The sequence below is a fragment of the Acidovorax cavernicola genome (assembly GCF_003581445.1).
In genome coordinates this window covers 220327-335669 of record NZ_QXMN01000002.1, presented here as the reverse complement: position 1 = coordinate 335669, position 115343 = coordinate 220327, and the positions used below count along the sequence as shown (strand labels likewise).

The following is a 115343-nucleotide window of genomic DNA, read 5'->3' as shown; positions in this document are numbered from 1 at the left end:
GATCGTCATCGAGCTGGTGCAGGGCGAGGGCGGTTTCTACGTGGCGCCGCCCGAACTCATGGAGCACCTGCGCGCGGAATGCGACCGCCACGGCATCCTGTTGGTCGTCGACGAGATCCAGACCGGCTTCGGTCGCACCGGCAAGCTGTTCGCGCTCGAGCACTACGGCATCGAGGCCGACCTGGTCACCACCGCCAAGAGCCTGGCCGGCGGCTTTCCGTTGTCGGCGCTCACGGGCCGCGCTGAACACATGGACGCCACGCGCGTCGGCAGCCTCGGCGGCACCTACGCGGGCAATCCGCTCGCGGTGGCTGCGGCGCTGGAGACGATGCGCGTGATCGAGGACGAAGGGCTGGTCGCGCGCGCCCGCATGCTCGGCGAGCAGCTGACGGCGTGCCTGTCAGCGTTGCGCACCGAGGTGCCGCGCATCTGCGATGTGCGCGGCCTGGGCGCGATGGTGGCAGTGGAGTTTCGCGATCCGCACAGCGGCGAGCCCGATGCCGAGTTCACGAAGCGCGTGCACGCGGCCGGCCTTGAACGCGGCCTGCTGCTGCTGACCTGCGGCGTGCATGGCAACGTCGTGCGATTCCTGTTCCCGCTCACGATTCCCGAGGCGGTGTTCGAAGAGGGGTTGGGGCTGCTGGCCGATTCCGTGCGTGCGGCCAACGTCTAGATGGCCTGCAGGACACGATCGGTGCCCACGGTTGAACCGCGCCGCCTGCATGGCCCTCTTGCGGGTCATGCGGGCTGATCGCGCGACGTCGCCTCAGTCGCCTCAGACTTCCGTCACGAACTGGTCACGCGGCCGGCGCACCTTGGTGAGGTTGACCAGCCAGTCTTCCTCCGCCACGCGGTAGCCCAGGGGCAGGATGGCGACGCTGCGCAGGCCGCGTGCGCGCAGGCCCAGGATGTCGTCGAGCGCCGCGGGGTCGAAGCCTTCCATGGGCGTGCTGTCCACTTCTTCGTGCGCCGCTGCAATCAGTGCCGCGGCCAGCCCGATGTAGGCCTGGCGGGCCGCATGCGCGAAGTTGACTTCGCTGCCGCGCTGCGGATAGCTGCCGAGCAGCATGGCGCGGTAGTTCTCCCAGCCTTCGTTCTTCATGCCGCGCACGGTGTTGGTCAGGTCGAACATGTGGTTGATGCGCTCGGGCGTGTAGTCGTCCCAGGCAGCGAAGACGAGCAGGTGCGAGCTATCGACGATCTGGCCCTGATTCCACGCGATGGGCTTGATGCGTTCACGAACCGCTGCGTCGGTCACCACGAAGATCTCGAACGGCTGAAGGCCGCTGGACGTCGGCGCCAGGCGGGCGGCCTCGAGGATGCGCTCCAGCTTTTCCTTCGGGACCTTGCGCGTTGGGTCCATTTTCTTGGTCGCATAGCGCCACTGCAGGGTGTCGAGCAGCTTGGTTGCGTTGGGTTCGTCGATGGCGGGTTGGGTAGAAGAATTGGACATGGATCGTTGCGTCTGATGGAAGGTTGGGCGCGCACATCGGGCCTGCTCCGGATTTTCCCGGCCTTTGAACGGGGCGCTGGGCGCGCCGAAGTGCTACTCAGTTTCCGCAGTGGAAACAATCGTGGCCTGGCCAGTGCCCGCTCAGGCCACCTTCGCCGTCACCTTCTGGATCATCTGGCCCGTTCAGCGGCGCGGCGCGATGCCGAGCGTGCGGCAGAAGTCGTAGAAGTCTTCGAGCTGCAGCGACTTGTCGAACACCGCATCGACACCCGCCGACAGCGCGCCTTCGCGCACTTCGGAGGTCGCGTGGTTCATGAACACCACGGTGCGTTGCACAGGCGACTTGCGTTCCTTCAGGTGGTTGGCCACGGTCAGGCCGTTGCCTTGCGCGAGGAACACGTCGATCACGGCGGCGTCCCAGGCGTCGGGATTCGCGTCGAGCCAGTCGATGGCTTCATCGCAGGTGCTGGCGGTGGCAACGACTTCGCATCCGGAGAATTCCCGCAGTCCATCGGTCAGGGTGGTGGCGATCAGGGGGTTGTCTTCTATGAGGTAGATGCGGGTCATCGGTGCGGTGCCTGGAAATGAAATGCAATGCGACGGCTTGTCTGCGCTTGTGACGCGGGTGGGCCGGGCTGGTTCATTGTCATGAGGCAGGCGTGGGGCGGAGTCGGACAACGCCGCCACATGGCGTCGCTCGCGCACGCGAAGCGCTGGTTTGTGAATTTGTGCATTGCATCACTGGCGTACAAGACGCAGATGCGGTGCGTGCCTATCGTGCGGGGCTTCTCTCACTCCGTTGCCACAGGTTTCCGATGCCGCCTTCTTCCTTCGCTCCGCCATTCACCGCTTCGGGCCGCAGCGCGCTCGTGCAGGCGCCGCCGTGGCACTACGCCGGGTGGCTGGTCAACGTGGGTTTCAGTTTCGATGCCGCGCGTGGTGCGGCGCTGGTGCCGCCGGACGTAGGCACAGCGACCGGCACGGGCTGCGTGCATTTCGCCGACTGGCAATCCTGCGGCGAAGACGGCCGCGAGATGCTCGACCCGGTGTACGCGCAGTACCGCGAGACCATCGTCGTGCTCGAGATCGAGCCGGCGCGCGGCGACACCTCGCGCCGCTGCTTCTACTGCCCGCTGATCTATGTCGACCAGGACATCTCGATGCTGCGCGGCTGGCTGCAAGGCTGGCCCAAGAAGATCGGCCAGACCTGGCTGACGCGCAGCCTGCCGCTGACCCATCCGGCGCCGCGCCGATGGCTGCAGGCAGCCGGCTCGGTGCGAGCCTCAGCGTGAAGGAGCGGCGACTGGTGGATGCCACGGTCGCGCTGTCGGGTGCACCGAGCGGCCCACTCGGTTTCCTGGCCGCGCCGACCATCGGCGCTATCGGCTGGCCCGACCTGACGCAGGCGGGCAGCGTGGCGGTGCCGCGCCACCTGCGCGCGGACATCACGGACCGTGTCGAGACAGGGTGGGTGCAAGCCGAGGCCACGCTGCGTTTCCACGAGCACCCGGTCGAGGAGCTTGCGTTGCTGGGCCCGGTGCAGGCGACGCAGGCCAGCGCGGGCTGGATGGGGCTCACGGTGCGCGGCGCGATTGCGGTGTGAGGCGGCCGCCGCCGGTGGGCCGCTACGCTACCCTCGGCGGGCCATGACGCTTCCTGTTCCGACGACCTCGCATGTGATCGGCCTGCCGCTGGACGACGGCACGCCGGTCGAGGTGATGTTCGCGGGCGACCCCAAGGCGCACTTCGCGTTGCACTGGCACGCGGAGTGGAGCGTGGGCGCGATCCTCGAAGGCCGCTGCGAGTTCGTCTGCGCGGGCGCGCCCCGTTCGGCGCAGGCGGGCGAGCTGGTGCTGATGCCGCTGTTCGCGCTGCACACGGCCGGCGTGAGCGCGCAGGGCTTTCGCATGGTGATGCTGTACGTGCCGCACGCCTGGGTGGCGGCGCGCAGGGGCTGGCCGGCGGATCGGCGCGGGGCGCTGCGGCACAGCGTGTGGCGTGACGAGGCGACTGTCGATGCGCTCGCGCAGGCGGCGTCGGCGGCCGACGGTGCGCGGGTCGGCGCGCTGCTCGACGGCATCTTGCATACGCAGACGACCGGCCCGCTCGTGGCGGTCGCACGCATGGCGGGCGATGCGCGCGTCGAGGCCGTGTGCGACCTGCTCGCGACCGAAGACGCCTGCCGAATCGAACCGGCGTCGCTGGCCGATCGACTGGGCGTGTCGCGCGAGCATTTCCATCGCCTGTTCCGCGCGGCGGTCGGCATGGCGCCGGCCCAGTACGCGCGGCTGGCGCGCATCGGCCGTGCCAAGGTGCTGCTGCGGGACGGCTGCGCGCCGGCCGAGGTCGCAGCGCAATGCGGCTTTGCCGACCAGGCGCATTTCTCGCGCTGGTTTCGCCGCTGCTTCGGCGTGACGCCGGGGAACTACCGGGCGCGCTAGGGCGGCAATGCGTGCGACGCGATGCCCACCTCATCAGTGCCAGGAATCAAGACGACTTGCCGCGTCCACTTTCGATCATCAAGTCGACGACGCCCACGCCTGCGACAGCTCCGATGGCAGAAGCCACAGGTGTTGGTGAGGGCGGCGTGTTCACTCAATTCAGTGCTGCACGGATGTTCAGGACTGACGATGTGGGCCCTGCCAGCGCTGCTCGCGGACCCGTGAGCTTTGTGCCGGTGCTCTGCATCCGGCTCAAGAGCGAATCGACGCTCGGCGTCGGACCGAACTTTTGCCGAAGCACGGCAAATGCAGCAGCAACCTGCGGTGTCGCGAATGACGTGCCCCAGACGTAGAAGGAGCCGAACCCGTCCCAGGGCGCCAGCACATAGTCGAGGTTGCTTCTGTTGCCGTGGCCCACCGGGGCAAAGAGTGCCACTCGCGGCGAGATGTTCGTGTAGTCCGTGGGCGTCGACGCCGCCAAGACACCGGAGGCGCCCACGGGGATGACATGGTTTCCGCAGGTCCATGAGCCCGTTCCGTTGACGGCACTGTTGCCTGCGGCCATGACCACAGCCACACCCTTGGCGCGGAGCTCGCCTGCCACCGCGTTGATGCGCGCGCCGTCCGAAGCAGCGTTGCCGCAAGGCGGATCGCCGGCGATCGAACTGCCGCTCGCAGAGATGCTGACCGCGGCGATGGGTTGGCGGCTCTTGTAGCGCGGCGCGAGGACGCCGTTCACGTACCAGAGCGCATTGACGACGGAATCAATCGGCCATCCCTGGGTCGGTGCATCGACACCCGTCCCCCCGCCCACCTTGATGACGATGACATTCGCGCCCGGGGCGGCGCCTGTGTAGAAGGTCTGCACGTTGCTTTCCCAGCGGGGAGTCTGCTGGCCTGCGATGATTCCTGCAGTGGCAGTTCCGTGATAGTGGTGGCAATAGCCCAGCTGTCCCGTTCCGGAGTTCGTCGCCCTGCATGCATTGACGGGAGAGTCCGAGGGATAGGAGGACTTGGGCAATGACAAGAAATAGTATTCCGTGCGCACGCCACTGAGCATCGAAGATATCGGGGCGCTTGTTCTGTCGCAAAGCGTGGGCCATAGCGCTCCTGGCTTGGCGCCAAAGCAGGCCTCCTCGAGGATCTTGGATTGTCCGGCAGCCGTCATGAAAGCGGGGTGGTCCGGCCTGAACGCGCCGTCGATGACGACAACGGTTTGCCCGGTTCCGTCAAACACCTTGCCTGCCGCGTCGGTGTATTTTCCGGCGAGGCTTCCTCCCAGATTGACCGGAATCGTCGCCGATGCGGGCCAGTTGGGGCCGGCAAGAGTCGTTGATGCAAAGAGAGTCAATGCGCAAGAAATGCCTGCATTGACCAGACCGCGAGTGCTGGAGATTCTTGGCGTCATGCCTGAGGAAAGGTTGGGAAAGTGAAGGGGCACCGCACCACGCCTTTGTCTTCGTCATTGACCACAATGTGCAGGAGACTGCGTCGTTGATCATGGGCACGACGCATCGGAGGCACCTTTGCAATCGGCGCAAAGGAAAGGCGGGAGCAGCCGACGAGAAAGCTGCGCACGCGATAGGGTTCATCGGAGAACCAGGAACCAAATGCCGCCTTGCTTTCGCCTTCGAATTATTGGACGCAGAAGACAGTGCCGAGGCTGAGTGGGATTATTTTCAGATGAGTTCCCTGTGCCAATAGAGAACTTTCTTCGAGGTTCTGCTCAAGGCGCTCAAGTGGTGTGTTGTAGGGCGTCTGGGCTGTGGCTGATGGCTAGCGGCGTGTCTTGGTTTTCGTCGGAGGCCGGGTTGCTGGCGCCGCGCTGGCGACCGTCGCTTCCGTCGGCACGAAACCGCAGCCGCGCAGCACGAAATCGACCACCTCGCGCGCGATGTGTTCGGTGTCGAACTTCTCGCCGGCCTTGAGCCGCATCATGTAGCGCGTCTGGAACTCGAAATCCGCGAAGTGCTGGGTGATGGACCAGATGTTCATCATCAGCAGCAGCGGATCGAGTGGCCGCAGCAGGCCCTGTTCGATCCATGTCTCGAGCTGCTGGATCGCGCTGCCGACCTTCAGGCGCGAGGCCGACAGCAGCGTCTGCAGCACGGGGGCGCCGCTGGTCATCTCGTTGGCGAAGATCTTCGACAACTGCGGATGGGTGAAGGAAAAATCCAGCTTGCGGCGCACGTAGCGCTCGATCACCACCGCGGGCGCGTCGTCGTTGCCGTCGGTGAACGAGGCGCGGCTCCATTCCTCGATCACGTGCTGCAGGATCTCGGTGTAGAGCGCTTCCTTGCTCTCGATGTAGTAGTGCAGCCGCGCCTTCGACATGCCGGCGCGTTCGGCGATGCCCTGGGTGCTGGTGCCGCGCAGGCCATGGAGCGCGAACTCCTCGGTGGCGGCTTGCCAGATGGCATCGTTCACGGCGTCGCGGCTGGTCTTCGTCTGGGTCACACATGCTCCGGTGCCCGGGAGGGGCAGGGGAGCGATGGTAGCGCCCCGTTGGTTCGGCCGCGGTGCGCTCACAGGTCGAGCACGAGGAGCGGACCGCGGGGCAACGAGCAGCAGATCATCATGCTGGCGTTGGCGGTGCGCTCGGCGGACGAGAGGATGCTGTCGCGGTGCTCGACCTCGCCTTCGAGCACCGGCGTCTCGCAGGCACCGCAGATGCCTTGCTCGCAGGACGAGGGGGCGTCGATGCCTTGCGCGCGCAGTGCGGCGAGCACGCTCTGGCCCGGCGCCAGCACGACCTCGCGGTTCTGTCGTTGCAGGCGGATGGTGCAGGGCGCGTTGGTGGAGGTTGACGGCTCGGGCGCGCGTGGTGCGAAGTGCTCGACATGCACTTGGGTCGGCGAGCGGCCGACCGTGGCGGCTTCGAACGCGGCGAGCATCGGCGCCGGGCCGCAGCAATAGAAGTGCGCTTCGGGCGCGGCGCGCTCGACGATGCCCGCGAGGTCCAGCGACCGGCCGGGGTGCTCGTCGTCGAAGAAGCAGTGAACCTGCGGGAGCTGCAGGAGTTCGTCGGCGAGCGCCGCATCGGCGCGCGAACGCGCGGCGTAGTGCAGTTCCCACGAAGCGCCTTCGGCAATGAGCTGCCGCACCATCGACCACACCGGTGTGATGCCGATGCCCCCGGCGATCAGCACCGAATGCGGTGCCTGCGGCGCAAGCGCGAAGAGATTGCGCGGAGCGCTCACATGTAGCGTGTCGTTCAGCCGCAGCTCGCCGCACAGGTGGCGCGATCCGCCCCGGCTCGCGGGATCGCGCTTGACGCCGATCACCTGCGTGCCCGGCGCGGTCGACAGGCCCGCGAGCAGCGAGTACTGCCGCACCAGACCGCCGGGCAGTTCGACATCGATGTGCGCGCCGGGCGCTGCATCGGGCAGCGCGACGCCGTCGCCGCGCCGCAGCTCTAGCAGGTGGATGTCGCGCGCCAGCACGCGCATCGCATGCACCCGTACGGGGACGCGCGCGGTCGCTGCAGAAGAAGTGGCGAGGGTCATGGCGATGCGCGTTCAGCCCTGCGAGGGCTTGCGGAAGAAATTGCCGGCCTCGATGCGGATCAGCGCGTGGTCGGGGTCGAAGATCGTGCCCGCCGGGTCCTGGCCGGCCTGCACCGCGCGGATCTGCTGGCCCAGCGTGCGCCGCAGCATCGAGACGCCGCGGTCGCTGCCCGCGAGGTTTTCTTCCGAGTGGAAGGTGATCGGGCCCTGGCTCACCTGGGCTTCCCAGTCGCCGGGGAAGGCCTGACGCTCCTCGGGCGTCATCTGCGACCAGGGACGCAGGTTGGGGCTGCGCGGCAGGCGGTCGACGTCCTGCGGCACCTTCATCACGAAGCACAGGCGCAGCGAGGTGTCGTCCACCGGCACCACCCAGCCGATGCCGGAGGAGGGGCCTTCGGCGAGCTGCACGTTGGGCACGATGCGCACGTGCGGGAACAGCGCCTGCGTGACGCGGTCCATCTCGCGGCCGTCGTCGAGCTTGCGGTAGGCGGTGTAGCGCATGCCGGCATCGGCGTACTCCCAGTTCACCTCGGGCATGACGCCCATCTCGGGCACGAACTGCACGCCGCTGAAGCTGGTGTGCAGGATGGGGATGTGGAACGGGTCCATCACGTTCTCCCACTCCTGCAGCCAGTTGCAGGGCACGATCTCGACGTCGTCGTCGCCGCCCGCGTAGAGGCTGGAGTGCGACACCAGCAGCTTCTGGCCTTCGGGCACATCTTCGAGCACATCCCAGCGCGGCAGCACCGGCATGCGAGCGGGCGGCCCCATGTAGACCCAGATCAGGCCGTAGCGCTCCTGCAGCGGATACCAGGGCTGGCGCACCCTGTCCTTGTGCAGTCCGCCGCAGGGTTCGCAGGGCTGGTCCAGGCATTCGCCTTCCACGCTGAACAGCCAGCCGTGGTAGCAGCAGCGGATGCCCTCGGCCTCGACGCGCCCGTAGAACAGCGAGCTGCCGCGGTGCGCACAGCGCGGGTAGAGCAGGCCGGGGCGACCGCTGCGGTCGCGAAACAGGATCAGGTCTTCGCCGAGGATGCGGATCTGCGACGGCGTGGTGGTGGCGCGCGCCGACAGCGTGAGCGGCTGCCAGTAGCGGCGCATGAACTCGCCGCAAGGCGTGCCGGGGCCGACCTCGGTCAGCTCGGCATTGTGATGAGGCTTGGGGCGGCCGTAGGCCACGCCGTGAAAGGCGATGGGGGCTTCCTGCATGGGGCGGTCTCCTGGTGTTCTTTTGAAGCTGACCAATCGGTCAAGATATTTGGCAAGTTGCGGATTGAACTCGGAAACACGGAGGTTTGCAATAAGCGTTGATCTGCGCTTTCCTGAAATTCATCATTTGGTTTGACCGATCGGTAAATTTCAAATAGAAACGCGCACTGACTCGGCCGCCACAGGCGAGCATCGACAACAACCCGAACCCACCGGAGACAAACCATGCAGACCCCGCGCTTCTCGACGCGCCGCCGGCGCCTTCTGACGCTCGCGCCCGCGACCTCCCTTCTTCTGGCGAGCGGACTGGCGCGCGCCCAGCAGCCGCTGGACAAGGTGACGCTGGCGCTCAACTGGAAGGCGCAGGCCAGCCAGGGCGGCTTCTTCCAGGCCCAGGCCGACGGCACCTACCGCCGCCACGGGCTCGATGTGCAATTGCTGCAGGGTGGGCCGCAGGTCAACAACCGCACGATGCTGCCGGCCGGCAAGGTCGAATTCCTGCTGACCGGCGGGCTGCTCACCGCGCTGGAGACCACGCGCTCGAAGATCCCGACGGTGATCGTGGCCTCGTTCTTCCAGAAGGACCCGACAGGGCTGATTGCGCATGCCGGGCGCTACAAGGACTTCGCCGAGCTGAAGAAGGCGGGCACCGTGTTCATCGCCAAGTCGAACCAGTTCGGCTTCTGGCAGTGGCTCAAGGCCGAGCACGGTTTTCGCGACGAGCAGCTGCGCCCCTACACCTACAGCCTCGCGCCCTTCCTGGCCGACAAGGCCTCGGTGCAGCAGGCCTTCGCCACGGCCGAGCCGCTGTATGCGACGGAGCAGGGCTTCGCGACCGATGTCTTCCTGCTGGCCGACCAGGGCTACAACACCTACGGCAACATGATCGAGACGCGGCGCGACCTCGTCGAGAAGAACCCGGACCTGGTGCGCCGCTTCGTCGACGCGTCGATCATCGGCTGGACCAATTTCCTCTACGGCGACCGCACGCCCGCGATGCAGCTCATCAAGCAGCTCAACCCCGACCTGAACGACGCCAAGCTGATGGCGGAGTTCGAGAAGGTGAAGAGCCTGGGCCTGGTCGATTCGGGCGAGGCGCTGAAGGTCGGCATCGGCGCCACGCAGGTCGCGCGCATCCAGGATTTCGCGGCGCGCATGATCAAGTCGGGCATCTACAAGCCCGGCGAGGTCGATCCGCTGGCGGTGGCGACCGAGCAGTTCGTCAACCGCAAGGTGGGCATGGACCTGAAGGCGCAGTTGCAGGCCAAGCGGTAGGGCCGTCGTTCAGCGCGGGCACGTCCAAAAAGGTCGCGTGAGAAAATGCGCGCCCGAGAGCTGCCCTGCGTATGACCGACAAGCCATTGAATCTGAAAGAAAAAACCATCTCCGTCGCGCCCATGATGGACTGGACGGACCGCCATTGCCGGTTTTTCCATCGCCTCATGACGCGCCACGCGCTGCTCTACACGGAGATGGTGACGACCGGGGCGTTGATCCACGGCGACGTGCCGCGGCACCTTCGCTTTCATGCCGAAGAGCATCCGGTTGCGCTGCAACTCGGCGGCAGCGAGCCGCACGATCTGGCGCATTGCGCGAAGCTCGGTGAAGAGTGGGGCTACGACGAGATCAACCTCAACTGCGGCTGCCCGAGCGAGCGCGTGCAGCGCGGCGCCTTCGGGGCCTGCCTCATGAACGAGCCGCAGCTGGTGGCCGATTGCGTGAAGGCGATGGTCGACGTGGTCGATGTGCCGGTCACGGTCAAGCACCGCATCGGCATCGACAAGATCGAGAGCTACGAGTTCGTGCGCGACTTCGTCGGCGCGGTGAGCGAGGCGGGCTGCAACACCTTCATCGTCCACGCGCGCAATGCCTGGCTGCAGGGCCTGAGCCCGAAGCAGAACCGCGAGATCCCGCCGCTGCGCTATGCGCTCGTGCACCGGCTGAAGCACGACTTTCCGACGCTGCAGTTTTCCATCAACGGCGGCATCAACACCAACGCGCTGGTGCACGAGCACCTGCGGCTGCTCGACGGCGCCATGGTCGGCCGCGAGGCGTACCACAACCCCTGGTGGCTGGCCGAGTGGGATGCGGAGTTCTATGGCGATGCCCCCCAGACGCTCACGCGCGAGGACATCGAGGCGCGGATGTGCGACTACATGGTGCGCGAGGCGGCCGAGCACGGCACGAACTGGTGGTCGATCGCGCGCCATATGCTGGGCCTGCGCAACGGCCTGCCGGGCGCCCGCCGCTGGCGTCAGGTCTGGAGCGATCACCGCCTCAAGACCCGCCCGCCGCACGAAGTGATGGCGCTGGCGCACGAACCCGCTGCCCAGGCCGCTTGATGGCCTGATGGCCTCCGTCACCACCGACTTTGTAGACAGTAAACACAATTGGGCGAAGTTGACGCTCGATGAAACACAGTTTCATGACAATGCAACAACAAGTGTGATCCAAGCACCTGTTTTTGCTGAAGAATAAGGCGGGTCAGGGAAACAAGAAAAAGGTTCCGTCTTATGAGTGAAGCTGTAGGCAGCAGGGAAGAAGTCAGTGCGCTTGCCAGGGGGTTGTCGCTCCTGAAAGTCATCGGGATGTCTTCGGCACCCGTCGGAAATCGGGAGCTGGCCGACACCACCGGCATTCCCAAGGCCACGGTGTCGCGTCTCACGGCGACGCTGGTGGGTGCGGGATACCTGCGGCAATCGCAGGACAGCGAGCGTTTCAGCCTCGGGCCGGTGCTGCTCGACATGAGCAGTCGCTACCTGCGCAATTTCGATCTGAGGGCGCTCGCGCGTCCCCATCTGGGCAACCTGGCCGAGCTGTCGGGCGCCAGCATCCACATGGCGGTGCGCGACGACCTGGACATGCTCGTCATCGATTCGCTGCGGCCGCGCTCGGCGCTCATCAGCTCCCGCATCGATGTCGGCTCGCGCATGTCGATTGCCACCTCGGCCTCCGGGCGCGCCTACATCGGCGCCTTGCCCGCAGCCGAGCAGTCGGCACTGCTGGAGCAGATCCGGCTCGAGACCGGCGAGAACTGGCACGCGATCGAACCGCGCCTCATCGCCAGCCTCGAGGAATACGCCCGCCTGGGCTACTGCACCTCCTTCGGCGAATGGAACCCCCAGATCCACGCCCTGGGCTTCGCGCTCTCGGGCCCGCGCGGCGAACGCTACGGCGTGAGTTGCGGCGGCCCCGCCTACCTGCTGCCCCGTGAGGCCATGCTGACCCGCGTCGCCCCCCACATGCTGGACATCGCCCAGCGCATCGCCACCGAAGCCGGAACGCTCACGCTAGGTTGAGGGGGCGAGGCCGCGCCCAAAGGGCGCAGGCCCCTTCGCAAGACGCCGCGGAACCGGCTCCGCCGGGCCGCAGGCGTCGCCCCCGGAAAGGGGGGTGGCGAAGCGACACGAAGTGCGCGTAGCTTGGGGGTGAGCTCACTGCACGACACGAAGTGCGCGCAGCCTGGGGGTGAACTTTATCCAGCGGCTTCGAGGCCGTTGAGGAAGTGCTCGCGCATGCGGGTCATGGCGGTGGCGGCGTCGCGCGATTCGATGGCCGCCATCACCGCGCGGTGCTCCGCCAGCGATTCGGCGATGCGCCCCGCCTTCAGCAGCGAGTTGTGGCGGTTGAGCTTCATCACCTTGCGCAGGTCGGCCACCATCTGGTCGCGCCACTTGTTGTTGGCGATGGCCAGCAGGCTCATGTGGAAGCGCTCGTTCACCGCGAAGAAGTGCTCGCGGTCTTCCTTGCCCGGGGCCGCCGCGGCTTCCAGCTCGGCGTGCAGGGCCTTCAGTTCGGCGCGCTGGGCGTCGGTGGCGCGTTCGGCCACCACGCCGGCGGCGTCGCTCTCCAGCAGCGAGAGCAGGTGATACACGTCCGCCAGGTCCTGTTCCGACACCTCCGTCACGTAGGCGCCGCGCCGCACCTTCATCGTCACCAGGCCTTCGGCGGCCAGCACCTTCAGGGCCTCGCGCAGGGGGGTGCGGCTGATACCGTATTCCTCGGCCAGCTTGAGTTCGTCGATCCAGCTGCCCGGCTCCAGCTCGCGGCGGAAGATCCGCTGGCGCAGCAGTTCGGCCACCTCTTCGTAGAGGGCGCGGGGGGTCAGGGTGAGGGCGGACATGGGCTGAACTGTACTGCAAAAAACTTGTTTGAATTAATAATTACGAATGGAGTAGACTCCCGACCGGCTTGCAAATCCGTGCAAGCGAATTTGCGAACCCTGTCAGAACACCGCTTCGAGCGGCGCCTTCCATGAGCAGCACACCCGAACCCTCCTTCAAGCCGGCCGACCTCGAGGCCTGGGCCAAATCCGCCGCCAAATCGGCGCCCGGCGGCGATGTGAATGCGCTCAACTGGATCACGCCCGACGGCATCAGCGTCAAGCCGCTGTACACCGCGGCCGACCTGCAGGGCCTGAAGTACACCGACACGCTGCCCGGCTTCGAGCCCTACCTGCGCGGCCCGCAGGCCACCATGTACGCGGTGCGCCCCTGGACCATCCGCCAGTACGCCGGCTTCTCGACGGCCGAAGAATCGAATGCGTTCTATCGCAAGGCGCTGGCCGCCGGCGGGCAGGGCGTGAGCGTGGCCTTCGACCTGGCCACCCACCGCGGCTACGACAGCGACCATCCGCGCGTGACCGGCGACGTCGGCAAGGCCGGCGTGGCCATCGATTCGGTCGAGGACATGAAGGTCCTGTTCGACCAGATCCCGCTCGACAAGGTGAGCGTCTCCATGACCATGAACGGCGCCGTGCTGCCGGTGCTGGCCGGCTACGTGGTCGCGGCCGAAGAGCAGGGCGTGTCGCAGGACAAGCTCAGCGGAACCATCCAGAACGACATCCTCAAGGAGTTCATGGTCCGCAACACGTACATCTTTCCGCCCGAGCCGAGCATGCGGATCATCGGCGACATCATCGAGTACACGGCGAAGAACATGCCGAAGTTCAACTCGATCTCGATCAGCGGCTACCACATGCAGGAAGCCGGGGCCAATCAGGCACTGGAGCTGGCCTTCACGCTGGCCGACGGCAAGGAGTACGTGAAGACCGCCATCGCCAAGGGCATGGACGTGGACGACTTCGCCGGCCGCCTGAGCTTCTTCTGGGCCATCGGCATGAACTTCTATCTCGAAGTCGCCAAGATGCGCGCGGCGCGGCTGTTGTGGTGCCGCATCATGAAGGGCTTCGACGCGAAGAACCCCAAGAGCCTGATGCTGCGCACGCACTGCCAGACCTCGGGCTGGTCGCTCACCGAGCAGGACCCGTACAACAACGTGGTGCGCACCACCATCGAGGCCATGGCCGCGGTATTCGGCGGCACGCAGTCGCTGCACACCAACGCGCTCGACGAAGCCATCGCGCTGCCCACCGAGTTCAGCGCCCGCATCGCGCGCAACACGCAGCTCATCATCCAGGAAGAGACCCACATCACGAACGTGATCGACCCCTGGGCCGGCAGCTACATGATGGAGAAGCTCACGCAGGACATGGCCGACGCCGCCTGGGCCATCATCGAAGAGGTCGAGGCTATGGGCGGCATGACCAAGGCCGTCGACAGCGGCTGGGCCAAGCTCAAGATCGAGGCCGCCGCCGCCGAGAAGCAGGCGCGCATCGATTCGGGCAAGGACGTCATCGTGGGCGTCAACAAGTACAAGCTCAAGAACGAAGACGCGGTGGAGATTCTTTCCATCGACAACGTGAAGGTGCGCGACCAGCAGGTCGCCCGTCTGCAGAAGATCCGCGCCTCGCGCGACAACGCCAAGGTGCAGGCCGCGCTCGACGCGCTCACCCAGGCCGCCGAGAGCAACACCGGCAACCTGCTGGACCTGAGCATCCAGGCCGTGCGCCTGCGCGCCACCGTCGGCGAAATTTCCGACGCCCTCGAGAAGTCCTTCGGCCGCCATCGCGCTGACACGCAGAAGGTGACCGGTGTGTACGCAGCCGCCTACGACTCGGCCGAAGGCTGGGACAACCTCAAGACCGAGATCAACGCCTTCGCCGAAGAACAGGGCCGCCGACCGCGCGTGATGATCTCCAAGCTGGGTCAGGACGGGCACGACCGCGGCGCCAAGGTGGTTGCCACCGCGTTCGCCGACCTGGGCTTCGACGTCGACATGGGCCCGCTGTTCCAGACGCCCGAAGAGTGCGCGCGCCAGGCCATCGAGAACGACGTGCATGCCGTGGGCGTGAGCACGCTCGCCGCCGGCCACAAGACCCTGGTGCCCGCCATCATCGAAGAGCTGCGCAAGCAGGGCGCGGACGACATCATCGTTTTCGTGGGCGGCGTGATTCCGCGGCAGGACTACGAATTCCTGTACGAAGCGGGCGTCAAGGGCATCTACGGCCCGGGCACGCCCATTCCGGCCAGCGCCAAGGACGTGCTGGAACAGATCCGCGCGGCGGTCACGGCCTGACCGATCGAGGCGCGACGTGAGCGACCTGTTGCCGCGGCTGTCCCTGCAGCCGGTGGATTCCAATGACTTCGAGGACATGCTGGCCCTGCGCATCGACGCGATGCGCCCGAGCCTGGAGCGTGTCGGCCGTTTCGATGCCGCGCGTTCGCGCGAGCGCCTGAGCGCGGGCTTCGTGGTGCCCTTCATGCACCACATCGTGCTCGACGGCAGCCAGCGCGTGGGCTTCGTCACTCTCAAGCCCGAAGGCGCGGATGCGCTACGGCTGGACCATCTCTACCTGCGCACCGGCTTCCAGGGCCTGGGCATCGGCGAGTGGGTGATGGACTGGGCGCAGGCCCAGGCGCGCGAACAGCACCGCGACATCAAGCTCACCGCACTCGTGAAGAGCGACGCCAACCGGTTCTACCTGCGTCACGGCTTCGTGCTCGAAGGCGAGGAGGGCGTCGACCTGCACTACCGCTGGCGCTGCGCGGAGATGACGTGCTGAGCCCTGCCCACCAGGCCCTTGAACGAGCCATTGCCGACACCGACGGCATGGCGCAGCGGCGTGCCATCGCCAAGGCGATCACGTTGCTCGAATCGACGCGCGCCGATCATCGCGCGCAGGCCGACGAGCTGCTCACGGCCTTGCTGCCGCGCACCGGCGCATCGTTTCGCCTGGGCATCTCGGGCGTGCCCGGCGTGGGCAAGTCGACCTTCATCGAGACGCTGGGCCTGCTGCTGATCGGCAAGGGCCACCGCGTGGCCGTGCTCACCATCGATCCGTCGTCCACCGTCTCGGGCGGCTCCATCCTCGGCGACAAGACGCGCATGGAGCGCCTGTCGGTGCACGAGCGGGCCTACATACGCCCCAGCCCTTCGAGCGGCACGCTCGGCGGCGTGGCCGAGAAGACGCGAGAGGCCATGCTGGTATGCGAAGCCGCGGGCTACGACGTCGTGATCGTCGAGACCGTGGGCGTGGGCCAGAGCGAGACCGCCGTGGCCGGCATGACCGACATGTTCGTGCTGCTGCAGTTGCCCAACGCGGGCGACGACCTGCAGGCGATCAAGAAAGGCGTGATGGAGCTGGCCGACTTGGTCGCCATCAACAAGGCCGACATCGACCGCGACGCCGCCACCCGCGCGCAGGCCCAGATCACTTCGGCGCTGCGCCTGTTCGGTCACCAGGGCAACCCCGACCATGCGCACGCGGTGCACGACGCCCACAGCGGCGTGGAGCGCCGCTTCTGGCTGCCCAAGGTGCTGCAGCTGAGCGCACTCGCGGGCACCGGCGTCGATGCCTTCTGGGACGCCGTGCTCGAATTCAAGGCGCTGCAGACCGCCAACGGCAATCTCGCGAAGCGCCGCGAAAAACAGGCCACGGCGTGGATGTGGGAACGCATCGACGCCGGGCTCAAGCAGGCGTTTCGCCAGCATGCGCAGGTGCGCGAACTGCTGCCGCAGCTCACGCAACAGGTGGCGCAAGGCGGCCTGCCGGCCTCGGCGGCGGCGCGCCAGCTGCTCGCCGCGGCAGCCATCACCGCCCGGGTGTGACACGAATCCGGCACCGGCACCACAGACTCTCCCAGCAATCCAGAACCACAGCTTCGGAAGCACATCATGCAAGAACTGATCGAACAACTCGAAAAGAAGCGCGCCCAGGCGCGACTCGGCGGCGGGCAGAAGCGCATCGACGCACAGCACGCCAAGGGCAAGCTCACGGCGCGCGAACGCATCGAGCTGCTGCTCGACGACGGCACGTTTGAAGAGTGGGACATGTTCGTCGAGCACCGCTCGGTCGACTTCGGCATGGCCGAGCAGAAGATCCCCGGCGACGGCGTGGTCACCGGCTACGGCATGATCAACGGCCGCCTCGTGTTCGTGTTCAGCCAGGACTTCACGGTCTTCGGCGGCGCGCTCAGCGAAGCCCACGCCGAGAAGATCTGCAAGGTGATGGACCAGGCCATGAAGGTCGGCGCACCGGTCATCGGCCTGAACGATTCGGGCGGCGCCCGCATCCAGGAAGGCGTGGCGTCGCTGGGCGGCTATGCCGACGTGTTCCAGCGTAACGTGATGGCCTCGGGCGTGGTCCCGCAGATCAGCATGATCATGGGCCCGTGCGCCGGCGGCGCCGTGTACTCGCCCGCCATGACCGACTTCATCTTCATGGTGAAAGACAGCAGCTACATGTTCGTCACCGGCCCCGAGGTGGTGAAGACCGTGACGCACGAGAGCGTCACGGCCGAAGAGCTGGGCGGCGCCATCACCCACACCACGCGCAGCGGCGTGGCCGACATGGCGTTCGAGAACGACGTCGAGGCGCTGATGATGCTGCGCCGCCTGTACAACTACCTGCCGCTGAACAACCGCGAGAAGCCGCCGGTGCGCCTGGGCAACGACGGCCAGGGCGATCCGGCCGACCGCCCCGACTACTCGCTCGACACGCTGGTGCCCGACAACCCGAACAAGCCCTACGACATCAAGGAACTGATCCTGAAGGTGGTGGATGACGGCGACTTCTTCGAGCTGCAGCCCGACTACGCGAAGAACATCGTGATCGGCTTCGCGCGCATGGAAGGCCAGACGGTCGGCATCGTCGCCAACCAGCCGCTGGTGCTGGCCGGTTGCCTGGACATCAAGAGCAGCATCAAGGCCGCGCGCTTCGTGCGCTTCTGCGACGCCTTCAACATCCCCGTCATCACCTTCGTGGACGTGCCCGGCTTCATGCCCGGCACCGGCCAGGAGTACGGCGGCATCATCAAGCACGGCGCCAAGCTGCTGTACGCGTATGCGGAGTGCACGGTGCCCAAGATCACCGTCATCACGCGCAAGGCCTACGGCGGCGCGTACGACGTGATGGCCTCCAAGCACCTGCGCGGCGACGTCAACCTGGCTTGGCCGCGCGCCGAGATCGCCGTGATGGGCGCCAAGGGTGCGGTGGAAATCATCTTCCGCGAAGACAAGAACGACCCCGAGAAGCTCGCCGCACGCGAAGCCGAATACAAGGCCCGTTTCGCCAACCCGTACGTGGCGGGCGCACGCGGCTACATCGACGACGTGATCCTGCCGCACGAGACGCGCAAGCGCATCTGCCGCTCGCTGGTCATGCTGCGCGAGAAGAAGCTCGAGAACCCGTGGCGCAAGCACGGCAACATTCCCCTGTGAGCGCGGAGAAGAAGAACATGTTCAAGAAGATCCTGATTGCGAATCGCGGCGAGATCGCCTGCCGCGTCATCCAGACCGCCAAGAAGATGGGCATCCTTACGGTTGCCGTTTATTCCGACGCCGACAAGGAAGCCCGCCATGTCGAGTTGGCCGACGAAGCCGTGCACATCGGCGCCGCGCCCAGCCGCGAGAGCTATCTGCAGGCCGACCGCATCATCGCGGCCTGCAAGAAGACCGGCGCCGAGGCCGTGCATCCGGGCTACGGTTTCCTGTCGGAGAACGAAGCCTTCGCGCGCAAGGTCGAGGAAGAGGGCATCGCCTTCATCGGCCCGAAGCACTATTCGATCGCAGCCATGGGCGACAAGATCGCCTCGAAGAAGCTTGCGAACGAGGCCAAGGTCAACACCATCCCCGGCTGGAACGACGCCATCGAGACGGCCGAGCGTGCCGTCGAGATCGCCAAGGACATCGGCTACCCCGTGATGATCAAGGCCTCGGCCGGCGGCGGCGGCAAGGGCCTGCGCGTGGCCTTCAACGACAAGGAAGCCTTCGACGGCTTCACCTCGTGCCGCAACGAGGCGCGCAACTCCTTCGGCGACGACCGCGTCTTCATCGAGAAGTTCGTCGAGGAGCCGCGCCACATCGAAATCCAGGTGCTGGGCGATTCGCACGGCAACGTGATCTACCTGAACGAGCGCGAATGCTCGATCCAGCGCCGCCACCAGAAGGTGATCGAGGAGGCGCCGTCGCCCTTCATCAGCGAAGCGACGCGCAAGGCGATGGGCGAGCAGGCCGTGGCGCTGGCCAAGGCCGTGAAGTACCAGAGTGCGGGCACGGTGGAGTTCGTGGTCGGCAAGGACCAGAGCTTCTACTTCCTGGAGATGAACACGCGCCTGCAGGTGGAACACCCGGTGACCGAGTGCATCACCGGCCTGGACCTGGTCGAGCTGATGATCCGTGTGGCGGCCGGCGAGAAGCTGCCGCTGGCGCAGGCCGACGTGAAGCGCAACGGCTGGGCCATCGAATGCCGCATCAACGCCGAAGACCCGTTCCGCAACTTCCTGCCCTCGACCGGGCGCCTGGTGAAGTTCCAGCCGCCGGCCGAGACCATGTTCGCGAGCGACACCCAGCATCTGCACGGCGTGCGCGTGGACACCGGCGTGTACGACGGCGGCGAGATCCCGATGTACTACGACTCGATGATCGCCAAGCTCATCGTGCACGGCAAAGACCGCAATGAAGCCATCGCCCTCATGCGTGAGGCGCTGAACGGCTTCGTGATCCGCGGCATCAGCAGCAACATCCCGTTCCAGGCGGCGCTGCTGGCGCATCCGAAGTTCGTGGCGGGCGATTTCAACACCGGCTTCATCGCCGAGCACTACGGCAAGGGCTTCCATGCGGAAGACGTGCCGCACGCCGATCCGTCCTTCCTGGTCGCACTGGCGGCCTTCGTCAACCGCCGCTACCGTGCGCGTGCCTCGGGCATCAGCGGGCAACTCGCCGGCCATGGCGTGAAGGTGGGCGAGGAGTTCGTGGTGGTCGAGCTGGGCGCGGAAGGCAAGCATGTGCATCACGCCGTGTCGGTCAGCGACTTCCAGGACAAGACCGGCGCCAGCGCCGTCACCGTGGGCGACAAGCGCTACCAGATCGAAAGCGACTTTGCGCTGGGCGCGGTGCGCGTGCAGGGCACGGTCAACGGCCGCGCCTTCACGGCGCAGGTGGAGCGCGGCGCGGGCAAGAACCCGCTGGCGCTGCGCGTCTCGCACGATGGCACGCAGATCGAGACCATGGTGCTGTCGCCGCTGGGCGCGCGCCTGCTCGAGCTGATGCCCTACAAGGCGCCGCCGGACCTGAGCAAGTTCCTGATGTCGCCCATGCCCGGCCTGCTGGTCGAGGTGTCGGTGCAGCCGGGGCAGCAGGTCCAGGCCGGCGAGAAGCTGGCCGTGATCGAGGCCATGAAGATGGAAAACGTGCTGTTCGCCGCACAAGACGGTGTGGTGGGCAAGATCTCGGCGGCCAAGGGCGAATCGCTCGCCGTCGACCAAATCATTCTGGAGTTCAACTGATGGGTGCCAACGACCTGCAACAGGCGATCACGCTGCACCGCCCGGCCAAGGCCGTGGCGACGCCCCAGGGCCCCTGGTCCATCGAGGCAATCCAGGCGTTGCTCGACAAGCCGTTCATGGAACTGCTGTTCGAGGCGCAGACCGTGCATCGCCGGCATTTCCCCGAAGGCGACATCGAGCTGGCCACGCTGCTGTCGGTGAAGACCGGCGGCTGCCCCGAGAACTGCGGCTACTGCCCGCAGTCTGCCGAGTTCGACACCGGCGTGAAGGCGCAGAAGCTCATGGAGGTCGACGAGGTGGTGCGCGCCGCGCAGGCCGCCAAGGACGCCGGCGCCACGCGCTTCTGCATGGGCGCCGCCTGGCGTGCGCCCAAGGATCGTGACGTCGAGAAGGTGGCTGTGCTGGTCGAGGCCGTGAAGGGCCTGGGCATGCAGACCTGCGCCACGCTGGGCATGCTGGAGCCGCATCACGCGCAGCAGCTCAAGGCCGCGGGTCTGGACTACTACAACCACAACCTGGACACCGCGCCCGAGTACTACACCGACGTGGTCGACACGCGCACCTACCAGGACCGCCTGGACACGCTGGCCGCCGTGCGCGGTGCCGGCATCAGCGTGTGTTGCGGCGGCATCGTGGGCATGGGCGAGCAGCCGGTGCACCGCGCCGGGCTGATCGCGCAGCTGGCCAACATGAATCCGTACCCGGAGTCGGTGCCGATCAACAGCCTGGTGCGCGTGCCCGGCACGCCGCTGGCCGATTCGGAGCCGGTCGATCCCTTCGACTTCGTGCGCATGATCGCCGTGGCGCGCATCACCATGCCGACCGCGCGCGTGCGCCTGTCGGCCGGCCGCCAGCAGATGGGCGAGGCGGTGCAGGCCCTGTGCTTCATGGCCGGCGCCAACTCGATCTTCTACGGCGACAAGCTGCTGGTCACCGGCAACCCCGACGTGGACGCCGACGTGCAGCTGCTGCGCAAGCTGGGCCTGAACTCGCACCGCACGCAGGAGCAGGCGGAAGGCGGTTGCGCATGACCGGCTCCGTCACCGCGCGCCCGTTCAAGGTGCTGGGCATCCAGCAGATCGCCATCGGCGGCCCCGACAAGCTGCGCCTGCAGAAGCTGTGGGTCGACATGCTGGGCCTCGAGGTCACCGGCACCTTCCGCAGCGAACGCGAGAACGTCGACGAGGACATCTGCGCGATGGGCGTCGGCCCGTTCAAGGTCGAGGTCGACCTGATGCAGCCGCTAGACCCCGAGAAGAAGCCGGCCGTGCACACCACGCCGCTCAATCACGTGGGCCTGTGGATCGACGACCTGCCCAAGGCCGTCGAATGGCTGACCGCGCAAGGTGTGCGCTTCGCGCCCGGCGGCATCCGCAAGGGTGCGGCGGGCTTCGACATCTGCTTCCTGCACCCGAAGGCCAACGACGAGTTCCCGATCTCGGGCGAAGGCGTGCTGGTCGAGATGGTGCAGGCGCCGCCCGAGGTGGTGGCGGCCTTCGGCGCGCTCGCCGCCGCGCGTTAAGCCAGCGCCTTGCGCACCGGCGGCTTCACGTCGGCGCGCCGCGGCGGCAGCATCGGCTGGTGCTCGCGCGCCGGGTTCAGGATGATCGAGGCCGCGGTCTCGGTCAGGATGCAGAACTTGGCGAGCACCGCGTCCAGGTGCGGCACGTCGATCACCGCGATCTCCAGGATCCAGCTGTCCTCGCCGGTCACGTTGTAGGCATTGACGCATTCGGGCGTCTCCTGCACCAGCTTCGCCACCAGGTCGTAGTCGGCCCGCCCGACGCGGATGATCCCGCGAATGCCGTAGCCCAACCGCGTGAGGTTCACTGTCGCGCGGTAGCCGGTGATCACGCCGGCCGCCTCCAGCTTCTTCACGCGTTCGGTCACGGCCGGCTGGCTCAGGTGCACGCGGCGGCCCAGCTCGGCCATGCTCAGGCGGGCGTCGGCCTGCAGTTCGGCCAGGATGCGGGTGTCGTGGGCGTCCAGCGTGGGGGTCAAGGTGAAGTCCATGAAAGTCCTTTGAATCGACGGTGCAGTGCGGAAAGAACCATGGAATTTGCATGGTTGCCGGCCGGTTGCTTTCATACCATGACGGGCATTCGATACCAATACCAAGAAGAGACGCCCTCGATATGTCGACACTCGCATCGCCTGCACAAGCTGCGCCTGCCTCCTCGCGCCCCCGGCTGACACCGCTGCTGTGGCTCTGCCTGGCCGCCACCTGGGTGGTCTGGGGCTCGACCTACCTAGCCATCAAGTACGCGCTGATCAGTTTTCCGCCTTTCCTGCAGATGGGCTCGCGCTTCCTCGCCGCCGGCGTGCTGCTGGCCGTGTGGATGCGCTGGCGCGGCACGCCCTGGCCCACGCGCACGCAGTGGCGCAATGCGCTGGTCGTCGGCGCGTTGATGCTTGGCGGGGGCATGGGCGGCACGGCGCTGGCCGAGGTGTCGATCGGCTCCGGGCTGGTGGTGGCGTTCATTGCCGTCATTCCCTTGCTGATCGCGCTGCTCAACCTGATCTGGGGCGTGAAGCCGGCGCGACTCGAGGCGGCGGGCATCGCGCTCGGCCTGGTCGGCGTGCTGATGCTCACGCAGGGCAGCGGCTTCAAGGCTTCGCCCGAGGGGCTGGTGGCGATCTGCGTGGCCTGCGTATGCTGGTCGCTGGGCAGCGTGCTGAGCCAGCGCAGCCTGCCGCTGGCGCCCGGCGCGATGGGCTTCGCGAGCGAAATGCTGTGCGGCGGGGTCGTGCTGATGGCGCTGGCCGCGGTGTCCGGCGAAACGATGAGCTGGCCGCCGCAACCCGTGGCGCTGGGGGCGTGGGTCTACCTCGTGGTGTTCGGCTCGCTGATCGCCTTCAACGCCTACATGGTGCTGCTGGCGCAGGCGCCGGCGGGGCTGGCGGCGAGCTACACCTTCGTGAATCCGGTGATCGCGATGCTGCTGGGCGTGTGGATCGCCAACGAGGTCGTCACACGCTTCGAGTGGTACGCCGTGGGCGTGGTGCTGGCGGGCGTGTTGCTGTTGCTCTTCAAGCGCCCGAAGAAGGACTGAGTTCGGTGTCGCTCAGGCCGGGCGGCGCCAGAAGGCGAGGGTGGCTGCCAGCAGCCACATGCCGACGGCACAGCTGCGGTTGAGCATCTTGAGGCCGCGGCGCGAGAGCCAGCGCACCGCCTGCGTGCCGGCACCGGCATAGGCCAGCATCACGCAGGTATCGAGCACGACGAAGATCGCGCCCAGCACTAGGTACTGCATGCCCTGGGGCTTGGCGGTGTCGATGAACTGGGGCAGGAAGGCGGCGAAGAAGAGCACCGTCTTCGGATTCGACAACGCCACCATCAGGCTGCGCACCAGCGCAATGCGGCCGTGGGGCCGGACCTCGATGGTCGACTTGGCCAGCGCGGTACTCAAGTCGGTCGCCTCGCTGCGCCACAGCTTGATGCCGAGCCAGACCAGGTAAGCCACGCCCGCGACGCGGATTGCGTTGAACAGCCACTCGGAGGCCGCGAGCAGCGACCCCAGCCCGAGTGCCACGACCGCGATCAGCGTGACGCTGCCCAGCGAGGCGCCCGCGATGCCCCAGCTGGCGCGGCGCATGCCGCCGTCGATGCCGTTGGACAGCGCCAGCAGCATCGTCGGACCGGGAATCACCGCCAGGGCGAGTGAGGCGACGGCATAGATCAGCAGGGTGTCGAGGGTCATGGCTGCTTGGTGGGGTTGGCCGATTGGCGTTGTTCGGCGGCGGCGCGTGCGCGTGCGAGGGCGGCTTCGACGATGGAGCGCTTGCGCGTGTCGGCGGCTTGTGGCTCGGCGGCGGGGGGCGGTTCGGCCTCGCGCTTCGCGGTGTCGCGATGCGTGGCATGCAGCTTGTAGCGCTGCAATGCCGCTTCGGCCTGCGCCTGCGACCACGCCTGCCAGCCGCTGCGGCCGGGTGTTTCGACTTCGAGCGAGATGCAATCGACCGGGCAGACCGGAATGCACAGCTCGCAGCCCGTGCAATGCGCCTCGATCACCGTGTGCATGCGCTTGTTGATCCCGATGATCGCGTCGGTCGGGCAGGCGTCGAGGCAGAGCGTGCAGCCGATGCACCAGGCTTCGTCGATGACCGCCATGGCGCGCGGGCCTTCGGTGCCGAACTGCGGATCGAGCGGCAGCGCGGGGCGACTCGTGAGTTGCGCGAGGCGCTCGATGCCTTCAGCGCCGCCGGGCGGGCACTGGTTGATGTCCGCCTCGCCGTCGGCGACGGCTTGCGCGTAGCCCGCGCAATCGGGGTAGCCGCACCGTGTGCACTGCGTTTGAGGCAGTGCGTCGTGGATGCGTGCGGCCAGCCCGTTCACGGTGGGTGATGCGCGCGGCTCAGCGCGCAGCGCTGGCGCGGGGCTTCCTGGCGGCCGCCGGCTTCTTGGCCGCAGGCGCGGCCTTCACGGTGACGGCCTTCTTGGCGGCGGTCGGTGCCTTGCGGGCTGCCGCGACCTTCTGGCCCGGCTTGATGCGGTCTTCGGCTGGCAGTTCCTCGCGGGCACCGGCGCGACGCTGGGGCTCGTCGCTGGCGGCGATGAAGTTGCGCACCTTCGGATAGACCTGGTCGCGCCAGCGGCGTCCGCTGAAGATGCCGTAGTGGCCCGCGCCCTTGACCTCGAAGTGCTCGCGCTTCGCGTCGGCGATGCCGGTGCACAGGCTGTGCGCGGCCTCGGTCTGGCCCGAGCCGGAGATGTCGTCCAGCTCGCCTTCGACGGTGAGCAGGGCGGTGGCGTGGATGTCCTGGGGACGCACGCGCTCCACCTGGCCGGCGGGGCTCTTCACGTCCCACGTGCCGTTCACCAGGTCGAAATCCTGGAACACGGTGCGGATCGTCTCGAGGTAGTAGTCCGCGTCCATGTCGAGCACGGCGTTGTACTCGTCATAGAACTTGCGGTGGGCCTCGGCGCTGGCGTCGTCGCCCTTGATGAGGTCCTTGAAGTAGTCGTAGTGGCTGCTGGCGTGGCGGTCGGGGTTCATCGCCACGAAGCCGGTGTGCTGCAGGAAGCCCGGGTAGACCTTGCGGCCCGCGCCCGGGAAGCCTTGCGGCACACGGTAGATCACGTTGTTCTCGAACCACTCGAAGCTCTTGTTGGTCGCGAGGTTGTTGACCGCCGTGGGCGACTTGCGTGCGTCGATCGGGCCGCCCATCATGGTCATCGTCAGGGGCAGCGGCTCGCCGCGGCTGGCCATGAGCGACACGGCCGCCAGCACCGGCACGGTAGGCTGGCACACGCTCACCACGTGGCAGTTGCCGTATTCGGCCTGCAGGCGGCGGATGAACTCCTGCACGTAGTTGATGTAGTCGTCGAGGTGGAATTCACCCTCGGACAGCGGTACGAGGCGGGCATTCTTCCAGTCGGTGATGTAGACCTTGTGGTCCTGCAGCATGGTGCGCACGGTGTCGCGCAACAGCGTGGCGTAGTGGCCCGACAGCGGCGCCACGATCAGCACCACGGGCTGGCTCTTGAGCGTCTTGAGGATGTGCGGTTCGTCGGTGAAGCGCTTGAAGCGGCGCAGTTCGCAGAACGGCAGGTTGAGCTCGACCGCCTCCTGGATCACGACGTCTTCGCCGTCGACCTTGACGGACTTGATGTTGAACTCGGGCTTCTCGTAGTCCTTGCCCAGCCGGTACAGCAGGTCGTAGCCGGCGGCCATGCGCTGTGCCATCGGCAGTTGGCTCCAGACGGCGCCGGGGCCATAGAGCTTGGAGGCGGCCTGGGCGAAGTCCGAAAAGGGCTCCATCAGGGAACGCTGGGCTTCGTAGAGTTGATAGAGCATCGCGAGTCTTGGAGGTGAATGTTGCGGTGCAATATATCAGCGCATCCAGCCGCTTGCAGGGGGCCTAACCCTAGCCCGCCCGAACGGCCGGTCGGCCTTGGCACAAAGGTGTGGCAAATGTGAAGAAATCGTCAAAAAGACGATCTCTTCACGCGAACTGTCGCTCAGATGACCTTGGCAATCGACGCGCAGACGTAGTCGATGTTCTTGCTGTTGAGCGCGGCGACGCACATGCGGCCGGTGTCGGTGCCGTACACGCCGAATTCGTTGCGAAGGCGCACCATCTGGTCCTTGCTCAGGCCCGAGTAGCTGAACATGCCGATCTGGGTGGTGATGAAGCTCATGTCTTCCTTCACGCCGGCGGCCTTCAGGCCGTCGACCAGCTTCTGGCGCATGGCCTTGATGCGCACGCGCATCTCGCCCAGCTCTTTTTCCCACAGGGCGCGCAGCTCGGGGGTGCCGAGCACCGCGGCCACCACGGCGCCGCCGTGGATCGGCGGGTTGCTGTAGTTGGTGCGGATGGCGATCTTCAGTTGCGACAGCACGCGGCCGGCTTCTTCCTTGTTCTCGCACAGCACCGACAGGGCGCCGACGCGCTCGCCGTACAGGCTGAAGCTCTTGGAGAACGAGGTCGAGACGAAGAAGGTCAGGCCGGCGTCGACGAACTTGGCGACAGCCGCGCCGTCTTCCTTCAGGCCGTAGCCGAAGCCCTGGTAGGCCATGTCGAGGAAGGGCACCAGGCCCTTGGCCTTCACGGTGGCGACCACCTGGTCCCACTGCGCGGGGGTGATGTCGTAGCCGGTCGGGTTGTGGCAGCAGGCGTGCAGCACGACGATGGTGCCGGCCGGTGCCGCGTTCAGGGCGGCGAGCATGCCGTCGAAGTTGATGCCGCGCTGGGCGGCGTCGTAGTAGGGGTAGCTTTCGACCGTGAAGCCGGCGTTGGTGAACAGCGCGCGGTGGTTTTCCCAGCTCGGGTCGCTGATCAGCACCTTGGCGTTGGGGTTGAGCTTCTTCAGGAAGTCGGCGCCGACCTTCAGGCCGCCGGTGCCGCCGATGGCCTGGATCGTGGCCACGCGGCCCGTGGTGACGGGTTCGCTGTCGGTGCCGAAGACCAGGCCCTTGACCGCGTTGTCGTAGGCCACGATGCCGTCGATCGGCAGGTAGCCGCGGGCCGAGGGGGCCTTCATCATGTTCTGTTCGGCGGCCTGCACGCACTGGAGCAGGGGCAGCTTGCCGTTGTCGTCGTAATACACGCCGACGCCGAGATTGACCTTGTTGGGGTTGGTGTCGGCGGCAAATTGCTCGTTGAGGCCGAGGATCGGGTCGCGCGGCGCCATTTCGACCGCGGTGAACATAGACATGGAGAGGTCCTTTGGGATGAAAGCTTCGCTGGCAACCGGAGGAGGCTTTATCCTTTCCGGTTGCCTTGAATTTTACCGGCGCCACGCCACCTGTCGGGAACAGCCATGCCAGAGAACAACGAAGCCATAGCAGACCTGAAGAAACTCGACCCGATCGGGCCGGCGAAGCAGGGCGAATTCATCCGCTATCCCGACTCGCCGTTCGAGCTGTTCCAGCCCTATCCGCCGGCGGGCGACCAGCCCGGAGCCATCGACGGTCTGGTGGCCGGCGTACTCGACGGCGAGGTGTTCCAGACTCTGCTGGGCGTGACCGGCTCGGGCAAGACCTTCACCATGGCCAACGTGATCGCCCGGCTGGGCCGCCCAGCCATCGTGTTCGCGCCCAACAAGACGCTGGCGGCACAGCTCTACAGCGAGTTCCGCGAGTTCTTCCCGAAGAACGCCGTCGAGTACTTCGTGAGCTACTACGACTACTACCAGCCCGAGGCCTACGTGCCGCAGCGCGACCTGTTCATCGAGAAGGACAGCTCGATCAACGAGCACATCGAGCAGATGCGCCTGTCGGCCACCAAGAGCGTGCTGGAGCGGCGCGACACGGTCATCGTGGCCACGGTGAGCGCCATCTACGGCATCGGCACGCCCGAGGACTACATGGAGATGCGGCTGATCGCCCGCGTCGGCGACAAGGTCGGCCAGCGCGACCTGATCTCCCGGCTCATCCGCATGCAGTACACGCGCAACGAGCAGGACTTCGCGCGTGGCACGTTCCGGGTGCGGGGCGACACCATCGACGTGTTTCCGGCAGAGCACAGCGAGCTGGCCATCCGCTTCGAGCTGTTCGACGACGAGATCGAATCGCTGCAGCTGTTCGACCCGTTGACCGGGCGCATCCGCCAGAAGGTGCCGCGTTTCACCGTGTACCCGTCGAGCCACTACGTGACGCCGCGCGACAAGGTGCTGGCGGCCGTGGAAACCATCAAGATCGAGCTGGCCGGGCGCCTCAAGGAATTGACCGGCGCTGGAAAGCTGGTCGAGGCGCAGCGGCTGGAGCAGCGCACGCGCTTCGACCTGGAAATGCTGGCCGAGATCGGCCACTGCAAGGGCATCGAGAACTACACGCGGCATCTCTCCGGCGCGGAGCCCGGCGACCCGCCGCCCACGCTCACCGACTACATGCCGAAGGACGCGCTGATGTTCCTCGACGAGAGCCATCAGATGGTCGGCCAGCTCAGCGCCATGTACAACGGCGACCGGGCGCGCAAGGTCACGCTGGTCGAGTACGGCTTCCGGCTGCCGAGCGCGTTGGACAACCGGCCGCTCAAGCTCGAGGAGTTCGAGCAGCGGGTGCGCCAGTGCATTTTTGTGTCGGCCACGCCGGCGCAGTACGAGAAGGATCATGCGGGCAACGTCGTCGAGCAACTGGTGCGGCCCACCGGGCTGATCGACCCCGAAGTCGAGGTGCGCCCCGCCACGCACCAGGTGGACGATGTGCTGGGCGAGATCCGCGTGCGGGTCGAGAAGAACGAGCGCGTGCTCATCACCACGCTGACCAAGCGCATGGCCGAGCAGCTCACCGACTACCTGGGCGACAACGGCGTGAAGGTGCGCTATCTGCACAGCGACGTCGACACGGTGGAGCGGGTCGAGATCCTGCGCGACCTGCGGCTGGGCACCTTCGACGTGTTGGTGGGCATCAACCTGCTGCGGGAGGGGTTGGACATTCCAGAGGTGTCGCTGGTGGCGATCCTCGATGCGGACAAGGAAGGTTTCCTGCGCGCGGAGCGTTCGCTGATTCAGACCATCGGCCGGGCGGCGCGGAATCTGAACGGCAAGGCCATCCTCTATGCCGACCGGATGACCGACTCGATGAAGAAGGCCATCGGCGAGACCGAGCGACGCCGTGCCCGACAGATCGCCTACAACGAAGCGAACGGCATCACGCCGCGCAGCATCGTGAAGCAGGTGCGTGACCTGATCGACGGCGTCTACAGCGAGAAGAGCGGCAAGGAAGCGGCCAAGCTCGACCTGGAGCGCGCCAAGGTCGAGGACATGAGCGAGAAGGACATCGCGCGGGAAATCAAGCGCCTCGAAAAGCAGATGCTGGAGCATGCCCGCAACCTCGAATTCGAGAAGGCGGCCCGGGTGCGCGACCAGTTGGCGCTGCTGCGCGAGCAGGCATTCGGGGCTTCGGGCGGCGACAACATCGCCGGTCTGGCGTCCTGATTTTCTGGCTAGGCCATAAGTTCGCTTCCTTCAAGCGAACGGCGCTGGGGTTTACCCGAGCAGACCTCAGGGGCTTCTGCTATACTTGAGCGAAATACTCAACAACAACGAACTTCGCGATGAAGGACCGACTCCTACCGACTGGTTCACCAGCGTCGGGGTCGGGCAGGGCGGAGACGAAGTCACCGCGGCCCAAGGCTGTGGTGTCATTTCAACGGTAAGCACTTGAAGGAGCTTGCGATGCGTCTCACTACCAAAGGCCGTTTTGCGGTCACAGCAATGATCGATCTGGCGCTGCGTCAGAACACCGGTCCGGTCACGCTGGCTGCGATCAGCCAGCGGCAGCAGATTTCATTGTCGTACCTCGAACAGCTGTTCGGCAAACTGCGTCGTCATGAGCTGGTCGAGTCGACCCGCGGCCCTGGCGGCGGCTACAGCCTCGGACGCAAGGCGGCGGACATCACGGTCGCCGACATCATCGTGTCCGTCGACGAGCCGATCGATGCCACGCAGTGCGGTGGCAAGGAAAACTGCCTCGGTGAGCAGGGTCGCTGCATGACGCACGAACTCTGGGCCTCGCTGAACCAGCGCATGGTCGAGTTCCTCGACTCGGTCACGCTGCAGAAGCTGGTCGACGACCAGATTGCCAAGGGCGTGCAGATCGAGAACAAGCCGGTCGTCAAGCGCGCCATCTCGGCGCAGCCGGTGGTCAAGCCGATCCGCGTGAATGCACCGAACTCGGTGTTTGCCCTCGGCAACGTCTTCGCGAAGTCCTGACCTGAGTCCGGCGATGCCTGCGGGCATCGCCCTGAGTTTGCCCCGATCCCAGAACACAACCCCCACGCCAGCCCGAGCCAGCCATGGACGTCACTCCTCATTTCCCGATCTATCTCGACTACGGCGCCACCACGCCGGTCGACCCGCGTGTGGTCGACGCCATGATCCCCTGGTTGCGCGAACATTTCGGCAACCCGGCATCGCGCAGCCACGCCTGGGGCTGGGAAGCCGAAGAGGCGGTCGAGAAGGCCCGCGGTCAGGTGGCCGACCTGATCAACGCCGACCCGCGTGAGATCGTCTGGACCTCGGGCGCCACCGAGTCGATCAATCTGGCGCTCAAGGGAGCGGCCCACTTCTACAAAGGCAAGGGCAAGCACCTGATCACCCTGAAGACCGAGCACAAGGCCGTGCTCGACACCATGCGCGAACTCGAGCGCCAGGGCTTCGAAGTGACCTACCTCGATGTCGAGGAAAACGGTCTTGTCGACCTGGAGAAGTTCAAGGCGGCGATCCGTCCCGACACCATCCTGGCCAGCGTGCTGTTCGTGAACAACGAAATCGGCGTGATCCAGGACGTGGTCGCGCTGGGCAATGCCTGCCGCGAAAAGGGCGTGATCTTCCACGTCGACTCGGCACAGGCCACCGGCAAGGTCGAGATCGACATCACGAAGCTGCCCATCGACCTGATGAGCCTCGCCTCGCACAAGACCTACGGCCCCAAGGGCATCGGCGCCCTGTACGTGCGTCGCAAGCCGCGCATCCGCCTCGAAGCGCAGATGCACGGTGGCGGCCATGAGCGCGGCATGCGCTCGGGCACCTTGCCCACGCACCAGATCGTCGGCATGGGCGAGGCCTACCGCATCGCCAAGCTCGAGATGAAGGACGACATCGCCCATGCCGCGCGCCTGCAGAAGCGTCTGCTCGACGGCCTCAAGGATGTTGAACAGGTGTTCATCAACGGCGACCTCGAGCGCCGTGTGCCGCACAACCTGAACATGAGCTTCAACTATGTCGAAGGCGAGTCGCTGATCATGGGCATCAAGGGCCTGGCGGTGTCGTCGGGTTCGGCTTGCACCTCGGCCAGCCTGGAGCCCAGCTACGTGCTGCGCGCCCTGGGCCGCAGCGACGAGCTGGCCCACAGCAGCCTGCGCATGACGATCGGCCGCTTCACGACCGAAGAAGAGATCGACTACGCCATTTCGACCATCAAGCACAACGTCGCCAAGCTGCGCGAGCTGAGCCCGCTGTGGGAGATGTTCCAGGACGGCGTCGACATCAGCACGATCCAGTGGTCGGCCCACTGAAAAGAACAGCACAAGCGGCCAGCCCAAGGCTCCACGATTGAACAAAGTTTGAGAGGTACACCATGGCATATTCATCCAAGGTCATCGACCACTACGAAAACCCCCGCAACGTCGGCTCCTTCGAAAAGGGCGACGACTCTGTCGGCACCGGCATGGTCGGCGCACCGGCCTGCGGCGACGTGATGAAGCTTCAGATCAAGGTCAACCCCGAAACCGGCGTGATCGAAGACGCACGCTTCAAGACCTACGGTTGCGGTTCGGCCATCGCTTCCTCGTCGCTCGTGACCGAATGGGTCAAGGGCAAGACGCTCGACGAAGCGGCGGCCCTCAAGAACGCCCAGATCGCCGAAGAACTGGCGCTGCCGCCGGTCAAGATCCACTGCTCGATCCTCGCGGAAGACGCCATCAAGGCGGCCGTGAGCGACTACAAGGCGAAGCACGGCGTCAAGACCGAGCCGGCCGCCGAAGCTGCTGTTCACTGAAATGGCCGTCACGCTGACCGAAGCCGCTGCGCGTCACGTCACCCGCTACCTTGGCAAACGAGGCAAGGGCGTGGGCGTTCGGCTGGGCGTGAAGACCACCGGTTGTTCCGGTCTGGCCTACAAGCTCGAGTACGTGGACGAGTTGTCACCTGAGGACGTGGTATTCGAAGACCACGGCGTGAAAGTGCTGGTCGATCCGAAGAGTCTGGCCTACATCGACGGCACGCAGCTCGACTTCGTGCGCGAAGGCCTGAACGAAGGCTTCAAGTTCATCAACCCGAACGAACGCGACCGCTGCGGCTGCGGCGAAAGTTTTCGCATCTGATGCGTCGTCGCTGACTGCGACCACGGCCGCCACCATGTCATGTGCTGGCGGCTTTTTCATGCCATGAACCTCAACGACACCGACTTCGAACTGTTCGCCGTCCCGGCGACCTTCGCGCAGGATCGCGCCGCGCTCGATGCACGCTGGAAAGAGCTGCAGCGCGAGGCGCACCCCGATCGCTTTGCCGCGCAGGGCGCCGCGGCGCAGCGCGTGGCCATGCAGTGGTCGGTGCGAATCAACGAGGCTTATCAGCGGCTCAAGGACCCGATTCGTCGCGCAAGCTACATCTGCGAGTTGCACGGCGCGCCGCTGAACGCGGAGAACAACACGGCCATGCCGGGTGCCTTTCTCATGCAGCAGATGGAATGGCGCGAGGCGCTCGACGACGCCCGCGACGTCGCCGCTGTCGAGGCGCTGCAGGCGGATGTCGAAACCACGCGTGCCCGCGCACTTTCGTCGCTCGACTGGTTGATCGACGAGAAGGGTGACTACCCTGGTGCCGTGCAACAGGTGAGAGCCCTCATGTTCATTGAGCGCTTCGGGCAGGACGTCGAAGCGAAATTCGATCAGTTGGGACAATAGGCCCTTATGGCTCTTCTTCAGATTTCCGAACCCGGTCAGGCGCCCGATCCGCATCAGCGCCGCATTGCCGTGGGTATCGACCTCGGCACCACGCATTCGTTGGTGGCCTCCGTACGCAACGGCGTGGCCGAGTGCCTGCCCGATGACCAGGGCCGCGTGCTGCTGCCTTCGGCCGTGCGCTACCTTGACGGTGACCGTCGTCAGATCGGCTTCGACGCCGTGGCCGCGCGCGCGCAGGACCCCGCCAACACCATCACCTCGGTCAAGCGGCTCATGGGCCGCGGCCTGGCCGACATCGCGAACCGCGATGCCATGTCGTACCGCATCGGCGGCGATGACGGCGGCATGGTCAAGGTGCAGACCTCGGCCGGCGAGAAGTCGCCCGTCGAGATCAGCGCCGAGATCCTGGCCACGCTGCGCTACCGCGCGGAAGACACCTTCGACGACGAGCTCTACGGCGCCGTCATCACCGTGCCGGCGTACTTCGACGAAGGCCAGCGCCAGGCGACCAAGGACGCCGCGCAGCTCGCGGGCCTGAACGTGCTGCGCCTCATCAGCGAGCCAACCGCCGCAGCCATTGCCTACGGGCTCGACAACGCGAGCGAAGGCGTCTATGCGGTGTATGACCTGGGCGGCGGGACCTTCGACATCTCGATCCTGCGGCTCACGCAGGGCGTGTTCGAAGTGATCGCAACGGGCGGCGATTCGGCCCTGGGCGGCGACGACTATGACCACGCCATCGCCGACTTCGTGCTTGCGCAGACCGGCCGACAGGCCGGCAGCGACAACGACCGCGCGGCACTGCTTGTGGCCGCGCGTGCTGCGAAAGAGGCGCTGACCGATGCCGAATCGGTCCTCTTCAGCGCCGCGCTGACGGGCGGCAATGCCGAGTTCACGCTGACCCGAGCCCAGTTCTTTGCTGCCACGCAGGCGCTCACCGATCGCACCCTCGCCGCCGTCCGCAAGGCGTTGCGCGATGCGAAGCTCAAGCCTGAAGAGCTGCAGGGCATCGTGCTCGTGGGCGGCTCCACGCGCATGCCACAGATCCGCCGTGCCGTGGCCGACTATTTCGGTCGCGAACCGCTGGTCAACCTGAATCCCGACGAGGTCGTGGCGCTGGGCGCAGCCATTCAGGCCAACCAGCTGGCCGGCAACAACGGCGCGGGCGAACTGCTGCTGCTCGACGTGATCCCGCTGTCGCTCGGCATCGAGACGATGGGCGGTCTGGTCGAGCGCATCGTGCCGCGCAACCAGACCATCCCGACCGCGATGGCGCAGGACTTCACGACCTACCAGGACGGCCAGACCGCGCTGGCGCTGCACGTGGTGCAGGGCGAGCGCGACCTGGTGTCCGACTGCCGCAGCCTCGCACGCTTCACGCTGCGCGGCATCCCGCCGATGGCGGCCGGTGCGGCGCGCATCCGCGTGACCTTCACCGTCGACGCCGATGGCCTGCTGAGCGTGAGTGCGAAAGAGCAGGGCAGTGGCGTCGAAGCCAGCGTGGCGGTCAAGCCCTCGTACGGCCTGTCGGACGACCAGATCGCGACCATGCTGCAGGAGAGCTTCTCCACAGCCCAACAAGACATGCAGGCCCGCGCACTGGTGGAGTCCCGTGTCGATGCCGACCGCATGCTGCTGGCCACGCAGAGCGCGCTCGATGCCGATGGCGATCTGTTGAGTGGCGAAGAGCGCGCCGCCATTGACGCCTCGATGACACGACTGCGCGAAGCCGCCCGGAGCAGCAACGATGCAGCCGTCATCGAAGCCGCTACAAAGGCCCTGGCCAACGACACCGAGGCCTTTGCCGCCCAGCGCATGAACGCGGGCATTGCACGCGCGCTCGCCGGCCGCAAGGTCGAATCCCTGTAGACAGAACAATTTCATGCCCACGATCAAGATCTACCCGCATCCCGAGTACTGCCCGCAAGGCGCCGAGATCAGCGCGCCGGCCGGCACCTCGATCTGCGAGGCCCTGCTCGACAACGACATCAACATCGAGCACGCCTGCGAGATGAGCTGCGCCTGCACGACCTGCCACGTGATCGTGCGCGCGGGCCTCGATTCTCTCAACGAGGCCGAGGAAGGCGAAGAAGACCTGCTCGATCGTGCCTGGGGTCTCGAGCCACAGTCGCGCCTGAGCTGCCAGACCATTCTGGCGCAGGAGAATGTGACGATCGAGATTCCCAAGTACACGATCAACCACGCCAAGGAAAACCACTGATGTCGCGCCAGATCGTTCTCGATACCGAAACTACTGGCCTGTCCGCGGAGAACGGCGACCGCATCATCGAACTCGGTTGCGTGGAGCTGTTCGCCCGCAAGCTCACCGGCAACGACCTGCACATCTACTTCAACCCGGAGCGCGAGAGCCACGAGGACGCGCTCAAGGTCCACGGGCTGACCACCGACTTCCTGCGCGACAAGCCGAAGTTCGCCACGCTGGGCAAGGACATCATCGAGTACCTGCGCGACGCTGAACTCATCATTCACAACGCGGCCTTCGACGTCGGCTTTCTCAACAAGGAGTTCGAGCGCGCCGGCCTGCCGCCGCTCAAGACCTTCGTGAGCGAAGTGACCGACACGCTGGCCATGGCCAAGCTGGTCTACCCGGGCAAGCGCAATTCGCTCGACGCACTGTGCGACCGTTTTGGGGTCGACCGCTCGAACCGCACCTTCCACGGCGCCAAGCTCGACGCGCAGCTGCTCGCCGATGTCTACATCAATCTCACGCGCGGACAGGATGCGCTGCTGATCGATGTGGCGGCCAGCGAGCCCGCGCAGGGCACGACGGTCGTGGCCGTCGACCTGACCCAGTTCGAGCTGCCGGTGATTGCCGCGGCCGAGCATGAAATTGCTGCGCACGAGGCCGTGTTGTCGCAACTCGACAAATCTAGCGGTGGAAAAACGTTGTTTCGCCAAAACGGCTGAAAAGCTATGGCATAATCTGAGGCTTCGCACAACGCGATACGTGTTCAAGACACTGAACTCAAAAGCAGTGTCTCAGGGCGGTTAGCTCAGGGGTAGAGCACAGCATTCACACTGCTGGGGTCGGAGGTTCGAAGCCTCCACCGCCCACCATAAACCAACGATTTACGGCACCTTCGGGTGCCGTTTTCGTTTGTCCCACGCAAATCGCGCAGCCATCCAGAACGGGCCAGCCACCTCGGGGCGCTCAGAAGGACCGGCCCTCGCTGATGCGTTGCAGGTCGGCCTCCACCATCATCGCGCACAGCTGTTCCAGTGTCGTCCTGGCCTCCCAGCCCAGCGTTTTCCTGGCGTGGGACGGATCGCCGATGAGCAGTTCCACTTCCGCCGGGCGATAGAACTTCGGGTCGATCTTCACCAGCACCTTGCCGGTCTTGCGATCGATGGCAACTTCCCCCTGTGCCATCCCTTCGAATCGGAGTTCGTAGCCCGCGGCCCTGAACGCCATGTCGACGAACTCCCGCACGGTTTCCGTGCGGTGGGTGGCGAGCACGTAGTTGTCCGGTTTTTCGGCCTGCAGCATGCGCCACATGCCATCGACGTACTCCTTCGCATAGCCCCAGTCGCGCTTGGCATCCAGGTTGCCCAGCAGGAGCACGTCGAGCTTGCCCGACCTGATCCTCGCCGCCGCGTCGGTGACCTTGCGCGTCACGAACTCGCGGCCACGCAACGGGCTCTCGTGGTTGAAGAGGATGCCGCAGCAACCGAAGATGCCGTAGCTCTCCCGGTAGTTCATCGTCATCCAGTGGGCGAAGAGCTTGGAGACACCGTACGGGCTGCGCGGGTAGAAGGGCGTGTCTTCCTTCTGCGGAATGGCCTGGACCTTGCCGAACATCTCCGACGTCGATGCCTGGTAGTACTTGATCTTGCGGTCCGTGAGGCGGATCGCTTCGAGCAGGTGGAGGGTGCCCAGGCCGTTGGTGTGCGTGGTGGCTTCGGGCTGGTTGAAGCTCGCACCCACGAAACTCTGCGCTGCCAGGTTGTAGACCTCGTCGGGCTCCGCATCCCTGAGCAGCGTGAGCGAACTGCCCAGGTCCGTCAGGTCGTACTCCACGAGATGAAGCTCCGGATGGTCCTGGATGCCGAGCGACTCGATGCGCCAGAAGTTCACCGAACTGGTTCGGCGGAAGGTTCCGTAGACGGTGTAGCCCTTGTCCAGCAACAGCTCGGCCAGGTACGCCCCGTCCTGTCCGGTAATGCCAGTGACGACAGCACGTTTTTTCATGGCTTCAATCAGATGAAATGAAGGGGCGGCTCAGGCCGGCGCATCGACACTGCGTTCGACCGCGGGTTGCATCGCCGATGGCATCGCGAGCGCGTCGCGCCGCTCGGCCGCGGGGCAGCGGCCGTAGGTGTCGTCGAAGCGCACGATGTCGTCCTCGCCGAGGTAGCTGCCGGTCTGCACCTCGATCACTTCCAGCATGGTCTTGCCGGGGTTCTCCAGCCGATGGATGGTGCCCGAGGGCAGGTAGATCGACTCGTTCTCCCGCACCAGCAGGACTTCGCCGCCGCGCGTGGCCTTGGCCGTGCCCTTGACGACGATCCAGTGCTCGGCGCGGTGGTGGTGCATCTGCAGCGACAGCTTGCCGCCGGGCTTGACGGTCAGGTGCTTCACCTGGAAGCGCTCGCCCGTGTCGATGCTGTCGTAGGCGCCCCAGGGCCGCACCACGCGGCGATGCTCGGTGGCTTCGACCGTGCCCTCGCGCGCCAGCATGCGCACCACCTCGGCCACCTGTTCGGCACAGTCCGCGCCCGCGACCAGCACCGCGTCCGGCGTGTCCACGATGATCAGGTCCTCGGTGCCCAGCGCCACCACCGGCCGGTGCGGCGCATGGACAAAGGTGTTGCGCGAGTTCAGCACGCTGCCCATGCCGCTCACGCGGTTGTCGGCCTCATCGGCCGGGTGCAGTCGGGCCACCGCGTTCCAGCTGCCCACGTCGCTCCAGGCGCCCTCGAAGCGCACCACCGCGACGTCCGCGTGCTTTTCGAGCACCGCGTAGTCGATGCTCTCGCTGCGGCAGCCTTCGAAGATTTCGCAGTCCAGGCGCACGAAGCTGCCGTCGACCGACACTGCGGCGGTCGCGCGTTCGCAGGTGGCGAGGATGTCGGGCGCATGCGTGCGCAGTGCCGCGACCAGCGTGCGGGCCTGGACCAGGAAGATGCCCGCGTTCCAGCAGTAGTTGCCCTGCAGGATCAGCGTTTCGGCCACCGCCGCCGTCGGCTTCTCGACGAAGCGCGCCACGGCGCGGCTTGCGCCGTGGCCCGTGGCTTCGGCCGCCTCGATGTACCCGTAGGCCGTGCTCGGAAAACTGGGCGCGACGCCGAAGGTGACGATCTTGCCCGCCAGGGCCGCTTCCACGCCGCTGCGCATCGTGGCCGCGAACAGCGCCACGTCGGGAATGTGGTGGTCCGCGGGCGCAAAGAGCAGCAGGTCGTCGGGGTCGGCCAGCAGGGCCGCCGCGGCCATCGCGGCGGCCGTGTTGCGGGGCACGGGTTCGAGGATCTGGCGGCCCTGCGTCTGCGCGTTCTCGATCGCTTCGCGCACCAGGAACCGATGCTCTTCCGACGCGACGCAGGTGATCGTCCGGTTCAGGGTCGCGAGCCGTTCGAGCGTGAGGTGCAGCAGGCTCTTGTTGCCGACCAGCGGTGCGAACTGCTTGGGAAACGCCTTGCGCGACAGCGGCCACAGCCGCGTGCCGCTGCCGCCGCACAGGACCACGGGATGAATGGTGGGAGTGTTCATGGTGACTGGCCTTTGGGCAGTGGGGGAAGGATCGGATCGCTTCGAAGGCGTGCCGCTCAGATCAGGCCCGTGTGAACGGCGAAGTTCACCGCCTGGGCGCGGGAATGCACGTGCAGCTTCTTGTAGATGCTCTTGATGTGCACGTTGACCGTCTGGCCGGTGATGCCGAGCTTGGCGCCGATCTCCGCCGAGACGCAGCCCGACGCCACGTGGCGAAGAATCTGGCTCTCGCGCGGTGTCAGCGTGGCCCCGTGCGGCGGCGACGCGTCCCCGGCGGGCTGCGGCTGCTCGCGGGGCTCGTAGTTCAGGCGGTGCAGCAGGCGCCGTGCGAGCCGCGGCGTGATGACGGCGCCGCCGTTCACCACGTGCAGCACGGCATCGGCAAAGCTTTGCAGCCAGGCGTTCTTCAGCAGATAGCCCGTGGCGCCCAGCTCGAAGGCGCGCAGCACGTGGGCATCGTCCTCCAGCGACGAGATCACGATGATCTCGCCGTTGCCGTGGTGCCGGCGCGCCTCGGTGATCAGCTCGAAGCCCATGCCGTCGCTGAGCCGCAGGTCGACCATCAGCACGTCGAACGCGCGCGTGGCCAGCAGCTTGCGCCCCTCGCGGATGCTGTCGGCCTGGCCCTCGAGCTGGATGCGCAGGTCCGACAGCAACTCCTGGGCGATCACCCGGCGCATGTACTCGTCGTCGTCGATGAGCAGCACGCGCACCGGTGATTTTTCCTGGCCTGTCAGGAAGTCCGGCCACAGCCTTGCGGCGGGCGAGCACACGGAGGTGGCGGCGCCCTGGGGGCGCAGCGGCATCGCGGCGGAGGCGGGTTCGCCGGAAGTCATGAGCGTGTGGTCAACCATGATCTTGCCCCGGTTGGAGTGAGTGAGGGAGGGAGGCCGATGCGGTCCCGTCGGTGGCGCGGACGGGGAAGTCGGGCACCGGCTCGTCGAAGCCGCGCGGGTTCGCCAGCTGCCACCGCCAGCTGTCCGCGCACATCTGGTCCAGGCTTCGCCGCGCGCGCCAGCCGAGCCTGTCCTGGGCGTGCTGCACATCCGCCCAGTAGGCCGGGGCGTCGCCGGGACGGCGCGGCCCGATGTGCACCGCGATGCGGTGCCCGCACGCGCGCTCGAACGCTGCAATCACGTCGAGCACCGAGGCGCCGCGTCCCGTGCCCAGATTCACGGTCAGGAGGCCCCGATGGAGCGTGGCGTACCGCAGTGCCGCCACATGGCCTTCGGCCACGTCCATCACGTGCACGTAGTCGCGCACACCGGTGCCGTCGTGCGTCTCGTAGTCGTTGCCGTGCACGACGACGTGCCCTCGCTCGCCCACCGCGACCTGCGAGACATACGGCACCAGGTTGTCGGGCGGTCCCTGGGGGTGTTCGCCCAGCAGTCCGCTCTCGTGCGCGCCGATGGGGTTGAAGAAGCGCAGGCACGCGATGCCCCAGCGCGGATCGGAGCGCGAGAGGTCCGCGAGCATGCGCTCCACCATCACCTTGGAGCGCCCATAGGGGTTGACGGCCGCGTACGACGCGCTTTCCCGGATCGGCGAGCGCGCGATGTCGCCGTAGACCGTGGCCGAGGACGAGAAGATCAGCGTGCGCACGCCGGCGCGCTCCATGGCCTGCGCCAGCGCCAGGCTGCCCGCCACGTTGACGTCGTAGTAGCCGAGCGGATCGCTCACCGAGCGGCTGACCGCCTTCAGTCCCGCGAGGTGCAGCACCGCGTCGACCCCGTGCTCGGCGAACACGCGGTCGAGCACCGTCGCGTCGCGCACGTCGCCGCGCACGAGCTGCGGCTGCACGCCGCAGATGCGTCCCACGCGCTCCAGCGAACGCGGGTCGCTGTTGACCAGCGTGTCCAGCACCACCGGGCGGAAACCGGCCGCGATCAACGCCACGCAGGCGTGGCTTCCGACAAAGCCCGCGCCACCCGTCACCAGAATCTTTGAGAGGGTCATGGTTGGGACTCGTGGAGTGGGGACGGTGTGGTCGTGCCTCGGTCCGCGACGCAGCGAACCAGCTCCTGCTCGAAGCGCGACAGGATGGCGTTCTGGTCGAGTTCGGCCTGCGCGAACGCGCGGCCCGCCGCACCGAGCGCTTCGCGCAGGGCGGGCGAGTGCGCGAGTTGGGCGATCGCATTGGCCAGCGCGGCTGCATCGCCTGGCGGAACCACGAGGCCGCGCTGCGCCACGGCGTTGCCGAGTTCGGTGCCGGGGTGGGCCGTGGCGATCACGGCTTTTGCGCTGGCGAACATGCCGGCCAGCTTCGAGGGCATCACGAGGTCCGCGGCATCGGCGCGCTGCGGCAGCACGTGGACGTCGGCCATGCCCAGCAATTCGTTGAGCCGTTCAGCGGGCTGCAGGTCGAGAAAATGCACGCGCTCCAGGCCGGCACAGGCCGACATCAGCGGGTCGCGGCTCGGGCCGTTGCCGCAGATGACGAAGTGGATGTCCGGCTGGTCGGCGAGCAGGCCTGCCGCCTCGGCCAGCAACTCGATGCCCTGCTTGGTGCCCAGGCTGCCTGCATAGAGCACGACCACGGCGTCGCGCGGAATGCCCAGTTCGGTCCGGTAGCCGCCGGCTGCATTGGCCGTATCGGGCGTATCGGTCGTGGGGCGAATCGCCGAGACGTCCACCCAGTTCGGAAAGAGCACCAGCCGGCCTTCGCCGATGCCCTTGTCCCTGGCCTTGTCGAGCATGGCCGCGGAGATGCTCGACACGCGACTGAACCGCGACAGCAGCCATCGCTCGAGCGACAGCGCGACGCGCCGCACGCCCGCGCCGCGCAGGTGGCCCAGGCTGAACGCCGCATCGACTTCATGGTCCTGGATGTGCAGCCACGACTTGATGCCGAGCATCTTCGAGAAGAGCAGCGCCGCGGGCGCGCACAGAAGCGGCGGCTCCACGACGAACACGAGGTCGGGCTTCCAGCGCGCCTGCGCCAGCAGCAGCGGCATGCTCGACACCATGAACGAGAACAGGTGCGCCACGCGCGCCAGCGCACGAGGCTGCGCGGGCACCCACGTGGGCGCGCGCCAGACCGTGATGCCGTTGTGCTCGCTCTTGCGGTAGGCCCAGGCCGAATGCCCCTCGAACACCGCCCAGTGCGGAAAGAAGGGCGGCGCCGCGATCACGCGGACTTCGTGGCCCCTGGCATGGAGCCAGTCGGCCATTTCGCCGGAGTACTTGCCGATGCCGGCGAGCTCGGGCGCGAAGTTCATCGAGTACAGCAGGATCTTCACGGCGACCTCCGCATGGCCGGGCGCAGCAGGCGCACGATCGGAAAGAAGCCGAACAGCGCGCGCATGCGCAGCTCGTACAGCAGGAAGTCGGAAACGAAGGCGATGAAGAAGACGTAGTGCGGCTTGTCCGGAAAGAGCGAGATCACGACGCCATACGAGGCCATCCGCAGTGCGAACTCCAGCAGCGTCCACCACCCGAGCGAGCCCATCGTGGCGTTGAGCGAGAGCATCATTTCGTGATGGACCGTGTAGGTTCTCAGCAGGAAGTACGGCGCGATGCACACGAAGATGTCGCGCGCCTCGGGGCCGAGCTTCAGCAGCGGCGCGGCCACGGCCAGCAGCCCCGCCAGCGCCACGAAGAGCACGCAGCCGAGCAGGAACGAGTGCCGCGCCAGCCGCAGCCTCCCGGCCGTGAGGTTGGCTGCGTTGGCGTCCAGCATCGCCGGCGTCTTCGTGACGAGAAAGGCCTGCACGAACTGCGAGGGCGCCTCCGCGAGAAGGAAGGCCAGCTTGAACGCGCCCACGTAGCCCAGCGGCATGAAGAGCGCCACCAGCAGCAGGTCCGACTTGCGCAGCAGGAAGCTCAGCAGCGCATACACCGTGGCGCTCGCCTGCGAAGCGAGCGGCAGCACAGGCGGCCCGGCCGGCGGCGTCGCGCCGTTCGGGGGCAGGGTGATGGCTGCGCACACGAGCATCAAGGCCAGCAGGTTGATGGCGAGCAGGTGCGCCACGCCGATCTCCAGGCCGAGCGCGGCGAGCGTCGCCACGCCCAGCACCAGCACGGTCGCGCGCACGCCCGACTCCCAGTTGAGCAGGCCCGCATGGCCCAGGCCCCGGCGGTACGACAGGCGCAGGCTGTTGAAGGCGAAGACCGCCAGCGACAACACGACCAGCGCGAAGGGCGCGCCGGCCACCGGCAGGCGCTGCGCGCCCACGACGCCGGCCGCGAGCAGCGCGGCCAGCGGAAGCCCGATGGCCAGTGTGCGCAGCAGGTCGCCGCGGGTCACGCGGGGCGGCACGCTCGCGGCGTTGCGCGAGAACAGGAGCGAACTCCCCAGCGTGCCCACGACCAGCGCGACTTCCAGCACCGACTGGTAGATGGAGTATTCGCCGAAGCGCGCGGGCGCCACCTGGGCCGCGATCAGAAAGATCGCCAGGAAGCCCGACAGGTACACGTACAGCCGGGACGCGAGCGCCCCCAGGCCCAGGCGCTGCGCGATGCGGGCGCCGGGCAGGGCGGACCATGTGCCTGCGGACGGTTTCATGGCGTGCTCCCGTCCGCGGGGTGCTTCGCCGCCGGCGCCTGTGCGAAGCCCAGGGTGTCGGCCATTCGACGCGCGCGCGAGGCGATCCGGTGCGCGTTGTTCTTCGCCCTGCGCGCCATCTGCAATGCCCAGGTCAGCGCCGCGACCGTGTACACCCTGCGCTGCAGCGCCGGCTGCATCGCCATCTTGGCCGCGCCCTGGAAGTGCAGCGCGAGCACGCGCACCGTTTCGCCCGCCGGCGTCTGCAGGCAGGGGAGGCCTTCGACGAAGCTCAGACGCTTGGCGCCGCCGCGAACGCGGAACTCGCGCGCGAGGTGGTTGGTGCCGCCGTTGACGTTGTGGTCGATCACCTGCCCGTCGAGCACCCGGTTGATCGGCAGGGTGTTGCCCGTCGCTTGCGCCCACAGGCACAGCAGCGTCATGTCGGACACCCCGCCGCGCACGCTGCGAGCCGCGAAGCGCTCGGCAATGTCGCGCAGCTGGTGCAGGCCCGCGGGCGTGCTGTACATCCGGGCGATGCAGGCGACGAAGTCCCGCAGGCCGGCCGCCGTCCAGTAGCTCACGTGCGGGGAGATCTGGCACGGGTCCCAGCCGTGCGCAGGCAGGATGCTGGAGCCGCAGAAGTCGGCGCCGCCCGCCAGGCGCGCAATGTGCGCGCCGACGCCGCGAAACAGCAGCACGTCGCTGTCGATCAGCACGAAGGCGCGGCACTCGGGGTGCGCCGCCAGGTGGTTGGCCAGGAGAAAGTAGCGCCGGAAGCAGATCTTCTCGAACGCCGGCGTGTTGCTCGACAGGTGCACGTAGGCCTGGCAGAAGCGCTCGTACGCAGGCCCGGCGTCGGTGTCCGACAGGACGACCAGATGTTCCGCCGCCATGGCCGCGGATTCGCAGCACAGGCGCAGGGCCGTGTTCTGGCGGTCTTCCACAACGATGAAGGGGAGGGCGTGGTCCATGGTCGGGCGGGTGTCAACAGGGTGTGTCAGGGCCGCGGCGCGGTGGCGCTGCGCACCAGCGCGACGTGCGCGGGAAGAAAGTGGAAGTCGGCGTCCAGCGGCAGATCGAGGGTGAGCATTCCGCCCCTGGCGTTCGTCTGCGCGATCCAGCCGCGCAGCTGCGCCGCCGGGAAGCGCGGCGCGCTCGGCTGGGCCCAGGAGGCGCCCAGCGGCGTCAGCACATGCAGCCTGAGTTCGGACGGCGGCGAGGCCAGGCGTGCGGCGGGCTGCAGGTACTCGCCCGCCATGAGGTTCTGGCACGGCGCGCTCTTGAGGCTGAAGCGCGCCGCCCCCTCGCCGGCATTGAAGGCCAGCCACCGGGTGGGGGCGCCGCTGCGCGCGGCCGCGCAGAACCGCTCCCAGTCGCGCGTCGTCATGCCCGTCGTGTTGTAGACACCGTCGAACCACCAGCCCGTGGCGAGCGCGCCGTAGTGCTGCGACCAGCTCTCGATCACGGTCGACCAGGCGGCGATGAAGCGCGGCGGCGGTGGCTGCTGCTCGGAGACGTCGCCCAGGCATTCCATCAGGTAGCGGTCCCCTTGCGGTGCGCGGAACGGCAGGTAGAGGATCAGTGCGATGCCGTGGCGCCGCAGCGCGCGGCCGATCTCCAGCGGCAGGTCGCGGGGCGACCGGTGTGCGGCGCTGCGCGGGCACAGCGCTTCGAGCGCGGCATTCGGCGCGATGAACTGGCCGTTGTTCTGCCCGAGCGTGAGGATGAGATGGCTGGCGCGCATCTCGGCGAGCGCGTCGGCGAAGGCGTCGACGTCGAAGCGGCCGATGCCGGCGATGGACTGCGTGTCGGGCAGGTAATGCACCATCACGCCGAAGCCCTGCACACCCTGCGCGCCCTGCACGCCCTGTGTTTCCGGAAGTGCCGCGACGGCGGGCCCGGCCCAGGCGGCCAGGCCGGGCGCCAGCATCGCGAGCGCGCGAAGAAGGGGCAGGGCGCGGTTCGTCATGGCGTGGCCTGCGCAAGCGAAGCGCCGCCGCGCTTCAACGTGCAGTAGCGCGCGGCCACCGCACCCGGCGTGCAGGCCCGCGAGAGCGACCATGCGGGTCGTGCGCGCTCGTGCTCGGCCAGGTAGCGCTCGATGCCGCCGAGGCCGCAGAACTCGTTGCCGACGAAGAATGCGTAGCCTGCGAAGAGCTCCCGATGCACCGGAAGGTCTGACAGCAGCAGCGGCACGCCCAGCGTGGCCGCCTCGGCGGCCGAGAGGTTGAAGCCCTCGAACGTGGACAGCGAAACGAAGGCCGTCGCGCCCCGGTACAGCCGCAGGAGTTCCTTGCGCGACACCAGCCCCCGGTGCCGCACGCTGGCGCGAAACGCGGGCGCCATGGCCGAGACCATGCGCTCGACCTCGGCGGCGCCGTTGCCCGTGATGTCGAGGTAGTCGACCAAGCCCTGGCGCTTCATGCGCACGAAGAGCTTCAGGATGCCCTCGAAGTTCTTGTGCGGGTAGTAGTGGTAGGCCGCGATCAGGTAGCGCCCGCCGGACGTGGGCGAGCGGTCGGCGCTGTCGGAACCCGCGGTGCCGGCGCCCGCATCCACGGGATTGAAGATCACCGCGGCGTGCTCGCAACGCGCGAAGTGCCGCTCGAAATCTGCCTGGCTGCTGCGGCTGATGAAGACCACGTCGGCGGCGCTGCGTGCGACGCGGTGCAGGTTCCAGTCGAGCCAGAGGCGCTTTTGCGGCGTGAAGTATTGCGGGTACGACTTGTACTGGACGTCGTGCACCACCACGATCGAATCCCGATGGCGGCCGAAGGGCGCCAGCAGCGAGAAGGGCAGGAAGTAGTTCGGGAACAGCGAGAACACCCGCTCACCGTGCAGCCACCCGAGCGCAAGGTGGACGTTGTAGAGCAGGGTGTCGAGCAAGAAGCGGCTGATCTTCAGCCGCCGTGCGGCCGCGTAGAGGCGTGGATGGCGCTCGCTGACCGGCTGCACGCGGTCGTCCGGCAGGCCGCGCATGCTCTGCAGCAGCACCTCGGACACGTTCAGCACCCCGCCCGCCGACGCGTTGAGGCGGATGGTGTCGTAGAAGAGGTAGGTGGCCATGGTCGCTCCCGTGCATGTGCGCTCTCATGCCGCCGGCAGGCCGGCGCGCGCCGGGCGGGCAGCCGGCCTGCGGAACCACGAAGCCAGGCTGCCGGCGACGACGGCCGCGACCAGCCCCGAGACGGCGAACGGTCCCCAGCCCAGGATCGGCCCGCGCAGGAACGGCACGTAGGCGGCCAGCAGCACCAGCGCACAGAAGTAGCCGGCCGTCAGCCTGCATTGCGGGGCGACGGCCCTGTCGACGAGGCGAAAGCCCATCGAGACCGCGAAGCCCAGCAGGGCCGGGCCCGCCAGGCCGAAGTCGAAGTACGCGGTGGTGAAGGGCGGCAGCGACAGGTTGCTCTGCGAGAAGTTGCCCAGCACGGCCGGCCAGCCGAGCGGGTCGAACTCCGGGAACATCTTCAGCGCGCGCGGCAGGACGAAGGAGAAGGCCGAGAGCAGGTAGCGTCCGTAGCCGAGGTCGGGAGACGGCGCGCGCTCCAGGATGCCCGCGACGACGAACATCGCGTCGAAGTCCGGGCTGAAGGGGTACACCGCCAGCTGCGCTCCCCACATGGCGTCCCTGGAGATCAGGTTCAGCACCGGGCCCAGGCCCGCGATGGCGCCGAAGATCATCGCAGCGAGCGTCCACCGGTGGCGGCGCCCCAGGGCGTGGATGAGCAGTGGAAGCAGCCCGATCAGGATGACCTGCCGGGCCGTGTTGACCGGATTCGCGGCAAAGGCGGCCAGCCCGAAGGCAAGGGCCGCGCCGCACCAGGCCGCCAGGGTGCGCTGTCGCAGGGCGTGGATCGCGAGCGCCACGAAGCACATCAGCACCACGAGCTTGGGCAGCGTGGAATAGACGATGTACTGGATCGGCGCGCTCTCTTCTTCGACAAGCACCCCACGCGCCACGAAGTTCATGTCGGGATGCAGGAAGAGCGCTGCGAACGCCACCTCCAGGCACGCCAGCAGCAGGAAGGGGTGGGAGACGCCGGCGCCGCGCGCGCGTGGCGCCAGCCGGGGCGCGGCCGGCGGCGCGGGCACGCCCAGCCGTGCGGCTTCCACCCCGGCCATGTACATCAGCAAGAGCATCAGTGCCTGCGTGTGCGCGGCCTGCCCGACGATGCCGACCTCCCAGAAGTCGACGTCGGCCGCGATCTGCATCGCCGGCGCCAGCGAGAAGTAGATGAGAACCGCCGTGTAGTGGATCAGCAGGAACACGCTGTCGGCGGCGTTGCCCAGCATCGACAGCTGCACCGCCGTCAGCACGAACACGACCCCGTAGCCCCAGACGGGATCGATGAGCCCGCACAGCGCGGCGCAGACGATGCCGCACCAGAAGACGAGGGTTCTCATGGCAAGGCCCGGTTCTTCAGGCGTGCGCGGCCTCTGCGGCGGTCCGCGGGGCCGCCTGGTAGTCCGCATAGGTGCGGCGCAGCCCTTCGGCCAGCGGCACCGTGGCCCGCCACCCGAAGCTGGCCGCGCGCGACACGTCCAGCAGCTTTCGCGGCGCGCCGTCGGGCTGTGCCAGGTCGTAGCGGATGCTGCCCTCGTAGCCCACGACCTCGCGGACGAGCTCCACCAGTTCGGCGATCGAGACATCCTCGCCCGTGCCGAGGTTGATGTGGCCGCGCATCGGGTCGGTGTGCTGGTCGTAGGCGGCGCGCGACAGGTTCATGACGTCCAGGCAGCCCTGGACCATGTCGTCCACGTACAGGAATTCGCGCCGCGCCCGGCCGCTGCCCCAGATCAGCACGCTCGGCGTGCGGCTGATCTTGGCCAGGTGAAAGCGCTGGATCAGCGCGGGCACCACGTGGCTGTTCTCCAGGTGGTAGTTGTCGCCGGGGCCGTAGAGGTTGCTCGGCATCACGCTGCGGAAGTCGACGCCGTGCGTGGCGCCGTACTGCCGGTTGTAGCTTTCGCAGAGCTTGATGCCCGCGATCTTGGCGATCGCGTAGGGCTCGTTGGTGGGCTCGAGCTTGCCGGTGAGCAGGGCCTCTTCGCGGATCGGCTGATCGGTCAGCCGCGGGTAGATGCAGCTCGAGCCGAGGAACAGCAGCCGCTTGACGTTGGCGAGAAAGGCCTGGTGCGTGATGTTCGCCGCGATCAGGAGGTTCTCGTAGATGAACTGCGCGGGGTAGGTCATGTTGGCGTGGATGCCGCCGACCTTGGCCGCCGCCACGTAGACCTGGTCCACAGGCTCGGTCGCGAAGAAGCGCGCGACGCTCGCCTGGTCGAGGAGGTCGAGTTCGGCGTGGCTGCGCGTCACGACCTCGTGGCCGAGCTCGCGCAGGCGCCTCGTGAGCGTCTGGCCCACCAACCCGCAATGACCTGCAACATAGATTCGCATGGCGTTCTTTCAGTGAAGGAATCGGTGACTCCGGGGTGGAAGAGATGCGGGTGGTCCGGTGTCAGCGCGAACCGCGCGCTCCCAGCACGACGCGAAAGGTCTTCAGCACGATCACGACGTCCCGCAGCAGGGAGAGCGTGGCGACGTACTCCGCGTCCATGGCCGCGCGGCGGCGGTAGCTCACTTCGTTGCGCCCGCTGATCTGCCACAGGCCCGTGATGCCCGGGCGCACCGCGCAGTAGTACGCCCAGTAGGGCCCGTACAGTTCCTTCTGTGCAAACATGCACGGGCGCGGACCGACCATGCTCATGTCGCCCTTGAGCACGTTCCAGAACTGCGGGAACTCGTCGATGCTGTAGCGGCGCAGGAAGGCGCCGAAGCGGGTGATCCGCGGATCGTGTTCGAGCTTCTGGAACTTCTCCCATTCGCGCCGGGCCGCGTCGTTCTCGCGCAGGTGCCTGGCCAGCACGGCCTCGGCGTTGGGCGCCATGCTGCGGAACTTGTAGAAGCGAAAGATCCGGCCGTCCTTGCCGTAGCGCGGCTGCACATAGATGGCAGGCGCGCCCGAGGTCAGCAGCACGCCGAGGGCGATCAGCGCGTAGGCCCAGCCCAGGAACAGGAAGAAGGAGCCCGCCATGAGGATGTCCATGGCGCGCTTGGCGACCTGCAGGAGCCGTGAGCCGCCCAGCGGCACGGGGCGGGTGGTGGTGCGGTGCGGCGTGCGCGAAAGGTGCGTGCTCATGATGTCGCGCGCTCCGGTTCGGCGTGGGGTGTGTGTCCCAGCGCGGGCGGATAGACGTTCGGATGCAGGCGGTAGGGGCCGTAGTCGTAGCCATATGCGCTGTGGCGTTGCCGCGCGTCCTGCGCGTTGAGCACCACGCCGTGGAACGACGCGCCCACGTGCGCCAGCCGCTTCGCACTTTCCACCAGGTCGCCCAGCTCGCTGTCGCCGGCGCGGGCCACGAGCATCAGGGTGCCCATGTCCGGCGCCATCGCCACGGTCTCGGTCGCCAGCAGGATGGGCGGCGCATCGACGACCACGACGTCATAGAGCGCGGACAGCGTCTCCAGCAGTCGCGTGAACGCGCTGGCGCCCAGCATCGTGGCCGGGTCGAGCGGCAGCTTGCCGGTGGTGATCACGTCCAGGTGCGGCAGCACCTGGGCGTGGACCGCCTGTGCGAGCGTGGCGGTGCCGGCGATCAGCTCGGACAGGCCGGCGGTGCCCTTCAGCCCGAACTGGCTTGCCAGCTTGCCGCAGCGCATGTCGGCGTCGACCAGCAGCACGCGCTTGCCGGAGGCCGCCAGCACGGCCGAGAAGTTGGCCGACAGGAAGGTCTTGCCCGCGCCCGGCGTGGCGCTGGTCAGCAGCATGCGGTTGTTCGGTGCCGCGGCCATCAGGAAGCCCAGCGTGGTGCGCAGCCTGCGCACGCCTTCGAGCGCCGGGTCTTCCGGATGCGAGGCCGCCAGCAGCTTGATCCCGGGTCTGCCGCTGCGGATGGCGCGATCGAGCGCGCCTTGCCGCGCGCTGAGCGCGATCGTGCTGTAGACGTTCAGGCCGGTGCGCATCTCGATCTCGTCGGGCGTGGCGACCGTGTTCCTGAGCACCTTGCGAAGGACCGCGGTGACCGCGCCCAGGAACAGCCCCACGGCCAGCGCCAGGGCCATCACGATCACGGCCTTGGGCCGCACCGGCTTCTCCGGCGACAGCGCCTGGTCGAGCACGCGCACGTTGCCGATCCGGCCTTCGCGGGCCAGGCGCATCTGCAGCGAGCTGTTCAGCAGCGACGCGTAGAGCTCCGTGTTGACCTTGATGTCGCGCTGCATGCGCAGCGAGTTCTGCTGCAGCATCGGCATGCGGCGGATGCGGTTGTCCACGCCGCCCAGCTCCTTGCGCAACGAGGCGATCTGCGCGTCGAGCGTGATCAGCATCGGGTGCTCGCTGGTGAAACGGCTCGCCAGGTCCAGGCGCTTTTGCCGCGCGTCGAGCAGCTTCGCCTGCAGGTCGACGTTCTGCGACAGCGCGTTGCGTGCCTCGTCGTCCAGGCTGATGGTCCCGTTCTGGTTGCGGTACTGGTTGTAGGTCTCTTCCGACCGTTCCAGTTGCTGCTTGAACTTGGGCAGCTCGGTGCCCAGGAAGTTCAGCGTGCGCTCGGCCTGCGCGGTCTTCTGGTCGATGTTCTGCCGCATGTACAGGCGCGCCACTTCGTTGAGCAGGTTCGCCAGGTGGTCGCGATCGTCGGTCTGCCAGCTCACATCGATCACGCTGGACTGCTTGCCCTTCTCGATCACGCGCAGCTCGCGCTGCAGCTCGAGCATGGTGAGCTGCGTGGAGCGCCGGGTCAGCTCGAAGGCGCCGCCGGGCAGGGCCTCGAACGAGGCCACCAGCAGGTGGACCGTTCCGCCCGGCACCGAACTGTCCATCGGCACGCCGACCTGGCCGTGCAGCGGGGTGTCGAGGTCGGGATGCGTCAGGGTGTAGCTGCCGCCCTTGCCGGCGGTCAGCAGGAACTTCTTGCCCTCGAAGGCCGGCGGCACGTCCATCTGCGCGACCGCGATCCGCTCGGTGCCCGACACATAGCCGCGCAGGCCGAGCAGACCCGGTCTGGACAGCGTCTTCGAATGCCGCGCGATGAAGGCACCCACGAGCGGGATGTAGTGCGGCCGCGCCGTGATGAACAGCTTGGTGTTCTCGATCGCCTGGCCGAGCACCATGCGCGACTTCAGGATCTCGGCCTCGCCCGACGTCGGCGTCTTCACGTTCACGCCGTTGACCGCGGCATCGCCCGCGCCGCCGGGCGAGCGTTCGGCATCCTCGAGCTGGATCAGCACGTTCGCTTCGTACACCCGCGGTCCGAAGAGCGCGTAGCCCGCGCCCAGCACCAGCACCGCGGCGGTGACCGAGGCGATCAGCCAGCGGTTGTCCAGCATGAGATCGACGTATTCCTTGAACCTCGAGTGCGGGGGCTCGGGTTCCGGGCCATACGGTGCGGGAAGCGGGGGGTACCAACGCGCATTCATGGGCTTCACCTTCTGTGTCGTGTTCGGGCCGGGGCGCCGCGCGGACCTACCTGCTGCGGGCGGTGTCGCGCGCGAGGTTGACCACCTGGGCGGCGGGAAGGATCAGGTTGGCGACCCGGTTCCACGAGACCAGCGGCACGCGGTCGACATAGACGACGTCGCGCGGGCGCAGCTCGAAGCGGTCGGCCAGCGCGAGCGCGGCCGGGTTCTTCGCGTTCAGGCTGAAGACCTGCGGCGTGTCGGGCGTCTGCGGCGAGTTGCGGATCACGTAGATCTGCCCGGGATCGGCCGTGAGCAGGTCGGGCCCGCCCGCATCGCCGAGGGCCTCGTTCAGGCTCATGCGGCCGTTGCGCATCAGCAGCGCCGAGGGCCGCAGGATCTCGCCCATCACGTAGATGCGGCTGTCGTCCCGGGCGCCGACGTACACGACGTCGCCGTTGCGCAGCGGAATGTTGTTGGCGTCGGCGCCGAAGCGCTTGAGCTGCATCAGGTCGATGACCACCGTGCGCTCGCCGCGTGTGAGCGCCACATGCGAACGGTCGCCCCCGAGGGTGATGCTGCCCGCCCGGTTGAGCGCCTCGGACAGCGTCATCGGGATGTCCGTGAAGATCTGCAGCCCGGGCGTGCGGACCTCGCCCTCGACATAGGCGCGCTGGCTGCGGAACGACTGGATGCGCACGCTGACCAGGGGCGCCTTGATGATCTTGCCGATGCGCGTCGCGATCAGCTCGGACGCACCGCTTTCGGTCAGCCCCTGCAGCCGGGTGCGGCCGATGTAGGGAAAGCTGATCTCTCCCGCGGCATCGACGATGAAGCCCGGTGCCACGGTGACGCCGGTCGGGTCGCTCTGCTGCGCGATCACCGCGCCCAGGTTGGGCTGCAGCTCGGGATTGTTGTAGACGGTGATGCCCACCACGTCCCCCGGCCCGATGGTGTAGGCCGCGGGCCGGCCGAACAGCGCCTTCACCTCGGGCGGGATGCCCGTGTTCCTGGCGAGCTGCGTGCGGATCAGCTCCGGCGTGATGGCTTCCACCCTGCCGGTGCCGCCGTTCTTGCCGTCGCCCGACTGCAGCGGGCCCGGCGGGCCGAAGCCGGGTGCGCAGCCGCACAACCCGAGCGCCAGCAGCAGCGCCATGGCCCGCGACCGGAAGCGACCACCGGGAAAGGCGCGGGCGCCCTCGGTGGCGAGGAGGCGCTCGCCGCGCGGATTCGCTAGGTCGACGGATTTCATGAGTCTCTCCTTGGCTTCGGTTGTTGTTTCAGGGGGCGGCGAGCGTGGCCGGGATCGCGCGCGGGGTGCCTGCCGCCGGGCGGCTGTGCCGCTGCGGGCTGCTGGTGGCCAGGCAGTGCTCGGCGACCCAGTCGCCGACGGACTGCAGGAAGAGCTGCTGGCCCTTCACCGTGCAGACGGTGTGGTCCACGTCCCGCATGAACTCGTACTGCAGGCCTTGCATGAACGGTTCGCGGCACAGGGCGCCGAGCTGGTCGCGGTCGCGGTCGCGCACGTGCAGCGATCCGGAATACAGCAGCTGCACCGCCACCTCGCGTTCGACCAGCCGCTTCATGGTGGCTTCGAACCAGATCGCATTGACGTCGGGTGGCCGCCTGTCCGCGAAGTAGCCCGGCAGTGGCCTGGTCGCCGTGCTGCCGGGCAGATGGCGCAGGACCCAGCGCCGCGCCTTGCCGGGGAACGACGGGTGCATCGGCACCGCGAGCGCGCGGCGCACCGTGAGCTCCCAGCGCGTGCGCCGTTGGGGGAAGGCAAAGCCGTCGAACAGCGAGAGCGCGACCAGGCGTGCGTCCACCGCGGCCGCCGACATGGCGTGCTCCACGCCCGAGCACATGGCCACGACCGCGAACTGGCGGATGCCCAGCACGCCCTGCGCGAGGTCCATGGCGGCCTGCAGGCTGTGCACCGCGCGCGTCTGCAGGTCGGGCCCGGTGTCCAGCGCATCGCTGTCGCCGACGCCGCCCAGGTCGAAGCGCAGGCTGCTCACGCCGCGCGCGGCCAGGACGTGCGCCAGCTTCACGTTGATGCGGCGCGGCCCGACGCGGTGGTTCGCGCCCATGTTGAACATCAGGCATGCAACGGGGGCCGGCACCTGCTGCGCGGGGACGGTGAGCATGCCCATCAGTGCGTCGCCAGGGCCGAAGCGATGCGGGGTCTGCATCAGGTCATTCATGGATGGCTCCCTGCAGGCGGCTGAGCGCGTCGGCCGGAACCATCGCGCTGTGGGGAAAGGGGTCGGAGGTCCAGTCCAGCGGGTGGCTGAGGTAGGCCAGGCGCACCGGCATGTGACGCGACTGCTGCTCGGCCGCCCATTGCGCGGTGGGCGTGTCGTCGGGCGGGGCCAGCACCAGGGTGTCGTGCAGGGCCGTGAGCGGCAGCGATTGCGGCGTGAGGGCGCGCAGCTGCGCCTGCAGCGCCGGCGAGAGACGCACGCCCAGCGCCTCTTCGGGCAGCGCGTCCGGCTCCTGCGCGAGGCTGCGGCGCCACGACAGGTCGGGAATGCAGAAGGTCGTGTCGATCGCCGCGACATGCCGCTCGCGCAGCAGGCGCGCGTAGCCCCGCCCGTCGATCACCGGCTCCCAGAGCACCAGCCGGGCCGGGTCGCAGCGCCCGTTGCGCGCGGCCAGCACGGCCAGGGTGGCGCCCAGCCGCGCGCCGATCCACACGATGGCAGCATGGGGCGCATGCCGCCGCAACTCCTCGTGCGCCGAGCACAGGTCGCGGCGCCAGCCGTCGAGCTCACCCTCGCTCTCGTCGCCCGGCGAGTCGCCGGAGCCGTAGAAGTCGAAGCGCAGCGTGGCGATGCCGGCGCGCGCGAGGCGCTCCGCCAGCACCTTGAAGAAGCGATGGGTGCGCAGGCCCTCCTGGCCGAAGGGCGGGCACAGGAGCACGGCGGTGTGCTCGTCCCGGTCTCCGTCGGCGGCGTGGAATGCGCCGAAGACCTGGCGCGAGGCCGGTCCGAACATGAGCGGCGTGAAGAGGGTCATGCCACACCCCCTGCGCAGCGCGCCTCGGCCATCCCCTTGAGCGCGTTCCGGGGGCGCATGCGGCCGCCCTCGGAACCGGCCCCCGAGGCCTGGGCGCGGGCTTCCGTATGGCGCCATGTGGCGAGCGAGCCCACGCTGTCCGGCCGCGCGGGCGCCGGCCCCAGCTCCAGCACCAGGGTGCGGTCGGCCACCGGCACCTCGACGCGGCGGCGCTCGGGTGCCAGGCCCACCTCGAAGCTCTGCGGCGACACCAGCAGGCCCACGCCGATGGCCTTCAGGCAGGCTTCCTTGCGGGTCCAGCAGGTCAGGAAGGCGGGGTCACGTTCGTGCGCGGGCAGGGCGGCGAGCGCCTCCTGTTCGCGCGGCGTGAAATGCGCCGCCGCCAGGGCGGCCGCGTCCGGCATCGGGCGCAGCAGCTCGACGTCGGCGCCCAGCGGGCCGAGCCCGCCGATGGCGATCAATGCCAGGCCCTGGCTGTGGCTCAGCGAGAACTGGATGCGCGTGGGGCCCGACAGCGACGGCTTGCCGAAGGCACCGGTGACCAGGGTCAGCGCGGCGGGGTCCAGGCCCGTGTACGCGCACAGCGCCTGCCGCAGCGCGACATGGGCCGCCACGAAGCGTTGCCGGTCGAGGGGAAACCGCAGGCTCTCGGCACGCGCGCGCTCCTCCACCGACAGCACCTGAGCGGGCAGGGCATCGGTGAAGCGGTCCAGTTCGACGTACCGGCAGACCGGCGCGTCGACGGACAGGGCGTGAGCGTCGCCGGCCATGGTCATCCCTTGCGCAGCCAGCTGCCGAGCGCGCCGAGCAGCCCGCCGCGCGATGCGTGCGCGGCCGTGCCGGCGGCCAGGTCGGCGAGGTCCGGGGGGACACCGTGCGGCGTGCCGTGCGCCGAGGAGGCGATCTGCCCGAGGTTCTCGAACAGATAGCGGCGCGGCTCCACGTGGTGCCCCAGCGTCTGCGCCGCCTGCTGCACGGCGCGCAGCACCAGCAGCGAGTCGCCGCCGAGATCGAAGAAGTTGTCGCCGGCGCGGATTTCTTCGACGTCGATGCCGATCACGTCGGCCCAGATCTGGGCCAGTTGTGCGTGCTCGGGGCTGAGCAGGCCTTGCCTGGCCTCGCGCGCGTCCGCGGTGTCTGCGGCGCCGGCGGCGTTGGCGTCGCGGGCCTTGGCCGGCGCACCCCTGTCCGCATCGTCGGCCGCCAGCTTGCGCAGATAGCGTGCGCTGGCCGAGCCCTCGGTGCTGGCGATCTGCGCCAGCGTGGCCCGCGGGTGGTCGGCGACGCGGCCCAGGACTTCGAGGTAGCGCTCGCGCAACTGGGCGCCGGTCTCGCGCAGGTACACATCGGCGTTGTAGAGCAGGGCGCCCTCCAGGCCGTGCGGCTTGTCCATCAGCCACACGCCGACGTCGTCGGTGGCGCCGTGCTGCATCACGTGCACCTGGCGGGTCTGCAGGCTGCCGACGGTGCGCGCGCGTTCGCGTGCGTCCTGGAACGAGAACATCGCCTGGTAGGGCCCGGATGCCTTGATCTGCCGTGCATAGCCGGGCTCGGCCATCAGGCGCTCGAACGGCACCTGCTGGTTGTTCATCATCGACAGCAGCTCCTGCTTCACGTAGCGCATGAAATCGGGCAGCGGCAGCGACATGTCGACCGCGAGCGAGACCGGCAGCACGTTGTTGAAGAAGCCCATGACGTCTTCCGTCTCGGCCTGCTGGCGTCCGCGCACCGGGTTCGCGATGACGATGGCGTCGTTGCCTGTCGCCTGGGCCATGGTCAGCGCGTAGATGCCGAAGGTCAGCATGCTGAGCGTCACGTCCATGTCGCGCGCGGCCTCGCGCAGCCGCTGCGTGCTCTGCAGGTCGATGTGGATCCAGTGCGCGCCGCCCTGGCCGCTCTTGCCCGCGCGGCGCGGCATGTCGGTTCGGGGCGGGCGCACGGCCTTGGCGCCCGCGAGCCGGCCGCGCCAGAACGCGAGCTGCTCCTCGCAGGCCGGCTCGGTCAGCCACTTTTCCAGCCACTCGGCATAGTCGCCGTGGGTGGTGGCGAGCGCGGGCAGGTTGTGCGGACGGCCGCGTTCGGCGGCGTCGTAGAACGCACCCAGCTCGCGCTGCATCAGGTCGAAGGACCAGCCGTCCCAGATCAGGTGATGCGGCACGAACAGGAAGACGTGTTCGTTGTCGTCGAGTTGGAACAGGGTCGTGCGCATCATCGGCGCGCTGTGGATGTCCAGCGGCCGGTCTGCCAGCTCCTGCATCTGCTCGACCAGCTCGGCCTCGCGCTGGTCCGCCGGCAGGCCGCGCAGGTCGACCAGCGGCAGGGCGAATTCCACCGACTCAGCGATCGACTGGATCGGTCTTCCCGTGTTCTCGTCGAAGCCGATGCACGTGCGCAGCGAGGGTTGGCGGCGGATCATCTCGCGCAGCGCGCCTTCGAAGCGCGCGGCGTCGAGCCGGCCGGTGAGCCGCTGTGCCGAGGGCGCGTTGTAGACGGAGCGGCCCGCGTACAGCTGCTCCATGAAGCGGATGCGTTCCTGCGAGGGCGTGAGCGGCGCGCTGCGGCGATCGGGGTGGCAGGCAATGGGTGCCTGCAGGCCGACGCCCGCGCCCTGCAGGGCCTGGATGACCGCGGCCAGCTTCTCGGCCGTGGGCGCCTCGAACAGCGAGCGCAGCGGCAGCGTGACCTGGAACTCGCGGCTCAGCAGCGTGGTGAGCCGCGCGGCCAGCAGCGAGTGGCCGCCCATGGTGAAGAAGTTGTCGTGCATGTCCAGGCCCGGCAGGCTCAGCACCTTCTCCATGATCGCGAGCACCTTGCGCTCGTGCGCGTTGCGCGGACCGGCGCCGCGCCGCACCTCGTCGCGCGCCACCGCCTGCGGCGGCGGCAGCGAGACGCGGTCGACCTTGCCGTTGGCCAGCGTGGGCAGTGCGTCGAGCGTCACCACGTGCTGCGGCAGCATGAAGGCCGGCAGGTGCTTGCGCAGATGCACCATCAGCGCATCGAGGTCGAAGCCGGCGCCCGGGGTCAGCGCGAGGTAGGCCACCAGGCGCACGTCGCCGGGGTTGTCCTCGCGGGCCACGACCACGCTGCGCGAGACGCCGGCGACTTCGCAGCAGCGCACCTCGATCTCGCCGGGCTCGATGCGGTAGCCGCGCACCTTGACCTGGAAGTCGAGCCGCCCGAGATGGTCGAGCAGCCCGTCGTTGCGCCAGCGGCCGCGGTCGCCGGAGCGGTAGACCTTCTTCGTGGTGCCGAAGATGCGCACCGTGACGAAGCGTTCGGCGGTCAGCGCGGGGCGGTCGAGGTAGCCCAGCGCGACGCCTTCACCCGCGATGCAGATTTCGCCAGGCACGCCGATCGGGCAGGGCTGCAGGTCGGCGTCGAGGATCCAGATCTCGGTGTTGTCGACGGGCCTGCCGATCGAGATGCCGCGCGAAGGGATGTCTTCGGGGCGGACATGCCAGGCCGTGGCGTACACCGTCGTCTCGGTCGGGCCGTAGCCGTTCCACAGCCCTTCCATGCGCTCGCACAGCGCCAGCGCCATGCTCGGGCGCAGCGCTTCGCCGCCGGTCCAGCCGCGGAAGCCGGGCGTGCCGCCGGCCCACTGGGCATCCAGCAGGAGCTGCCACATGCCGGGCGTGGCCTGCAGCAGCGTGATCTGTTCGTCGTCCAGGGCCTGCGACAGGCGGTTGCCGTCCATGGCGACCTCGCGCTGCACCATCACGAGTTCGGCGCCTGCCGCCAGCGGCAGCAGCAGGTCGGGCACGGCCATGTCGAACGACAGGGTGGTGACGGCGGCGATGCGGTCGGCCGGGCCGATGCCCGATTCGCGCTGCATCCACTGCAGCAGGTGCGCCACGCCCCGGTGATGCGCGACGACGCCCTTGGGCAGGCCGGTCGAGCCGGAGGTGTAGATCACATAGGCGGCGTCTTCGGACCCCGGGTCGTCGCTGCTCGGCGGCAGGGCTTCGCCGGGCAGCTGGCGCCAGGCGGTGTCGCGATCGATCTCGAAGATCCGCTGGTCGGCGTCGGCGCGCCAGTCGCGGGGCGCCACCGCGATGTCGGACGAGGTCAGCATCAGGCCGAGGGTGGCGTCGCTGGCGTAGTGGTCCAGCCGCGCCTGCGGAAATGCCGTGTCCAGCGGCACGTAGGACGCGCCCGCCTTGAGGATGCCCAGCATGGCGACGACCATCTCCAGGCTGCGTTCGAGGCACAGCCCCACGCGCTGGCCGCGGCCCACGCCGCGCGCGCGCAACGCACGCGCCAGGCGGTTGGACAGCGCATCGAGTTCGCCGTAGCTGCAGCTGCGCGCGCCGTCGCGCACGGCAGGGCGGTGGGGTTGCAGCGGCACGCGCGTCACGAAGCCGGCGTGCGCCAGCGGCGCGCCGCGCAGCGGCACGCGCGCGGGTTGCAGCGCCAGCAGCGAACGTGCAGCGCTGGGCGACAGCACCTCGAGGGCGCCGATGGTTTCGTCGGGCTTGTGCGCGGCCGACTGCAGCACGCACTCGAACATGTCGAGCCAGCGCTGCACGCTCACGTCGTCGAACAGATCGGTGTTGTATTGCGCCTCGACCTGCAGGCTGCCGGCGTGCGGGCGCAGGTTCACGAACAGTTCGAAGTTCTCGTAGCGGCGGGCGATCGTGTCCTGCACCACGTCGAGCGTGGTGAACGCCTGCGCGCTGCTCGCCACGTCGGGGTCGACGTTGAAGGTCACGCTCACCAGCGGCAGCCGGCTCGGGTCGCGCTCGAGCGACAGCTGGCCCAGCAGCGCGCCATAGGTCAGGGCCTGGTGATCGAACCCGTCGAGCACGGTGGTGCTGCATTCGTCCATCAGGGCGTCGAAGCGCATGGCGGGATGCACGGCGATGCGCAGCGGCAGCAGGTTCACGCAATGGCCGACCAGGCCGGGCACGTCGTGCGCGAGCTGGCCCGAGGTCGGGATACCGACGACGATGTCCTCCTGGCCCGTGAGGCGGTGCAGCGTCGCGACGAAGCCGCTGAGCAGGCCCGTGAACAGGCTGACGCCGGCCTTGGTGCTCGCGATGCGCACGGCGCCGACCACGCGCCGGTCCAGCAGACGCTCGGCGCGGCGCGAGTTGAAGGTGCGGGCGGCCGGGCGGGGGCGGTCCAGCGGCAGATCGAGCACCGGCTGCGTGTTGCCGGGAAAGCGCTGCAGCCAGTAGTCGATGTGCGCCTGCATGTCGGGGCTCGCGGCCGCGACGGTTTCCTCGGCGGCGAAGTCCGAGAAGAGCGGCGCGGCCTTGAGCTTCAGCCCGACGCCGGTTTCCTCGGCATAGAGGTGGCCCAGCTGTTCCGTGATGACCGCCCACGACCAGCCGTCGCAGACCACGTGGTGCGCGGACATCACGAGTTCGTGCTCGGCATCGCCCAGACGGAACAGCACCGCGCGGAACAGTGGGCCGTGTTCGAGCGAGAACGGCGTGCACACCGCTTCGCCGTGGGCCGCCAGCAGCGCCTGCGCGAGGGCTTCCGGCGCGAGCCCGCTCAGGTCCTGCTGGCGCAGGTGATTCCCTCCCGCAGGGCTGACCAGCATGAAGGCGCCGTCCGGCGAGATCGTGGCGCGCAGCGCCTGGTGGCGTTCGAGCAGGCGGTCGGTGGCGCGCGCCATGGCCGGAACGTCCAGCATGCCGCGCAGGCGCAGCACGACTGACTCGTTGTAGGCCATCGAGGCCTCGGTGCTCATCGTGGCGCCGAGCCAGATTTCGCGCTGCGACTCGGTCGTCGCAATGATGCATTCGACGAGGCCACCGCTCGCGGTGGGCTTGAGTGCGGCGTTCATGCTGCGGCCTTTCCATGGATGTGTGGGTCGTGCGAGGCGGCGTTGTCGGGCCGGTACCAGAACGGCTGGCCGTCGATGTCGCGGGCCAGCACGCTGCCGTCTTCGGCGGGCTTGCGCGCATCGAAGCGGGTCGGGGCGGGAGCGCGGCGCGGCAGGAAGCCGGATTCCTGCATCTCGGTGACCGACTCCTTGAAGGCGCTCTGGATCGAGGCGATGTCCTCGGCGCTGTGCGCGCTCGTGAGGAAGCACGGGAAGTTGTCCAGGATGTGCACGCCGCGGCTGCGCATCATGGCGAACAGCAGGTCCTGCAGCGGGTGGTCTTCGAGCCAGCTCACGCGCCACAGCGACGCGAAATGGCAGATCTCCAGGGGCGCGCCCATTTCCCGGCACCAGCCCGAGAGTTCCGCCGCCATCGCGCTCGTGCGCGTGGTGAGCCCGGCCTGCAGCGCGGGCCCGGCTTCCTTCAGGTGCGTGAGCGAGGCCTTGGCTGCGGCGAGCGCGAGCGGATGGCGCACGAAGGTGCCGGCGAAGTAGGTGACGCCGACGCCCGGGATCGAATCGTCGCCGTACTGCCAGCCGCCGCCGTCGAGCGCGTCCATGAACTCGCGCTTGCCGGCGATCACGCCGACCGGAAAGCCGCCGCCGATCACCTTGCCGTAGGTGGCGAGGTCGGCGCGCACGCCGAACAGTTCCTGCGCGCCGCCCAGCGCGGTGCGAAAGCCGGTGATGACCTCGTCGAAGATGAGGCAGCAGCCGTTCTGCGCGGTGATGTCGCGCACGTCGTGCAGGAACTCGCGCGGCTGGAAGTCGGGGCGGCGGCTTTGCACCGGTTCGACCAGCACGGCCGCCAGGTCCGGGGCGTTGTCGCGGATGAACTCCAGCGCCTCGGGGGTGCCGTAGTCGAGCACGCGGATGTCGCCGAACATGCCGCTCATCACGCCGGGCGCGGCCGACAGGCCCTTGCCGCCCTTGCCGGCGCGCACCAGCACTTCGTCGAAGGTGCCGTGATACGAGCCCGTGAAGGCCACCACCGTGTTGCGCCCGGTGACGGTGCGCGCGATGCGCAGCGCCGCCATCACGGCCTCGGAGCCGGTGTTGCACAGGCCGGCGCGCTCGCTGCCCGTGAGTTCGCAGATGAGGCGGGTCACGTCGGCCGCGAGCGGATGCTGCGGCCCGATCTCGTAGCCCGCATCGAGCTGGCGCCGCACGGCGTCCTGCACGAAATCGGGTTGCCAGCCGAACAGGTTCAGCCCGAAGCCGTTGAGCGCGTCGATGTACTCGTTGCCGTCGAGGTCCCAGAGCCTGGAGCCCTTGGAGCGTTCGATCACGATCTGGTAGGTGATCTCCTTGGTCAGCGGACGAAAGCCGTTGACCACGCGCGGGTCCGCCATGTGGGCGCGGTTCTCCTCGGTGAAGCGCTTGCTCTTTGGCGTGCGTTCGACATAGCGCCGCACGAACGTGGCCAGCCGCGCCTTCTGCCGTGCGCTGGGTTCGGCGCTGCGCTGGGTGTGGATGCGGGCGATGGCACCGAAGGCCTTGTTGACGTCGTAGCGAAGCGGCGCTTCGGTGGGCGGCTGTGGCGCGGCGGGCACGGCCTCGACCGGCGCGGGCATCGCGGCCGCTGCGGGAACGGGCGCGCCGGACAGAAGCGCCAGTTGCTGGCGCATCAGCTCCATCTGCTGCGCGATCACCTGGTTCAGCAGACCGGCAGGTGGCGCGAGCCCTGCCGGTGGGGCCTGCATGGGCGCCTGCACGGCAGGCGCCATGGAGACGCCGGACGTGACGGGAGTGGCGGGCACGGCCGCCGGCTCGACCTCGGGCGGCAGGCTCTGCAGCAGGAATGCGGCCAGCGCATCGAAGCTGCGGTAGTTCTCCATCAACTGCCGGAAGCTCACTTCGACCTTGAAGCGTTTCTTGATCTGCGTGGCCGCCTGGGTCAGCGTGAGCGAGTCCATGCCGATCTCCGCGAACGGGGCGTGGCCCTCGGCCTGTGCCATGTCGATGCCCGAGATGTCCTCGAACAGGGCCCGCAATCGCGCGTCGACCGACGCCGCCTGGGTTGCGTTGGGAGTCAGGGGGGAAGGCGAAGGCGCTGCAGCGGTCACGATCGGCTCCAATGAAACAGGCAGGACAGCCAGGGCTGGCAGGGCGGGCGCAACGGCGGGCGAGATCGCCGGCGACACCGGTGCGGTGGGCGCGATGTCGACCCACAGACGCTTGCGCTCGAACGGGTAGGTGGGAAGGCACACGCGCCTGGCGCCGGCGCGCGGCGCCAGCGGGGCGAGATCGACCTCGGCGCCGCAGGTCCACAGGCGCGCGGCCGCCAGGCGCAGGGTCCGGGTCTCGTCGGCCGGCTCGCCGTGCAGCAGCGGCACCGCCGCGACAAGGCCTTGCACGCGGTGCTGGCGCACCAGCGCGGCCAGCGTGTTGTGGGGGCCGACTTCCACGAACACCGGATGGGTGGCCTGGTTCGCCGCACACTGCAGGGCAGGCGAGAAGCGCACGGTGCCGCGCAGGTGCTGCGCCCAGTAGGCCGGGCTGGTGGCCTGTGCACTCTCGAGCAGGCAGCCGGTGAATGTGGAGTAGATGGGGATCTGCGGCGCGTGCAGCGTCACCTGGCCCACGAGCGCCTCGAAGGGCGCCACCGCGGCGTCCATCATGGCGGAGTGAAAGGCGTGCGATGTCTGCAGCAGCCGGCAGGCGACGCCCTCGGCTTCGAGCGCGGCCTGGAGTTCGGCGACGGCCCCGGATGGGCCGGCGGCCACGCAGGCGCCGGGCGCGTTCTGTGCGGCGAGCGAGACCTGCGGCGAGGACGCGAGCCGCGCGGCCAACGCGTCCGCGCCGAGCCGCACCGACAGCATCGTTCCCGCGGGCTGTGCCTGCATGAGCGCGCCGCGGCGGGCAATGAGCCGGGCGGCGTCTTCCAGGCGCATCACGCCGGCGATCACGGCCGCGACGAACTCCCCGACGCTGTGGCCGATCAGCGCGTGCGGGCGCAGGCCCAGCGACAGCAGCCGCCGTGCGAGCGCGTACTCGAGCGTGAAGAGCGCGGGCTGCGTGACGGCCGTCGGTGCGAGCGCCTGCGGGTCGGCTGCGAACATGCGCTCGCGCAGGTCGAAGTCCAGCGCGTTATCGAAGGCGCGCAGGCAGTTGTCGAACGCGGCCGCGAACACCGGGTCGCCCGCATGCAGCGCCCGGCCCATGCCCGGGTACTGCGCCCCCTGGCCCGGGAACATCAGCACGGGCTGCGGCGCACGCTCGGCGATCCGGTCGCTCACGCGCCATGCCGCGTTCTCCGAGCGCAACGCCTCGATGGCCTGCGCCGCATCGCCGGCCACCACGGCGCGGCGGAAGGCATGGGCCTTGCGGCCGACGCACAGGGTGAACGCGGCGTCGCCCAGGCCGAGTCCGGGCTGTTCCTCCAGGTGCGTCGCCAGCTGCTGCGTCGCGACTGCCAGCGCGGCTTCCGAGCGGGCCGACAGCGCCAGCACGTGGACGCCCCGCTGCACGCCGGGCGCGGCGCATGCCTGCCGCGCGGGTGCTTCCTCGAGCACGACGTGCGCGTTGGTGCCCCCGACACCGAACGAGCTGACCCCCGCGCGGCGCGGCAGGTCGGCCCGTGGCCACGGCTGCAGCTGGTTGCTGACGTGGAACGGCGTGCGCGCAAAGTCGATCGCGGGGTTCGGCGCCGTGAAATGCGCGGTGGGGGGAATCAGTTCGTGGTGCAGCGACAGCGCCGTCTTGATGAGGCCGGCGGCGCCCGCGGCCGTGACCATGTGGCCCACGTTGCTCTTGAGCGAGCCCAGCGTGCAGTAGCCCCGCGCATCGGTGTGCTCCGCGTAGGCGACGGTCAGTGCCTCGACCTCGACCGGGTCGCCCATCGGCGTGGCGGTGCCGTGTGCTTCCACGTAGGAAATGCTGCGTGCGTCCACGTCTGCCGCTGCCAGCGCGGCGCGGATCACCGCGGCCTGGCCGTCCACGCTGGGCGCGGTGAAACTGGCCTTGGCGCCGCCGTCGTTGTTGACGCAGGCGCTGCGCAGCACGGCATAGATGGTGTCGCCGTCGGCCTGCGCGTCGGACAGCCGCTTGAGCAGCACCACGGCGGCGCCGTCGCTGAACACGGTGCCCTTGGCCTGCGCATCGAAGCTGCGCGTGTGGCCGTCGGGCGAGAGCATCGAGCCCTCGTTGTAGAGGTAGCCGCTGCGGGGCGGGCAGGTGACCGACGCGCCGCCCGCGAGCGCCATGTAGCACTGGCCCGTGCGCAGCGCGTGGAAGGCCTGCGCCACCGCGACCAGCGAGGTCGAGCATGCGGTGTTGACGGCCACGGCCGGACCGCGCAGGTTGAGCCGGTTGGCCACGCGGGTGGTGATGTAGTCCTTCTCGTTGGCCAGCATCACCTGGAACTCGCCGACGGCCTCCACGAGATCGGGCCGCGAGGCCACATGGCGCTGGAAGTAGGTGGCGTTGTACGTGCCCGCATACACGCCCACCGGACCCGGCGCTTCGTCGGGCACGTAGCCCGCGCGTTCCAGGCACTCCCAGCAGATCTCGAGGAACACGCGATGCTGCGGGTCCATGAGCGCGGCCTCCTTCGGGCCGAGGCCGAAGAAGGCGGCATCGAAGCCCTCGATGCCATCGATCACGCCGCGCGCCCGCACGTAGGCCGGGTCGCGGCGCAGGGATTCGCTGACGCCGGCGTCCAGGCTGGCGTCGTCGAAGAAGCTGACGGTGTCGCGCCCGGCCACGAGGTTGTCCCAGAACTGCTCCACATCGCTGGCGCCGGGGAAGCGGCCGGCGGTGGCGATGAGGGCGATCGGTTCCGGTGCGTCGGCCGCGGCGCGGGTCGCGTCTTTCCGTACGGGCAGGGCCTGTGGGGCCTCGTCGGCCGGCTGCAACTGCGCCGCGATGGCGCCCGGCGTCGGATGGCGGAAGAACAGGTTGGTCGACAGCGGCGGCGCGCCTTCGCGCTGCAGGTCCGCGAGCACCTGCAGCACCCGCAGCGAGCTGCCGCCCAGCTCGAAGAAGTTGTCGTTGCGCCCGGCCTTGTCGATGCCCAGGGCGCGTGCGAAGGCGTCGCACACCTGCTGTTCCAGCGCGTCGCGCGCCTGCTCGAAGGGCTGTGCGAGTTCGGGGCGCTCGCTCGCCGGTTCGGGCAGGGCCTGGCGGTCGAGCTTGCCGTTGGGTGTGACGGGGAGTTGCGCGAGCCAGACCTGCGCGGACGGAAGCATCGCCGCGGGCAGGCGGGCCGCCAGGTGCGCGCGCAGCGCGTCCCACGGGAGCTTCCGTGCGCGCGCCACCAGGTAGGCGACCAGACGCAACTGTCCGTCGCGACCGGGCCGCGCGATCACCGCGCAGGACTGCACCGCGGGATGCGCGAGGATCGCCGCCTCGACCTCGCCGGTCTCGATGCGATGGCCGTGGATCTTGACCTGGCCGTCGATGCGGCCGATGAACTCGAGGGTGCCGTCGGGCAGCCAGCGGGCGAGATCGCCGGTGCGGTAGAGCCGATCGCCGGGCGCGCCGAAAGGATCGGGCACGAAGCGCGCGGCCGTGAGTTCGGGTTGCCCCAGGTACCCGCGCGCCAGGCCGTGTCCGCCGATGCACAGTTCGCCCACGAGTCCGCTGGGAAGCAGTGCCAGCGTCGGGCTCAGCACGCGCAGCACGGTGTCCTTGATCGGGCGCCCGAGCGGCACCGAGCGCAGGCCCGCCGCGACAGCGGCGCGCTCGATGCGATGGGTGGCCGCGAAGGTCGTGCACTCGGTCGGCCCGTAGCCATTGCTGAGCGTGAGCCCGGGGAGAGCGTCGAGCGCGCGTCGCACATGGGGTACCGACAGCGCCTCGCCGCCGGTGAACAGGTGAGCCAGGCCCGCGAGGTGCTGCGGATCGCCGTCGACCACGGCGTTGAAGAGCGAGGCCGTGAGCCAGGCCGTGTGTACCTCGTGGCGGGCGATGGTGTGTGCGAGGCCGGCGCCGGTGGGTACCCGTTCGTCGTGGATCACGCAGCGCCCGCCGTTCAGCAACGGTCCCCAGACTTCGAGCGTCGAGGCGTCGAAGGCGAGTGGCGCCGCATGCAGCATCGCGCGCCCGGGGGCGAGCTCGATGTAGTCGACATCGACCACCAGCCGCAGGATGGCGCGATGGCTGATCTCGATGCCCTTGGGTACGCCCGTCGAGCCCGAGGTGTACATGAGGTACGCGAGCGACTCGCCGTCGATGGCGGGCGGCGTCCACGGTGCACGGCCCGACGGGTCTTCAGTCCCATCGATCCGCACGACGGTGCGGTTGGCCGGCACGAGCGGGGCCAGCGCCTCGGTCGTCACGACCTGGGTCGCGCCAGCCTGGTCGAGCATGTGGGCGACCCGATCAGGCGGAAAGTCGGTCGGCACCGGCACGTAGGCCGCGCCCGCCTTGAGGATGCCGAGCATGGCGACGACGGCGGCCATCGAACGCTCGAACACCATCCCGACGTTGTCGCCCGCCCGCACGCCCGACTGCTGCAGGCGCCATGCGAGCCGGTCGCTGCGCGCGTCGAGTTCGCCGTAGCACATCGTTTCGTCGCCTGCCACCAGCGCCACCGCGCCGGGCGTGGCCGCGGCCCGGCGAATGAACACGGCGGGCACGGTGAGCGAAAGGTCGGGCGCGGCGGGCGACGTGGCCCATGCGGCGAGCTGGTCGGCGCGGTCGGCGTCGGGCAGGGCGCGGATGCTGTCGAGCGCCGCGTCGGGACGCGCCAGCAGATCGGCGGCGGTGTCGGCGATGGCTGCGAGCAGGCGGTTGGCGCAGGGCGCGTCCATCAGGCGCGCGTCGACGTCCAGGTGCAGGCTGGCGGGGTGCTCCGCCCGGACTTCGAGCCGCAGGTGCGACGGGGTCTCGCAGGCACGGTGCATGGCCCGCCGGTCGAGGTCGAGCTGGGTCAGCCACGCGCGCGCGGTGCCGGACGGGGGCATCGGCAGGGCCGCACCCAGCCAGCGCGATTGCAGCAGCAGCCACGCGCCTTCGAACAGCGTGTCCGGCAGGTACCCCGTGGCACCCAGCGACGCGAGCCATCGCTGCGCGAACCCGGCGTCGAGGGCCAGCGAGACGCCGAGCCGTTCGCCGGCCGCCGCGCGCGCGGACGGGGAGACGAAAAGATCGCCCAGCGCGGCCTCCGAGGCCACGGCGGCCTCGGATGACGAAGCAATTTGGGTTTCCATGCAATGATCCGGCGGCAGACTGTGAATGAAAAATACAATTAAGCGGACCTAATTGAATTCAATTGGATGTGGACCTTGATTTGTCGCGATCCTAGGAACTTGCCGAGTCGACTGTTTGGGTCTTTTCTGATTGTTTGCATTTGGATATAAATATTTCTGAATCGAACTACCTAAGTCAGGACTTTTGAGGTACCACGGACATTTGTGGGGGGCGGTTTGTCACCCATATTTGGAGCCTCAACGACACGTCGTTTCGAAATTTTTTCCACCCTTCCTCTCTCAGGCGATGGTTCTCGAAGTCTGAATTTCAATATTTCCAATATCAAACCAACGGTAATAAGACAAAAAATCAAAGATTGATAAGAGGTTTTTCGCAAATTGAGTCAGATCGATCGATCCGGCATTCAGCTGGGATCAGCTCAAATGGGGTAGATTTTTTTCTTGGATGAGAAGAATGATCTAAATTTAGATTAATTTCCTATTAATTTTTAATTCCTTGAAAATCGCGGAAAATTCAATAAAAAATGTTACCGATCCGAGTTTAAATTGATTGGGATTAAATTTTCACGACGCCTGGGGAAGATTGATGTCAAATTTAAATTGACCTTCTTCATGGAAAACAGCGACAAAAATGAGGTGCTTTCCCCTCTGTCAGCACGCGGAACCCTCGAGTGCCACACGGCAGTCGCCAGCGGAATTCGGACAAGCAGCTGCGTCGTGGCCCCGCATTGATCCCGGTCGATTTCCTTCGCGCCCGCCGGAAGGCCCGAACCGGCTCGGACATCGACGCATCGGGTCCGCCATTTCGTCCGGAATTCGCCGCCGGACCGTGACGGCGGTGCTTTGCGGGGATGGGTTTTCAGGTCGGACGGCTTGCTCTTTTTTCGACGCCGATGGGCCGCGCCGATGCATGGCCAGGGCGCACACGCAGCGGCCACCGGAACGCGTCCACCGCCATCGCTGTGTGGAGCTGGTCCGGGTCCCGCGTTCGCGCCGCACGGTCTCAGCCAGGCGCTTTGTCACACGCGCATGCACGCCGCGGCAGGGCGCATGGACTCCTCGCAAAAGGGCGCTTCGCTCATGTGCGAAGGCACGGCGATTCCTAGAATGGCCCTGCGATGCATCGCGAAATGTGAGTCTTCTCGTTGAAGTGTTGAAGTGTTGAAGCGTTGAATGGACGCTGAATGCCTCGGCGTGTGTTGAGTGATCTGTCGCTGGGGCGCCTGAGCGGAGGGCTGCTGTCGGTGCGCACCGACGACGCCTTCCGCCGCGGGCTGCTTGCAGGCGCGTGAAAGCGCGCTAGAACGAAGAGATGGAACGAAGGAGTGCAGCCATGGCCACCCAACCCGATCTTCCGTCTCCGATCACGCCCGACCTGCCGGTCGAGCCCGATGAAGGGCCGGAGCACGCGCCCGACGAGCCCACCGACCCCGAGCCGCCGCCCAGCGCGAGGTGAGAATCGCGCCCCTCGCGCCGCGCTAAGCTCGCGCGATGGATGAAATTGATTGCGCCGTCATCGGCGCCGGAGTGGTGGGGCTGGCCGTGGCGCGCGCATTGGCGCTCGCAGGCCGGGAGGTGCTGGTGCTGGAGTCCGAAGGGGCCATCGGCACGGGAACGAGTTCCCGCAACAGCGAGGTGATCCATGCGGGCATCTACTACCCGCAGGGCTCGCTGAAGGCGACGCTGTGCGTGGAAGGACGCGACGCTCTATATGGCTACGCGCAGGCGCGCGGCGTGCCGCACAGCCGCTGCGGCAAGCTCATCGTGGCAACGTCCGCCGAGCAGGTGGGCCAACTCGACATCATCCGCGCCAAGGCCGCGGCCAACGGGGTGGACGATCTGATGCTGCTCACAGCGCAGCAAGCTCTCGCGATGGAGCCGCAACTGCATTGCGTCGCCGCGCTGCATTCGCCGAGCACGGGCATCGTCGACAGCCATGCGCTGATGCTGAGCCTGCTGGGCGATCTCGAGAACGCGGGCGGCATGCTGGCGCTCAAGTCGCCCATCGAGCGCGCTGAATGCGTGGACGGCGCCATCGTGCTGAGGGCCGCCGACGGCACGGCGCTGCGCTGCCGCACCGTGGTCAATGCCGCGGGGTTGGGTGCGACGGCACTGGCGCGTCGTTTCGAAGGCATGCCGACATCGGTGGTGCCACGCGAATACTTCGCCAAGGGCAGCTACTTCACGCTCGCGGGCCGCGCGCCTTTCGGCCGGCTCATCTATCCCGTGCCGGAGCCGGGCGGGCTCGGCGTGCACCTGACGCTCGACCTCGGCGGGCAGGCCAAGTTCGGGCCCGATGTGCAATGGGTCGACGCGGCCGACGATCTCGTGGTCGACCCGGCACGCGGCGAGCGTTTCTACGACGAGGTGCGCAGGTACTGGCCGGCGCTGCCAGACGGCGCGCTGATCCCCGGCTATGCGGGCATGCGTCCGAAGATCTCGGGGCCGGATGCGCCCGCGGCCGACTTCATGATCTCGGGGCCGGCGGTGCACGGGGTGCCGGGGCTGGTGCATCTCTTCGGCATCGAGTCGCCGGGCCTCACCAGTTGCCTGGCCATCGGACGGCATGTCGCGGACCTGCTCGCTGAAGCCTGACGGCATGCGCACAGGCACAACTGCGCACATCTGTCGCGCATGAGGGGCTTTCGAGCCTGTAACATGACAGCACGCCATATGCTGGCGTGAAGCCGCCGGCGCGGTGCCGGTGTCATCACGGAGGAAAGATTCCAATGAGTGCATCCAACAATCTTGAAGCAGCAGCCGAAGACATCGCGAGCGACGTGCGCGGCGTGCTGGCCAGCAAGGACCTGGATTCGGTTCCCCACATCAAGGCGCTGCGCCAGCGCATCGACACCAAGCTCGCCATCGCGCGCGAACTGGCTTCCGAAAAGAGCAAGCTGGCCGCCAAGAAGGCGCGCCAGGCGGCCACCGCCACCAACAACTACGCCCACGACGAACCCTGGCAGATCGCCGGTGCCGCCCTGGCCGTCGGCGTGCTGGTGGGCCTGTTGCTTGGCCGCCGCTGACCGTCACTGCACCGGCCTGAGCGCGCACCGTCGTCTGTTCGTTGGCCGTCGCCACCCTGTGGCCGGCGAGGACGGAGGCGGCGCATGAAACTGCTGTCCCTGTTCGGGCTCGATCGCCGTATCCGCCGGTTGCGCATCGCCGCTGCCGAAGGTGCGCTGGCGGCCGAGGACCGGGTGCAGTTGCTGCGCATGGCCTGGGAGGACGAGAAGCAGCGCCTGAAGCTGAGCCTGGTCCTGATCGTCGCCGTGCTGGGGCTGACCACCGTCGCGGTGGCGCTGCTCTCGATGGCGGTGGTCGTGCACTACTGGGACACGCCGTACCGCATCACCGCCGCTTGGGTGGTGGCCGGTGTCTGGGTGGTGCTGTGGCTGGCGGCCGTCATCGGCCTGATGCGCAGCCTGAGCAACGCCTCCAGCAGCTTCATTCCGACCTTCCATGAGTTCGAACGCGACTGGGCCTGGGTCCAGGACCGTTTCAACCTCGGCAAGGATCCGGAGCTCGACGACGAAGCGCCGCGTCCGCCGCGCCCCGCCACGCGCGAAGAGTTGCTGGCCCGCATGGAGCGTCAGCGCGAGCGCATTGCCACCCTTCAAGGCGGCCGCGAAACGCAACCCGCGACAGGCGAGCCCGCCAACGAATCGGCTGCAGCCACGGCGCTGCGCATCGCGCGCGAGCATCCGGTGGCCGCCGGAGTTGTCGCCGCTGCCGCCGTGGCGGTGATCCGCCCGAAGCGGCTGCTGCGCTGGGCCTCGGTCATTGCGCCGGTGCTCTGGCGCATGCGCTGAGCCAGGCCGGCAGCAAGAGGAAAATCGGCTCAGGCCTTGCGGCGGTCCCGCTGCAGCGCCTGGGCCGTTTCGCGGACCAGCCCGGGGCCGCGATAGATGAGGCCGGTGTAGATCTGCACCACGTCCGCGCCCGCCGCGATCTTGGCCTTGGCATCCGCCGCACTCAGGATGCCGCCCACCCCGATGATCGGAAAGTCCTTGCCCAGTGCCGCGCGCAGTTGCGCGATCACCCGGTTGCTGGCTTCGCGCACCGGCGCGCCCGAAAGGCCGCCGGCTTCCTGGGCGTGGGGCAGGCCTGCCACCGCGTCGCGCGCGAGCGTGGTGTTGGTGGCGATCACGCCGTCCATGCCGTGGCGCTGCAGCGTGGCGGCGATCACCGCGACCTGTGCGTCGTCGAGGTCGGGCGCGATCTTCACGAACAGTGGCGCGCGCTTGCCGTGGCGCGTGGCCAGTGTTTCGCGCCGCTCGGCCACGGCGCCCAGCAGGGCGTCGAGCGCTTCGTCGCTCTGCAGCGAGCGCAGGTTGGCTGTGTTGGGGCTGGAGATGTTGATCGTCACGTAGTCCGCGTGCGGATAGACGCCATCCAGGCAGGCCAGGTAGTCGTCCACCGCGCGCTCGATCGGCGTGGCCGCGTTCTTGCCGATGTTCAGTCCGAGCAGCATGGGCGACTTGCCGCCGCCGGCCTGCTTGCGAAAGCGCGCCTTCTGCACGTTGGCCAGGAAGGCGTCGAGCCCTTCGTTGTTGAAGCCGAGCCGATTGATCAGCGCGTCGCGCTGCGGCAGGCGGAACATGCGCGGCTTCGGGTTGCCGGGCTGTCCTTTGGGTGTGACCGTGCCGACTTCGACGAAGCCGAAGCCCATCGCTGCGAAGGCATCGATGCAGCGCGCGTTCTTGTCGAGCCCGGCGGCCAGGCCGACGCGGTTGGGGAAATTCAGGCCGGCCAGCTGGATCGGGTCTTCGACACGCGCCGCCGCGTAGGCGCAGGCCAGCGGCGTGTTCTGGGTGCGGGCCAGCCCGTCGAGGGTGATTTCATGGGCATGCTCGGGGTCGAAACCGAACAGAAAAGGGCGGGCCAGGCCATAGAGCGAAGAGGGCAGCAGCAGGGGCATCGGATAATTCTCGACTTCAATGAGCCAAGGATTCTCCGCGATGACCGCACCCGCCTCCCCAACCCCTCTGTCCCAGGATGAACTCAAGGCCCAGGTCGGCCTCGCCGCGCTGGCCTACGTGGTCAAGGGCGAGATCGTCGGCGTGGGCACTGGCTCCACCGTCAACAAGTTCATCGACGCGCTGGCCACGATCAAGGACGAAATCAAGGGCGCGGTCTCCAGTTCGGTGGCTTCCACGGAGCGCCTGCGCGCACTGGGCATTCCGGTGTTCGACAGCAACGAGGTGGAAGAACTGGCCGTGTACATCGACGGCGCCGACGAGATCGACCACCAGGGCTACATGGTGAAGGGCGGCGGCGCGGCGCTCACGCGCGAGAAGATCGTCGCGGCTCAGTCGAAGCGCTTCGTCTGCATTGCCGACGCCTCCAAGCTGGTCGAGACGCTGGGCGCCTTTCCGCTGCCGGTGGAGGTGATCCCGATGGCGGCGCGGCGTGTGATGCGCCAGTTTGCCCGCCTGGGCGGCATCGCCCAGGTGCGCGAGAAGGACGGCCTGCCGCTGGTCACCGACAACGGCCAGCACATCGTCGACGTGACCGGCCTGCGGATCACCGACCCGCGCGCCTTCGAATCCGAAGTGAGCCAGTGGCCGGGCGTGGTGACGGTGGGCGTCTTCGCCCACCAGAAGGCCGACGTCTGCCTGCTGGGCACGGCTTCAGGTGTGAAGACGATGCAATTCGCCGGCTGAGCGCCGACGACAAGATAAGACTGGGGGTGAGGCCCCCGTCACTCCTAGAACTTGATGCCGGCCGGATTGTTCGGGCCCGGCGCGTTCGAGGGCGGCGCCGGTGCGGGGTTCGGGGGCTGCAGGGGCGTGTCGGTTGAACGGGGTGCTGCCGCAGCCGGCGCTTGCTGCGCAACGAGCGGCCGTGCCGGTGGCGGGCGATAGCCGGCGGGCAGGCTGTTGCTCTTGGGGTAGCCGGCCGCGTCGAGATAGCGCGACCATTCGACATCCGAGAAACCCTTGAGCTGCTGCGATCCGACGGTCAGCAGCGGCAGCGCGTTCTGCCCGCTCAGGCGCTGCAGGGCGTCGACGTCCTCGTTGCTCTTGATGGTGCGTTCCTCGAAGGGGATGCCGCGCGTGGTGAGCAGCGTGCGTGCTTCGTTGCAGGGGCCGCAGGCTTCGCCGCTGTACAGCGTGACGGGATAGCGCTGCACCACCTGCCGCAGTTCATACGGAAGCCCGGCATTGGTCGGCGCATTGATGCCGGCCGGTTGCGGCCCGCCCGTCGGCGCGTTGCTCACGACGGGGGGCTGATCCGAAAACGTGACCTTGCCGTTCTTGTCGACCTGGCGGTAGACCGGCTGCGCCAGCGCGCTGGCAGCCGAGAGCAGCACGACGGCCAGGCCGAGCAGGCGATGCGAGGGGAGTTTGTAAAAAGTCGGATACATCTCCCGAGTATCGCAAGCTTCAGCGCCGTATCAAGCGGGCTGCGCCTCGGCCATGCCCTGATGTCGCAGCAGCGCATCAAGCTGCGGCTCGCGGCCCCGGAATGCCTTGAACGAATCCATGGCGCTGCGGCTGCCGCCGGCCTCCAGGATGGCCTGGCGGTACTTGCGCCCGGTTTCGATGTTCGGCTCGCCGTCGGCGCCCACGGTTTCCTCGAAGGCTGCGTAGGCGTCGGCGCTCAGCACCTCGGCCCATTTGTAGCTGTAGTAGCCGGCCGCGTAGCCGCCCGAGAAGATGTGGCTGAAGGTGTTCGGCGTGCGGCTGAACGGCGGCGAAGGCATCACGGCCACTTCGGCGCGCACCTTGCCCAGCAGTTCCATCACGGCGCCCGGCTGGGCGGCGGCGGCCTGGTGCTCGGTGTGCAGCAGCATGTCGAACAGCGAGAACTCGATCTGGCGCAGCGTCTGCATGCCGCTCTGGAAGTTCTTCGCGGCGGTCATCTTGTCGAAGAGGGCGCGCGGCAGCGGCTCGCCGGTGTCGACGTGGGCCGTCATGTGCGCGAGCACATCCCACTCCCAGCAGAAGTTCTCCATGAACTGGCTCGGCAGCTCGACGGCATCCCACTCGACGCCGCTGATACCCGACACGTCGCGCTCGTTCACCTGCGTGAGCATGTGGTGCAGGCCGTGACCGAACTCGTGGAAGAGGGTGGTCACGTCATCGTGCGTGAGCAGCGGCGGCTTGCCGTCGACGCCGCTGGCGAAGTTGCACACCAGTTGCGCGACGGGCGTCTGCAGCACGCCGTCGTCCGGGCGCAGCCAGCGGGCGCGCACGTCGTCCATCCAGGCACCGCCGCGCTTGGCGGCGCGGGCGGACGGGTCCAGGTAGAACTGGCCGACCTTCTGGCCGGCCCGCTCGATGCGGTAGAACTCGACGCTCGGGTGCCACGTGGGCGCGCTGTCGCGGCGAATCGACACTTCGAACAGCGTCTCGACGATCTTGAACAGGCCCGCCATCACCTTCGGCGCCGGGAAGTACTGCTTCACCTCCTGTTCGCTGAAGGCGTAGCGTGCTTCCTTGAGTTTTTCGCCGATGTAGGTCCAGTCCCAGGCCTGTGGGTCGACGAGGTTCAGTTGCTCGGAAGCGAAGGCGCGCAGGTCGGCCAGGTCGCGCTCGCCGTAGGGCTTGGCCTTGGCGGCGAGATCGCGCAGGAACTTGACGACCTGCTCGGGCGATTCGGCCATCTTGGGCACGACCGAGAGTTCGCCGAAGTTCTTGTAGCCCAGCAGCTTCGACTCTTCCTCGCGCAGCGCGAGGATCTCGGTGATGAGCGCCGTGTTGTCGAACTTCGGATCGCCCAGTTCGCTGGCGCGCGTGACGTAGGCACGGTAGAGCGTTTCGCGCAGCGCGCTGCTCTTGGCGAACTGCATCACCGGCAGGTAGCACGGCATCTTGAGCGTGAGCTTGTAGCCGTCCTTGCCATCGGCCTCGGCGGCTGCGCGCGCGGCGCTCACCACGTCTTCGGGCACGCCGTCGAGTTCTCCCAGCTGTGCGTAGTGCGCGAAGGCGTCGGTGGCGTCGAGGGCGTTCTCGCTGAACTTCTGGCTCAGTTCGGCCTGGCGTTCCTGGATGTCGGCAAAGCGCTGCTTGGCCTCGCCCTGCAGCTCGGCGCCGCCGAGCACGAAGTTGCGCACGGCATTCTTGTGCGCCTGGCGCTGCTCGGGGTTGAGCGTGGACGGGTCGATGGCCTTGTACTTGGCGTACAGGCGCTCGTCGGAGCCCAGGCGGGTCCAGAACGCGGTGACGCGCGGCATGGCCTCGTTGTAGGCGGCGCGCAACTCGGGCGTGTCGGCCACGGCGTTGAGATGGCCGATGGCGCCCCAGGCGCGGCTGAAGCGTTCGGAGGCCACGTCGAGCACCTTGGAGATCGCGTTCCAGTCGGCCGGGAATTCGGGCGCCGTCACCGTCTGCAGCGCAGTCTCGGCATCGGCCAGCAGCGTGTCGACTGCGGGCGACACATGCTCTGGCCTGATGCGGTCGAACAGCGGGAGGTCGGTGAAGTCGAGGAGGGGGTTGTTCGTCATGGCCATGGAAATTACTTGGCGGCGCGTTCGGCCGCTTCAAGGGTGTTGACGAGCAACATGGCGCGGGTCATCGGGCCGACGCCGCCCGGCACGGGCGTGATCCAGCTGGCCACTTCCTTGACGCCGTCGAAATCGACGTCGCCGGCCAGCTTGCCGTCTGCCTTGCGGTTCATGCCCACGTCGATGACGACCGCGCCGGGCTTCACCATGTCGGCGGTCAGCAGGTCGAGCTTGCCCACGGCGGCGACGATCACATCGGCCTGACGCGTGATCGCGCCCAGGTCTTGCGTAGCGCTGTGGCAGATGGTCACGGTGGCGCTCTTGGCCAGCAGCATCATGGCCATCGGCTTGCCCACGATGTTGCTGCGGCCGATGACCACGGCGTGCTTGCCGCGCAGGTCGTAGCCGATGGATTCGAGCATCTTCATGCAGCCGTGCGGCGTGCAGGGCCAGAAGCCGGGGGCACCGGTCATCAGCGCGCCGGCGCTGGCGACGTGGAAGCCGTCGACGTCCTTGGCGGGCGAGATGGTCTCGATGACCTTCTGGCTGTCCATGTGCTTGGGCAGCGGCAGCTGCACCAGGATGCCGTGGACCTTCGGGTCGTCGTTGAGGGCGCGGATGCGCGCCAGCAGGTCGGCTTCGCTCAGGTCGGCAGGGTAGGTCTCGAGCGTGGCCTGCAGGCCGGTCTCGGTGCTGTCGTTGACCTTGTGCTTGGTGTAGACCTGGCTCGCCGGATCGCTGCCCACCAGGATGATGGACAGGGCCGGGTTCACGCCGCGGGCCTTCAGCGCCGCGGTGCGGCCGGACACCTCGGCGCGGATGGTTTTGGCGAGGGCGTTGCCGTCGATCAGTTGGGCGGTCATCGGTTTTGATTTTCCAAGTAAAAACGCCCGCTTGCGCAGGCGTGGGGGAGGTGCGTGGCTATCGCGGGGATAGCTGCGGCTCAGGAGGCCTTGGCCGTGGGAGCCGCTTGCCCGAGCGCGATCTTGAGCAGATCGGCCACGGTGTTGGCGTTGAGCTTTTCCATGATGTTGGCGCGGTGCGCCTCCACCGTCTTGATGCTGATGCCCAGGTCGTCGGCGATCTGCTTGTTCAGGCGGCCGGCGACGATGCGCTCGAGCACCTGTGCCTCGCGGCCCGTGAGCTTGGACAGCAGCGCGTCGCGGCTGGCCGATTGCTGGTGCTGGGTGAAGGCGCCGCGTGCGTGTTCGAGCATGCGCTCGACCAGCGACACCAGCTCTTCGTCGTTGAAGGGCTTCTGGATGAAATCCATCGCGCCCTTCTTCATGCTGTCGACTGCCATCGGCACGTCGCCGTGACCGGTGATGACCACGATCGGCAGCGGAGAACGCCGTTCGATCAGCCGATCCTGCAATTCGAGGCCGGTCATGCCGGCCATGCGGATATCGACGATCAGACAGGCGACTTCGCGCGGGTCGTATCGGGAGAGAAAGGATTCGGCGGATTCGAAACAGCGGACTCTGTAGTCCTTGCCTTCGAGCAGCCATTGCAGCGAATCGCGTACGGCTTCGTCGTCATCGACGACATAGACCGTGCCCTTCTTCGGAATCAAACTCATGCAGGTACCTTTGCCTCGTCGCTTGCTACGGAACTGATAGCGTCCAACACCGGAATCCAGAAGGAAAAACGGCATCCGATCACATCCGGGCCATTGTAGATGTTCTCCGCCTGCATCCGGCCGCGGTGCGACTCGACGATGGTGCGGCACAAGTTGAGCCCGATGCCCATGCCCTCGGGCTTGGTGGAGAAGAACGCCTCGTAGAGCCGGTCCATGACCTCGGGCGAGAGGCCCTTGCCCGTGTCCTGCACCGAGAACTCGATGGCATTGTGCCCCTCGATCACCTTGGGCAGCACGCGCAGCTCGACGCTGCGGCGCGCCAGCGGGCGGTCGGCGATGTCGATGGATTCGGCCGCGTTCTTCAGCAGATTGACCATCACCTGCTCGATGAGGATCGGGTCGACGCGCACCACAGGCAGCCGCGCGGCCACGTAGTGGTTCAGGCGCACATTGCGCCGGCGCAGCTCGATGCCCGCGAGTTCGACTGCCTCGCTCACCATCGTGGCGACATCGGCCGGCGTGCGATTGGGTTCGCTGCGTTTCACGAAGGAGCGGATGCGCTGGATGATCTGGCCCGCGCGCTGCGCCTGCTTCGAGGTCTTCTCGAGCGCGGCGAGCAGGGCGTCGTTGTCGATCGTCTGCCCCTTGATGCGCGACATCATCCCGTTGCAGTAGTTGGCGATGGCCGTGAGCGGCTGGTTGAGCTCATGCGCCACGCTGGAGGCCATCTCGCCCATGGTGATCAGGCGGCTCGCGGCCTGGGCCTTGTCGGCCTGCGCTGCGGCCTGTTCCTCGGCGTCGCGGCGCTGCGTGATGTCGGTGGCGATCACCAGCTGCGCCAGGCGCCCGTCAACCCAGGTCAGGTAGCGCGATCGCACCTCGAGCCACTTGCCCAGGTGCGGCACGAAGATCTCGTTGTTCGCGGTCTGGGCGGCGGTCAGCGTGTCGATGGGGAGGCCGGCGTAGGGGTCGACGTCGTCCAGGCCTTCGTCGTGCGCGTTCGACGGCGGCACGCCTGCCTGCGCCACCATGCCCAGGTGGCCCACGGTGTCGGAGCCGAACCAGAGGCGGTACAGCTTGTTGGCGAACAGCAGTTCCTCGCTGCCGATGGGCGCGACCGACACGGCGGCATCGAGCGCCTCGAGCACGGTGGTGAAGCGTTCGTACGAGGCGGACAGCTGCTCGCGGATGCGCGTGGGCTCGGTGATGTCGGTCATCGACGTCATCCAGCCGGTCTGGTGGCCGCGCGCGTCGATCAGCGGCGACACATAGAGGCGCGCATTGAAGACGCTGCCGTTCTTGCGCTTCACGCGCACCTGGAAGCCGCCGGGCAGGGCGCGCCCGTGCAGTTCTTCCTCGAGGCGCTCGTTCATCACCTCGCGGTCGGATTCGAGCCAGTACGGGAAGGGCGGCGTCTGGCCGACCAGTTCGTCCTCGCTCCAGCCCGTCATGGCGCAGAACGCGGCGTTCACGTAAGTGATGCGGCCTTGCAGGTCGAGCACGCGCATGCCGGTCAGCATGGAGTTTTCCATCGCGCGGCGGAAGTTGGTTTCGGCCACCAGCCGCTGCTGTGCCTGCAGTCGGCGCCGCGTGTGGCGCCAGGTGCCGATCAGCATCCAGCTGGTCATCACGCTGAGGGCGCACACGAGCCAGAAAAGGCCGTTGCCCACCACGCCCTGCGAGGTGCGGTAGGCCTGCGCGCGCAGCATCAGCGCATTGCCCACAGGCGAGACTGGCACTTCGTATTCGTTGGTGGCTTCGGTCCAGGGCAGCAGGCGGGTGCCGCTGTTCTTCAGCGGCGTGGTGTTGCCGGCGATCACGTTGCCCTTGGCGTCGAGCAGCGACACGGCATAGCGCGCCTGCACCTCGGAGGGCATGCCGTAGCGCAGCAGGCCGTCGATCGAGAACTCGCCGAGCACGACGCCCGCGAACAGGCCCTGGTCGAACAGCGGGATGTGCAGCTGCAGCATCGCGGCCGGCTCGCCGCCGGCCACGGGCTGCGAGTACACCGGCTGGCGCAGTTCGCGCGCCAGCGCGTAGTTGCTCTCGATGTCGCCGGGGCGCAGCACGTCGCCGATCAGGTGTTGCTGCGCCGGATGCACGCTGGGCGCGGCATACCCGGCCTTGAAGCGGCGGCGGTCGTCGATCCAGCTGATGGTCTGCAGCTCGGGGAACTGGCTCACCAGCGACTCGGCGCGGCTCGTGAACTCGACCGGGTCGATCTCGCGGTTGGAAGCATCGCGCGCGATGCGCATCAGTTGTTCCTGCCGCTCCAGCAGGCGCAGCCGCACGCGCTGCTGGGCGTACTCGACGTCGCGTCGCACCGACTCCTGCTCGCGCTCGACTTCCTCGGAGCGCAGGTACCAGAACGCCGACACGATGGCCGCGAGAAACAGCAGCACGGCCGCCATCGGCGCGAGCATGGCGACGGCGTCCTGCAGCACGGGTGTCTGCTTGCGCCACCACGTGCGCCACCAGGTCAGCGGCGAGGCTTTGACGGCACTGCGGGCGACCGCGAGCGGGGAGGAGAGGGGCATGGGCGGAGTTTAGGTGATGGCCCTCTTGGCAAAGAGGCCCTGCCGGGAACGTGCTTCCTTGAAATTTCATAATAAGAAAACAACAAGCACTATTTGAAATAGGGAAACTTCTATGCGAAACTCCGCCGAGCTCGGTGCCCAGCGCACTAAATTACAGCCACAGCCCTAATAGGAGAGACAAGCATGTCGGCAAACCCCGAGAACCTGTTCGGCTCGGCCGCAAACGATGCGGACGCCCAGGAGACGCGTGAATGGATGGATGCACTGTCTTCCGTCATCCAGAGCGAAGGGCCCGAGCGGGCGCACTTCCTGCTCGAACAACTGCTCGAACATGCGCGCCAGAACAGCGTCGACATGCCGTTCTCGGCCAACACCGGCTACGTGAACACCATCGAGCCCGGCGTCGAAGCCCGCAGCCCAGGCAATCTCGAGATCGAACAGCGCCTGCGTGCCTACATGCGCTGGAACGCCATGGCCATGGTGGTCAAGGCCAACCGCATCCACCCGCCCGAAGGCGGTGACCTGGGCGGCCACATCGGCTCCTTCGCCTCGCTGGCCAGCATGTTCGGCGCCGGCTTCAACCACTTCTGGCGCGCCGAGAGCGAGAACCACGGCGGCGACCTGCTGTACATCCAGGGCCACGTGTCGCCCGGCATCTATGCCCGCGCCTACCTCGAAGGCCGCCTCTCCGAAGACCAGCTGCTGAACTTCCGCCAGGAAGTCGACGGCAAGGGCCTGTCGAGCTATCCGCACCCCAAGCTGATGCCCGAGTTCTGGCAGTTCCCGACGGTGTCGATGGGCCTGGGCCCGCTGATGGCGATCTACCAGGCGCGCTTCCTGAAGTACCTGCATGCCCGCGGCATCGCCAACACCGAGAACCGCAAGGTGTGGGTGTTCTGCGGCGACGGCGAAATGGACGAAGTCGAATCGCTCGGCGCCATCGGCCTGGCCGCGCGCGAGAACCTCGACAACCTGATCTTCGTCATCAACTGCAACCTGCAACGCCTGGACGGCCCGGTGCGCGGCAACGGCAAGATCATCCAGGAGCTCGAAGGCGAATTCCGCGGCGCCGGCTGGAACGTCGTCAAGCTGATCTGGGGCAAGGGCTGGGACGCCCTGCTCGAGAAGGACCATGACGGCGCGCTGCGCAAGATCATGATGGAGTGCAACGACGGCGACTACCAGTCGTTCAAGGCCAACGACGGCGCCTACGTGCGCAAGCACTTCTTCGGCCGCGATCCGCGCACGCTGAAGATGGTCGAACACCTGAGCGACGACGAAGTGTGGGCGCTGCAACGCGGCGGCCACGACTCGCAGAAGGTGTACGCCGCCTTCCACGCGGCCCAGAACCACCAGGGCCAGCCCACGGTGCTGCTCGTCAAGACCGTCAAGGGCTTCGGCATGGGCAAGATCGGCGAGGGCAAGAACAACGTCCACCAGACGAAGAAGCTCAGCGACGAGGACATCATGACCTTCCGCGATCGCTTCAACATCCCGATTCCCGACAGCCAGATCGCCGACCTGCCGTTCTACAAGCCGGCCGACGACACCCCCGAGATGAAGTACCTGCACGAGCGCCGCAAGGCCCTCGGCGGCTACCTGCCGCATCGCCGCACCAAGGCTGAAGAGAGCTTCACGGTTCCCTCGCTCGACACCTTCAAGTCGGTGATGGAGCCCACGGCCGAAGGCCGCGAGATCTCGACCACCCAAGCCTACGTGCGCTTCCTCACGCAGCTGCTGCGCGACAAGGCCCTGGGCCCGCGCGTCGTGCCCATCCTGGTGGACGAGGCCCGCACCTTCGGCATGGAAGGCCTGTTCCGCCAGATCGGCATCTACAACCCGCACGGTCAGCAGTACACCCCGGTCGACAAGGACCAGGTCATGTACTACAAGGAAGACAAGGCCGGCCAGATCCTGCAAGAGGGCATCAACGAGGCCGGCGGCATGTCCAGCTGGATCGCTGCGGCCACGTCGTACAGCACGAACAACCGCATCATGGTGCCGTTCTACGTGTACTACTCGATGTTCGGCTTCCAGCGCATCGGCGACCTGGCCTGGGCGGCCGGCGACATGCAGGCCCGCGGCTTCCTGCTGGGTGGCACCTCGGGACGCACCACGCTGAACGGCGAAGGCCTGCAGCACGAAGACGGTCACAGCCACATCCTGGCCAACACCATCCCGAACTGCGTGAGCTACGACCCGACCTTCGCGCACGAAGTCGGCGTGATCCTGCACCACGGCCTCAAGCGCATGGTCGAGAAGCAGGACAACGTCTACTACTACCTGACGCTGCTGAACGAGAACTACGCGATGCCCGGCCTGCAGCCCGGCACCGAAGAGCAGATCATCAAGGGCATGTACCTGTCCAAGCAGGGTCCGGTGGTCAAGGCCGCCAAGGGCGCCAAGGAAGCGCCGACCGTGCAACTGCTGGGCAGTGGCACCATCCTGCGCGAGAGCTTTGCCGCGCAAGAACTGCTCGAGAAGGAGTGGGGCGTGTCGGCTTCGGTGTGGAGCTGCCCGAGCTTCAACGAGCTGACCCGCGACGGCCAGGACGCCGACCGCTGGAACCTGCTGCACCCCGACCAGACCCCGCGCGTGCCCTTCGTGGCCGAGCAGCTGGCTGCCTCGACCGGCCCGGTGATCGCGTCGACCGACTACATGAAGGCCTACGCCGAGCAGATCCGTCCCTTCGTGCCGAAGGGTCGTAACTACAAGGTGCTGGGCACCGACGGCTTCGGCCGCAGCGACTTCCGCTCCAAGCTGCGCGAGCACTTTGAAATCAATCGTCACTACATCGTGGTGGCTGCGCTCAAGGCGCTGAGCGAAGATGGCACCGTGCCGGTGGCCAAGGTGGTGGAAGCGATCAAGAAGTACGGCATCAATGTCGACAAGGTCAACCCGCTCTACGCTTGAACATCAACAACCAACGAACGAACGGCGCCTGACGGCGGGAGACAACGATATGGCAGCAGTGGAAGTGAAGGTGCCGGACATCGGCGATTTCGATGAAGTCGCGGTGATCGAGGTGCTCGTGAAGGTGGGTGACACGGTCAAGGCCGAACAGTCGCTCATCACGGTCGAATCGGACAAGGCGTCGATGGAAATCCCGTCGTCCACGGCCGGTGTGGTCAAGGAAGTGAAGGTCGCCGTGGGCGACAAGGTCAAGGAAGGCTCGGTGGTGCTGGTGGTCGAGGTCGAGGCCGAGGGCGCGGCTGCCGCTGCTCCGGCGCCGGCCGCAGCACCTGCTGCAGCGGCACCCGCCGCGGCAGCGCCTGCGCCGGCCGCTGCTGCACCTGCAGCCGCTCCGGCTGCCTCGGGCCCGGTCGAGATCAAGGTGCCGGACATCGGCGACTTCAAGGATGTGGCCGTCATCGAGCTGCTTGTGAAGGTGGGTGACACCGTCGCCGCCGAGCAGTCGCTGATCACGGTGGAGTCGGACAAGGCCTCGATGGAAATCCCGTCGTCGGCCGCCGGTGTGCTGAAGGAGCTCAAGGTCAAGGTGGGCGACACCGTCAACATCGGCGACCTGATCGCAGTGCTCGAAGGCGCTGCGGGTGCTGCCGCTCCGGCGCCTGCGCCGGCACAAGCCGCAGCTGCTGCGCCCGCCGCTGCAACCGCCAGCGCACCGGCACCTGCTGCCGCAGCGCCGGCCGCAGCCGCCCCGGCCCATCAGCCGACGTCGGCCCCCACCGGCAGCCTGCCGCATGCGTCGCCCTCGGTGCGCAAGTTCGCGCGCGAACTCGGCGTGCCGCTCGAAGAGGTCAAGGGTTCCGGCCTCAAGGGGCGCATCACGCAGGAAGACGTCCAGAACTTCACCAAGGCCGTGATGAGCGGCCAGGCCAGCACCAAGGCCTCGGCAGCCAAAGCGCCGGCCGGTGGCGGCGGCGCAGACGGCGCGGCGCTGGGCCTCATTCCGTGGCCCAAGGTCGACTTCACGAAGTTCGGCACGGTCGAGCGCAAGGACCTGTCGCGCATCAAGAAGCTCAGCGGCGCGAACCTGCACCGCAACTGGGTGATGATCCCGCACGTCACCAACAACGACGAAGCCGACATCACCGAGCTCGAAGCCTTCCGCGTCTCCACCAACAAGGAGAACGAGAAGTCGGGCATCAAGGTCACGATGCTGGCCTTCGTGATCAAGGCGGTGGTCGCGGCGCTGAAGAAATTCCCCGACTTCAACACCAGCCTGGACGGCGACCAGCTCGTCTACAAGCAGTACTACAACATCGGCTTTGCAGCCGACACGCCCAACGGGCTCGTGGTGCCGGTGCTGAAAGACGCCGACAAGAAGGGCATCCTGCAGATCAGCGCCGAGATGGGCGAACTGGCCAAGAAGGCGCGCGACGGCAAGCTCGGTTCGGCCGACATGCAGGGCGGCTGCTTCTCGATCAGCTCGCTCGGCGGCATCGGCGGCACGCACTTCACGCCCATCATCAACGCCCCCGAAGTGGCCATCCTCGGCCTCTCCAAGGGCCAGATGAAGCCGGTGTGGGACGGCAAGCAGTTCGTGCCGCGTCTCACGCTGCCGCTGTCGCTGTCGTACGACCACCGCGTGATCGACGGCGCCCTGGCTGCGCGTTTCAACGCCTACCTGGGCCAGGTGCTCGCGGACTACCGTCGCATCCTGCTATGACCACCGTAGTGGCCGTCCGCAAGGGTGGCCAGGTCACGATGGCGGCAGACTCGCTGGTGACCTTCGGCGACACGCGCATGTCGCACAACGCCGAAGCCAACCAGAAGATCTTCACCGTCGAGGATGCCGCGGGCCAGAGCCTGTTCGCGGTGGCGGGCGCCGCCGCGCACCAGCTGGTACTCCAGCATGCGCTGGCCGCCCAGCCGCGCGAGGCGCTGCAGTTCGGCAGCAAGCACGAGGTGTTTCACACCTTCACGCAGCTGCATCCGGTGCTGAAGGATTCGTTCTTCATGCAGACCAAGGAAGACGAGCACGAGCCCTACGAGTCGAGCCAGTTCACGATGCTGCTGGCCAACCCGAGCGGCATCTACGGCATCTACAGCTACCGCGAGGTGTTCGAGTTCAAGCAGTACTGGGCCATCGGCTCGGGACGCAGCTTCGCGCTCGGCGCCATGCACGCGGCCTATGACAACAAGTCGCGCAGCGCGCGCGACGTGGCGGAGGCGGGCATCGCCGCCGCCTGCGAATTCGATCGCAATTCGGCCCTGCCGGCCGACGTTCTCACACTCAAACTGAAAGTGTCCAAATGAGCGAACAACACATCAAGGTGCCGGACATCGGCGACTTCGACGAAGTCGCGGTGATCGAGGTGCTGGTCAACGTCGGTGACACGGTCAAGGCCGAGCAGTCGCTCATCACGGTCGAATCGGACAAGGCCTCGATGGAAATTCCGTCTTCGGCGGCTGGCGTGGTGAAGTCGCTGGCGGTGAAGGTGGGCGACAAGGTCAAGGAAGGCTCGGTCGTGCTCACGCTCGAAGTCGACGGGGCCGCCGCGCCTGCGCCGGCTGCTGCGGCGCCTGCACCTGCCGCGGCTGCTCCCGCGCCCAAGGCTGCTGCTGCTGCGCCGGCGCCCGTCGCAGCGGCGGTGGCTGTGTCCACCTACGGCGGCAAGGTCGATGTCGAGTGCGACGTGATCGTGCTTGGCGCCGGCCCCGGCGGCTACTCGGCTGCCTTCCGCGCGGCCGACCTCGGTCTCAAGGTGGTGCTGATCGAGCGCTACGCCACGCTCGGCGGCGTCTGCCTGAACGTGGGCTGCATCCCGTCGAAGGCGCTGCTGCATGTGGCCGCCGTCATGGACGAGGTGAAGCATTTCGCCGACCTCGGCGTGGACTTCGGCGCCCCCAAGGTCGACCGCGCCAAGCTGCTCGGCCACAAGAACAAGGTGGTGGGCAAGCTCACGGGCGGCCTCACGGCCATGGCCAAGATGCGCAAGGTGACGGTGCTGCGCGGCGTCGGCAACTTCATCGACCCGTACCACCTGGAAGTCGAAGAGACCTCGGGCACGAGCTGGGACACCACCGGCAAGAAGCAGACCGTCAAGTTCCGCAACGCCATCATCGCGGCCGGCTCGCAGTCGGTGAGCCTGCCCTTCATGCCGAAGGACCCGCGTGTGGTCGATTCGACCGGCGCGCTCGAGATGGGCACCGACCCCAAGCGCATGCTGGTGCTGGGCGGCGGCATCATCGGCCTCGAGATGGGCACGGTGTATTCCGCGCTGGGCGCGCGCCTCGACGTGGTCGAGATGCTCGACGGCCTGATGCAGGGTGCCGACCGCGACCTCGTGAAGGTCTGGCAGAAGATGAACGCGCCGCGCTTCGACAACATCATGCTCAAGACCAAGACGGTCGGTGCCGAGGCCACGAAGGAGGGCATCAAGGTCACCTTCGAGGGCGAGAACGCGCCGAAGGAGCCGCAGGTGTACGACCTCGTGCTGCAGGCCGTGGGCCGCAGCCCGAACGGCAAGAAGATCGGCGCCGAGAAGGCCGGCGTGGCCGTGACCGATCGCGGCTTCATCAACGTCGACATCCAGATGCGCACCAACGTGCCGCACATCTTCGCCATCGGCGACATCGTGGGCCAGCCCATGCTGGCGCACAAGGCGGTGCATGAGGCGCATGTGGCGGCCGAAGTCATCGCCGGTGAGCAGAAGGGCGACAAGGAATTGTCCAGCGCGGCCTTCAATGCCCGCGTGATCCCGAGCGTGGCCTACACCGACCCCGAAGTGGCGTGGGTCGGCCTCACCGAAGACCAGGCCAAGGCCGAAGGCATCAAGGTCAAGAAGGGCCATTTCCCGTGGACCGCTTCGGGCCGCGCCATCGCCAACGGCCGGGACGAAGGCTTCACCAAGCTGCTGTTCGATGCCGAGACGCATCGCATCCTGGGCGGCGGCATCGTCGGCACGCATGCCGGCGACATGATCGGCGAGATCGCGCTGGCCATCGAGATGGGCGCGGACGAGATCGACATCGGCAAGACCATCCATCCGCACCCGACGCTGGGCGAAAGCATCGGCATGGCGGCGGAAGTGGCGCACGGCACCTGCACGGACCTGCCGCCCCAGAAGAAAGTCTGAGCGACATATATATAAGAAGGGCGCCGAACTGGCGCCCATGAAAAATCCCGCCGAGGCGGGATTTTTTTCGTCCTGGATTCGGGGGGGCGAATCAGTCGCTGGCGTTGGACATGGCCGCGGCCTTGACCTCGTCGCCCTGACCGCTGAGCACGCGGCGGGCGCCGTCGAAGCGACGCTGCCAGTAGCTGCCGTTCATGTCTTCGACGCGAACCTGGGCGCCGGAGCGGGGGGAGTGGATGAACTTGCCTTCGCCGACGTAGATGCCGACGTGGCTGAAGGTGCGGCGCATGGTGTTGAAGAACACGAGGTCGCCGGGCTTGAGCTGGCTGCGGTCGATCTTCTCGGTGGCGGCGGCTTGCTCTTCGGCGCGGCGCGGGAGCATGTGGCCCACCGTCTGGTTGTACATGGCGCGGACGAAGCCGCTGCAGTCGAAACCGGATTCGGCGGTGTTGCCGCCGCGGCGGTAGGGAACGCCGAGGAAACCGATGGCGGTCACGACGAGGTCGGACGTGCGCTCTGCGACGGTCTGGCGAACTTGCTGGAACTGGCCGACCAGACCGCGGTCGGCGAGGATGCGGTCCATCTCATCGGATCGATCCTGTTGTTGGGGGGCTGCGTGGACGGCCACGGCGAACAGGAGGGATACGGGTAGGACGAAAAAACGCATGGCGCGTAGGATATTGATGACGCGCAGTTATGTCAATTTAATCTGAATTGTTGAATGTATGCGTAAGCTATTGATTTACATGTGTTTTTTCGAGACGCCGAAAGAAAAAATGTAACGGTGAACGCTTATGCGGCATAAGGAAGTGAATGTAAATGCCGCGATTGTTATGACGAAGAAGTCGCAAAAGTTGACATGTGCATTCCTTTTGTTGTCAAGATGGCCTCAAATTCAGGAAATCTTCATGAACTTGCGAAATCACTCCGTTCTTCACTCCGTGGGGCGCCTCTTGGTGCTCGCCGGTTGCAGCCTGGCTGGCGTGGCGATGGCGCAGGTTCGTACCGAAACCGTGGCCTCCGGTCTTGAAAATCCCTGGGGCGTGGCCTTTCTGCCGGAAGGCCGTTTCGTGGTCACCGAGAAGCCGGGGCGCCTGCGGCTGGTGGCGGCGGACGGCAAGGTGGGCGCGCCGATCCAGGGCCTGCCACCCGTTGCCGCAGGCGGGCAGGGCGGCTTGCTCGATGTGTTGGCCGACAGCGGCTTCGCGCAGAACCGCACCCTGTACTTCTGCTACGCCGAGCCCGAGGCGTCGGGCGGATCGGCCAACAGCACCGCGCTCGCCCGGGCCCGCCTGTCGGCCGACGGCACGAAGCTGGAGGCACTGAAGGTCATCTTCAGCCAGAAGCCGAAGGTCGCGAGCCGCGCCCACTTCGGCTGCCGGATCGTCGAAGCCCGCGACGGCACCCTGTTTCTCACGCTCGGCGATCGCTTCAGCCGCAAGGAAGACGCGCAGACGCTCGACAACCACCACGGCAAGGTGGTGCGCATCGCCAAGGACGGCAGCGTGCCGAAGGACAACCCCTTCGTCGGCAAGGCGGGCGCGTTGCCCGAGATCTGGAGCTACGGCCACCGCAACGGACAGGGCGCGGCGCTCGCGCCCGACGGCCGTTTCTGGATGACGGAGCACGGTCCGCAGGGCGGTGACGAGATCAACATCCCGCGCGCCGGCGTCAACCACGGCTGGCCGGTGATCACCTATGGCGAGAACTACGGCGGCGGCAAGATCGGCGAAGGCATCACCCGCAAGGACGGCATGGAGCAGCCGCTGCACTATTGGGTGCCGTCGATCGCGCCCTCGGGCATGGCCTTCCTGAGCAGCGACCGCTACGGGGCGGGATGGAAGGGCAACCTCTTCGTGGGCTCGCTGAAGTTCGGCTATCTCGACCGCATCGAGCTGAAGGACGACAAGGTCGTCGCCGAGCACAAGCTGCTGGCCGACGGCAGGGCCCGCATCCGCGACGTGAAGCAGGGGCCGGACGGACTGCTCTACGTGCTCACCGACGAGTCCGACGGCAAGCTGCTGCGCTTGCGACCGAACTGATCGGGTCGTCGCGCCTCAGCCGGGGCAGCCCGGCAGCGGGAGCGTCGGCAGCAGGCGGCGCCAGAGGCTGCGCCACTCCGGCCAGTCGTGCCCGCCTTCGGTCGTGACCACGCGCTCGGCCGGCAGCGCCCCGGCCAGCAGCCGGTGGCTGAAGGCGAAGCGGTCGTCTAGCGCGTAGCCCAGGTACAGCGGCGGTCGTTCGCCGAAGGCTCGGGTGTGGCCGACGTAGCCGCGCAGCCATTGCCAGAGTTGCGTTTCGCTGGGCGTGCGCGGGTCGCTGCCCGGCGGCGCTTCGAGCGGGCCGCGCCAGCGCGAGAGGCCGCCGGCGTTGGCGATGTCCTGGCTCAACGTCCGCTCGCCCAGATAGGGCGCCAGCACGACCAGCCCTGCGAGTTCGCCGGGGTGCGTCTGGGCGTACAGCAGCCCGCCGAAGCCGCCGACCGAAATGCCTGCGATCCAGATTGACTTGTAGCCTTGCCGGCGGGCGGGCGCGATCACGTCCCGCTCCAGCCGATCGAGGACGGTCTTGTTCCGGTAGTAGCCCATGTGGGCATCGACGCGCAGGGTGTCGACCGCGAGCCGGTTCTCGTTCAGCGCATCGACGAAGCCTTCGCGCACGAACTCATCGGGTGCCGAGTACGCGCCGGGCAGCAGCACGATCAGCGTGTCGGCGTTCCGGGTGCAACTGCTCTTTTCCAGCGTGGCGGCCATCGGCGTCTCGGCCGCGCGCAACCCGCCGCAGCCGGCGAGCACCAGCAGCGAGGCGGTGCCCAGGAGCAGAGCGAGGCGACGGCGCAACGAGGTCGGCATGTGCCGGAGTCTAGGCGCCTGGGCGAGCGAAGGGTCTTGCCGGCAGGTCCACCATCACGGGTTGTCCCGGCACCGTGCAGCCGGTGTCGCAGCACTTGCCGGGCTGGCGGTTCTTCGTGATGGCGCGGCGCGGGTCGTGCGGCGCCGCGGCGGGCGTGCCGTCGGTTGCAACGCCGCGTTCGAGCAGGCGCTCGACCAACTCGACTTTCGAGCCGACCGGGTAGTTGCGCCAGATCTCCTGCTTCATGGCCGCCGGCGAGCCGCCGCCGTGCAGGCTGATCACGCTGTACCAGCCGCCCTGGTAGCCGGCCGTGAGGTCTTCGATGAAGCGGGCGGTCTCGATGCGCTGCTCGTAGGGGATGGCGGGGTTGGCGCGCAGCACGTCAGACAGCCGCGCCGCGGTCTCGGGGTTGTGGTCTTCGTCCGGGCCGGGCAGGGTGACGATGAGGCCGCCGCTCACGTAGTGGGCGATGCGGTGCATGTCGTAGATCTTCGTGGCCAGCAGCAGCTTGCCGATGTTGCTGAACACCGGGTCGGGCATGAAGACCTCGCAATGGTCGTCGGCCTTGCCGTACACGCTGGCCGCCACGCCGCAGGCGAAGAAGCTCTCGGTGATGGTGATGAGCTCGACCATCTGCTCGCGCAGGTGCGTTTCCTTGCCGGGGTCGAAGCCGTTGGCCTCGCACATCAGCGCACCGGCGCCGATCAGCAAGTCGCCGAAGCCGGCGCGCGCGGCGATGCAGCTGTGGCGATGGTGCGTGGCGTAGCTGTAGGTCAGATGGCCCGAGTGTTCCCATTCACCCGCGTAGAACACGCGCTCCCACGGCACGAACACCCGGTCGAACATGCACACGCCGGTGCTCTGGCCGTACTTGCGACTGAAGAGCGCATCGCCATGCTCGAGCTTTTCGCCGGGCCGCCCGGCCGGCCGCGCGACGATGGTGAGGCCGGGCGCATCCAGCGGCACGGCGCAGCAGACGGCGAAGTCGGCGTCTTCGCGGCCCATGTTGCGGCAGGGCATGACCAGCAGTTCATGCACGTAGGGTGCGCCGGTCACGATGGCCTTGGTGCCCGAGATGACGATGCCCCGCGCGTTGCGCTCGACCACGTGCAGGTAGCTGTCGACGTTGGCCTGCTCGTGCGGACGGCGGCTGCGGTCGCCCTTGGCGTCGGTCATGGCGACGCCGAGCGTCAGGTCCTGGTCCTGGATGCGGTGCAGGTACGCGTGAAAGCGGGCGGTGTGCTCGGTGCTGCCGCGCGCGTCGTCGATGCGCGCCGACACCTGGGCGATGGCGTTGAGCGCATCGTGCGTCAGGTAGCGCTGGGCGCAGCCGGTTTCCTGGCACACCAGCCGGACAGCCTCGAGCTTGTTGAGCAGGTCGCCCGAACTGGTGTTGATGTGCGAGAGGCGGTTCACCCGCTTGCCGCTGGTGTGCTGCACGGCGGTCATGAGCGGGGCGTATTCCGGCTTCAGCGCGTGGTCGTAGGTGAGGGCGATGGCGTTGATGCCGGGTTGGAAGGCGGGCTCGTCGGCCACGCAGTCGACGCGGCGGCCGTCGACGAAGACGGTCGGGGTGTAGCGGCGCAGCGATTCGCGGTAGTCGGCGCCGGACATGAGGAGGGCGTCGGAAGGCGGGGCGTTCATGGGTTTGTCTCCAGAGGCTCGTAGGGGCGTTTCGTACAAATATTTAAACACTGTTCAATTCTTAGATCAACGTTCGAAAAATTGATCGACCAATGAATCGAGGGCTATAGTCCCGCCCATGCACGCCAAGCTTCAACGCCGCCAGACCCTCACCGACGCCCGCCGCGCCCTGGTGCTCGACGCCGCCCGCACGGTGTTCGCGGAGGCCGGCATCGAGGGCGCGAGCATCCGCGAGATCGCGAAGAAGGCCGGCTACACGCCGGGCGCCATCTACTCGTATTTCGAGAGCAAGGAGGCGATCTATGCGGCCTTGCTCGACGAGTCGTTGCTGCGCCTGCAGGCCGCCGTGGCCGGGGTGGAGGTGTCTCCAGATCGGCCTGACACGACCTTGGCGGCGAGGGCCCAGGCCTGGTTCGACTTCTACGCGGCGAACCCGCGCGATCTCGACCTCGGCTTCTATCTGGTGCATGGCATGCGTCCGCGTGGTCTGACGCACGCGCTCGACCATGAACTGAACGACTGCCTCTACGACGCGCTGCGCCCCTGCGAGGAGGCGCTGCTGGCCCTGGGCCTCGATGCAGACCTCGCACAGCAGGAGAACACGGCGCTGTTCGCGCACGGCGTCGGCTTGCTGCTGATGCAGCACACAGGGCGCATCCGAATGTTCAAGCAGTCGGTTGATGCGCTGTTCAAGACTTACCTCGCGCAGCTGGTGCAGCGATCGACCCCAAGACCCGATCTTTTCAGTGGTACGGTTCAGCCCAGTTCAACCGATACCTGAAAGAAGAAGTCCATGCTGCTCGACGCCATGCAATCCCAACTCGTCCTGGTCGATTACCAGGCGCGGCTGATGCCGGCGATCTTCGAAGGCGAAGCGGCGGCCCGCAATGCGGCGCGCCTGGGCCAGATGGCGCAGTGGGTCGACGTGCCGGTCTGGGGTACCGAGCAGAACCCGTCGAAGCTGGGCGAAAACCTGCCCGAGATCCGCGCCTTCTGCCGCAAGACGCTGGCCAAGATGCATTTCAGCGGCGTGGAAGAGGGGCTCGGCGAATGGCTGCGCCCGCCCGCCAAGGCGGCGCCACAGGGCAACGCCCGCAGTCTGCCCAAGCACCTGCAGAAACCCCAGGCCGCCGCCGAGGAGCGCAACACCATCGTGATTGCTGGCTGCGAGGCCCATGTCTGCCTGCTGCAGACCGCGCTCGATCTGCTCGAGGACGAGTTCGAGGTCTGGGTCGTCACCGACGCCTGCAGCTCGCGCACCGAGCGCAACCGCGACGCAGCCTTCGACCGGCTGGCTGGCGCGGGCGCCGAACTCGTGACCACCGAGATGGTCGGTTTCGAGTGGCTGCGCACGGCCGAGCATCCGGCGTTCCGCGACCTGCAGGCGCTGATCCGCTGATTCACTGAGCTGCTGTGAGGGGAGGCGGCCCTGCAACCGGGCGCCGCCCGGATTGCCGCGACTGTCAGCTTCCCGCAAGATCGACCTCCATAATTATGAATTCAGTTTCGGCGCCGAGTCCGGAACGGAATCCAGAACAGGAGACAGATCCCGATGAGCCGCTATGAAGAGTTCTACCGTCAGTCCGTCGACGCGCCCGAGGCCTTCTGGGCCGAGCAGGCGAAGCTGATCGACTGGCACACGCCCGCGCAGCAGATCCTCGACGACAGCCAGCCGCCGTTCGCGCGCTGGTTCGTGGGCGGCACGACCAACCTGTGCCACAACGCGGTCGACCGGCACCTTGCCGATCGGGGCGACCAGCCGGCGCTGATCTTCGTGTCGACCGAAACCGGCACCGAGAAAAGCTACAGCTTCACCGAGCTGCACGCCGAGGTGCAGCGCACCGCCGCCAGCCTCGTCGAACTGGGCGTGGGCAAGGGCGATCGCGTGCTCATCTACATGCCGATGATTCCCGAGGCCGCCTTCGCGATGCTGGCCTGCGCGCGCATCGGTGCCATCCATTGCGTGGTGTTCGGCGGCTTCGCCAGCGGTTCGCTCGCCACCCGCATCGAGGATGCCGAGCCCAAGGTGGTCGTGAGCGCGGACGCCGGCTCGCGCGGTGGCAAGGTCATCGCGTACAAGCCGCTGCTCGACGAGGCGATCCGCCTGTCGAAGCACAAGCCTGACGCCGTATTGCTGACCGACCGCGGCCTGGCGGCGATGGATCTGGTCTCCGGCCGCGACCATCTGGCGGGCGAACTGAGGCAAAAGCATCTGGATGTGCAGGTGTCCTGCACCTGGCTGGCCTCGACCGACATCAGCTACACCATCTATACGAGCGGCACCACCGGCAAGCCCAAGGGCGTGCAGCGCGACGTGGGCGGCTACGCCGTGGCACTGGCCGCGAGCATGAAGCACATCTTCGATGGGCGTCCTGGCGAAACCTATTTTTCGACCAGCGACATCGGCTGGGTGGTGGGCCACAGCTACATCGTCTACGGGCCGCTGATCGCCGGCATGGCGACGATCATGTACGAGGGGCTGCCCACGCAAGGGATCGATCAGCAGCCCGACGGCGGCATCTGGTGGCGGCTGGTCGAGAAGTACAAGGTGACCGTGATGTTCAGCGCGCCCACCGCCGTGCGCGTGCTCAAGAAGCAGGACCCGGTGCTGCTCAAGAAGTACGACCTGTCGACCCTGCGCGCGCTGTTCCTGGCCGGCGAGCCGCTGGACGAGCCGACCGCGCGCTGGATCAGCGACGGCCTGGGCGTGCCGATCATCGACAACTACTGGCAGACCGAATCGGGCTGGCCGATGATCACCATCGCCAACGGGGTGGAAGCCAAGCCCAGCAAGTTCGGCAGCCCCGGCGTGCCGATGTACGGCTACCGCATCAAGATCCTGCACGAGTCGACCGGCGAGGAACTGACGGCGCCGAACGAGAAGGGCGTGGTCGTGGTCGAGGGGCCGACGCCGCCGGGCTTCATGCAGACGGTATGGAAGGACGACGCCCGCTTCGTCAACACCTACTGGAAGAGCGTGCCGGGCAAGATGGTCTATTCGACCTTCGACTGGGGCATCCGCGACGCCGACGGGTATTTCTACATCCTGGGCCGCACCGACGACGTGATCAACGTCGCCGGCCACCGCCTGGGCACGCGCGAGATCGAGGAGAGCATCTCGGGCCACCCCAACGTGGCCGAGGTGGCGGTGGTCGGCGTGGCCGACAACCTCAAGGGCCAAGTGGCGATGGCCTTCGTCGTGCCCAAGGACGGCCTGGCCGTGACCGACGCCGACGCGGCGCTGAAGCTCGAGGGCGAGATCATGAAGGTCGTGGCCGACCAGCTCGGCGCCCTGGCGCGGCCCGCGCGCGTGCGCTTCGTGAGCGGCCTGCCCAAGACCCGCAGCGGCAAGCTGCTGCGCCGGGCCATCCAGGCCGTCTGCGAACAGCGCGACCCGGGCGACCTGACCACCATCGACGATCCGGCCACGCTGCAGCAGATCAAACAGTTACTGTCTGCCTCCTGACCGCAGGCGCGAATCGGGGTAGGGTTGCGGGCCTTGCGCTGCAGCGTTCAGCCGTCATATGGTTGACGTGGCACAATGCCAAGGTACTCAGGCCCTTCCCCAGCCACAGTCGCATCCGCCAATCGGTCCAGCCGTGTCGCGGAAGGTTTCTTAACCAACTCGTGCTTCCCCAAGGGAAGCGAAGGTCAGCGGATCATGAGCGATTCCTCTACGCCTACGGCGTATACCGCCTATCAAGGCAACACGTACCTCTTCGGCGGCAATGCGCCCTATGTCGAGGAGATGTACGAAAACTACCTCGCCAACCCCGGCAGCGTTCCTGACAACTGGCGCACGTACTTCGACGCCCTGCAGAACGTTCCCGCCGCCGACGGCACCAGCGCCCGCGACGTCCCCCACCTACCGGTCATCAACGCTTTCGCCGAACTGGCAAAGCAGGGCACGACCAAGGTCGTGCAGGCCAGCGGCGCCGACTCCGAGCTCGGCCGCAAGCGCACCGCCGTCCAGCAGCTGATTGCCGCCTACCGCAACGTCGGCGCCCGCTGGGCCGACCTCGACCCGCTCAAGCGCGCCGAGCGTCCCGCCATTCCGGAACTCGAGCCCTCGTTCTACGGCTTCACCGACGCCGACCTCGAGACGGTGTTCAACACCAGCAACACCTTCTTCGGCAAAGAGGCCATGTCGCTGCGCGACCTGCTCAATGCCCTGCGTGAAACGTACTGCGGCACGATGGGTGCCGAGTACATGTACACCACCGACCAGAACCACAAGCGCTGGTGGCAGCAGAAGCTCGAAAGCGCCCGCACCAACCCCAAGCTCAGCGGCGAGCAGAAGAAGCATGTGCTGAACCGCCTGACGGCCGCTGAAGGCCTGGAGCGCTTCCTGCACACCAAGTACGTCGGCCAGAAGCGCTTCTCGCTCGAAGGCGGCGAGAGCTTCATCGTCGCGATGGACGAGCTGATCAACCAGGCCGGCACCAAGGGTGTGCAGGAAATCGTGATCGGCATGGCCCACCGCGGCCGCCTGAACGTGCTCGTGAACTCGCTGGGCAAGATGCCCGCCGACCTGTTCGCCGAGTTCGACCACACGGCCCCCGAAGACCTGCCCAGCGGTGACGTCAAGTACCACCAGGGCTTCAGCTCGGACGTGACCACCCCCGGCGGCCCGGTCCACCTGAGCCTGGCGTTCAACCCCTCGCACCTGGAAATCGTGAACCCCGTGGTCGAAGGCTCGGTGCGCGCCCGCATGGACCGCCGCGGCGATCCGCTGGGCAAGCAGGTGCTGCCCGTGATCGTTCACGGCGACGCCGCCTTCGCAGGCCAGGGCGTCGTGATGGAAACGTTGGCGCTGGCCGAAACCCGTGGCTACTCCACCGGCGGCACGGTGCACATCGTCATCAACAACCAGATCGGCTTCACCACCAGCGACCCGCGCGACAGCCGCTCGACGCTGTACTGCTCGGACATCGTCAAGATGATCGAGGCGCCGGTGCTGCACGTGAACGGCGACGACCCCGAAGCCGTGGTGCTCGCCACCCAGTTCGCGCTGGACTTCCGCATGGAATTCCAGAAGGACGTGGTCGTCGACATCATCTGCTTCCGCAAGCTGGGCCACAACGAGCAGGACACGCCTTCGCTCACCCAGCCGCTGATGTACAAGAAGATCGCGGCCCACCCCGGCACGCGCAAGCTGTACGCCGACAAGCTGGCTGCGCAAGGCCTGGGCGACACGCTCGGCGACGACATGGTCAAGGCGCAGCGCGCCGCCTTCGACGAAGGCAAGAACACCGTCGACCCCGTGCTCACCAACTTCAAGAGCAAGTACGCCGTCGACTGGAGCCCGTACCTCAACAAGAAGTGGACCGACGCCGGCGACACCGCCATTCCCTCCGCCGAGTGGAAGCGTCTGGCCGAGCGCATCACCAAGGCACCGGAGAACTTCACGGTGCACCCGCTGGTGAAGAAGGTGCTGGACGACCGCGCCGCCATGGGTCGCGGCGACGTCAACGTCGACTGGGGCATGGGCGAGCACATGGCCTTCGCCTCGCTGGTGGCCAGCGGCTACCCGGTGCGCCTGTCGGGTGAAGACTCGGGTCGCGGCACGTTCACGCACCGCCACGCCGTGCTGCACGACCAGAACCGCGAGAAGTTCGACACCGGCACCTACACGCCGCTGCAGAACGTGGCCGAGAACCAGGCTCCGTTCGTCGTCATCGACTCGATCCTGTCCGAAGAAGCCGTGCTGGCCTTCGAATACGGCTACGCCTCGAACGATCCCAACACGCTCGTCATCTGGGAAGCCCAGTTCGGTGACTTCGTGAACGGCGCGCAAGTGGTGATCGACCAGTTCATCGCCTCGGGCGAAGTGAAGTGGGGCCGCGTCAACGGCATCACGATGATGCTGCCGCACGGCTACGAAGGCCAGGGCCCCGAGCACAGCTCGGCACGCCTGGAGCGCTTCATGCAGCTGAGCGCCGACACCAACATGCAGGTGGTTCAGCCCACCACGGCCAGCCAGATCTTCCACATCCTGCGCCGCCAGATGGTGCGCAACCTGCGCAAGCCGCTGATCATCCTCACGCCCAAGTCGCTGCTGCGCAACAAGGACGCGACCTCGCCGCTGTCCGAGTTCACCAAGGGCAGCTTCCAGACGGTCATTCCCGACAGCAAGGGTCTGAAGGCCGAGAAGGTCAAGCGCCTGATCGCCTGCTCGGGCAAGGTCTACTACGACCTGGCCAAGAAGCGTGAAGAGAAGGGCGACGACGACGTGGCGATCATCCGCGTCGAGCAGCTCTATCCGTTCCCGCACAAGGCCTTCGCCGCCGAAGTCAAGAAGTACCCCAACCTCGTGGACATCGTCTGGTGCCAGGACGAGCCGCAGAACCAGGGCGCCTGGTTCTTCGTGCAGCACTACATCCACGAAAACATGCAGGAAGGCCAGAAGCTCGGCTACTCCGGCCGTGCCGCCTCGGCATCGCCTGCGGTCGGCTACTCGCACCTGCACCAGGAACAGCAGAAGGCGCTGGTCGATGGCGCATTTGGCAAGCTCAAGGGCTTCGTGCTGACCAAGTAAGAACCGTCCCTTTTCACACGAACACCCTCAAGAACAAAACGGAGCTCACTCCAAATGTCTATCGTAGAAGTCAAAGTCCCCCAGCTTTCCGAATCCGTGGCTGAAGCCACCATGCTCACCTGGAAGAAGAAGGCCGGCGAAGCCGTCGCCGTCGATGAAATCCTGATCGAGATCGAAACCGACAAGGTCGTGCTCGAAGTGCCGGCTCCCTCGGCCGGCGTGCTGGCCGAAATCGTTCAGCCCGACGGCGCCACCGTGGTGGCCGACCAGCTGATCGCCAAGATCGACACCGAAGGCAAGGCATCGGCTGCCGCTCCGGCGGCAGCGCCCGCCGCAGCCGCACCGGCCGCCGCAGCACCTGCCCCGGCAGCCGCCGCAGCCGCCACCGGTGGCTCGAAGGCCGACGTGGCCATGCCCGCCGCCGCCAAGCTGCTGGCCGACAACAACCTGAAGACCAGCGACGTCGCCGGCACCGGCAAGGACGGCCGCGTGACCAAGGGCGACGTGCTCGGCGCAGTGGCTGCCGGCGCCAAGCCTGCCGCCACCATCGCGGCACCGGCCGCCAAGCCCGCGCTGCAGCAGGTCGCCGCACCCGCCGCGCCTGACCTGGGCGAGCGCCCGGAACAGCGCGTGCCGATGAGCCGCCTGCGCGCCCGCATCGCCGAGCGCCTGATCCAGTCGCAATCGACCAACGCCATCCTCACGACCTTCAACGAAGTGAACATGGCCCCGGTCATGGACCTGCGCAAGAAGTTCCAGGACGCGTTCACCAAGGAACACGGCGTGAAGCTCGGCTTCATGTCCTTCTTTGTGAAGGCCGCGGTGCATGCGCTGAAGAAGTACCCGGTGCTCAATGCCTCGGTCGACGGCAACGACATCCTGTACCACGGCTACTTCGACATCGGCATCGCCGTCGGTTCGCCGCGCGGTCTGGTGGTGCCCATCTTGCGCAATGCCGACCAGATGAGCTTCGCCGACATCGAGAAGAAGATCGCCGAGTACGGCAAGAAGGCGCAGGACGGCAAGCTGGGCATTGAAGAAATGACCGGCGGCACGTTCTCGATCTCCAACGGCGGCACCTTCGGCTCGATGCTCTCGACCCCGATCATCAACCCGCCCCAGTCGGCCATCCTGGGCGTGCACGCCACCAAGGACCGCGCCGTGGTCGAGAACGGCCAGATCGTCATCCGCCCGATGAACTACCTCGCCATGAGCTACGACCACCGCATCATCGACGGCCGCGAAGCCGTGCTGGGCCTGGTCGCCATGAAGGACGCGCTGGAAGACCCGTCGCGCCTGCTGTTCGACATCTGATCCGGGGAGCACGAACCAGATGGCAAACAAGCAATTCGACGTCGTCGTCATCGGCGGCGGTCCTGGCGGCTACATCGCGGCGATCCGCGCTGCTCAGCTCGGCTTCAACGTGGCCTGCATCGACGAGTGGAAGAACGGCAAGGGCGGCCCCGCACCGGGCGGCACCTGCACCAACGTCGGCTGCATCCCGTCGAAGGCGCTGCTGCAATCGTCGGAGCACTTCGAGCAGGCCGGTCACCACTTTGCGGACCACGGCATCAAGGTCGAAGGCCTCGGCCTCGACGTGGAGAAGATGCTGGCCCGCAAGGACCAGGTCGTGAAGCAGAACAACGACGGCATCCTGTACCTGTTCAAGAAGAACAAGATCAGCTTCTTCCACGGTCGCGGTTCGTTCGTGAAGGCGGACGAAGCCGGCTACGAGATCAAGGTGGCAGGCGCCGCCGAAGAATCGATCAGCGGCAAGCACATCATCGTCGCCACGGGTTCCAACGCCCGCGCGCTGCCGGGCACGCCGTTCGACGAGGAAAACATCCTCTCGAACGACGGCGCGCTGCGCATCGGCGCGGTGCCGAAGAAGCTGGGCCTGATCGGCTCGGGCGTCATCGGCCTCGAAATGGGCTCGGTGTGGCGCCGCCTCGGTGCCGAGGTCACGGTGCTCGAAGCACTGCCGACCTTCCTGGGCGCCGTGGACGAGCAGATCGCCAAGGAAGCCAAGAAGGCTTTCGACAAGCAGAAGCTGAAGATCGAACTTGGCGTGAAGGTCGGCGAGATCAAGTCGTCGAAGAAGGGCGTGAGCGTCGCCTGGACCAACGCCAAGGGCGAAGCCCAGACGCTGGAAGTCGACAAGCTGATCGTCTCGATCGGCCGCGTGCCCAACACCATCGGCCTGAACGCCGAAGCCGTGGGCCTGAAGCTCGACGAGCGCGGCGCCATTGCCGTGGACGACGACTGCAAGACCAGCCTGCCCAACGTCTGGGCCATCGGCGACGTGGTGCGCGGTCCGATGCTGGCGCACAAGGCCGAGGAAGAGGGCGTGGCGGTGGCGGAGCGCATCGCGGGCCAGCACGGCCACGTGAACTTCAACACCGTGCCCTGGGTGATCTACACCAGCCCCGAGATCGCATGGGTCGGCCAGACCGAGCAGCAGCTCAAGGCCGCAGGCCGCGCCTACAAGGCCGGCACCTTCCCGTTCCTGGCGAACGGCCGCGCACGCGCGCTGGGCGATACGACCGGCATGGTCAAGTTCCTGGCCGACGCCGCGACCGACGAGATCCTGGGCGTGCACATCGTGGGCCCGCAAGCCTCCGAGCTGATCTCCGAAGCCGTGGTGGCGATGGAGTTCAAGGCCAGCGCCGAAGACATCGCGCGCATCTGCCATGCGCACCCGTCGCTGTCGGAAGCCACCAAGGAAGCGGCCCTGGCCGTGGACAAGCGCACGCTGAATTTCTAACCCCCCCGTTGCTTGCTCACTTCGTGTAGCCTCATCCCCCCTCACGGGGGCAACACCTGCGGCCCGGCAAAGCCGGTTCCGCGGTGTTTCCCGAACAGGCTTCGCTCTGCTTGCCGCAGGCGAAGCCGTTTCACTTCATCTCCAATATCGACATGTCCGTCAAGGCCGCTTACGAGGCTGAACTAGCAGCGCGCGGGTTCAAGAGCGATCCCGCACAGCTCGCGGCCGTCGAGGCGCTCGACCGCTGCGCCACCGAGTGGGGCGAGTACAAGGCCCGGCGCTCCAATGCGCTGAAGAAGCTCATCAACCGGCCGGAGCTGCCACGCGGCGTCTACATGTACGGCGGCGTGGGGCGCGGCAAGAGCTTCCTGATGGACCTGTTCTTCAACGCCGTGCCGTTGCGGCGCAAGACGCGCCTGCACTTCCACGAGTTCATGCGCGAGGTGCACCGCGAGTTGCGCGAGTTGCAGGGCACCGTGAACCCGCTCGACGAGCTGGGGTTACGTATCTCCAAGCGCTACAAGCTGATCTGCTTCGACGAGTTCCACGTTGCGGACATCACCGACGCGATGATCCTGCACCGGCTGCTCGTGGCGTTGTTCGACAACGGCGTGGGTTTTGTCACCACCTCGAATTTCAAGCCCGACGACCTGTACCCCGGCGGGCTGCATCGTGACCGCATCCTGCCCGCCATCGCGCTGCTGAACCAGAAGCTCGAAGTGCTGAGCGTGGACAACGGCACCGACTACCGGCGCCGCACGCTGGAGCAGCTGCGCATGTACCTGACGCCGAACGACGCGGCGGCCGAGAAGGAAATGCGCCACGCCTTCGACAAGCTGGCCGAGACGGCGGACGAAAGCCCGATCCTGCACATCGAGCAGCGCGAGATCCGCGCACTGCGCAAAGCCGGCGGCGTGGTGTGGTTCGACTTCAAGACGCTATGCGGCGGCCCGCGCTCGCAGAACGACTACCTCGAGATCGCGAGCCAGTTCCACACGATCCTGCTGTCCGACGTGCCGCACATGCCCGTGCGCATGGCCTCGGAAGCACGCCGTTTCACCTGGCTGGTCGACGTCTTGTACGACCGGCGCTGCAAGCTCATCATGTCGGCCGAGGTTCCGCCCGAAGCGTTGTACACCGAGGGCCCGTTGTCGCACGAGTTTCCGCGCACGGTGTCCCGGCTCACCGAAATGCAGTCGAGCGAATTCCTCGCCCTTGAACGCCGTATCGTCGATACCCGACTCACATGAAGAAAACCGCTCTTGCCCTGATCCTGGCGTTGGCCAGCCTGCCGCTGTGGGCCCAGTCCAACGCGGCCTCGGGCAGCGCCAACCTCGACGCCGAGCGCAGCCGCCTGGCGGCCGAGCGCGAGGCCATCGAGTCGCGCTACACGAAGGAGCGCACCGCCTGCTACAAGAAGTTCGCGGTCGAGGACTGCCTGCGCGAAAGCCGCAGCCGGCGTCGCAAGGAAACCGACCACATCAAGCGGCAGGAAACCGCGATCAACGACATCCAGCGCCAGCGCAGCGGCGCGGCCGAGCTGCAGAAGCTCGACCAGAAGGCCGCCACCCAGCGCCCGCAGGATTCGCGCGAACAGCGCGAGAAGTCGCAAGAAGACCAGAAGGCGCGCGAGCAGCGCGCCGCCGACCATGCGGCGAGCCGTGCCGCGACGGCGGCCGATGCGGCGGAGCGCCAGCGCCAGTTCGAGAACAAGCAGAAGGCCCATGCCGACGCGCAAGCCAAGTCGGCGCAACGCAGCGCCGAAGCGCCTGCCGTGGCCACGCGCTTCGAGGAAAAGCAGCGGCGGGCGGCCGAACACCGCGCCAGCCGCGAACGCCAGAACGCCGAGCGCACCAAGCCGCGCGGCGCGCCGCTGCCGCCGGCACCGGCGGCTTCTTCGCCCTGAGCCCTGAGAGAAGGGCGCTCAGGCCGCCGCGGGCAGCGGCTCGAGCTTGAGCACGGCGATGGAGATGTTGTCGCCCGTGCCGCGCGCGCGGCGGCGCGCTTCTCCCACCAGGATTTCCACCGCATCGCGCGGCGGCTGCGCGTACAGCACGCTGGCCAACTCCTCTGGCGAGAAGTAGTGCCAGAGCCCGTCGCTGCATGCCATCAGCAGATCGCCCGGTTGAAGCTTGGGAATGTGGTGCGGATCGACCGGCGGTGGCGTGGTCGTCATGCCCAGGCAACCCAGCAGGATGTTGCCCTGCGGATGGATGTTGGCCTCGGCCTCGGTGATCTGGCCGCGATCGACCAGCGCCTGTACGTATGAATGGTCGCGAGTGCGCTTGACCAGCTGGCCGTCGTTGAAGTGATAGATGCGCGAGTCGCCTGCATGAATCCAGGCGCAGTCGCCTTTCGGGTTCATCAGGAAGGCGGCCAGCGTGCTGTGCGGCTCCTGCTCGCTCGACAGCGCGGTGAGCTTGATCACCGTGTGAGCGTCTTCGAGCAACTGGCGCAGCACGACGGCGGGGTCGTCGCGCTCGGGGTTGTAGCGGGTGAAGAGCTGGCGCGCGGTCATCAGGACCTGGTCGGACGCCTTGCGCCCGCCGCTGCGCCCGCCCATGCCGTCGGCGATGACGCCGAGCACGCAGCCGGGGGTGCGCGGGTGGCTCATCATCAGCACCTGGTCCTGCTGGTAGGGGCGGTCCCCCTTGTGGAGGCCGGTGGCGGCGGCGAGTCGAAAGCCTTGGGTCATGAGCGCTGGGGCGCCGAAGGCGCGCTTTCTGTCTTCTCGGGGGTTCGTGTCAGGACGTATTATCGAATGAACACGCGCGGCCCCATGCGGCACGCGCACCCCCACCGTTGGACTCCAATCTTCATTCCCTTTCCCGTCAGCTGATCGAGCTGCGCATCGCGCATGCCGACCTGGATGCCACCATCGACCGGCTCTCGGAAGACGGCGCACCGCAGGACGAATTGCTGATGCGTCGCCTGAAAAAGCGCCGCCTCGCACTGCGCGACCAGATCGCGCAGGTCGAAAACGCGCTCGATCCGAAAGAGCCGGCGTGACGTCGCCGCTCGAAAACCAGGTGCGCGACGCGTTCGCGCAGGACGGGGTGCTGTCGCAGGCCGCGGAGCAGTTCCGCGAGCGCGGCGGCCAGACCGAGATGGCGATGGCCGTGGCCCGCACCATCGCAGGCGGCGGCATGCTCGTGGTCGAGGCCGGCACGGGCGTGGGCAAGACCTTCTCGTACCTCGTGCCGGCATTGCTGAGTGGCGAGCGCGTGCTGCTCTCGACCGCCACCAAGACCCTGCAAGACCAGCTGTTCGGTCGCGACCTGCCGCGGCTGGTCGAGGCCTTCGCGCTGCCGGTGCGCACGGCGCTGCTGAAAGGGCGGGGCAGCTACCTGTGCCTGCATCGGCTCGACATGGCGCGCCACGACGCCTCGCTGCCCGAGCGCGGCAGCCTGCGCACGCTGGCGAAGATCGAGCAATGGTCCAAGGCCACGCGCACCGGCGACCTCGCCGAACTGCCGGGACTCGACGAGCGTTCACCGTTGATCCCGCTGATCACCTCCACGCGCGAGAACTGCCTGGGCGCGCAATGCCCGCAGTTCAAGGCCTGCCACGTCAACCTGGCGCGGCGCGAGGCGCTGGCGGCCGACATCGTCGTCATCAATCACCACCTGTTCTTTGCAGACCTCGCGGTGCGCGAGACCGGCATGGCCGAGCTGCTGCCGACTGTGAACGTCGTCGTGTTCGATGAAGCGCATCAGCTCAACGAAACCGGCGTGCAGTTCCTGGGCGCGCAGCTCGGCAGCGGGCAGGCGCTCGACTTCGCGCGCGACATGCTCGGCGCGGGCCTGCAGCATGCGCGCGGGCTGGTCGACTGGCAGCAGCTGGTAGCGGCGGTCGAGCGCGCAGCGCGCGAGTTGCGACTCGTGGTCGGCAAGCAATGGCCGGGCGCCAAGCTGCGCTGGCTCGGGCCCGCGCCCGAAGGCGTGAACCCGGAGGCCTGGCAGGGTGCGTTGGACGATCTGCAGGACGCCTTTGTGCAGGCGGCCGACGGGCTGGACACGGTGAGCGAGATCTCGCCCGACTTCGTGCGCCTGCACGAGCGCGCGCGTCAGCTGGCCAAGCGCACCGCGCGTTTTGCGCAGCCGTGCGAGATCGATTCGGTGCGCTGGGTTGACGTGGGCACGCAGCTGCGCCTGATCGAATCGCCGCTCGACATCGCCGATGCGATGCGCAAGCGGGTGCTCAAGCTGGCCGAGCCGGTTGAATCCGCCGAGCCAGATCCTTATGGCGACGACGAGGAGGACCCCGAGCACGGCGCCGTTCCGCCGCCGGAAGACGACAGCCGCCGCGCCTGGGTCTTCACCTCCGCCACGCTGGGCGACGACCCGACGCTGCGCTGGTTCACCGAGCCCTGCGGCCTGCGGGACGCCGAGGTGCTGCGCGTGCAGAGCCCGTTCGACTACGCCTCGCAGGCGGCGATCTATGTGCCGCGGGCTTTTCCGAAACCCAACGATCCTTCGCACAGCCAGCAGGTGGCCAAGCTGGCCGCGCATGGCGCCGCCGAACTCGGCGGGCGCACGCTGGTACTGACCACCACGCTGCGCGCGCTGCGCACCATCGGCGACGCAATGCGCCAGCATTTCGAGCTGCTCGAGAACGAGGCGCGCCCGGAGGTGCTGGTGCAGGGAGAACTGCCCAAGCGCGTGCTCATGGACCGCTTCCGCGAAGGTGCAAGCAACGGTCGCGCCGGCTGCGTGCTCGTGGCGTCGGCGTCGTTCTGGGAAGGCTTCGATGCGCCGGGCGACGCACTGCAGTTCGTGGTGATCGACAAGCTGCCGTTCCCGCCGCCCAACGACCCGCTGGTGGAGGCTCGCTCGCAGCGGCTCGAAGCCCAGGGGCGCAGCTCGTTCAGCGACTACTCGCTGCCCGAAGCGGCCGTGGCATTGAAACAGGGGGCGGGGCGCCTCATTCGCCGTGAATCCGACAGCGGCGTGCTCGCGATCTGCGACACGCGCCTCGTGGCGATGGGCTATGGCCGGCGGCTGCTGGCGGCGTTGCCGCCGATGCGCCGGCTGGAGACCGAAGCGGATTTCGAGAGCGCGATCGACGCGCTCAGGAAACCCTGCTGATATCTACCGAAGTGGCTGAAGGAGGTGGGGTCTGGATTACCAGAGCTTCCACCACGGGTCGTCCTTGCCCTTGAAGCCGTTGGCCAGGTAGGAGCTCTGCGGGTAGTTGGTGGTCAGCACGCGTTGCGCATCGTCGCGCAGGTCCTTCATGCCGAGCGCGTCGTACGACTTGACCATGATGTACAGGGCTTCTTCGAGCGCCGGCACTTCGCGGTAGTCGGCCAGCGCGATCTGCGCCCGGTTGATAGCCGCCAGGTAGGCGCCGCGCGAGTAGTAGTAGCGCGCCACGTGAACCTCGTACTGCGCGAGCGAGTTCACGATGTAATTCATGCGCTGGCGTGCGTCGGGCGCATAGCGCGACTCGGGGAAGCGCGTCACGAGTTCGCGGAAGGATTCGAACGACTCCTTGGCGGCCTTCTGGTCGCGCTCGGACAGGTCCTGGCGCGTCAGGAACGCGAACATGCCCAGGTCGTCGTTGAAGTTGATCACGCCCTTCAGGTAGAGCGCGTAGTCGAACGCCGGGCTGGCCGGGTGCAGCTTCATGAAGCGGTCGAGCGTGGCGATGGCGTTGGCCTTTTCGCCGGCCTTGTGCTGGGCATAGGCCTTTTCGAGCTGGGCCTGCTGGGCCAGCGGCGTGCCGGCGGCACGGCCTTCGAGCTTTTCGTACAGCGGCACCGCCTTGTCGTAGGCGCCGGAGCCGACTTCGTCCTTGGCTTCCGAGTAGATGCGGTTGGGGCTCCAGTTCGCGGTCTTGTCTTCCTTGGTGGTGGAGCCGCAGCCGGCGACGAGAAGGGCCGCCGCGCTGAGCGCGATCCAGGCAGGGACCGATAATTTGGCGCGAAACATCACATACGGCTTTCGTGAAACAGTTGCCCTCAATTATATCGACCGACCCCCTGGCCGATCCCCCGGAATCGGCCGAACCTGAAGAGGGCGCCGATCCCGCGGAGTCCAGCGAGCTGCGGCCCTTCGCCATCGACCAGGCGCAGCACGGCCAGCGACTCGACCGCGCGCTGGCTGCGCTGGTCCCCGAGTTCTCGCGCAGTTACCTTCAGCAACTCATTGAGGCCGGCGCCGTCGAGTTGCAAGGGCGCACGCTCACCAAGGTTTCTGCCACGGTGCGGGCGGGCCAGTCGGGGCGCATCGAGCTGCGGCCCACGCCCCAGAGCCAGGCCTTCCGGCCCGAGGCGATGGACCTGGTGACGGTGCATGAAGACGAGCACCTGCGGATCATCGACAAGCCGGCCGGCCTCGTGGTGCACCCGGCGCCGGGCCACTGGAGCGGCACGCTGCTGAACGGCCTGCTGGCGCTCGATCCGAAGGCCGTGCTGCTGCCGCGCGCGGGCATCGTGCACCGCCTGGACCGCGACACCAGCGGCCTGATGGTGGTGGCGCGCACTCGTGCCGCGATGGACGCCATGGTGGCGCTGATCGCCGCGCGCGACGTGAAGCGGCAATATCTGGCGATGGGACACAAGGCCTGGGAGGGCTCTGCGGCCCGGCAGGTCGATGCGCCGATCGGACGCGATCCGCGCAACCGGCTGCGCATGGCCGTGGTGGACCTGGAGCGCCATGCAGGCAAGACCGCGCGCACGCTGATCGAGCGGCTCGACAGCCACACCGACGGCTGCGTGGTGCGCTGCACACTCGAAACCGGCCGCACCCATCAGATTCGCGTGCATATGGCGTCGATCGGCCATCCGCTGGTGGGGGATGCGCTCTATGGCGGCGCGCCGGCGGCGGGCCTGACGCGACAGGCGCTGCACGCGTTCCGGCTGGCGTTCGTGCATCCCGTCACGCAGCAGCCCATGGAGTTCCGTTCGCCGCCGCCGCCCGATCTGGCGCAGGCTTTGCAGACGTGGGGGCTGGACTACAATCGCGCCTGACGGCCCGAGGGCCGCGCCGGCCAACCGATGCCGGCCTTGCGTTGCACTCGCCGCGTGCCGGCAACGCCTACTCCTTCCATCCATCTGAACAAGCGTCGCCAGGGCGCCTTTTTCCGGATAACGCGAACCATGAATACGGCGGATGCCAAGCGCATTCTCGAAACCGCCTTGATCTGTTCGAGCCAGCCGCTGCCGGTGCGCGATATGCGCGTGCTGTTCGACGACGAGCTGGGCGTGGACACCATCAAGGTGCTGTTGCTCGAACTGCAGGAAGACTGGGCGCAACGCGGCCTGGAGCTGGTGAGCGTCGGCAGTGGCTGGCGTTTCCAGAGCCGGCCCGAGATGCGCGACCACCTCGACCGCCTGCACCCCGAGAAGCCGCCGCGCTACACGCGCGCCGCGCTCGAGACGCTGGCCATCATTGCCTACCGGCAGCCGGCCACGCGCGGCGACATGGAAGACATTCGCGGCGTCACGATCAACTCCCTGATCCTGAAACAGCTCGAAGACCGCGGCTGGGTCGAGGTGATCGGCCATCGTGAGACGGTCGGCCGGCCCGCGCTCTATGCGACCACCCGCCAGTTTCTCGACGACCTCGGCCTGGCTTCGCTCGACCAGCTGCCTCTGGTGGAAACGCCTGCGCAGCAGGCGGCGCTGGTCGACGCATTGCAGCAGGCCTCGGGCGACCAGCCGGGGCTGCCGATGGATGGCGACGGGGTGCAAGATGCCGTCGCACAAGAGGCCGTTTCTGAATTTGCAGACGCGGAAGCCCCGCCAGACGTGCAATCCGAGCTTGCCGTGGTCGACGTGACACCCGAGTCCGCCGAACTGGCCGAGGTTGTCTCGACCGATGCGGCGGAGTTCGCCGAAGAGGTGGTGGCGATCACGGAGGGTGATGAAGCCGCTGAGCCGGCAGATGGCGCCTCGCCGGCGCCCGAGCCGGCAACCGGCGAGTTGCCTGCCGAACCCGAAGTGGCCGATGTGCCCGAACCCGAATCCGATGTTCCGTCCCCCGCCGCGGACGAGACCGACCCTCACGACCCCCACGCCGTTTCTCCCGGAAAAATCCCATGAGCTCACCCGACACCGACGACGCAGCGAAGCTGCCGGTCGACCCCGAAGTCAAGAAACGGAAGCGGGCAGCCGCGCCCAAGAAGGTGGCGGAAGTTGCTATTGAATCTGTAGCGGAGCCTGTAGAGCCGGCAGAGAGCGAGGCCGAGGCGGCGCCGAAGAAGCCGCGCGCGCCTCGCAAGAAGAAGGTGGTCGAAGCGCCGGCTGCCGACGTGCAGCTGGAAGGCGCGCCGGAAGCCGCGCCCGTTGTGGAGGCTCCCGCGACTGTCGAGTCCGAGGCGGCCCCCGTGATTGCTGAAGCCGCGACGGCTGCCGAGGACGAACCGGCGCAGACCCAGCGCCCCCAAGCATCCCAGGCGGTACAAGACGACGACAGCTCGGATGACGAAGGCGACGAGGAAGACGAGCCCGACGAAGAGGAGGACGACCTCGATCGCGCCCGTCGCGCCGCCGAGCGCGAGCAGCGCAACGCGCCGCCGCCCGAGCCCATTCGCTTTGCCGACGTCATTTCCGGCCAGTTCGACGCCGACGAAGAGAGCCCCGAGGTGCCGCCGCTCAAGCGCGTGCTGCTGCCCGAAGCCGATTCGCCCAAGCTGCACAAGGTGCTGGCGCAGGCCGGTCTCGGTTCACGCCTCGAGATGGAGCAACTGATTCTGCAGGGGCGCATCTCGGTCAACAACGAGCCGGCCCATATCGGCCAGCGCATCCAGTTCGGCGACCAGGTCAAGATCAACGGCAAGCCCATCCGCTACCGCATCGCACCGCCGCCGCCGCGCGTGATCGCGTACCACAAGCCCGTGGGCGAGGTCGTCACGCACGACGATCCGCAGAACCGGCCCACCGTGTTCCGCAAGCTGCCGCGCCTGCACCAGGGCAAGTGGCAGTCGGTCGGCCGGCTCGACCTGAACACCGAAGGCCTGCTGCTGTTCAGCAGCTCCGGCGATCTGGCCAACCAGCTCATGCACCCGCGTTTCGGTCTGGAGCGCGAGTACGCGGTGCGTGTGCTGGGCGCGCTCACCGGCGAAGAAAAGCAGAAGCTGCTCGACGGCGTGCGCCTCGACGACGGCATGGCGCAGTTCGGCACCATCGAGGACGGTGGTGGTGAAGGCTCCAACTGCTGGTACCGCGTGACCATTTCCGAGGGGCGCAACCGTGAGGTGCGTCGCCTGTTCGAGTCGGTGGGCCATGCGGTCAGCCGGCTGATCCGCATCCGCTACGGCGCGATGGTGTTGCCGCGCGGTCTCAAGCGCGGTGCCTGGATGGAGCTCGACGAGCGTGATATTCAGGCGCTGTTCCAGGCTTCCGGTGGTGCGCAGGCGCGCCCGCAGCAGCGTGGTCCGGGCGGTCCGGAGGGCGGTGGTCGCAACGGTCGGAACAAGAAGCGCCGTGGCAACAACAACCGCAACGCCAACAACAATGGCGGCATGGGCGGCGGCCAGCCGCGTGAAGCGCGCGGCGAGGGTCGCGAAGCGCCGATCCCGAGCCCGCTGGGCGATGGACGCTCGCCGCGTGGCGAGCGCGGTGGACGCGGCCCCAACCGGGGCGGCGGCAACGGCGGTCCGCAGCAACAGGGGCGCCGCGGCAATGCGGGTCCTGGCAATCGTCAGGGTGGCCAGGGGCAGGGCGGAGGCAACCGATCGGCGGGAGGCGGTGGTGGCGGTGCGAACCAACCCGATCCGATGAAGACCTCGCTCGGTTACATCGGCGCCGACAGTTTCTCGCGCCAGCGCAAGGAACAACGCGGTGGCCCAGGGCGTCGCGGCGGTGGTGGCGGCTCGCAAGGTGGCGGTGGAGGTTTTGGCGGTGGTGGCGGCGGACGCCGTCGCGGACGCTGAAAACCAGCCGCCTCAGCGCGGCCTTTCGCGGGGTTTTCACCAATCCCGAAGGTCGCGCCGGTTAAAATCAGAGGCTTTGTCGACGTGCCACGAAACAATCTCGTTGCAGTTGTGACAAAACACTTCAAAATCAAAGCTCAGGAAGCATTTCAATGGCTATCGAACGTACCCTCTCCATCATCAAGCCCGACGCCGTCGCCAAGAACGTCATCGGCAAGATCGTTTCCCGCTTCGAGGCTGCCGGCCTCAAGATCGTTGCTGCCAAGCTGGTTCACCTGTCGCGCAACGAAGCCGAACAGTTCTACTCGGTGCACAAGGAGCGTCCCTTCTTCAAGGACCTCGTCGAGTTCATGATCTCGGGCCCCGTGTTCGTGCAAGTGCTCGAAGGCGAAAACGCCATTGCCAAGAACCGTGACCTGATGGGCGCCACGGACCCGAAGAAGGCAGCCGCCGGCACCATCCGCGCCGACTTCGCCGACAGCATCGACGCCAACGCCGTGCACGGTTCGGACGCGCCCGAAACGGCTGCCAACGAAGTGTCGTTCTTCTTCGCCGGCCTCAACGTCTACGCACGTTGAAGCCGTTTCTCGCCTGAATTCATGACCACGGCCAATCTGCTCGAATTCGATCTCGACGGGTTGGCTGCGTTCTGCGAAAAACTCGGCGAGAAAAAATTCCGCGCCACGCAGCTGTTTCGCTGGATCCACCAGCGTGGCGCCAGCGACTTCACCCAGATGACCGATCTGGCGAAGTCGCTGCGCGAGAAGCTCGCGACCACCGCGCGCGTGGAGGCCCTGTCGGTCCTCACGCAGCATGAATCCAAGGACGGCACGATCAAGTGGCTGTTCGACGTCGGCGGCGGCGATGCGGTCGAGGCCGTGTTCATCCCCGAAGACGATCGCGGCACGCTGTGCGTGTCGTCGCAGGCCGGTTGCGCCGTAGGCTGCCGCTTTTGCTCGACCGGGCATCAGGGCTTCAGCCGCAACCTCACCACGGGCGAAATCATCGCCCAGTTCTGGTTTGCAGAGCACTTCCTGCGCAAGCACCTGAAGCGTGACGAGCGCGTCATCTCCAACGTGGTGATGATGGGCATGGGCGAGCCGCTGCAGAACTACTCGGCGCTGGTGCCCGCATTGCGCACCATGCTCGACGACAACGCCTACGGGCTGTCGCGTCGCCGTGTCACGGTGTCGACTTCCGGCGTGGTGCCGATGATCGATCGCCTGGGCACCGATTGCGCCGTGGCCATGGCCGTCTCGCTGCATGCGCCGAACGATGCGCTGCGCGACGACCTCGTGCCGCTCAATCGCAAGTACCCGATCGCCGAGCTGCTCGAGGCCTGCAAGCGCTACCTCGCGCATGCGCCGCGTGACTTCATCACCTTCGAATACTGCATGCTCGACGGGGTCAACGACCAGCCTGAGCACGCACAGCAACTGATCGAACTCGTGCGCACCCATGGGGTCTCGTGCAAGTTCAACCTGATTCCGTTCAACCCGTTTCCGGCGTCGGGCCTGCTGCGCTCGCCGCAACCGCGCGTGCTGGCCTTTGCCCGTGCGCTGAGCGAGGCGGGCCTCGTGACGACCGTGCGCAAGACGCGCGGCGACGACATCGACGCCGCCTGCGGGCAGCTCGCCGGCGACGTCAAGGACCGCACCCGCGCGGCCGAGCGCATGGCGCAGCGTCGTGCGGCGGTGGCCGAGCGCCCCGTCGTCCTGCACCCGGCGCGCGCCAAGACCCCCAAGACCACCGTTCCCCAGGAGCATTGACGCAATGAGCATGGCCTTTCCGACGACGACCGCGAGCGTGCAGCGAGTGCTGGGCGCAGGCATCGCGAGCGTCGCCGTGGCGTTTCTTCTCGCGGGCTGCGTCAACACGCGAACCACCACCACCGGGCTTGTCGGCAGCGGTGCCGACAGCGGCACCACCGTCGTGACCGACCAGGACGAAAACAACCGTCGGCGCGCCCGCCTGCGGATGGAACTGGCCGCGGGCTACTTCGAACAGGGGCAGACCTCGGTCGCCCTCGAGGAAATCAAGCAGGTCTTGTCCATCGATCCGAACTACGCCGACGCCTACAACCTGCGCGGCCTAGTCTACATGCGGCTCGACGACGCTGGCCTGGCCGAAGACAGCTTCCGGCGCGCGGTCGCGATCAACCCCCGCGACGCCAACACGCGGCACAACTATGGCTGGCTGCTGTGCCAGCAGAACCGCTACGGCGACGCCGCGCAGCAGTTTGCCGCGGCGCTGGCAGTGCCCAGCTATGCCGATCGCGCCAAGACGCTCATGACCCAGGGGGTCTGCGAACTCAAGGCGGGCCAGCGCCAGCAGGCCGAACGCAGCCTGACGCAGGCTTACGAACTCGACGCCGGCAATCCGGTGATCGGCTTCAACCTGGCGTCGGTGCTGGCGCAGCGCGAAGAATGGTCGCGCGCGCAGTTCTATATCCGCCGTGTCAACAACAGCCCGTCGGCCAATGCCGAGACGCTCTGGCTCGGCATCAAGATCGAACGGAAGCTCAATAACCGCGAGGCTGTCGCGCAGCTGGGCGGTCAACTGCAACGACGTTTCCCTCAATCGCGGGAGGCACTGGCGTACGAGCGCGGGAATTTCAATGACTGAACGGGTTTCGGAGTTCGGGACGTCCGCGGCGCTGCCGCTGGCAGAGGGCGACGTCGCGCACAAGACGGCCGGCGACATGCTGCGCGAGGCGCGTGAAGCGCACGGGCTGCACATCGAGATGGTGGCCGCTGCGCTCAAGGTGCCGCCGCAGAAGCTGCTCGCGCTCGAGGCCGACGACATCGCTTCGCTGCCCGACCCCGTGTTCGCCCGGGCCCTGGCCAGCAGCGTCTGCCGCGCGCTGCGCATCGATCCGGCGCCCGTGCTCGCCAAGTTGCCGGGCGCACAACGCGCACCGTTGGCCGAAACCAATCGCACGCTGAGCGCCCGCGTGGTCTCCGACACGCCGCGCTGGAATGGGGGACGCTCTGGCGGCCTGCCGTCGCGCGCGCTGTTGACGGTCGTGGTCCTGCTGCTGATCGGCGCCGGCGTGCTGTTCTGGATGCCGCAATCGGCGTTCGACCAGATCGGCGCCTCCGTCACGCGGCTGACTGCAAAGAACGACGCGGAGACCATGCCGCCCGCCGATCCGGCTGGCGTTTCCGAGCCTGTGCCAACACAGGCCGTGGCGCCGACCGGTCCGGTCACCGCCGCACCGGTCGTTGGCGCCGTGGCGCCCGTGCCGGCGGCTCCGGCCTCCGCACCCATGGCGGCCGTGGCCAGCACCAGCACCGCCAGCAGCCAGCAGCTCGTCTTCGTGGCGCGCGAGGAATGCTGGATCACCGTCACCGAGGCCGGCGGCAAGCAGTTGCTGCGCCGTAGTCTGCAGGTGGGCGAGACGGTTGGGCTGTCGGGCACGCTGCCGCTGTCCGTGGTGGTGGGGCGTGCATCTGCGGTCGATGTGCAGGTGAACGGAAAGCCCTACGATCTGAAGCCTGTCACCCGCGGAGGCGGCGTGGCGCGTTTCGAGGTGAAATCGTGACCGACTGCACTCCCCAACCCATCGAATCGGCCGCGCCCAAGGCGCGGCGCTCGCGCCAGGCCAGCGTGGTCTGGGGACCGCGCACGGTCACGGTGGGGGGCGACGCGCCCACGCGCGTGCAGTCGATGACCAACACCGACACGGTCGATGCCATCGGCACCGCGATCCAGGTCAAGGAACTCGCCATTGCGGGTTCCGAGATGGTCCGCATCACGGTCAACACGCCCGAAGCCGCCGCGCAGGTGCCGTACATCCGCGAGCAACTCGACCGCATGGGCATCGACGTGCCGCTGATCGGCGATTTCCACTACAACGGTCACCGCCTGCTCACCGACTATCCGGCTTGCGCCGAGGCGCTGAGCAAGTACCGCATCAACCCCGGCAACGTGGGCAAGGGCGACAAGAAGGACAAGCAGTTCGGCCAGATGATCGACGCTGCCATGCGCTGGAACAAGCCGGTGCGCATCGGCGTGAACTGGGGCAGCCTCGATCAGGAACTGCTCGCCAGCCTGATGGACACCAACAGCCAGCGTGCCACCCCTTGGGACGCCAAGCAGGTGATGTACGAGGCGCTGATTACCTCGGCCATCGAATCCGCCAAGCTGGCCGAATCGATGGGCATGGCCGGCAACCAGGTCATCCTGTCGTGCAAGGTGAGCGGCGTGCAGGACCTGATCTCGGTCTACCGCGAACTCGCGCGGCGCTGCGACAACCCGCTGCACCTGGGTCTGACCGAAGCCGGCATGGGCACCAAGGGCACGGTGGCGTCGGCCACGGCGCTGTCGATCCTGCTGCAGGAGGG

The 115343-nt window shown here is 67.5% G+C and carries 95 protein-coding genes and 1 tRNA gene (2 of these 96 only partly in view); 54 read left to right on the top strand and 42 right to left on the bottom strand.

Features of this window, described 5'->3' with window-relative positions; translation table 11 throughout:
* Positions 1–673, top strand: partial view of a 4-aminobutyrate--2-oxoglutarate transaminase gene (gene gabT, locus D3H34_RS04395; RefSeq protein WP_119552219.1) — the 3' portion only. It extends 617 nt beyond the left edge of the window; the window shows 673 of its 1290 coding nt (coding positions 618–1290); its start codon lies beyond the left edge, outside the window; the stop codon is at positions 671–673.
* A gap of 102 nt (positions 674–775) precedes the next feature.
* Here the strand turns inward: gabT and D3H34_RS04390 are convergent, their stop codons facing one another.
* Complete coding sequence (locus D3H34_RS04390; protein WP_119552218.1) at positions 776–1453, bottom strand: NAD(P)H-dependent oxidoreductase; 678 nt, start codon at positions 1451–1453, stop codon at positions 776–778.
* Between the two features lie 183 nt (positions 1454–1636).
* A complete protein-coding gene (locus D3H34_RS04385) occupies positions 1637–2020 on the bottom strand; it encodes a response regulator (RefSeq protein ID WP_119552217.1) in 384 nt (127 codons plus the stop codon).
* 248 nt (positions 2021–2268) lie between these two features.
* On the opposite strand from D3H34_RS04385, the gene D3H34_RS34625 reads away from it, so the two are divergent.
* The 3 genes from D3H34_RS34625 to D3H34_RS04375 are packed head-to-tail and all read left to right on the top strand — an operon-like array spanning position 2269 to position 3894.
* A complete protein-coding gene (locus tag D3H34_RS34625) occupies positions 2269–2745 on the top strand; it encodes an acetoacetate decarboxylase family protein (RefSeq protein WP_286185425.1) in 477 nt (158 codons plus the stop codon).
* Entirely contained in the window at positions 2706–3056 is a 351-nt protein-coding gene (locus D3H34_RS34620; protein WP_286185424.1) for an acetoacetate decarboxylase family protein, read from the top strand. The genes D3H34_RS34625 and D3H34_RS34620 overlap by 40 nt, the downstream gene beginning before the upstream one ends.
* Positions 3057–3099: 43 nt before the next feature.
* On the top strand, positions 3100–3894 hold the full coding sequence (locus tag D3H34_RS04375; RefSeq protein ID WP_119552216.1) for a helix-turn-helix transcriptional regulator: 795 nt from the start codon (positions 3100–3102) through the stop codon (positions 3892–3894).
* A 154-nt stretch (positions 3895–4048) separates the two neighbouring features.
* Here D3H34_RS04375 and D3H34_RS04370 read toward each other — a convergent pair whose 3' ends face one another.
* The 4 genes from D3H34_RS04370 to D3H34_RS04355 form a co-directional block, all read right to left on the bottom strand.
* The gene (locus D3H34_RS04370; RefSeq protein ID WP_147400373.1) at positions 4049–5302 is read right to left on the bottom strand and encodes a S8 family serine peptidase; all 1254 of its coding nucleotides are present in this window, start codon (positions 5300–5302) and stop codon (positions 4049–4051) included.
* Positions 5303–5670: 368 nt separating this feature from the next.
* Positions 5671–6351 carry a TetR family transcriptional regulator C-terminal domain-containing protein gene (locus D3H34_RS34165; RefSeq protein ID WP_167481116.1) on the bottom strand — a complete coding sequence of 227 codons (681 nt, stop codon included), beginning with the start codon at positions 6349–6351 and terminating at the stop codon, positions 5671–5673.
* A 68-nt stretch (positions 6352–6419) separates the two neighbouring features.
* Complete coding sequence (locus D3H34_RS04360) at positions 6420–7400, bottom strand: PDR/VanB family oxidoreductase (protein ID WP_119552213.1); 981 nt, start codon at positions 7398–7400, stop codon at positions 6420–6422.
* Between the two features lie 12 nt (positions 7401–7412).
* Positions 7413–8609: an aromatic ring-hydroxylating dioxygenase subunit alpha gene (locus D3H34_RS04355; protein ID WP_119552212.1), complete on the bottom strand. Its 1197-nt coding sequence runs from the start codon at positions 8607–8609 to the stop codon at positions 7413–7415.
* 225 nt (positions 8610–8834) lie between these two features.
* On the opposite strand from D3H34_RS04355, the gene D3H34_RS04350 reads away from it, so the two are divergent.
* The 4 genes from D3H34_RS04350 (at position 8835) to D3H34_RS04340 (ending at position 11908) form a co-directional block, all read left to right on the top strand.
* A complete protein-coding gene (locus tag D3H34_RS04350) occupies positions 8835–9884 on the top strand; it encodes an ABC transporter substrate-binding protein (RefSeq protein ID WP_119552211.1) in 1050 nt (349 codons plus the stop codon).
* Between the two features lie 71 nt (positions 9885–9955).
* The gene (gene dusA / locus D3H34_RS04345) at positions 9956–10951 is read left to right on the top strand and encodes a tRNA dihydrouridine(20/20a) synthase DusA (RefSeq protein WP_119552210.1); all 996 of its coding nucleotides are present in this window, start codon (positions 9956–9958) and stop codon (positions 10949–10951) included.
* A 7-nt stretch (positions 10952–10958) separates the two neighbouring features.
* Positions 10959–11087: a hypothetical protein gene (locus tag D3H34_RS34615; RefSeq protein WP_286185423.1), complete on the top strand. Its 129-nt coding sequence runs from the start codon at positions 10959–10961 to the stop codon at positions 11085–11087.
* Positions 11088–11122: 35 nt separating this feature from the next.
* Entirely contained in the window at positions 11123–11908 is a 786-nt protein-coding gene (locus tag D3H34_RS04340) for an IclR family transcriptional regulator (RefSeq protein WP_119552209.1), read from the top strand.
* 176 nt (positions 11909–12084) lie between these two features.
* On the opposite strand, the gene D3H34_RS04330 is transcribed toward D3H34_RS04340, so the two are convergent.
* The gene (locus D3H34_RS04330; RefSeq protein ID WP_119552207.1) at positions 12085–12732 is read right to left on the bottom strand and encodes a GntR family transcriptional regulator; all 648 of its coding nucleotides are present in this window, start codon (positions 12730–12732) and stop codon (positions 12085–12087) included.
* 131 nt (positions 12733–12863) lie between these two features.
* Here D3H34_RS04330 and scpA point away from each other — a divergent pair, with 131 nt between their 5' ends.
* From scpA to D3H34_RS04295, 7 genes are all read left to right on the top strand, one after another.
* Positions 12864–15026 carry a methylmalonyl-CoA mutase gene (gene scpA, locus D3H34_RS04325; protein ID WP_119552206.1) on the top strand — a complete coding sequence of 721 codons (2163 nt, stop codon included), beginning with the start codon at positions 12864–12866 and terminating at the stop codon, positions 15024–15026.
* Between the two features lie 16 nt (positions 15027–15042).
* Complete coding sequence (locus D3H34_RS04320; protein ID WP_119552205.1) at positions 15043–15513, top strand: GNAT family N-acetyltransferase; 471 nt, start codon at positions 15043–15045, stop codon at positions 15511–15513.
* Positions 15510–16559, top strand: coding sequence for a methylmalonyl Co-A mutase-associated GTPase MeaB (meaB, locus tag D3H34_RS04315; RefSeq protein WP_434057678.1), 1050 nt, complete (start codon positions 15510–15512; stop codon positions 16557–16559). Before D3H34_RS04320 ends, meaB begins: the two co-directional genes overlap by 4 nt.
* A 66-nt stretch (positions 16560–16625) precedes the next feature.
* Complete coding sequence (locus tag D3H34_RS04310) at positions 16626–18170, top strand: acyl-CoA carboxylase subunit beta (protein WP_062473211.1); 1545 nt, start codon at positions 16626–16628, stop codon at positions 18168–18170.
* Between the two features lie 17 nt (positions 18171–18187).
* Positions 18188–20236: an acetyl-CoA carboxylase biotin carboxylase subunit gene (accC, locus tag D3H34_RS04305; protein WP_119552246.1), complete on the top strand. Its 2049-nt coding sequence runs from the start codon at positions 18188–18190 to the stop codon at positions 20234–20236.
* Positions 20236–21267: a biotin synthase BioB gene (gene bioB, locus D3H34_RS04300; protein WP_119552203.1), complete on the top strand. Its 1032-nt coding sequence runs from the start codon at positions 20236–20238 to the stop codon at positions 21265–21267. Before accC ends, bioB begins: the two co-directional genes overlap by 1 nt.
* The gene (locus D3H34_RS04295; protein WP_119552202.1) at positions 21264–21758 is read left to right on the top strand and encodes a VOC family protein; all 495 of its coding nucleotides are present in this window, start codon (positions 21264–21266) and stop codon (positions 21756–21758) included. Before bioB ends, D3H34_RS04295 begins: the two co-directional genes overlap by 4 nt.
* On the opposite strand, the gene D3H34_RS04290 is transcribed toward D3H34_RS04295, so the two are convergent.
* Positions 21755–22249 carry an Lrp/AsnC family transcriptional regulator gene (locus D3H34_RS04290; protein WP_119552201.1) on the bottom strand — a complete coding sequence of 165 codons (495 nt, stop codon included), beginning with the start codon at positions 22247–22249 and terminating at the stop codon, positions 21755–21757. The two genes, D3H34_RS04295 and D3H34_RS04290, sit on opposite strands and share 4 nt — an antisense overlap.
* Before the next feature lie 122 nt (positions 22250–22371).
* On the opposite strand from D3H34_RS04290, the gene yedA reads away from it, so the two are divergent.
* The gene (yedA, locus tag D3H34_RS04285; protein WP_119552200.1) at positions 22372–23289 is read left to right on the top strand and encodes a drug/metabolite exporter YedA; all 918 of its coding nucleotides are present in this window, start codon (positions 22372–22374) and stop codon (positions 23287–23289) included.
* Positions 23290–23301: 12 nt separating this feature from the next.
* Here the strand turns inward: yedA and D3H34_RS04280 are convergent, their stop codons facing one another.
* The 4 genes from D3H34_RS04280 to D3H34_RS04265 form a co-directional block, all read right to left on the bottom strand.
* The gene (locus tag D3H34_RS04280) at positions 23302–23937 is read right to left on the bottom strand and encodes a LysE family translocator (protein WP_119552199.1); all 636 of its coding nucleotides are present in this window, start codon (positions 23935–23937) and stop codon (positions 23302–23304) included.
* Entirely contained in the window at positions 23934–24572 is a 639-nt protein-coding gene (locus D3H34_RS04275; protein WP_119552198.1) for an RnfABCDGE type electron transport complex subunit B, read from the bottom strand. The genes D3H34_RS04280 and D3H34_RS04275 overlap by 4 nt, the downstream gene beginning before the upstream one ends.
* Before the next feature lie 19 nt (positions 24573–24591).
* Complete coding sequence (locus tag D3H34_RS04270; protein ID WP_119552197.1) at positions 24592–26034, bottom strand: polyhydroxyalkanoate depolymerase; 1443 nt, start codon at positions 26032–26034, stop codon at positions 24592–24594.
* A 164-nt stretch (positions 26035–26198) separates the two neighbouring features.
* Positions 26199–27395: an amino acid aminotransferase gene (locus D3H34_RS04265; protein ID WP_119552196.1), complete on the bottom strand. Its 1197-nt coding sequence runs from the start codon at positions 27393–27395 to the stop codon at positions 26199–26201.
* Between the two features lie 105 nt (positions 27396–27500).
* Between D3H34_RS04265 and uvrB the strand changes: the two genes are divergently transcribed.
* From uvrB to D3H34_RS04215, 10 genes are all read left to right on the top strand, one after another.
* Complete coding sequence (gene uvrB, locus D3H34_RS04260) at positions 27501–29618, top strand: excinuclease ABC subunit UvrB (RefSeq protein WP_119552195.1); 2118 nt, start codon at positions 27501–27503, stop codon at positions 29616–29618.
* Positions 29619–29858: 240 nt separating this feature from the next.
* A complete protein-coding gene (gene iscR, locus D3H34_RS04255; protein WP_056580055.1) occupies positions 29859–30395 on the top strand; it encodes a Fe-S cluster assembly transcriptional regulator IscR in 537 nt (178 codons plus the stop codon).
* Between the two features lie 83 nt (positions 30396–30478).
* Positions 30479–31699 carry an IscS subfamily cysteine desulfurase gene (locus D3H34_RS04250; RefSeq protein ID WP_119552194.1) on the top strand — a complete coding sequence of 407 codons (1221 nt, stop codon included), beginning with the start codon at positions 30479–30481 and terminating at the stop codon, positions 31697–31699.
* 62 nt (positions 31700–31761) lie between these two features.
* Positions 31762–32181 (top strand): Fe-S cluster assembly scaffold IscU, encoded by a 420-nt coding sequence (gene iscU, locus D3H34_RS04245; RefSeq protein ID WP_119552193.1) that lies wholly within the window; start codon positions 31762–31764, stop codon positions 32179–32181.
* Position 32182: 1 nt separating this feature from the next.
* Positions 32183–32506 (top strand): iron-sulfur cluster assembly protein IscA, encoded by a 324-nt coding sequence (iscA, locus tag D3H34_RS04240; protein ID WP_119552192.1) that lies wholly within the window; start codon positions 32183–32185, stop codon positions 32504–32506.
* Between the two features lie 63 nt (positions 32507–32569).
* Positions 32570–33088, top strand: coding sequence for a Fe-S protein assembly co-chaperone HscB (gene hscB / locus D3H34_RS04235; RefSeq protein ID WP_119552191.1), 519 nt, complete (start codon positions 32570–32572; stop codon positions 33086–33088).
* A 6-nt stretch (positions 33089–33094) separates the two neighbouring features.
* Positions 33095–34957 (top strand): Fe-S protein assembly chaperone HscA, encoded by a 1863-nt coding sequence (hscA, locus tag D3H34_RS04230; protein ID WP_119552190.1) that lies wholly within the window; start codon positions 33095–33097, stop codon positions 34955–34957.
* A 13-nt stretch (positions 34958–34970) separates the two neighbouring features.
* Positions 34971–35309, top strand: coding sequence for an ISC system 2Fe-2S type ferredoxin (fdx, locus tag D3H34_RS04225; RefSeq protein WP_119552189.1), 339 nt, complete (start codon positions 34971–34973; stop codon positions 35307–35309).
* The gene (gene dnaQ, locus D3H34_RS04220; protein WP_119552188.1) at positions 35309–36016 is read left to right on the top strand and encodes a DNA polymerase III subunit epsilon; all 708 of its coding nucleotides are present in this window, start codon (positions 35309–35311) and stop codon (positions 36014–36016) included. The genes fdx and dnaQ overlap by 1 nt, the downstream gene beginning before the upstream one ends.
* Before the next feature lie 75 nt (positions 36017–36091).
* A tRNA-Val gene (locus D3H34_RS04215) sits at positions 36092–36166 on the top strand.
* A 94-nt stretch (positions 36167–36260) separates the two neighbouring features.
* Here the strand turns inward: D3H34_RS04215 and gmd are convergent.
* From gmd to D3H34_RS04120, 19 genes are all read right to left on the bottom strand, one after another.
* Positions 36261–37298, bottom strand: coding sequence for a GDP-mannose 4,6-dehydratase (gene gmd, locus D3H34_RS04210; RefSeq protein WP_119552187.1), 1038 nt, complete (start codon positions 37296–37298; stop codon positions 36261–36263).
* A 30-nt stretch (positions 37299–37328) separates the two neighbouring features.
* On the bottom strand, positions 37329–38816 hold the full coding sequence (locus D3H34_RS04205; RefSeq protein WP_119552186.1) for a mannose-1-phosphate guanylyltransferase/mannose-6-phosphate isomerase: 1488 nt from the start codon (positions 38814–38816) through the stop codon (positions 37329–37331).
* A 56-nt stretch (positions 38817–38872) separates the two neighbouring features.
* Entirely contained in the window at positions 38873–39622 is a 750-nt protein-coding gene (locus tag D3H34_RS04200; protein ID WP_286185431.1) for a LuxR C-terminal-related transcriptional regulator, read from the bottom strand.
* Positions 39623–39662: 40 nt separating this feature from the next.
* Positions 39663–40772 (bottom strand): UDP-glucose 4-epimerase GalE, encoded by a 1110-nt coding sequence (gene galE / locus D3H34_RS04195; protein ID WP_119552184.1) that lies wholly within the window; start codon positions 40770–40772, stop codon positions 39663–39665.
* Entirely contained in the window at positions 40769–42055 is a 1287-nt protein-coding gene (locus tag D3H34_RS04190; RefSeq protein WP_119552183.1) for a glycosyltransferase WbuB, read from the bottom strand. The genes galE and D3H34_RS04190 overlap by 4 nt, the downstream gene beginning before the upstream one ends.
* The gene (locus D3H34_RS04185; RefSeq protein WP_119552182.1) at positions 42052–43320 is read right to left on the bottom strand and encodes a polysaccharide biosynthesis protein; all 1269 of its coding nucleotides are present in this window, start codon (positions 43318–43320) and stop codon (positions 42052–42054) included. The genes D3H34_RS04190 and D3H34_RS04185 overlap by 4 nt, the downstream gene beginning before the upstream one ends.
* Positions 43317–44273 carry a hypothetical protein gene (locus D3H34_RS04180; protein WP_119552181.1) on the bottom strand — a complete coding sequence of 319 codons (957 nt, stop codon included), beginning with the start codon at positions 44271–44273 and terminating at the stop codon, positions 43317–43319. Before D3H34_RS04180 ends, D3H34_RS04185 begins: the two co-directional genes overlap by 4 nt.
* 26 nt (positions 44274–44299) lie before the next feature.
* On the bottom strand, positions 44300–45271 hold the full coding sequence (locus D3H34_RS04175) for a hypothetical protein (protein ID WP_119552180.1): 972 nt from the start codon (positions 45269–45271) through the stop codon (positions 44300–44302).
* On the bottom strand, positions 45268–46368 hold the full coding sequence (locus D3H34_RS04170; RefSeq protein ID WP_119552179.1) for a glycosyltransferase: 1101 nt from the start codon (positions 46366–46368) through the stop codon (positions 45268–45270). The genes D3H34_RS04175 and D3H34_RS04170 overlap by 4 nt, the downstream gene beginning before the upstream one ends.
* Before the next feature lie 24 nt (positions 46369–46392).
* Positions 46393–47706, bottom strand: a complete 1314-nt coding sequence (locus D3H34_RS04165) for a hypothetical protein (protein ID WP_119552178.1) — start codon at positions 47704–47706, stop codon at positions 46393–46395.
* A 16-nt stretch (positions 47707–47722) separates the two neighbouring features.
* Positions 47723–48700 (bottom strand): GDP-L-fucose synthase family protein, encoded by a 978-nt coding sequence (locus D3H34_RS04160; protein WP_119552177.1) that lies wholly within the window; start codon positions 48698–48700, stop codon positions 47723–47725.
* A gap of 61 nt (positions 48701–48761) precedes the next feature.
* Positions 48762–49442 carry a sugar transferase gene (locus D3H34_RS04155; RefSeq protein WP_119552176.1) on the bottom strand — a complete coding sequence of 227 codons (681 nt, stop codon included), beginning with the start codon at positions 49440–49442 and terminating at the stop codon, positions 48762–48764.
* Positions 49439–51718, bottom strand: a complete 2280-nt coding sequence (locus tag D3H34_RS04150) for a polysaccharide biosynthesis tyrosine autokinase (protein WP_119552175.1) — start codon at positions 51716–51718, stop codon at positions 49439–49441. The genes D3H34_RS04155 and D3H34_RS04150 overlap by 4 nt, the downstream gene beginning before the upstream one ends.
* Positions 51719–51764: 46 nt before the next feature.
* Positions 51765–52949 carry a polysaccharide biosynthesis/export family protein gene (locus tag D3H34_RS04145; RefSeq protein ID WP_434057676.1) on the bottom strand — a complete coding sequence of 395 codons (1185 nt, stop codon included), beginning with the start codon at positions 52947–52949 and terminating at the stop codon, positions 51765–51767.
* A 28-nt stretch (positions 52950–52977) separates the two neighbouring features.
* The gene (locus D3H34_RS04140) at positions 52978–53901 is read right to left on the bottom strand and encodes an alpha/beta hydrolase family protein (protein WP_119552174.1); all 924 of its coding nucleotides are present in this window, start codon (positions 53899–53901) and stop codon (positions 52978–52980) included.
* The gene (locus D3H34_RS04135) at positions 53894–54715 is read right to left on the bottom strand and encodes a serine aminopeptidase domain-containing protein (protein ID WP_119552173.1); all 822 of its coding nucleotides are present in this window, start codon (positions 54713–54715) and stop codon (positions 53894–53896) included. Before D3H34_RS04135 ends, D3H34_RS04140 begins: the two co-directional genes overlap by 8 nt.
* Entirely contained in the window at positions 54712–55485 is a 774-nt protein-coding gene (locus D3H34_RS04130) for a 4'-phosphopantetheinyl transferase family protein (RefSeq protein ID WP_119552172.1), read from the bottom strand. The genes D3H34_RS04135 and D3H34_RS04130 overlap by 4 nt, the downstream gene beginning before the upstream one ends.
* Positions 55486–55487: 2 nt before the next feature.
* Positions 55488–60512, bottom strand: a complete 5025-nt coding sequence (locus D3H34_RS04125; protein WP_119552171.1) for a non-ribosomal peptide synthetase — start codon at positions 60510–60512, stop codon at positions 55488–55490.
* Positions 60509–67705 carry a polyketide synthase gene (locus D3H34_RS04120; protein WP_119552170.1) on the bottom strand — a complete coding sequence of 2399 codons (7197 nt, stop codon included), beginning with the start codon at positions 67703–67705 and terminating at the stop codon, positions 60509–60511. Before D3H34_RS04120 ends, D3H34_RS04125 begins: the two co-directional genes overlap by 4 nt.
* A 1333-nt stretch (positions 67706–69038) precedes the next feature.
* Here D3H34_RS04120 and D3H34_RS04115 point away from each other — a divergent pair.
* The 4 genes from D3H34_RS04115 (at position 69039) to D3H34_RS04100 (ending at position 71517) form a co-directional block, all read left to right on the top strand.
* On the top strand, positions 69039–69161 hold the full coding sequence (locus tag D3H34_RS04115; RefSeq protein ID WP_062479916.1) for a hypothetical protein: 123 nt from the start codon (positions 69039–69041) through the stop codon (positions 69159–69161).
* 35 nt (positions 69162–69196) lie between these two features.
* Complete coding sequence (locus tag D3H34_RS04110; RefSeq protein ID WP_119552169.1) at positions 69197–70300, top strand: NAD(P)/FAD-dependent oxidoreductase; 1104 nt, start codon at positions 69197–69199, stop codon at positions 70298–70300.
* Between the two features lie 134 nt (positions 70301–70434).
* Complete coding sequence (locus tag D3H34_RS04105; RefSeq protein WP_119552168.1) at positions 70435–70731, top strand: glycine zipper domain-containing protein; 297 nt, start codon at positions 70435–70437, stop codon at positions 70729–70731.
* 84 nt (positions 70732–70815) lie between these two features.
* Positions 70816–71517: a phage holin family protein gene (locus D3H34_RS04100; protein WP_119552167.1), complete on the top strand. Its 702-nt coding sequence runs from the start codon at positions 70816–70818 to the stop codon at positions 71515–71517.
* A 29-nt stretch (positions 71518–71546) separates the two neighbouring features.
* Here D3H34_RS04100 and D3H34_RS04095 read toward each other — a convergent pair whose 3' ends face one another.
* The gene (locus tag D3H34_RS04095; protein WP_119552166.1) at positions 71547–72626 is read right to left on the bottom strand and encodes a quinone-dependent dihydroorotate dehydrogenase; all 1080 of its coding nucleotides are present in this window, start codon (positions 72624–72626) and stop codon (positions 71547–71549) included.
* A gap of 40 nt (positions 72627–72666) precedes the next feature.
* Between D3H34_RS04095 and rpiA the strand changes: the two genes are divergently transcribed.
* Positions 72667–73371, top strand: coding sequence for a ribose-5-phosphate isomerase RpiA (rpiA, locus tag D3H34_RS04090; RefSeq protein WP_119552165.1), 705 nt, complete (start codon positions 72667–72669; stop codon positions 73369–73371).
* Positions 73372–73415: 44 nt separating this feature from the next.
* On the opposite strand, the gene D3H34_RS04085 is transcribed toward rpiA, so the two are convergent.
* The 5 genes from D3H34_RS04085 to D3H34_RS04065 all read right to left on the bottom strand — a co-directional run bounded on the left by D3H34_RS04085 (position 73416) and on the right by D3H34_RS04065 (position 80273).
* On the bottom strand, positions 73416–74075 hold the full coding sequence (locus tag D3H34_RS04085; RefSeq protein ID WP_119552164.1) for a glutaredoxin family protein: 660 nt from the start codon (positions 74073–74075) through the stop codon (positions 73416–73418).
* A gap of 30 nt (positions 74076–74105) precedes the next feature.
* Positions 74106–76163 carry a M3 family metallopeptidase gene (locus D3H34_RS04080; RefSeq protein WP_119552163.1) on the bottom strand — a complete coding sequence of 686 codons (2058 nt, stop codon included), beginning with the start codon at positions 76161–76163 and terminating at the stop codon, positions 74106–74108.
* A 5-nt stretch (positions 76164–76168) separates the two neighbouring features.
* Positions 76169–77020 carry a bifunctional methylenetetrahydrofolate dehydrogenase/methenyltetrahydrofolate cyclohydrolase FolD gene (folD, locus tag D3H34_RS04075; protein ID WP_119552162.1) on the bottom strand — a complete coding sequence of 284 codons (852 nt, stop codon included), beginning with the start codon at positions 77018–77020 and terminating at the stop codon, positions 76169–76171.
* 80 nt (positions 77021–77100) lie between these two features.
* Positions 77101–77736, bottom strand: a complete 636-nt coding sequence (locus tag D3H34_RS04070; RefSeq protein ID WP_099790122.1) for a response regulator transcription factor — start codon at positions 77734–77736, stop codon at positions 77101–77103.
* Positions 77733–80273, bottom strand: coding sequence for a PAS domain-containing sensor histidine kinase (locus D3H34_RS04065; RefSeq protein ID WP_119552161.1), 2541 nt, complete (start codon positions 80271–80273; stop codon positions 77733–77735). Before D3H34_RS04065 ends, D3H34_RS04070 begins: the two co-directional genes overlap by 4 nt.
* Positions 80274–80456: 183 nt before the next feature.
* Here D3H34_RS04065 and aceE point away from each other — a divergent pair, with 183 nt between their 5' ends.
* From aceE to lpdA (D3H34_RS04045), 4 genes are read left to right on the top strand one after another with little or no spacing between them, the layout of a single operon-like run.
* Positions 80457–83186, top strand: a complete 2730-nt coding sequence (gene aceE, locus D3H34_RS04060; protein WP_119552160.1) for a pyruvate dehydrogenase (acetyl-transferring), homodimeric type — start codon at positions 80457–80459, stop codon at positions 83184–83186.
* Positions 83187–83235: 49 nt separating this feature from the next.
* Positions 83236–84906, top strand: a complete 1671-nt coding sequence (gene aceF / locus D3H34_RS04055; RefSeq protein WP_119552159.1) for a dihydrolipoyllysine-residue acetyltransferase — start codon at positions 83236–83238, stop codon at positions 84904–84906.
* Positions 84903–85496: an Ntn hydrolase family protein gene (locus D3H34_RS04050; protein ID WP_062480805.1), complete on the top strand. Its 594-nt coding sequence runs from the start codon at positions 84903–84905 to the stop codon at positions 85494–85496. Before aceF ends, D3H34_RS04050 begins: the two co-directional genes overlap by 4 nt.
* Positions 85493–87319, top strand: coding sequence for a dihydrolipoyl dehydrogenase (lpdA, locus tag D3H34_RS04045; RefSeq protein WP_119552158.1), 1827 nt, complete (start codon positions 85493–85495; stop codon positions 87317–87319). Before D3H34_RS04050 ends, lpdA (D3H34_RS04045) begins: the two co-directional genes overlap by 4 nt.
* A 91-nt stretch (positions 87320–87410) precedes the next feature.
* Here lpdA (D3H34_RS04045) and D3H34_RS04040 read toward each other — a convergent pair whose 3' ends face one another.
* Positions 87411–87986 carry a C40 family peptidase gene (locus tag D3H34_RS04040; RefSeq protein WP_119552157.1) on the bottom strand — a complete coding sequence of 192 codons (576 nt, stop codon included), beginning with the start codon at positions 87984–87986 and terminating at the stop codon, positions 87411–87413.
* Between the two features lie 322 nt (positions 87987–88308).
* On the opposite strand from D3H34_RS04040, the gene D3H34_RS04035 reads away from it, so the two are divergent.
* A complete protein-coding gene (locus tag D3H34_RS04035) occupies positions 88309–89361 on the top strand; it encodes a PQQ-dependent sugar dehydrogenase (protein ID WP_286185430.1) in 1053 nt (350 codons plus the stop codon).
* A gap of 15 nt (positions 89362–89376) precedes the next feature.
* Here the strand turns inward: D3H34_RS04035 and D3H34_RS04030 are convergent, their stop codons facing one another.
* Both D3H34_RS04030 and D3H34_RS04025 read right to left on the bottom strand, forming a co-directional pair.
* Positions 89377–90171, bottom strand: coding sequence for an alpha/beta fold hydrolase (locus D3H34_RS04030; RefSeq protein ID WP_119552155.1), 795 nt, complete (start codon positions 90169–90171; stop codon positions 89377–89379).
* Between the two features lie 10 nt (positions 90172–90181).
* Positions 90182–91816, bottom strand: coding sequence for a 4-hydroxyphenylacetate 3-hydroxylase family protein (locus D3H34_RS04025; RefSeq protein WP_119552154.1), 1635 nt, complete (start codon positions 91814–91816; stop codon positions 90182–90184).
* 118 nt (positions 91817–91934) lie between these two features.
* Between D3H34_RS04025 and D3H34_RS04020 the strand changes: the two genes are divergently transcribed.
* From D3H34_RS04020 to D3H34_RS03985, 8 genes are all read left to right on the top strand, one after another.
* Entirely contained in the window at positions 91935–92597 is a 663-nt protein-coding gene (locus D3H34_RS04020) for a TetR/AcrR family transcriptional regulator (RefSeq protein ID WP_119552153.1), read from the top strand.
* A gap of 12 nt (positions 92598–92609) precedes the next feature.
* The gene (locus D3H34_RS04015) at positions 92610–93215 is read left to right on the top strand and encodes an isochorismatase family protein (RefSeq protein ID WP_119552152.1); all 606 of its coding nucleotides are present in this window, start codon (positions 92610–92612) and stop codon (positions 93213–93215) included.
* Between the two features lie 129 nt (positions 93216–93344).
* Positions 93345–95282, top strand: coding sequence for a propionate--CoA ligase (locus D3H34_RS04010; protein ID WP_286185429.1), 1938 nt, complete (start codon positions 93345–93347; stop codon positions 95280–95282).
* Between the two features lie 195 nt (positions 95283–95477).
* Entirely contained in the window at positions 95478–98354 is a 2877-nt protein-coding gene (locus tag D3H34_RS04005; protein WP_119552150.1) for a 2-oxoglutarate dehydrogenase E1 component, read from the top strand.
* 54 nt (positions 98355–98408) lie between these two features.
* Positions 98409–99668: a 2-oxoglutarate dehydrogenase complex dihydrolipoyllysine-residue succinyltransferase gene (odhB, locus tag D3H34_RS04000; RefSeq protein ID WP_119552149.1), complete on the top strand. Its 1260-nt coding sequence runs from the start codon at positions 98409–98411 to the stop codon at positions 99666–99668.
* Between the two features lie 19 nt (positions 99669–99687).
* On the top strand, positions 99688–101118 hold the full coding sequence (gene lpdA / locus D3H34_RS03995; RefSeq protein ID WP_119552148.1) for a dihydrolipoyl dehydrogenase: 1431 nt from the start codon (positions 99688–99690) through the stop codon (positions 101116–101118).
* A gap of 152 nt (positions 101119–101270) precedes the next feature.
* On the top strand, positions 101271–102368 hold the full coding sequence (zapE, locus tag D3H34_RS03990; protein ID WP_119552244.1) for a cell division protein ZapE: 1098 nt from the start codon (positions 101271–101273) through the stop codon (positions 102366–102368).
* Positions 102365–103024, top strand: coding sequence for a hypothetical protein (locus D3H34_RS03985; protein WP_119552147.1), 660 nt, complete (start codon positions 102365–102367; stop codon positions 103022–103024). Before zapE ends, D3H34_RS03985 begins: the two co-directional genes overlap by 4 nt.
* An 18-nt stretch (positions 103025–103042) precedes the next feature.
* Here D3H34_RS03985 and D3H34_RS03980 read toward each other — a convergent pair whose 3' ends face one another.
* Positions 103043–103813 carry a PP2C family protein-serine/threonine phosphatase gene (locus D3H34_RS03980; RefSeq protein WP_119552146.1) on the bottom strand — a complete coding sequence of 257 codons (771 nt, stop codon included), beginning with the start codon at positions 103811–103813 and terminating at the stop codon, positions 103043–103045.
* A gap of 107 nt (positions 103814–103920) precedes the next feature.
* Between D3H34_RS03980 and D3H34_RS03975 the strand changes: the two genes are divergently transcribed.
* Both D3H34_RS03975 and yoaA read left to right on the top strand, forming a co-directional pair.
* The gene (locus tag D3H34_RS03975; protein WP_119552145.1) at positions 103921–104127 is read left to right on the top strand and encodes an HP1242/YdcH family protein; all 207 of its coding nucleotides are present in this window, start codon (positions 103921–103923) and stop codon (positions 104125–104127) included.
* Positions 104124–106205 (top strand): DNA repair helicase YoaA, encoded by a 2082-nt coding sequence (gene yoaA / locus D3H34_RS03970; protein ID WP_119552144.1) that lies wholly within the window; start codon positions 104124–104126, stop codon positions 106203–106205. Before D3H34_RS03975 ends, yoaA begins: the two co-directional genes overlap by 4 nt.
* A 36-nt stretch (positions 106206–106241) precedes the next feature.
* On the opposite strand, the gene D3H34_RS03965 is transcribed toward yoaA, so the two are convergent.
* Complete coding sequence (locus tag D3H34_RS03965) at positions 106242–107051, bottom strand: outer membrane protein assembly factor BamD (RefSeq protein WP_119552143.1); 810 nt, start codon at positions 107049–107051, stop codon at positions 106242–106244.
* Positions 107052–107065: 14 nt separating this feature from the next.
* Here D3H34_RS03965 and D3H34_RS03960 point away from each other — a divergent pair, with 14 nt between their 5' ends.
* The 8 genes from D3H34_RS03960 to ispG form a co-directional block, all read left to right on the top strand.
* The gene (locus D3H34_RS03960; protein WP_434057675.1) at positions 107066–108091 is read left to right on the top strand and encodes an RluA family pseudouridine synthase; all 1026 of its coding nucleotides are present in this window, start codon (positions 107066–107068) and stop codon (positions 108089–108091) included.
* A gap of 129 nt (positions 108092–108220) precedes the next feature.
* Positions 108221–109165: an SMC-Scp complex subunit ScpB gene (gene scpB / locus D3H34_RS03955; RefSeq protein ID WP_119552142.1), complete on the top strand. Its 945-nt coding sequence runs from the start codon at positions 108221–108223 to the stop codon at positions 109163–109165.
* Complete coding sequence (locus D3H34_RS03950) at positions 109162–110997, top strand: pseudouridine synthase (protein ID WP_119552141.1); 1836 nt, start codon at positions 109162–109164, stop codon at positions 110995–110997. Before scpB ends, D3H34_RS03950 begins: the two co-directional genes overlap by 4 nt.
* A 152-nt stretch (positions 110998–111149) precedes the next feature.
* Complete coding sequence (ndk, locus tag D3H34_RS03945; RefSeq protein ID WP_013542117.1) at positions 111150–111575, top strand: nucleoside-diphosphate kinase; 426 nt, start codon at positions 111150–111152, stop codon at positions 111573–111575.
* A 21-nt stretch (positions 111576–111596) separates the two neighbouring features.
* Positions 111597–112766 carry a dual-specificity RNA methyltransferase RlmN gene (gene rlmN / locus D3H34_RS03940; RefSeq protein WP_119552140.1) on the top strand — a complete coding sequence of 390 codons (1170 nt, stop codon included), beginning with the start codon at positions 111597–111599 and terminating at the stop codon, positions 112764–112766.
* 4 nt (positions 112767–112770) lie between these two features.
* Positions 112771–113622 (top strand): type IV pilus biogenesis/stability protein PilW, encoded by an 852-nt coding sequence (gene pilW, locus D3H34_RS03935; protein ID WP_119552139.1) that lies wholly within the window; start codon positions 112771–112773, stop codon positions 113620–113622.
* Positions 113615–114541 (top strand): helix-turn-helix domain-containing protein, encoded by a 927-nt coding sequence (locus tag D3H34_RS03930; protein WP_119552138.1) that lies wholly within the window; start codon positions 113615–113617, stop codon positions 114539–114541. Before pilW ends, D3H34_RS03930 begins: the two co-directional genes overlap by 8 nt.
* Positions 114538–115343 carry the 5' portion of a flavodoxin-dependent (E)-4-hydroxy-3-methylbut-2-enyl-diphosphate synthase gene (ispG, locus tag D3H34_RS03925; protein WP_119552137.1) on the top strand. Its footprint extends 472 nt past the window's final position, so 806 of the gene's 1278 nt are visible here — the first part of the coding sequence; the start codon lies at positions 114538–114540; the stop codon falls past the right edge of the window. Before D3H34_RS03930 ends, ispG begins: the two co-directional genes overlap by 4 nt.

Bases quoted from the DNA above. Each gene is read 5' to 3' on its own strand.
- D3H34_RS03980 (WP_119552146.1), bottom strand. From the start codon at position 103,813: ATGACCCAAGGCTTTCGACTCGCCGCCGCCACCGGCCTCCACAAGGGG.
- ndk (WP_013542117.1), top strand. From the start codon at position 111,150: ATGGCTATCGAACGTACCCTCTCCATCATCAAGCCCGACGCCGTCGCC.
- D3H34_RS04020 (WP_119552153.1), top strand. From the start codon at position 91,935: ATGCACGCCAAGCTTCAACGCCGCCAGACCCTCACCGACGCCCGCCGC.
- D3H34_RS04080 (WP_119552163.1), bottom strand. From the start codon at position 76,163: ATGGCCATGACGAACAACCCCCTCCTCGACTTCACCGACCTCCCGCTG.
- D3H34_RS04290 (WP_119552201.1), bottom strand. From the start codon at position 22,249: ATGGACTTCACCTTGACCCCCACGCTGGACGCCCACGACACCCGCATC.
- gmd (WP_119552187.1), bottom strand. From the start codon at position 37,298: ATGAAAAAACGTGCTGTCGTCACTGGCATTACCGGACAGGACGGGGCG.
- accC (WP_119552246.1), top strand. From the start codon at position 18,188: ATGTTCAAGAAGATCCTGATTGCGAATCGCGGCGAGATCGCCTGCCGC.
- scpB (WP_119552142.1), top strand. From the start codon at position 108,221: ATGAATACGGCGGATGCCAAGCGCATTCTCGAAACCGCCTTGATCTGT.
- pilW (WP_119552139.1), top strand. From the start codon at position 112,771: ATGAGCATGGCCTTTCCGACGACGACCGCGAGCGTGCAGCGAGTGCTG.
- D3H34_RS04355 (WP_119552212.1), bottom strand. From the start codon at position 8,609: ATGCAGGAAGCCCCCATCGCCTTTCACGGCGTGGCCTACGGCCGCCCC.
- odhB (WP_119552149.1), top strand. From the start codon at position 98,409: ATGTCTATCGTAGAAGTCAAAGTCCCCCAGCTTTCCGAATCCGTGGCT.
- galE (WP_119552184.1), bottom strand. From the start codon at position 40,772: ATGACCCTCTCAAAGATTCTGGTGACGGGTGGCGCGGGCTTTGTCGGA.
- D3H34_RS04185 (WP_119552182.1), bottom strand. From the start codon at position 43,320: ATGAAACCGTCCGCAGGCACATGGTCCGCCCTGCCCGGCGCCCGCATC.
- D3H34_RS04120 (WP_119552170.1), bottom strand. From the start codon at position 67,705: ATGGAAACCCAAATTGCTTCGTCATCCGAGGCCGCCGTGGCCTCGGAG.
- D3H34_RS04170 (WP_119552179.1), bottom strand. From the start codon at position 46,368: ATGGCCACCTACCTCTTCTACGACACCATCCGCCTCAACGCGTCGGCG.
- lpdA (WP_119552148.1), top strand. From the start codon at position 99,688: ATGGCAAACAAGCAATTCGACGTCGTCGTCATCGGCGGCGGTCCTGGC.
- D3H34_RS04270 (WP_119552197.1), bottom strand. From the start codon at position 26,034: ATGCTCTATCAACTCTACGAAGCCCAGCGTTCCCTGATGGAGCCCTTT.
- D3H34_RS04115 (WP_062479916.1), top strand. From the start codon at position 69,039: ATGGCCACCCAACCCGATCTTCCGTCTCCGATCACGCCCGACCTGCCG.
- D3H34_RS04135 (WP_119552173.1), bottom strand. From the start codon at position 54,715: ATGACCCTCTTCACGCCGCTCATGTTCGGACCGGCCTCGCGCCAGGTC.
- fdx (WP_119552189.1), top strand. From the start codon at position 34,971: ATGCCCACGATCAAGATCTACCCGCATCCCGAGTACTGCCCGCAAGGC.
- D3H34_RS34625 (WP_286185425.1), top strand. From the start codon at position 2,269: ATGCCGCCTTCTTCCTTCGCTCCGCCATTCACCGCTTCGGGCCGCAGC.
- D3H34_RS04340 (WP_119552209.1), top strand. From the start codon at position 11,123: ATGAGTGAAGCTGTAGGCAGCAGGGAAGAAGTCAGTGCGCTTGCCAGG.
- D3H34_RS04205 (WP_119552186.1), bottom strand. From the start codon at position 38,816: ATGAACACTCCCACCATTCATCCCGTGGTCCTGTGCGGCGGCAGCGGC.
- rpiA (WP_119552165.1), top strand. From the start codon at position 72,667: ATGACCGCACCCGCCTCCCCAACCCCTCTGTCCCAGGATGAACTCAAG.
- D3H34_RS03985 (WP_119552147.1), top strand. From the start codon at position 102,365: ATGAAGAAAACCGCTCTTGCCCTGATCCTGGCGTTGGCCAGCCTGCCG.
- D3H34_RS04025 (WP_119552154.1), bottom strand. From the start codon at position 91,816: ATGAACGCCCCGCCTTCCGACGCCCTCCTCATGTCCGGCGCCGACTAC.
- D3H34_RS04330 (WP_119552207.1), bottom strand. From the start codon at position 12,732: ATGTCCGCCCTCACCCTGACCCCCCGCGCCCTCTACGAAGAGGTGGCC.
- D3H34_RS04310 (WP_062473211.1), top strand. From the start codon at position 16,626: ATGCAAGAACTGATCGAACAACTCGAAAAGAAGCGCGCCCAGGCGCGA.
- D3H34_RS04250 (WP_119552194.1), top strand. From the start codon at position 30,479: ATGGACGTCACTCCTCATTTCCCGATCTATCTCGACTACGGCGCCACC.
- D3H34_RS04015 (WP_119552152.1), top strand. From the start codon at position 92,610: ATGCTGCTCGACGCCATGCAATCCCAACTCGTCCTGGTCGATTACCAG.
- D3H34_RS04385 (WP_119552217.1), bottom strand. From the start codon at position 2,020: ATGACCCGCATCTACCTCATAGAAGACAACCCCCTGATCGCCACCACC.
- D3H34_RS04035 (WP_286185430.1), top strand. From the start codon at position 88,309: ATGGCGCAGGTTCGTACCGAAACCGTGGCCTCCGGTCTTGAAAATCCC.
- D3H34_RS04155 (WP_119552176.1), bottom strand. From the start codon at position 49,442: ATGAGCACGCACCTTTCGCGCACGCCGCACCGCACCACCACCCGCCCC.
- D3H34_RS04105 (WP_119552168.1), top strand. From the start codon at position 70,435: ATGAGTGCATCCAACAATCTTGAAGCAGCAGCCGAAGACATCGCGAGC.
- iscA (WP_119552192.1), top strand. From the start codon at position 32,183: ATGGCCGTCACGCTGACCGAAGCCGCTGCGCGTCACGTCACCCGCTAC.
- D3H34_RS04125 (WP_119552171.1), bottom strand. From the start codon at position 60,512: ATGAACGCCGCACTCAAGCCCACCGCGAGCGGTGGCCTCGTCGAATGC.
- D3H34_RS04200 (WP_286185431.1), bottom strand. From the start codon at position 39,622: ATGCCGCTGCGCCCCCAGGGCGCCGCCACCTCCGTGTGCTCGCCCGCC.
- D3H34_RS04030 (WP_119552155.1), bottom strand. From the start codon at position 90,171: ATGCCGACCTCGTTGCGCCGTCGCCTCGCTCTGCTCCTGGGCACCGCC.
- D3H34_RS04350 (WP_119552211.1), top strand. From the start codon at position 8,835: ATGCAGACCCCGCGCTTCTCGACGCGCCGCCGGCGCCTTCTGACGCTC.
- rlmN (WP_119552140.1), top strand. From the start codon at position 111,597: ATGACCACGGCCAATCTGCTCGAATTCGATCTCGACGGGTTGGCTGCG.
- lpdA (WP_119552158.1), top strand. From the start codon at position 85,493: ATGAGCGAACAACACATCAAGGTGCCGGACATCGGCGACTTCGACGAA.
- hscB (WP_119552191.1), top strand. From the start codon at position 32,570: ATGAACCTCAACGACACCGACTTCGAACTGTTCGCCGTCCCGGCGACC.
- D3H34_RS04280 (WP_119552199.1), bottom strand. From the start codon at position 23,937: ATGACCCTCGACACCCTGCTGATCTATGCCGTCGCCTCACTCGCCCTG.
- D3H34_RS03930 (WP_119552138.1), top strand. From the start codon at position 113,615: ATGACTGAACGGGTTTCGGAGTTCGGGACGTCCGCGGCGCTGCCGCTG.
- D3H34_RS04370 (WP_147400373.1), bottom strand. From the start codon at position 5,302: ATGACGCCAAGAATCTCCAGCACTCGCGGTCTGGTCAATGCAGGCATT.
- bioB (WP_119552203.1), top strand. From the start codon at position 20,236: ATGGGTGCCAACGACCTGCAACAGGCGATCACGCTGCACCGCCCGGCC.
- D3H34_RS04100 (WP_119552167.1), top strand. From the start codon at position 70,816: ATGAAACTGCTGTCCCTGTTCGGGCTCGATCGCCGTATCCGCCGGTTG.
- scpA (WP_119552206.1), top strand. From the start codon at position 12,864: ATGAGCAGCACACCCGAACCCTCCTTCAAGCCGGCCGACCTCGAGGCC.
- D3H34_RS04050 (WP_062480805.1), top strand. From the start codon at position 84,903: ATGACCACCGTAGTGGCCGTCCGCAAGGGTGGCCAGGTCACGATGGCG.
- D3H34_RS04070 (WP_099790122.1), bottom strand. From the start codon at position 77,736: ATGAGTTTGATTCCGAAGAAGGGCACGGTCTATGTCGTCGATGACGAC.
- D3H34_RS04180 (WP_119552181.1), bottom strand. From the start codon at position 44,273: ATGGACCACGCCCTCCCCTTCATCGTTGTGGAAGACCGCCAGAACACG.
- D3H34_RS04130 (WP_119552172.1), bottom strand. From the start codon at position 55,485: ATGGCCGGCGACGCTCACGCCCTGTCCGTCGACGCGCCGGTCTGCCGG.
- D3H34_RS04040 (WP_119552157.1), bottom strand. From the start codon at position 87,986: ATGCGTTTTTTCGTCCTACCCGTATCCCTCCTGTTCGCCGTGGCCGTC.
- D3H34_RS04145 (WP_434057676.1), bottom strand. From the start codon at position 52,949: ATGAAATCCGTCGACCTAGCGAATCCGCGCGGCGAGCGCCTCCTCGCC.
- folD (WP_119552162.1), bottom strand. From the start codon at position 77,020: ATGACCGCCCAACTGATCGACGGCAACGCCCTCGCCAAAACCATCCGC.
- D3H34_RS04390 (WP_119552218.1), bottom strand. From the start codon at position 1,453: ATGTCCAATTCTTCTACCCAACCCGCCATCGACGAACCCAACGCAACC.
- zapE (WP_119552244.1), top strand. From the start codon at position 101,271: ATGTCCGTCAAGGCCGCTTACGAGGCTGAACTAGCAGCGCGCGGGTTC.
- D3H34_RS04175 (WP_119552180.1), bottom strand. From the start codon at position 45,271: ATGACGAACCGCGCCCTGCCCCTTCTTCGCGCGCTCGCGATGCTGGCG.
- D3H34_RS04265 (WP_119552196.1), bottom strand. From the start codon at position 27,395: ATGTCTATGTTCACCGCGGTCGAAATGGCGCCGCGCGACCCGATCCTC.
- dnaQ (WP_119552188.1), top strand. From the start codon at position 35,309: ATGTCGCGCCAGATCGTTCTCGATACCGAAACTACTGGCCTGTCCGCG.
- iscR (WP_056580055.1), top strand. From the start codon at position 29,859: ATGCGTCTCACTACCAAAGGCCGTTTTGCGGTCACAGCAATGATCGAT.
- hscA (WP_119552190.1), top strand. From the start codon at position 33,095: ATGGCTCTTCTTCAGATTTCCGAACCCGGTCAGGCGCCCGATCCGCAT.
- D3H34_RS04160 (WP_119552177.1), bottom strand. From the start codon at position 48,700: ATGCGAATCTATGTTGCAGGTCATTGCGGGTTGGTGGGCCAGACGCTC.
- D3H34_RS04085 (WP_119552164.1), bottom strand. From the start codon at position 74,075: ATGTATCCGACTTTTTACAAACTCCCCTCGCATCGCCTGCTCGGCCTG.
- D3H34_RS03950 (WP_119552141.1), top strand. From the start codon at position 109,162: ATGAGCTCACCCGACACCGACGACGCAGCGAAGCTGCCGGTCGACCCC.
- D3H34_RS04295 (WP_119552202.1), top strand. From the start codon at position 21,264: ATGACCGGCTCCGTCACCGCGCGCCCGTTCAAGGTGCTGGGCATCCAG.
- D3H34_RS04065 (WP_119552161.1), bottom strand. From the start codon at position 80,273: ATGCCCCTCTCCTCCCCGCTCGCGGTCGCCCGCAGTGCCGTCAAAGCC.
- D3H34_RS03965 (WP_119552143.1), bottom strand. From the start codon at position 107,051: ATGTTTCGCGCCAAATTATCGGTCCCTGCCTGGATCGCGCTCAGCGCG.
- D3H34_RS04005 (WP_119552150.1), top strand. From the start codon at position 95,478: ATGAGCGATTCCTCTACGCCTACGGCGTATACCGCCTATCAAGGCAAC.
- aceE (WP_119552160.1), top strand. From the start codon at position 80,457: ATGTCGGCAAACCCCGAGAACCTGTTCGGCTCGGCCGCAAACGATGCG.
- D3H34_RS04165 (WP_119552178.1), bottom strand. From the start codon at position 47,706: ATGAGAACCCTCGTCTTCTGGTGCGGCATCGTCTGCGCCGCGCTGTGC.
- D3H34_RS04095 (WP_119552166.1), bottom strand. From the start codon at position 72,626: ATGCCCCTGCTGCTGCCCTCTTCGCTCTATGGCCTGGCCCGCCCTTTT.
- iscU (WP_119552193.1), top strand. From the start codon at position 31,762: ATGGCATATTCATCCAAGGTCATCGACCACTACGAAAACCCCCGCAAC.
- yedA (WP_119552200.1), top strand. From the start codon at position 22,372: ATGTCGACACTCGCATCGCCTGCACAAGCTGCGCCTGCCTCCTCGCGC.
- uvrB (WP_119552195.1), top strand. From the start codon at position 27,501: ATGCCAGAGAACAACGAAGCCATAGCAGACCTGAAGAAACTCGACCCG.
- D3H34_RS04360 (WP_119552213.1), bottom strand. From the start codon at position 7,400: ATGACCCTCGCCACTTCTTCTGCAGCGACCGCGCGCGTCCCCGTACGG.
- D3H34_RS04375 (WP_119552216.1), top strand. From the start codon at position 3,100: ATGACGCTTCCTGTTCCGACGACCTCGCATGTGATCGGCCTGCCGCTG.
- D3H34_RS34620 (WP_286185424.1), top strand. From the start codon at position 2,706: ATGGCTGCAGGCAGCCGGCTCGGTGCGAGCCTCAGCGTGAAGGAGCGG.
- D3H34_RS34615 (WP_286185423.1), top strand. From the start codon at position 10,959: ATGGCCTCCGTCACCACCGACTTTGTAGACAGTAAACACAATTGGGCG.
- D3H34_RS04140 (WP_119552174.1), bottom strand. From the start codon at position 53,901: ATGAATGACCTGATGCAGACCCCGCATCGCTTCGGCCCTGGCGACGCA.
- D3H34_RS04110 (WP_119552169.1), top strand. From the start codon at position 69,197: ATGGATGAAATTGATTGCGCCGTCATCGGCGCCGGAGTGGTGGGGCTG.
- aceF (WP_119552159.1), top strand. From the start codon at position 83,236: ATGGCAGCAGTGGAAGTGAAGGTGCCGGACATCGGCGATTTCGATGAA.
- D3H34_RS04150 (WP_119552175.1), bottom strand. From the start codon at position 51,718: ATGAATGCGCGTTGGTACCCCCCGCTTCCCGCACCGTATGGCCCGGAA.
- dusA (WP_119552210.1), top strand. From the start codon at position 9,956: ATGACCGACAAGCCATTGAATCTGAAAGAAAAAACCATCTCCGTCGCG.